120 protein-coding genes, 2 tRNA genes and 4 pseudogenes (2 of these 126 only partly in view) are annotated in these 109,537 nt (G+C 65.2%); 50 read left to right on the top strand and 76 right to left on the bottom strand.

Annotated elements, in window-relative coordinates; translation table 11 throughout:
- The 7 genes in view from EP379_RS14420 to EP379_RS14450 are tightly spaced (at most 49 nt apart) and all read left to right on the top strand, a layout consistent with a single transcriptional unit that may run on beyond the window.
- A protein-coding gene (locus tag EP379_RS14420; RefSeq protein ID WP_127478468.1) for a restriction endonuclease subunit S crosses the window boundary here: on the top strand, positions 1–245 show its final stretch. It extends 1,003 nt beyond the left edge of the window; only the last 245 of its 1,248 coding nucleotides appear in the window; its start codon lies off the left edge, out of view; it ends in the stop codon at positions 243–245.
- Complete coding sequence (locus EP379_RS14425; protein WP_127478469.1) at positions 242–3,181, top strand: type I restriction endonuclease subunit R; 2,940 nt, start codon at positions 242–244, stop codon at positions 3,179–3,181. Before EP379_RS14420 ends, EP379_RS14425 begins: the two co-directional genes overlap by 4 nt.
- Positions 3,181–3,552 carry a M48 metallopeptidase family protein gene (locus tag EP379_RS14430; protein ID WP_420824462.1) on the top strand — a complete coding sequence of 124 codons (372 nt, stop codon included), beginning with the start codon at positions 3,181–3,183 and terminating at the stop codon, positions 3,550–3,552. Before EP379_RS14425 ends, EP379_RS14430 begins: the two co-directional genes overlap by 1 nt.
- Positions 3,553–3,566: 14 nt before the next feature.
- A complete protein-coding gene (locus EP379_RS14435; protein ID WP_127478470.1) occupies positions 3,567–4,271 on the top strand; it encodes a hypothetical protein in 705 nt (234 codons plus the stop codon).
- Between the two features lie 22 nt (positions 4,272–4,293).
- Positions 4,294–5,448, top strand: coding sequence for a sigma-70 family RNA polymerase sigma factor (locus EP379_RS14440; protein WP_172600505.1), 1,155 nt, complete (start codon positions 4,294–4,296; stop codon positions 5,446–5,448).
- A 49-nt stretch (positions 5,449–5,497) separates the two neighbouring features.
- The gene (locus EP379_RS14445) at positions 5,498–8,542 is read left to right on the top strand and encodes a helicase-related protein (RefSeq protein WP_127478472.1); all 3,045 of its coding nucleotides are present in this window, start codon (positions 5,498–5,500) and stop codon (positions 8,540–8,542) included.
- A gap of 12 nt (positions 8,543–8,554) precedes the next feature.
- Positions 8,555–10,264, top strand: a complete 1,710-nt coding sequence (locus EP379_RS14450) for a hypothetical protein (RefSeq protein ID WP_127478473.1) — start codon at positions 8,555–8,557, stop codon at positions 10,262–10,264.
- Between the two features lie 8 nt (positions 10,265–10,272).
- On the opposite strand, the gene EP379_RS14455 is transcribed toward EP379_RS14450, so the two are convergent.
- The 9 genes and pseudogenes from EP379_RS14455 to EP379_RS16430 form a co-directional block, all read right to left on the bottom strand.
- Positions 10,273–11,874 carry a nuclease-related domain-containing DEAD/DEAH box helicase gene (locus tag EP379_RS14455; protein ID WP_127478474.1) on the bottom strand — a complete coding sequence of 534 codons (1,602 nt, stop codon included), beginning with the start codon at positions 11,872–11,874 and terminating at the stop codon, positions 10,273–10,275.
- Positions 11,871–12,320 carry a very short patch repair endonuclease gene (locus EP379_RS14460; RefSeq protein ID WP_127478475.1) on the bottom strand — a complete coding sequence of 150 codons (450 nt, stop codon included), beginning with the start codon at positions 12,318–12,320 and terminating at the stop codon, positions 11,871–11,873. Before EP379_RS14460 ends, EP379_RS14455 begins: the two co-directional genes overlap by 4 nt.
- Before the next feature lie 13 nt (positions 12,321–12,333).
- Positions 12,334–13,422 carry a DNA cytosine methyltransferase gene (locus tag EP379_RS14465; RefSeq protein WP_127478476.1) on the bottom strand — a complete coding sequence of 363 codons (1,089 nt, stop codon included), beginning with the start codon at positions 13,420–13,422 and terminating at the stop codon, positions 12,334–12,336.
- Between the two features lie 55 nt (positions 13,423–13,477).
- A complete protein-coding gene (mads1, locus tag EP379_RS14470) occupies positions 13,478–13,678 on the bottom strand; it encodes a methylation-associated defense system helix-turn-helix domain-containing protein MAD1 (protein ID WP_127478477.1) in 201 nt (66 codons plus the stop codon).
- A gap of 70 nt (positions 13,679–13,748) precedes the next feature.
- Positions 13,749–14,261, bottom strand: a complete 513-nt coding sequence (locus EP379_RS14475; protein WP_127478943.1) for a lysozyme — start codon at positions 14,259–14,261, stop codon at positions 13,749–13,751.
- A gap of 28 nt (positions 14,262–14,289) precedes the next feature.
- Positions 14,290–14,724 carry an HNH endonuclease signature motif containing protein gene (locus EP379_RS17060; protein ID WP_127478478.1) on the bottom strand — a complete coding sequence of 145 codons (435 nt, stop codon included), beginning with the start codon at positions 14,722–14,724 and terminating at the stop codon, positions 14,290–14,292.
- Positions 14,724–15,207, bottom strand: a pseudogene (locus EP379_RS17065) (hypothetical protein). Before EP379_RS17065 ends, EP379_RS17060 begins: the two are co-directional and overlap by 1 nt.
- Positions 15,204–15,494, bottom strand: a complete 291-nt coding sequence (locus EP379_RS14490) for a DUF6127 family protein (protein ID WP_127478479.1) — start codon at positions 15,492–15,494, stop codon at positions 15,204–15,206. The pseudogene EP379_RS17065 and the gene EP379_RS14490 overlap by 4 nt, the downstream one beginning before the upstream one ends.
- Positions 15,495–15,666: 172 nt before the next feature.
- A complete protein-coding gene (locus tag EP379_RS16430) occupies positions 15,667–15,804 on the bottom strand; it encodes a hypothetical protein (RefSeq protein ID WP_172600506.1) in 138 nt (45 codons plus the stop codon).
- Between EP379_RS16430 and EP379_RS14495 the strand changes: the two genes are divergently transcribed.
- The 9 genes and pseudogenes from EP379_RS14495 to EP379_RS14535 all read left to right on the top strand — a co-directional run bounded on the left by EP379_RS14495 (position 15,796) and on the right by EP379_RS14535 (position 22,116).
- The gene (locus EP379_RS14495) at positions 15,796–16,137 is read left to right on the top strand and encodes a hypothetical protein (protein WP_127478480.1); all 342 of its coding nucleotides are present in this window, start codon (positions 15,796–15,798) and stop codon (positions 16,135–16,137) included. The two genes, EP379_RS16430 and EP379_RS14495, sit on opposite strands and share 9 nt — an antisense overlap.
- 118 nt (positions 16,138–16,255) lie before the next feature.
- A complete protein-coding gene (locus EP379_RS14500) occupies positions 16,256–16,444 on the top strand; it encodes a hypothetical protein (RefSeq protein ID WP_127478481.1) in 189 nt (62 codons plus the stop codon).
- Entirely contained in the window at positions 16,444–16,899 is a 456-nt protein-coding gene (locus EP379_RS14505; protein WP_127478482.1) for a DUF2924 domain-containing protein, read from the top strand. The genes EP379_RS14500 and EP379_RS14505 overlap by 1 nt, the downstream gene beginning before the upstream one ends.
- Positions 16,896–18,353 (top strand): annotated as a pseudogene (locus EP379_RS14510) (recombinase family protein). The gene EP379_RS14505 and the pseudogene EP379_RS14510 overlap by 4 nt, the downstream one beginning before the upstream one ends.
- Positions 18,350–18,709 (top strand): site-specific recombinase resolvase, encoded by a 360-nt coding sequence (locus EP379_RS14515; RefSeq protein WP_127478483.1) that lies wholly within the window; start codon positions 18,350–18,352, stop codon positions 18,707–18,709. The pseudogene EP379_RS14510 and the gene EP379_RS14515 overlap by 4 nt, the downstream one beginning before the upstream one ends.
- Before the next feature lie 8 nt (positions 18,710–18,717).
- Positions 18,718–19,215 carry a LacI family transcriptional regulator gene (locus EP379_RS14520; RefSeq protein ID WP_127478484.1) on the top strand — a complete coding sequence of 166 codons (498 nt, stop codon included), beginning with the start codon at positions 18,718–18,720 and terminating at the stop codon, positions 19,213–19,215.
- 40 nt (positions 19,216–19,255) lie between these two features.
- Positions 19,256–20,824, top strand: coding sequence for a CPCC family cysteine-rich protein (locus EP379_RS14525; protein WP_127478485.1), 1,569 nt, complete (start codon positions 19,256–19,258; stop codon positions 20,822–20,824).
- Positions 20,821–21,729, top strand: a complete 909-nt coding sequence (locus tag EP379_RS14530) for a hypothetical protein (protein ID WP_127478486.1) — start codon at positions 20,821–20,823, stop codon at positions 21,727–21,729. The genes EP379_RS14525 and EP379_RS14530 overlap by 4 nt, the downstream gene beginning before the upstream one ends.
- Before the next feature lie 18 nt (positions 21,730–21,747).
- Positions 21,748–22,116, top strand: coding sequence for a hypothetical protein (locus tag EP379_RS14535; protein ID WP_127478487.1), 369 nt, complete (start codon positions 21,748–21,750; stop codon positions 22,114–22,116).
- Positions 22,117–22,128: 12 nt separating this feature from the next.
- Here the strand turns inward: EP379_RS14535 and EP379_RS14540 are convergent, their stop codons facing one another.
- On the bottom strand, positions 22,129–22,965 hold the full coding sequence (locus EP379_RS14540; RefSeq protein WP_127478488.1) for a hypothetical protein: 837 nt from the start codon (positions 22,963–22,965) through the stop codon (positions 22,129–22,131).
- Positions 22,966–23,492: 527 nt separating this feature from the next.
- On the opposite strand from EP379_RS14540, the gene EP379_RS14545 reads away from it, so the two are divergent.
- Both EP379_RS14545 and EP379_RS14550 read left to right on the top strand, forming a co-directional pair.
- Positions 23,493–25,271, top strand: coding sequence for an HIRAN domain-containing protein (locus EP379_RS14545; RefSeq protein WP_172600507.1), 1,779 nt, complete (start codon positions 23,493–23,495; stop codon positions 25,269–25,271).
- Entirely contained in the window at positions 25,268–25,645 is a 378-nt protein-coding gene (locus EP379_RS14550; protein ID WP_127478490.1) for a hypothetical protein, read from the top strand. The genes EP379_RS14545 and EP379_RS14550 overlap by 4 nt, the downstream gene beginning before the upstream one ends.
- Here the strand turns inward: EP379_RS14550 and EP379_RS14555 are convergent.
- Positions 25,635–26,618: a helix-turn-helix transcriptional regulator gene (locus EP379_RS14555; protein ID WP_127478491.1), complete on the bottom strand. Its 984-nt coding sequence runs from the start codon at positions 26,616–26,618 to the stop codon at positions 25,635–25,637. The two genes, EP379_RS14550 and EP379_RS14555, sit on opposite strands and share 11 nt — an antisense overlap.
- Positions 26,619–26,700: 82 nt before the next feature.
- On the opposite strand from EP379_RS14555, the gene EP379_RS14560 reads away from it, so the two are divergent.
- Positions 26,701–27,027, top strand: a complete 327-nt coding sequence (locus EP379_RS14560) for a hypothetical protein (RefSeq protein WP_127478492.1) — start codon at positions 26,701–26,703, stop codon at positions 27,025–27,027.
- Here EP379_RS14560 and EP379_RS14565 read toward each other — a convergent pair.
- From EP379_RS14565 to EP379_RS14575, 3 genes and pseudogenes are all read right to left on the bottom strand, one after another.
- Positions 27,020–27,325 (bottom strand): annotated as a pseudogene (locus EP379_RS14565) (transposase); the annotation flags it as partial. The gene EP379_RS14560 and the pseudogene EP379_RS14565 overlap by 8 nt on opposite strands.
- Positions 27,326–27,562: 237 nt before the next feature.
- Positions 27,563–27,862: a hypothetical protein gene (locus tag EP379_RS14570; RefSeq protein WP_127478493.1), complete on the bottom strand. Its 300-nt coding sequence runs from the start codon at positions 27,860–27,862 to the stop codon at positions 27,563–27,565.
- Positions 27,863–27,872: 10 nt separating this feature from the next.
- Positions 27,873–28,124, bottom strand: coding sequence for a hypothetical protein (locus EP379_RS14575; RefSeq protein WP_127478494.1), 252 nt, complete (start codon positions 28,122–28,124; stop codon positions 27,873–27,875).
- Positions 28,125–28,320: 196 nt separating this feature from the next.
- On the opposite strand from EP379_RS14575, the gene EP379_RS14580 reads away from it, so the two are divergent.
- The 4 genes from EP379_RS14580 to EP379_RS14595 all read left to right on the top strand — a co-directional run bounded on the left by EP379_RS14580 (position 28,321) and on the right by EP379_RS14595 (position 31,416).
- On the top strand, positions 28,321–29,139 hold the full coding sequence (locus EP379_RS14580) for a hypothetical protein (protein ID WP_127478495.1): 819 nt from the start codon (positions 28,321–28,323) through the stop codon (positions 29,137–29,139).
- Between the two features lie 249 nt (positions 29,140–29,388).
- The gene (locus EP379_RS14585; protein WP_127478496.1) at positions 29,389–30,513 is read left to right on the top strand and encodes a Fic family protein; all 1,125 of its coding nucleotides are present in this window, start codon (positions 29,389–29,391) and stop codon (positions 30,511–30,513) included.
- 83 nt (positions 30,514–30,596) lie between these two features.
- Entirely contained in the window at positions 30,597–30,815 is a 219-nt protein-coding gene (locus EP379_RS14590) for a helix-turn-helix transcriptional regulator (RefSeq protein WP_127478497.1), read from the top strand.
- Complete coding sequence (locus tag EP379_RS14595) at positions 30,799–31,416, top strand: DUF6088 family protein (RefSeq protein ID WP_127478498.1); 618 nt, start codon at positions 30,799–30,801, stop codon at positions 31,414–31,416. Before EP379_RS14590 ends, EP379_RS14595 begins: the two co-directional genes overlap by 17 nt.
- Positions 31,417–31,814: 398 nt before the next feature.
- On the opposite strand, the gene EP379_RS14600 is transcribed toward EP379_RS14595, so the two are convergent.
- Genes EP379_RS14600 through EP379_RS14610 form a run of 3 tightly spaced genes read right to left on the bottom strand, consistent with a single transcriptional unit; the run spans position 31,815 to position 36,149 of the window.
- A complete protein-coding gene (locus tag EP379_RS14600; RefSeq protein WP_197722808.1) occupies positions 31,815–32,909 on the bottom strand; it encodes a DNA methyltransferase in 1,095 nt (364 codons plus the stop codon).
- Positions 32,910–32,912: 3 nt separating this feature from the next.
- Positions 32,913–35,027: an ATP-binding protein gene (locus tag EP379_RS14605; protein WP_127478499.1), complete on the bottom strand. Its 2,115-nt coding sequence runs from the start codon at positions 35,025–35,027 to the stop codon at positions 32,913–32,915.
- A gap of 12 nt (positions 35,028–35,039) precedes the next feature.
- Positions 35,040–36,149 (bottom strand): hypothetical protein, encoded by a 1,110-nt coding sequence (locus tag EP379_RS14610; protein ID WP_127478500.1) that lies wholly within the window; start codon positions 36,147–36,149, stop codon positions 35,040–35,042.
- A 103-nt stretch (positions 36,150–36,252) separates the two neighbouring features.
- Here EP379_RS14610 and mads1 (EP379_RS14615) point away from each other — a divergent pair, with 103 nt between their 5' ends.
- The 7 genes from mads1 (EP379_RS14615) to EP379_RS14645 all read left to right on the top strand — a co-directional run bounded on the left by mads1 (EP379_RS14615) (position 36,253) and on the right by EP379_RS14645 (position 45,849).
- Entirely contained in the window at positions 36,253–36,456 is a 204-nt protein-coding gene (mads1, locus tag EP379_RS14615; protein ID WP_127478501.1) for a methylation-associated defense system helix-turn-helix domain-containing protein MAD1, read from the top strand.
- A 44-nt stretch (positions 36,457–36,500) separates the two neighbouring features.
- Positions 36,501–38,873, top strand: coding sequence for a type I restriction-modification system subunit M (locus EP379_RS14620; RefSeq protein WP_127478502.1), 2,373 nt, complete (start codon positions 36,501–36,503; stop codon positions 38,871–38,873).
- Entirely contained in the window at positions 38,873–40,246 is a 1,374-nt protein-coding gene (locus EP379_RS14625; protein WP_127478503.1) for a restriction endonuclease subunit S, read from the top strand. Before EP379_RS14620 ends, EP379_RS14625 begins: the two co-directional genes overlap by 1 nt.
- A gap of 105 nt (positions 40,247–40,351) precedes the next feature.
- Positions 40,352–40,681, top strand: a complete 330-nt coding sequence (locus EP379_RS14630) for a type II toxin-antitoxin system RelE/ParE family toxin (protein ID WP_127478504.1) — start codon at positions 40,352–40,354, stop codon at positions 40,679–40,681.
- Positions 40,674–41,828: a HigA family addiction module antitoxin gene (locus EP379_RS14635; protein WP_127478505.1), complete on the top strand. Its 1,155-nt coding sequence runs from the start codon at positions 40,674–40,676 to the stop codon at positions 41,826–41,828. The genes EP379_RS14630 and EP379_RS14635 overlap by 8 nt, the downstream gene beginning before the upstream one ends.
- A complete protein-coding gene (locus EP379_RS14640; RefSeq protein WP_127478506.1) occupies positions 41,815–44,880 on the top strand; it encodes a type I restriction endonuclease subunit R in 3,066 nt (1,021 codons plus the stop codon). Before EP379_RS14635 ends, EP379_RS14640 begins: the two co-directional genes overlap by 14 nt.
- Before the next feature lie 18 nt (positions 44,881–44,898).
- The gene (locus EP379_RS14645) at positions 44,899–45,849 is read left to right on the top strand and encodes a COG2958 family protein (RefSeq protein WP_062537445.1); all 951 of its coding nucleotides are present in this window, start codon (positions 44,899–44,901) and stop codon (positions 45,847–45,849) included.
- A gap of 5 nt (positions 45,850–45,854) precedes the next feature.
- Here EP379_RS14645 and EP379_RS14650 read toward each other — a convergent pair whose 3' ends face one another.
- From EP379_RS14650 to EP379_RS14785, 28 genes are all read right to left on the bottom strand, one after another.
- Positions 45,855–46,145 carry a hypothetical protein gene (locus EP379_RS14650; RefSeq protein WP_127478507.1) on the bottom strand — a complete coding sequence of 97 codons (291 nt, stop codon included), beginning with the start codon at positions 46,143–46,145 and terminating at the stop codon, positions 45,855–45,857.
- Between the two features lie 78 nt (positions 46,146–46,223).
- Positions 46,224–46,688 (bottom strand): lysozyme, encoded by a 465-nt coding sequence (locus tag EP379_RS14655; protein ID WP_127478508.1) that lies wholly within the window; start codon positions 46,686–46,688, stop codon positions 46,224–46,226.
- Positions 46,685–47,161: a hypothetical protein gene (locus tag EP379_RS14660; protein WP_062537448.1), complete on the bottom strand. Its 477-nt coding sequence runs from the start codon at positions 47,159–47,161 to the stop codon at positions 46,685–46,687. Before EP379_RS14660 ends, EP379_RS14655 begins: the two co-directional genes overlap by 4 nt.
- Entirely contained in the window at positions 47,158–47,448 is a 291-nt protein-coding gene (locus EP379_RS14665) for a DUF6127 family protein (RefSeq protein ID WP_127478509.1), read from the bottom strand. The genes EP379_RS14660 and EP379_RS14665 overlap by 4 nt, the downstream gene beginning before the upstream one ends.
- Before the next feature lie 67 nt (positions 47,449–47,515).
- The gene (locus tag EP379_RS14670) at positions 47,516–47,866 is read right to left on the bottom strand and encodes a DUF2793 domain-containing protein (protein WP_024892232.1); all 351 of its coding nucleotides are present in this window, start codon (positions 47,864–47,866) and stop codon (positions 47,516–47,518) included.
- A complete protein-coding gene (locus tag EP379_RS14675) occupies positions 47,866–50,067 on the bottom strand; it encodes a phage tail protein (protein WP_127478510.1) in 2,202 nt (733 codons plus the stop codon). The genes EP379_RS14670 and EP379_RS14675 overlap by 1 nt, the downstream gene beginning before the upstream one ends.
- On the bottom strand, positions 50,064–50,336 hold the full coding sequence (locus tag EP379_RS14680) for a hypothetical protein (protein ID WP_197722809.1): 273 nt from the start codon (positions 50,334–50,336) through the stop codon (positions 50,064–50,066). Before EP379_RS14680 ends, EP379_RS14675 begins: the two co-directional genes overlap by 4 nt.
- Positions 50,333–50,572, bottom strand: a complete 240-nt coding sequence (locus EP379_RS14685; RefSeq protein WP_017365809.1) for a hypothetical protein — start codon at positions 50,570–50,572, stop codon at positions 50,333–50,335. Before EP379_RS14685 ends, EP379_RS14680 begins: the two co-directional genes overlap by 4 nt.
- Before the next feature lie 9 nt (positions 50,573–50,581).
- Positions 50,582–51,379 carry a phage BR0599 family protein gene (locus tag EP379_RS14690; RefSeq protein WP_127478511.1) on the bottom strand — a complete coding sequence of 266 codons (798 nt, stop codon included), beginning with the start codon at positions 51,377–51,379 and terminating at the stop codon, positions 50,582–50,584.
- Positions 51,380–51,388: 9 nt separating this feature from the next.
- The gene (locus EP379_RS14695) at positions 51,389–53,080 is read right to left on the bottom strand and encodes a hypothetical protein (protein WP_127478512.1); all 1,692 of its coding nucleotides are present in this window, start codon (positions 53,078–53,080) and stop codon (positions 51,389–51,391) included.
- Positions 53,081–53,087: 7 nt separating this feature from the next.
- Positions 53,088–54,080, bottom strand: coding sequence for a hypothetical protein (locus tag EP379_RS14700; protein WP_127478513.1), 993 nt, complete (start codon positions 54,078–54,080; stop codon positions 53,088–53,090).
- A 6-nt stretch (positions 54,081–54,086) separates the two neighbouring features.
- A complete protein-coding gene (locus EP379_RS14705) occupies positions 54,087–55,019 on the bottom strand; it encodes a hypothetical protein (protein ID WP_102042202.1) in 933 nt (310 codons plus the stop codon).
- Complete coding sequence (locus tag EP379_RS14710; protein WP_172600508.1) at positions 55,020–58,211, bottom strand: tape measure protein; 3,192 nt, start codon at positions 58,209–58,211, stop codon at positions 55,020–55,022.
- A gap of 2 nt (positions 58,212–58,213) precedes the next feature.
- Positions 58,214–58,861, bottom strand: a complete 648-nt coding sequence (locus EP379_RS14715) for a DUF6441 family protein (RefSeq protein WP_127478515.1) — start codon at positions 58,859–58,861, stop codon at positions 58,214–58,216.
- Positions 58,839–59,009: a hypothetical protein gene (locus EP379_RS14720; protein ID WP_197722810.1), complete on the bottom strand. Its 171-nt coding sequence runs from the start codon at positions 59,007–59,009 to the stop codon at positions 58,839–58,841. The genes EP379_RS14715 and EP379_RS14720 overlap by 23 nt, the downstream gene beginning before the upstream one ends.
- Before the next feature lie 41 nt (positions 59,010–59,050).
- On the bottom strand, positions 59,051–59,440 hold the full coding sequence (locus tag EP379_RS14725) for a DUF6631 family protein (RefSeq protein WP_024892222.1): 390 nt from the start codon (positions 59,438–59,440) through the stop codon (positions 59,051–59,053).
- Positions 59,441–59,451: 11 nt separating this feature from the next.
- A complete protein-coding gene (locus EP379_RS14730) occupies positions 59,452–60,204 on the bottom strand; it encodes a phage tail tube protein (RefSeq protein WP_024892221.1) in 753 nt (250 codons plus the stop codon).
- Positions 60,205–60,206: 2 nt separating this feature from the next.
- Positions 60,207–60,401 carry a DUF7210 family protein gene (locus tag EP379_RS14735; RefSeq protein ID WP_127478516.1) on the bottom strand — a complete coding sequence of 65 codons (195 nt, stop codon included), beginning with the start codon at positions 60,399–60,401 and terminating at the stop codon, positions 60,207–60,209.
- A 5-nt stretch (positions 60,402–60,406) separates the two neighbouring features.
- Positions 60,407–60,835 (bottom strand): hypothetical protein, encoded by a 429-nt coding sequence (locus EP379_RS14740; RefSeq protein WP_102042198.1) that lies wholly within the window; start codon positions 60,833–60,835, stop codon positions 60,407–60,409.
- Complete coding sequence (locus tag EP379_RS14745) at positions 60,832–61,113, bottom strand: head-tail joining protein (protein ID WP_037411660.1); 282 nt, start codon at positions 61,111–61,113, stop codon at positions 60,832–60,834. The genes EP379_RS14740 and EP379_RS14745 overlap by 4 nt, the downstream gene beginning before the upstream one ends.
- A complete protein-coding gene (locus tag EP379_RS14750; protein ID WP_102042197.1) occupies positions 61,113–62,117 on the bottom strand; it encodes a major capsid protein in 1,005 nt (334 codons plus the stop codon). Before EP379_RS14750 ends, EP379_RS14745 begins: the two co-directional genes overlap by 1 nt.
- Positions 62,118–62,119: 2 nt before the next feature.
- Positions 62,120–62,494: a head decoration protein gene (locus EP379_RS14755; RefSeq protein WP_102042196.1), complete on the bottom strand. Its 375-nt coding sequence runs from the start codon at positions 62,492–62,494 to the stop codon at positions 62,120–62,122.
- Positions 62,495–62,497: 3 nt separating this feature from the next.
- Positions 62,498–63,739, bottom strand: a complete 1,242-nt coding sequence (locus tag EP379_RS14760) for a S49 family peptidase (RefSeq protein ID WP_102042195.1) — start codon at positions 63,737–63,739, stop codon at positions 62,498–62,500.
- Between the two features lies 1 nt (position 63,740).
- Positions 63,741–65,231 (bottom strand): phage portal protein, encoded by a 1,491-nt coding sequence (locus EP379_RS14765; RefSeq protein ID WP_102042194.1) that lies wholly within the window; start codon positions 65,229–65,231, stop codon positions 63,741–63,743.
- 73 nt (positions 65,232–65,304) lie between these two features.
- Positions 65,305–65,511, bottom strand: a complete 207-nt coding sequence (locus tag EP379_RS14770) for a phage head-tail joining protein (protein ID WP_017364480.1) — start codon at positions 65,509–65,511, stop codon at positions 65,305–65,307.
- Positions 65,512–65,513: 2 nt separating this feature from the next.
- Positions 65,514–65,987 (bottom strand): hypothetical protein, encoded by a 474-nt coding sequence (locus EP379_RS14775; protein WP_102042193.1) that lies wholly within the window; start codon positions 65,985–65,987, stop codon positions 65,514–65,516.
- 2 nt (positions 65,988–65,989) lie between these two features.
- Complete coding sequence (locus EP379_RS14780) at positions 65,990–67,954, bottom strand: phage terminase large subunit family protein (RefSeq protein ID WP_102042192.1); 1,965 nt, start codon at positions 67,952–67,954, stop codon at positions 65,990–65,992.
- 73 nt (positions 67,955–68,027) lie between these two features.
- Positions 68,028–68,558, bottom strand: coding sequence for an elements of external origin (locus tag EP379_RS14785; RefSeq protein WP_102043233.1), 531 nt, complete (start codon positions 68,556–68,558; stop codon positions 68,028–68,030).
- A gap of 105 nt (positions 68,559–68,663) precedes the next feature.
- Between EP379_RS14785 and EP379_RS14790 the strand changes: the two genes are divergently transcribed.
- The 4 genes from EP379_RS14790 (at position 68,664) to EP379_RS14805 (ending at position 70,200) form a co-directional block, all read left to right on the top strand.
- Positions 68,664–68,852: a DUF6900 domain-containing protein gene (locus EP379_RS14790; protein ID WP_017364484.1), complete on the top strand. Its 189-nt coding sequence runs from the start codon at positions 68,664–68,666 to the stop codon at positions 68,850–68,852.
- Positions 68,853–68,933: 81 nt separating this feature from the next.
- Positions 68,934–69,449, top strand: coding sequence for a DUF3489 domain-containing protein (locus tag EP379_RS14795; protein WP_102042191.1), 516 nt, complete (start codon positions 68,934–68,936; stop codon positions 69,447–69,449).
- A 98-nt stretch (positions 69,450–69,547) separates the two neighbouring features.
- Complete coding sequence (locus EP379_RS14800) at positions 69,548–69,760, top strand: hypothetical protein (RefSeq protein WP_024892309.1); 213 nt, start codon at positions 69,548–69,550, stop codon at positions 69,758–69,760.
- 71 nt (positions 69,761–69,831) lie between these two features.
- Positions 69,832–70,200 carry a hypothetical protein gene (locus EP379_RS14805; RefSeq protein ID WP_102042190.1) on the top strand — a complete coding sequence of 123 codons (369 nt, stop codon included), beginning with the start codon at positions 69,832–69,834 and terminating at the stop codon, positions 70,198–70,200.
- On the opposite strand, the gene EP379_RS14810 is transcribed toward EP379_RS14805, so the two are convergent.
- The 22 genes from EP379_RS14810 to EP379_RS14915 form a co-directional block, all read right to left on the bottom strand.
- Positions 70,164–71,429: a site-specific DNA-methyltransferase gene (locus tag EP379_RS14810; protein ID WP_127478517.1), complete on the bottom strand. Its 1,266-nt coding sequence runs from the start codon at positions 71,427–71,429 to the stop codon at positions 70,164–70,166. The two genes, EP379_RS14805 and EP379_RS14810, sit on opposite strands and share 37 nt — an antisense overlap.
- Positions 71,426–72,847 carry a site-specific DNA-methyltransferase gene (locus EP379_RS14815; protein WP_127478945.1) on the bottom strand — a complete coding sequence of 474 codons (1,422 nt, stop codon included), beginning with the start codon at positions 72,845–72,847 and terminating at the stop codon, positions 71,426–71,428. The genes EP379_RS14810 and EP379_RS14815 overlap by 4 nt, the downstream gene beginning before the upstream one ends.
- Before the next feature lie 445 nt (positions 72,848–73,292).
- Positions 73,293–73,541 (bottom strand): hypothetical protein, encoded by a 249-nt coding sequence (locus tag EP379_RS16570; RefSeq protein WP_197722812.1) that lies wholly within the window; start codon positions 73,539–73,541, stop codon positions 73,293–73,295.
- 15 nt (positions 73,542–73,556) lie between these two features.
- Positions 73,557–73,907 (bottom strand): HVO_A0114 family putative DNA-binding protein, encoded by a 351-nt coding sequence (locus EP379_RS14825; protein WP_127478518.1) that lies wholly within the window; start codon positions 73,905–73,907, stop codon positions 73,557–73,559.
- A 44-nt stretch (positions 73,908–73,951) separates the two neighbouring features.
- On the bottom strand, positions 73,952–74,299 hold the full coding sequence (locus tag EP379_RS14830; RefSeq protein WP_127478519.1) for a type II toxin-antitoxin system PemK/MazF family toxin: 348 nt from the start codon (positions 74,297–74,299) through the stop codon (positions 73,952–73,954).
- Entirely contained in the window at positions 74,281–74,478 is a 198-nt protein-coding gene (locus tag EP379_RS14835; protein WP_232023929.1) for a hypothetical protein, read from the bottom strand. Before EP379_RS14835 ends, EP379_RS14830 begins: the two co-directional genes overlap by 19 nt.
- 107 nt (positions 74,479–74,585) lie before the next feature.
- Entirely contained in the window at positions 74,586–74,951 is a 366-nt protein-coding gene (locus EP379_RS14840; RefSeq protein WP_127478521.1) for a DUF6362 family protein, read from the bottom strand.
- Positions 74,938–75,120 (bottom strand): hypothetical protein, encoded by a 183-nt coding sequence (locus EP379_RS17070; RefSeq protein WP_420824463.1) that lies wholly within the window; start codon positions 75,118–75,120, stop codon positions 74,938–74,940. The genes EP379_RS14840 and EP379_RS17070 overlap by 14 nt, the downstream gene beginning before the upstream one ends.
- 101 nt (positions 75,121–75,221) lie before the next feature.
- Complete coding sequence (locus EP379_RS14850; protein WP_127478522.1) at positions 75,222–75,713, bottom strand: crossover junction endodeoxyribonuclease RuvC; 492 nt, start codon at positions 75,711–75,713, stop codon at positions 75,222–75,224.
- A 284-nt stretch (positions 75,714–75,997) separates the two neighbouring features.
- Positions 75,998–78,184 (bottom strand): AAA family ATPase, encoded by a 2,187-nt coding sequence (locus tag EP379_RS14855; protein WP_127478523.1) that lies wholly within the window; start codon positions 78,182–78,184, stop codon positions 75,998–76,000.
- The gene (locus tag EP379_RS14860) at positions 78,184–78,939 is read right to left on the bottom strand and encodes a hypothetical protein (RefSeq protein WP_127478524.1); all 756 of its coding nucleotides are present in this window, start codon (positions 78,937–78,939) and stop codon (positions 78,184–78,186) included. Before EP379_RS14860 ends, EP379_RS14855 begins: the two co-directional genes overlap by 1 nt.
- A gap of 10 nt (positions 78,940–78,949) precedes the next feature.
- Complete coding sequence (locus tag EP379_RS14865) at positions 78,950–79,306, bottom strand: DUF6511 domain-containing protein (protein ID WP_127478525.1); 357 nt, start codon at positions 79,304–79,306, stop codon at positions 78,950–78,952.
- Positions 79,303–80,979 carry a DEAD/DEAH box helicase gene (locus EP379_RS14870; RefSeq protein WP_127478526.1) on the bottom strand — a complete coding sequence of 559 codons (1,677 nt, stop codon included), beginning with the start codon at positions 80,977–80,979 and terminating at the stop codon, positions 79,303–79,305. The genes EP379_RS14865 and EP379_RS14870 overlap by 4 nt, the downstream gene beginning before the upstream one ends.
- Positions 80,980–80,993: 14 nt before the next feature.
- Positions 80,994–81,590, bottom strand: a complete 597-nt coding sequence (locus EP379_RS14875) for a hypothetical protein (protein WP_127478527.1) — start codon at positions 81,588–81,590, stop codon at positions 80,994–80,996.
- 12 nt (positions 81,591–81,602) lie between these two features.
- The gene (locus tag EP379_RS14880) at positions 81,603–82,535 is read right to left on the bottom strand and encodes an ATP-binding protein (protein WP_197722813.1); all 933 of its coding nucleotides are present in this window, start codon (positions 82,533–82,535) and stop codon (positions 81,603–81,605) included.
- Positions 82,532–82,813, bottom strand: coding sequence for a hypothetical protein (locus EP379_RS14885; protein ID WP_127478528.1), 282 nt, complete (start codon positions 82,811–82,813; stop codon positions 82,532–82,534). The genes EP379_RS14880 and EP379_RS14885 overlap by 4 nt, the downstream gene beginning before the upstream one ends.
- A gap of 5 nt (positions 82,814–82,818) precedes the next feature.
- Entirely contained in the window at positions 82,819–83,301 is a 483-nt protein-coding gene (locus tag EP379_RS14890; protein WP_127478529.1) for a hypothetical protein, read from the bottom strand.
- A gap of 56 nt (positions 83,302–83,357) precedes the next feature.
- A complete protein-coding gene (locus EP379_RS14895) occupies positions 83,358–83,570 on the bottom strand; it encodes a helix-turn-helix transcriptional regulator (RefSeq protein WP_024892258.1) in 213 nt (70 codons plus the stop codon).
- A gap of 185 nt (positions 83,571–83,755) precedes the next feature.
- Entirely contained in the window at positions 83,756–84,763 is a 1,008-nt protein-coding gene (locus EP379_RS14900; protein ID WP_127478530.1) for a hypothetical protein, read from the bottom strand.
- On the bottom strand, positions 84,726–85,973 hold the full coding sequence (locus tag EP379_RS14905; RefSeq protein WP_197722814.1) for a hypothetical protein: 1,248 nt from the start codon (positions 85,971–85,973) through the stop codon (positions 84,726–84,728). Before EP379_RS14905 ends, EP379_RS14900 begins: the two co-directional genes overlap by 38 nt.
- Positions 85,974–86,011: 38 nt before the next feature.
- On the bottom strand, positions 86,012–86,521 hold the full coding sequence (locus tag EP379_RS14910; protein ID WP_024892255.1) for a PIN domain-containing protein: 510 nt from the start codon (positions 86,519–86,521) through the stop codon (positions 86,012–86,014).
- Between the two features lie 6 nt (positions 86,522–86,527).
- Entirely contained in the window at positions 86,528–87,580 is a 1,053-nt protein-coding gene (locus EP379_RS14915; protein WP_127478531.1) for a helix-turn-helix domain-containing protein, read from the bottom strand.
- A gap of 212 nt (positions 87,581–87,792) precedes the next feature.
- On the opposite strand from EP379_RS14915, the gene EP379_RS14920 reads away from it, so the two are divergent.
- From EP379_RS14920 to EP379_RS17075, 12 genes and pseudogenes are all read left to right on the top strand, one after another.
- Positions 87,793–88,011, top strand: coding sequence for a helix-turn-helix domain-containing protein (locus EP379_RS14920; RefSeq protein WP_127478532.1), 219 nt, complete (start codon positions 87,793–87,795; stop codon positions 88,009–88,011).
- Positions 88,008–88,505, top strand: a complete 498-nt coding sequence (locus EP379_RS14925; protein ID WP_127478533.1) for a DUF2924 domain-containing protein — start codon at positions 88,008–88,010, stop codon at positions 88,503–88,505. The genes EP379_RS14920 and EP379_RS14925 overlap by 4 nt, the downstream gene beginning before the upstream one ends.
- Positions 88,502–89,860 carry a recombinase family protein gene (locus tag EP379_RS14930; protein WP_072755419.1) on the top strand — a complete coding sequence of 453 codons (1,359 nt, stop codon included), beginning with the start codon at positions 88,502–88,504 and terminating at the stop codon, positions 89,858–89,860. Before EP379_RS14925 ends, EP379_RS14930 begins: the two co-directional genes overlap by 4 nt.
- On the top strand, positions 89,857–90,363 hold the full coding sequence (locus EP379_RS14935; protein ID WP_197722815.1) for a hypothetical protein: 507 nt from the start codon (positions 89,857–89,859) through the stop codon (positions 90,361–90,363). The genes EP379_RS14930 and EP379_RS14935 overlap by 4 nt, the downstream gene beginning before the upstream one ends.
- Before the next feature lie 95 nt (positions 90,364–90,458).
- Positions 90,459–90,863, top strand: a complete 405-nt coding sequence (locus tag EP379_RS14940) for an ArsR/SmtB family transcription factor (protein ID WP_055423764.1) — start codon at positions 90,459–90,461, stop codon at positions 90,861–90,863.
- Positions 90,863–92,770, top strand: a complete 1,908-nt coding sequence (locus EP379_RS14945) for a heavy metal translocating P-type ATPase (RefSeq protein ID WP_127478534.1) — start codon at positions 90,863–90,865, stop codon at positions 92,768–92,770. Before EP379_RS14940 ends, EP379_RS14945 begins: the two co-directional genes overlap by 1 nt.
- Positions 92,771–92,799: 29 nt before the next feature.
- Positions 92,800–93,192 carry a DUF302 domain-containing protein gene (locus EP379_RS14950; RefSeq protein WP_127478535.1) on the top strand — a complete coding sequence of 131 codons (393 nt, stop codon included), beginning with the start codon at positions 92,800–92,802 and terminating at the stop codon, positions 93,190–93,192.
- 163 nt (positions 93,193–93,355) lie between these two features.
- Positions 93,356–93,499, top strand: a complete 144-nt coding sequence (locus EP379_RS16435) for a hypothetical protein (protein ID WP_172600509.1) — start codon at positions 93,356–93,358, stop codon at positions 93,497–93,499.
- Between the two features lie 78 nt (positions 93,500–93,577).
- Complete coding sequence (locus EP379_RS14955; RefSeq protein WP_127478536.1) at positions 93,578–93,931, top strand: hypothetical protein; 354 nt, start codon at positions 93,578–93,580, stop codon at positions 93,929–93,931.
- Between the two features lie 12 nt (positions 93,932–93,943).
- Positions 93,944–94,192 carry an SHOCT domain-containing protein gene (locus EP379_RS14960; RefSeq protein ID WP_055423768.1) on the top strand — a complete coding sequence of 83 codons (249 nt, stop codon included), beginning with the start codon at positions 93,944–93,946 and terminating at the stop codon, positions 94,190–94,192.
- A gap of 52 nt (positions 94,193–94,244) precedes the next feature.
- The gene (locus EP379_RS14965; protein WP_127478537.1) at positions 94,245–94,901 is read left to right on the top strand and encodes a Spy/CpxP family protein refolding chaperone; all 657 of its coding nucleotides are present in this window, start codon (positions 94,245–94,247) and stop codon (positions 94,899–94,901) included.
- Positions 94,902–94,916: 15 nt separating this feature from the next.
- Positions 94,917–95,464 (top strand): annotated as a pseudogene (locus tag EP379_RS17075) (phenylacetate--CoA ligase family protein); the annotation flags it as partial.
- 281 nt (positions 95,465–95,745) lie between these two features.
- Here the strand turns inward: EP379_RS17075 and EP379_RS14970 are convergent.
- The 8 genes from EP379_RS14970 to EP379_RS15005 all read right to left on the bottom strand — a co-directional run bounded on the left by EP379_RS14970 (position 95,746) and on the right by EP379_RS15005 (position 105,547).
- Positions 95,746–95,821: transfer RNA gene (locus tag EP379_RS14970), tRNA-Phe, on the bottom strand.
- A gap of 57 nt (positions 95,822–95,878) precedes the next feature.
- A complete protein-coding gene (locus EP379_RS14975) occupies positions 95,879–96,151 on the bottom strand; it encodes an oxidative damage protection protein (RefSeq protein WP_127478538.1) in 273 nt (90 codons plus the stop codon).
- 10 nt (positions 96,152–96,161) lie between these two features.
- Positions 96,162–97,202, bottom strand: coding sequence for an A/G-specific adenine glycosylase (gene mutY / locus EP379_RS14980; RefSeq protein WP_127478539.1), 1,041 nt, complete (start codon positions 97,200–97,202; stop codon positions 96,162–96,164).
- On the bottom strand, positions 97,199–99,640 hold the full coding sequence (locus EP379_RS14985) for an AsmA family protein (RefSeq protein WP_127478540.1): 2,442 nt from the start codon (positions 99,638–99,640) through the stop codon (positions 97,199–97,201). The genes mutY and EP379_RS14985 overlap by 4 nt, the downstream gene beginning before the upstream one ends.
- Positions 99,641–99,736: 96 nt before the next feature.
- Positions 99,737–99,810, bottom strand: a tRNA-Gly gene (locus tag EP379_RS14990).
- A gap of 109 nt (positions 99,811–99,919) precedes the next feature.
- Positions 99,920–101,713 carry a hypothetical protein gene (locus EP379_RS14995; protein ID WP_127478541.1) on the bottom strand — a complete coding sequence of 598 codons (1,794 nt, stop codon included), beginning with the start codon at positions 101,711–101,713 and terminating at the stop codon, positions 99,920–99,922.
- 123 nt (positions 101,714–101,836) lie between these two features.
- Complete coding sequence (locus tag EP379_RS15000) at positions 101,837–103,522, bottom strand: hypothetical protein (protein ID WP_127478542.1); 1,686 nt, start codon at positions 103,520–103,522, stop codon at positions 101,837–101,839.
- 225 nt (positions 103,523–103,747) lie between these two features.
- The gene (locus EP379_RS15005) at positions 103,748–105,547 is read right to left on the bottom strand and encodes an AMP-dependent synthetase/ligase (RefSeq protein ID WP_127478543.1); all 1,800 of its coding nucleotides are present in this window, start codon (positions 105,545–105,547) and stop codon (positions 103,748–103,750) included.
- Positions 105,548–105,629: 82 nt separating this feature from the next.
- On the opposite strand from EP379_RS15005, the gene thiS reads away from it, so the two are divergent.
- From thiS to EP379_RS15020, 3 genes are all read left to right on the top strand, one after another.
- Positions 105,630–105,830, top strand: coding sequence for a sulfur carrier protein ThiS (gene thiS / locus EP379_RS15010; protein ID WP_127478544.1), 201 nt, complete (start codon positions 105,630–105,632; stop codon positions 105,828–105,830).
- Positions 105,831–105,890: 60 nt separating this feature from the next.
- A complete protein-coding gene (locus EP379_RS15015) occupies positions 105,891–106,679 on the top strand; it encodes a thiazole synthase (protein ID WP_127478545.1) in 789 nt (262 codons plus the stop codon).
- Positions 106,680–106,757: 78 nt separating this feature from the next.
- A complete protein-coding gene (locus tag EP379_RS15020; protein WP_127478546.1) occupies positions 106,758–107,717 on the top strand; it encodes a magnesium transporter CorA family protein in 960 nt (319 codons plus the stop codon).
- 156 nt (positions 107,718–107,873) lie between these two features.
- Here EP379_RS15020 and EP379_RS15025 read toward each other — a convergent pair whose 3' ends face one another.
- Positions 107,874–109,148, bottom strand: a complete 1,275-nt coding sequence (locus tag EP379_RS15025) for a mechanosensitive ion channel family protein (protein WP_232023932.1) — start codon at positions 109,146–109,148, stop codon at positions 107,874–107,876.
- A gap of 122 nt (positions 109,149–109,270) precedes the next feature.
- Between EP379_RS15025 and trmB the strand changes: the two genes are divergently transcribed.
- Positions 109,271–109,537 carry the beginning of a tRNA (guanosine(46)-N7)-methyltransferase TrmB gene (trmB, locus tag EP379_RS15030; RefSeq protein WP_232023933.1) on the top strand. The gene runs 426 nt beyond the window's last position, so 267 of the gene's 693 nt are visible here — the first part of the coding sequence; it begins with the start codon at positions 109,271–109,273; its stop codon lies off the right edge, out of view.

Here is a 109,537-nt window from a genome sequence, read left to right on the forward strand (position 1 = left end):
TGACCTGCTCATTCTTGCGTAGTCTGTCCCTTCCATTGCCAGAAATTAAGGAGCAACGCGAGATCGTTGCCGTCCTCGACGCTATCGATCGCAAGATCGACCTGCATCGCAAGAAGCGGGCGGTGCTGGAAGAACTGTTCAAGGCCCTGCTGCACAAGCTGATGACGGGCGAGATCCGGGTCGATGAGTTGGACCTGTCGGCGCTGGACCGCGTCGAGGCCGAATGCGAGGAGGCCGTGGCATGAGCACGCTCAAGATCAGCGAGGCCGGGAGCGTGCAGTTCCCCATGGTCAAGCACGCCGAGGAGATCGGCTGGGAACCGCTCACGCCCTTCGAGGCACTGACGCGGCGCGGCGACGAGTCCTCCAACCTGTTCCGTGGCGTGCTGGAGCGGAAGATCCTCGAATTCAACCCGTGGCTTTCGGCGGACGCGGCGCGCTCGATCGTCGAGACACTGGATGCCCTGCCGGCCACCATCGACGGCAACCGCGAGTTGCTGGCGTGGCTGCGCGGCGAGCGGCAGTGGTACGACGAGACCGAGAAACGCCATCGCCGCGTCCAGCTCATCGACTTCGAGCACGTCGAGACGAACGCCTTTCATGTCACCTGGGAGTGGAAGATCAAGCCGCCGGCACGCAAGGGCAACCGCGTGGACGTGATGTTCGTCATCAACGGCGTGCCGGTGTGCATCGTCGAGCACAAGAACCCCAAGGACGGCGACGCCATCGAGCGGGGGATCAAGCAACTGCGCCGCTACGAGTTGGAGACCCCGGAGCTGCTGGCCGCGCCGCAGCTTTTCAACGTGACCCATCTGCTCGATTACTGGTACGGCGTCACCTGGAACGTGAACCGGCGCGACATGGCGCGCTGGAAGCAGATGCCGGAGGAGAGCTACCGCTTCGCCGTGCAGTCGTTCTTCGAGCGCACCGACTTCCTGCGCACGCTGGAGCACTGGATCCTGTTCTACGTCCAGGACGGCGAGACGCGGAAATCCGTCCTGCGCCAGCATCAGCGGCGCGCCATCGATGCCATCCTCGACCGCTGCCTGGATGCTAGCAAGACCCGCGGGCTCATCTGGCACACCCAGGGTTCGGGAAAGACCTTTACGCTGCTGACGGCGGCGCGGCAAATCCTGGAGGATAAGACCCGCTTCTCCAATGCGAACGTCATCTTGGTCGTGGACCGGACCGAGCTGGAAGGCCAGCTCAAAGGCTGGGTCGAGCGCCTGCTGGGCGAGATGCAGCAGCAGGACATCGCGGTGAGAAGGGCCAACAACAAGGCCGAACTCCAGGCGCTGCTGGACGCCGACTTCCGAGGGCTGATCATCTCGATGATCCACAAGTTCGAGGCGATCCGGAAGGATAGCTGCACTCGGGACAACGTCTACGTCTTCATCGACGAAGCACACCGTTCGGTGGCCAAGGACCTGGGCACCTACTTGATGGCGGCCGTGCCGAAGGCCACCATCATCGGCTTCACCGGCACGCCGATCGCCCGCACCTCCCAGGGTGAGGGTACGTTCAAGATTTTCGGTGCCCAGGACGAACTGGGCTATCTCGACAAGTACTCGATCGCCGAGTCCATCGCCGACGAGACCACCCTCCCCATCAAGCACGTGATGGCACCCTCTACGATGACGGTGCCGGCGGATCGACTCGACAAGGAGTTCTTCGCGCTTGCCGGCAGCGAGGGCGTCACCGACGTCGAGGAGCTCAACAAGGTGCTGGACCGCGCGGTGGGGCTGCGTACCTTCCTGACGGCGGACGACCGCATCGAGAAGGTGGCCGCCTTCGTCGCGGAACACTTCAAGGAAAGCGTCCTGCCGCTGGGCTACAAGGCCTTCCTCGTCGCCGTCAACCGCGAGGCCTGCGCGAAATACAAGAGGGCGTTGGACAAACTGCTGCCGCCCGAGTGGTCGGTGCCGGTCTACACCGAGAACGCTGCCGACGCCATCGACCGGCCCCTGGTAGCAGAGCTCCAACTCTCCCCCGAGCGGGAAGAGGACGTCCGGCTGCTGTTCAAGAAGCCCGCCGAGGACCCCAAGATCCTCATCGTCACCGACAAGCTGCTCACCGGCTACGACGCGCCGCTGCTCTACTGTCTGTACCTCGACAAGCCGATGCGCGACCACGTGCTGCTGCAGTCGATCGCCCGAGTCAATCGCCCCTACGTCGATGCCAACGGGGTGCAGAAGCGGGTCGGCCTCGTGGTGGACTTCGTCGGCGTGCTGCGCGAGCTCAAGAAGGCCCTGCAGTTCGACTCCAGCGACGTGAGTGGGGTGATCGAGGACCTCGACGTCCTGCTCCATGACTTCCAACAGAAGATCGCCCAGGCCGAGACGGATTACCTCGACGCCGGCGAGGGCGGTAGCGCTGACGAGCGTCTGGAGCGGCTCGTCTATGGCCGCTTCCTCGCGCCCGAGGTCCGAAAGGCCTTCTTCGAGGCGTACAAGGAGATCGAGGCGCTGTGGGAAATCCTCTCCCCATCGCCCGAGTTGCGCGACCACATCGCGACCTACAAGCACTTGAGCCAGCTCTATGCGGCGGTTCGCAATGCCTATGCCGACAAGGTGGGCTTCGTGGCCGACCTCGCCTACAAAACCCGGCGCCTGATCGAAGGGAGCGCCACGCAGGAGGGGCTGGGACGGCTGACCAAGAGCGTCATCTTCGACGTCAAGACGCTGGAATCGCTGCGGGGTGAGAAGGGATCCGACGAAGGCAAGGTGTTCAACCTCGTGCGCGGCTTGCAACAGGAGATCGACGAGGACCCGGCGACCGCGCCGGTGCTGCAGCCGTTGAAGGACCGCGCCGAACGCATCCTGAAGGATCTCGAGGAGCGCAAGACCACCGGTCTCGCCGCCATGGACCTGCTGGCCCAACTCGCGGCCGAGAAGGAGGCGGCGCTCGAGAAGGCCCGTGAGAGTGGCTTGGCGGCACGAGCCTTTGCGATCTATTGGACGTTGCGCGGCGATGCGGCGTTGCAAGGGGCCGGCATCGAGGCCATGGAAATCGCCAGGGAGGCCGAGGCTCTGCTCAGCCGCTTCCCGAACGCTGCAGTCAATCCCGACGAACAACGTCGCTTCCGTGCCGCCCTCTACAAGCCGCTCCTCGCGCTCTCCCAGGACGAGCGCGCCCGCGTCGTCGACCTGGTGGTCAAGTTGCTGCTGACGGAGGGTGAATGATGAAGGCTGGTGGTGCAGCGCATCGCGACTCCCGAGCGAGAAGGAGTATAGGGCCCGGAAAAGGCTCGCTCTATCCGGCTCAGGAGCTCAAGCGCCGCGCCATGGCCTGGGCGGTGATGCTGCGTGTCAACCCGAAGGTGATCCGGGTGCAGGAGATGCGCAGGAAGTGGGGATCATGCTCCTCTGCGGGTACCGTCACCCTCGCATCCGATCTCGTCGAGCAGGAAGAGCGGTTCCAGGATTACGTCATCGTCCATGAACTGCTGCACCTCCGTTTCTCGACGCACGGCAGGATGTTCAAGGCGCTGATGAGCGCGCATGTGCCGGGGTGGCGTCGCTGGGAAGTGGCGCGACGCTGCAACGCCGACTGAAGGGGAACCGGCACGTGGATCCGAAACACCTCTTCGTGGATGAGCGCCTGAAAGGAAGCTGCGTCTACTGTGGTGGCCGACCCGATACCGTCGACCACGTGCCATCGCGCATCTTCCTCGACGATCCGCTACCTGAGAACCTTCCGGTCGTCGAAGCCTGCCGGGAGTGCAACGGCGGCTTTTCGTTGGACGAGGAATATCTGGCGTGCCTGCTGGAGTGCGTCATGGCCGGCACGACCGAGACCGATGGGCTTGCGAGAGAAAAGGTCAAACGGGCGCTATCGAGGAATCCTCGGCTCACTGCTCAATTGGATGCGTGTCGCTGGGATGATCTCTTCGGCCGCCCCTGGTGGCGGCCCGATGAAGCGCGGGTACGCAACGTCGTCTTGAAATTGGCGAAGGGGCATGCCGCCTATGAATTGAGCGAGTCCTGTCACGACGAGCCCGACGCTTATTCGGTTCGTGCAATTCCTGCGATGCTGGAGGCGGAGAGGCAGGAGTTCGAATGCATAGGGGGAGAAGCCCAGTGTTTATGGCCAGAGCTGGGAAGCCGCGCTTTCCTGCGTGCCTTGGGAAAATCCGTCCCTCCGGCCCAGGTCGGAGCGTGGCTGATCGTACAGCCAGGTCGTTATAGATATTCGGTCGACTGGCAGACCGGGGTCGATGTCCGCATGGTGATCGGTGAGTATCTCGCCTGTAGGGTCGTGTGGAACCGATAGGCAGGCACGCGTGGGAGGGGGCGTGGAAGAAACCAAGGTAGACAGGGTCGTCAGAGACTTGGTCGCGGACCATGATCGACTGGATGGTTTTCTATCCAAGGCCCATGTGGAGAGGTTGCTTGAGAAACGACAGCTGACCGTCGAGGAAGGCGCAGAGGTTTATCGACAGCTCGATGCGCTCGGCATCAGTGTCGAGGACGAATCCGAGAACCCGGATGAGACCGAAGGCCCGAACGTCGATGAGGTCGACTCTGACGACGCCGGCGTCGATGGTTCGTTTGAACGCCTCGACGTCAGGCTGCGCAGTCTGAGCTCCAGGCTTCTGACCGCCGAGGAAGAAGTCGAACTGGGGCGGCGGATGGAGCTCGGTCGCCGCGCCCTACGTGAGCTCGAAGAAGGCGTTCCCCGATCGGAGGAGCACGACAGGATCATCGAACGAGGTAGGAATGCGAAGGAGACGATGATCATGGCGAATCTCCGGCTCGTGCTCCACATCGCGAAGCCGTACGTCGGCCTTTCCGATCTCAGCCTGGATGATCTCTTCCAAGAGGGAGTGATGGGACTGATACGCGCAGTGGACAAGTATGACCATACGCTCGGGTACAAGTTTTCCACCTATGCGACATGGTGGATCAGGCAGTCGATCACGAGGTCTCTCGCCGATCGCGGAGCGACGATACGTCTTCCTGTACACGTGTATGACGACGTGCTCAGGCTGAAACGCGCACACAAACTCTTGGGCCAAGCACATCCAGAACGACGGACGAGCATGGCCGAGCTGGCCGACGAGCTCGCCTGGACGATCGACAAAGTCCATTTCATACAACAGATCGCTGCCTTCGTTCCTGCGTCGTTGGACGAGAGGATCAACGGGCATGACGATCTCACGCTGATGGACACGCTGGTTTCCGGGCTCCCGTCGCCGGAGGAGCATCTGGATCATGCCGATCTGGCGAGGTGCATCGACGGTGCCCTGAGTGGCCTGAAAGAGCGAGAGAGCAAAGTGTTACGCCTCCGATTCGGTTTGAGTGATTCCGGTCACGGGGCGACGCTGGAAGAAATTGGGCAGATGTTCGGTCTGACCCGCGAACGGATTCGCCAGATCGAAGCCAAAGCCCTCGGTCGTCTCAGGCATCCAAGTCGAGGAGATGTGCTTCGCGACTTTCTGGACTCGTGAGGAGTGCAGGGAGTGTGGCGAGGGCAGAGCTTCATAGAGGAGAACGAGAATGAACGCAGAAACGGCTCGAGAGAAATTCGTCGATTGGTTGGCAAGGCGCATGACCCTGGCCGGCAGGGGCGACTGCGACGACGTGTTGAAGGTCGAGCCGTCAGGGAAGTATTGGTTGGGAAGATTGCAATCCGCCGAGGCCGTGGCCGAAAGCGACTGGGGTGATCGGGGGGAACGGCTAGAACCCTGCGCATTCGGGATCAAGGTCAAACCCAGAGGGGCGGGACCCTGGCGCTTCCGTGTCGTCACGAGTTTTCGGGTTTGGCTGTGGGACAAGTCGGCGAAGATGTGGAAGAAGACCGGGCCCGTCCGCGTTGGATTCGCGATCGAAGTGCCGGCACGGATAGGGATGCATCGATATGGAGAGGAGGAGATCGCGAGTGCCCTGGCCAGCGTGACTGGGCGTGACGGACTCGCCGCGCGGATCGATGTCGAAGCCGACACCGGACAGTCCGGTGATCATGAGCTGAGCGTGTCTCTGGTCAATTGCTCCCCCAAGGAACATCCGGACTTCAAAGACACACGTTTATACCAGTGTGAGTTACGAGTCGAGGGCCTCGACACGCTCCCCTTCATGCTCGAAGCACTCGAGGATTCGTTCAGATACGACAGGTGTATCGAAGCGTATGGCATCAACTGCGGCGTACGTACAGAGTCTGGTGCCATCGTCACGGAAGATGCGGTCACGGTCGACCGCCATAGACCTCGGTACTGGAATGTCGACGATCCGATGCCAACCATGCGGTTCCTGGATTTGGCGGCCGATCCGATCGGGCCGGCGGAAGCTCTACTTTCGGCGCTGAGGAGTTGGGGAGGCGCCAACTGGGCTGCCGATGTTCTGGAACATCGGGCGGACGCAGAGAGATGGTCGACCGAGATGCAGCAACAAGCGACCAGAGCCGCCGAGGAATTCGAGCGAGAGTGTGAGCGACTCGCGAAAGGCATCGAGCTATTGAAGTCTGACGAAGCCTTGTTTCGCGCGTTCACCGGAATGAATCGCGCGATGTCATTCAGTGCCCGGGGCAAGTATGACTCCTGGCGTCCGTTCCAGTTGGGGTTCTTGCTCGCGAACCTTTCGTCGGTCGTGGACAAGGAGCATGAGCCGGATGTCGTCGACGTCGTCTGGTTCGCGACGGGCGGAGGCAAGACGGAGACGTACCTCGGCCTTCTGGTGACGGCTGCGTTGTACGACAGAATGACCGGTAAAGTTTCGGGAATCACTGCGTGGAGTCGTTTCCCTTTGAGGATGCTGTCCTTACAGCAGACCCAGCGTTTCGCCGACGCAATCGCCTCGGCAGAGATGGTACGCCGCGAGATGGGTTTGGCAGGAGATGGTTTCTCACTTGGATTCTTCGTTGGGCAGGGTGCGACCCCCAATCGCATCCTCGAGAACCCCAAGCCGGGCGAGCCGGATCCCGACGACGACCAGATGCCGCGCCGATACCAGGTACTGGAGTACTGCCCTTTCTGTCATGAGCGTTCGATAACGATGGACTTCGACAGGCGCTCGTGGAGACTCGAACACCGATGCGGAAACACGGACTGTGTAGCGAATGGTGACGCCCTGCCGGTATACGTAGTCGACGAGGAGATCTACAGATTTCTGCCTACGGTGGTCGTCGGCACCCTCGACAAGGCGGCCTCGATCTCCCTTCAGGCGTCCATGCGCGGCATGGTCGGCGCGCCTCTGGGAATGTGCTCCAAAGAAGGACATGGATACACCTATGCCCCGAGGAGTTCACGTCCTTCGGGATGTCTCGTACCCGGTTGTCGGGGGACTCGTCAGGCGCTGCCCATGGAGGAGGATAAGTATGGACCGTCCTTCCGACTCCAAGACGAACTTCACCTCCTGCGGGACAGTCTCGGGGCTGTCGACTCACACTACGAGGCTTTGTACGACGCGCTGCAGGACGAACTCTGCGGCAGGAAACCAAAGGTACTTGCATCCTCCGCGACCCTTACGGGTTACGAAAAGCAGGTAGACGTTTTGTATCGGCGAGCGGCGCGTGTTTTCCCCGTTCCGCCACCGCGAGTCGGCGGAGGCTTCTGGACTGCGGATTCGGAAAGTTTGATGCGCCGGTTCGTGGCGATAGCGCCGCGGGGTGTGACCATTGAGTACACGATCGATCGATTGCTGACCGAGTTGCAGATCGCTGTGCGGGATCTGGCGCTAGATCCCGTATCCACGTGTGCCGATATCGGGATCGATCCGCAGTTCTCGGCGGAGTTGCTCTCTCTGTATGGAACGAACGTCGTCTATGGGAATACGTTACGTGATCTCGAGGCAGTGATGCGCTCGATGGAAACGCAGGTGCTCGTTCCTGGTGCGATCAATACTGCATCACTCACGGGCAAGACCGACTTCTCGGAAGTGCGCGAGATACTCGAAAGATTACAAAGCCCCGAGGACTCGTTCGAAGAGCGGCTGCACATCGTATCAGCATCCTCGATGATGTCCCACGGCGTGGATGTCGATAGGTTGAACGTGATGGTGATGCTCGGTATCCCGCTGTCGGCTGCCGAATTCATCCAGGCCACAGCCCGGGTGGGACGCCGCTTCCCGGGCCTCGTGTTCGTCGTCCACAAAATCGGACGGGAACGTGACGCAGGGGTCTTTCGCTCCTTCAGACAATTCGTCGAGCAAGGGGATCGATTCGTCGAACCCATACCGGTTACGAGGCGCAGCCGCCGAGTCTTGGACCGAACCGTTGCCGGCCTGGAGCTGGCTCGCTTGCTGGTAATCCATGAGGGGTCATCGGGAACCGCTCTGACGACTTTGCGCACTTTCAAGGACTATGTGTCGTCCGGGAAATTCGATGTCGACGTGGAACTCGATGCACTGGTCGAAGCGCTTGGTTTGCAGAGCGAGCTCGACGAGCCGTTAAGAAAGGACCTGCGAGTATGGTTCGACGAGTTGCGCCACAACATCCTCGTGCCACCCAATGACGCGCGTTTCCCTTCAGATCTGTCGCCATCTGGTCCACCCATGCTGTCGCTGCGGGACGTCGAGAAGCAGGTCCCGGTCATCGGGACCAGGGTCTGAAGGAGGAGAAAAGTGAAAGAATCTAGAAGCGCTTCCCAGATCCTCTTCGGATTCCTTCCGGAACAGACCGTCGACCTGCGCGGCGGAGTGTGGAAAGTCAAGGACTGGCGGCATCCCAAGGTTCGCGGCGAGATCGATTCGGCATCGCTTCGGCGGGAAATCATCCGGCAGGCGACGCCGTGGAATGCAGTGGGAATGGACGCCGGTTTCGTCGCCCATTTGCATGCGGGCGCACCCATCACAGTGTTGACGCTCGACGAGAACAACGGCGTCGAAGTGGAGCCGTTTCCGAAATCGTGGATATGCAAATCCTGTAAGAGGGTACACGATACGCCGGATGCGACGTGTCCTTGCGGGGCAAAAGGTCAGAAGGGGCAGCTGTTCTTCGTAGGCTATCACGACAAGTGTGGAACACTCCGAGCACCGTGGATCCCCAAGTGTCCCGAGCACAGGCAGGTGCGCATCGTGTTTCCTGGGACTTCCTCCGCGACCGAAATCCGATTCGAGTGTCCGGTATGCGATCGAGAACTCCGGAAAGGGTTCGGACACGTCCCGTGCGATTGTGGTCAGGGCAATCTCGCCTTTCAGCCACATCGTGCGTCTTCTGTCTACACGCCCCGCAACGTCGTGATCGTCAATCCGCCTTCGCGGGAGCGCATACGGGCGATCGCCGAAGCGGGTGGGCCACCCAAGGCGTTGAGCTGGGTCGTGGATGGCATGAAGACCAAGACGGTCGAAGAAGTCCCAGCCAGTCGTGAAATCCTGAGGCGGCAACTGGAGGCGCAGGGACTGCCCCCGGAGATCATCGACAAGATGCTCGACATCGCCGGGACGGCATCTGGAGCGCTGCAGAGTGAAGACATCGTGCTGCCATCGGGTCAACGAGAGGATGCAGAGGCCCAAGCAGTGACCATCGCCCTAGCGACAATGGAGTCCAGGATCAGAATCGACGATTTGGTGACGGCGACCGATCCTTCCAGCGAGCTCGGTCTACTCTACCGCGTGCGATATGCGCATGCGCTGCGTTCGGCGGGATTGTGCGCAGTCGACCTGATCGAGCGTTTCCCCGTGCTCACGGGGCACTTCGGCTATACGCGAGGTGACCACGAGCCTGGCAAGGGGCGGCTCGTCCCATACAAGGGGCGCCATGGACAAGGTTACAAGGTGTACGCGGACATCGCCGAGACGGAGGCCCTTTTCGTCAGGTTGGATCCGATGAGGGTCGCGAAATGGTTGGTCGATGCAGGTCATCCACTCGCCGAGTGGCACGACGAACGAACGGCTCGATCGGCCATATTGGAGGCGGCACGCCTGCCTTCGTCGACGGACGAGAAGGACGGGGCCGTCGGCGCTGCACTACTCGAGCTGGTCCATTCCTATGCGCATCGTTTCCTGAGGATATCCGCCGTTCACGCGGGCATCGACAGAAATGCCCTTTCAGAGCTACTGGTTCCCCTGCATCTGGGGTTCTTCATCTATGCCGCCGCACGGGGCGACTTCGTGTTGGGAGGACTCCAGGCCGTGTTCGAGACCGAACTGCACCGTCTGCTCGACGCCATCGTGTATGACGAGCATCGTTGCGCACTGGATCCGGGTTGCTCCGACGCCGGGGCGGCTTGCATGGCTTGCCTTCATGTCGGAGAGCCATCCTGCCGCTATTTCAATCGGTACTTGAGCCGTCTGACGCTCTTCGGACAACATGGGTATCTGCGAAGCCCATGAGTCTCGGTTCATGGGCCCCAGACAATGGCGTCTTTGATCTTTCGGCTGGCAACGACATAGAGACCCACCTTCGCCCGACTCAACCCGACATAAGCAACGGCGCGGAGGTCTTCGATCGTCGCGGTATCCGATAAAGCAAGGACGACCACGTCACGTTCAAGCCCCTTGAAACGGTAAACGGTTTCGACGGGGATACCATGACCGTCCAGTGTGGTGAATAGATGCCCAGCCACGCCGGTCGATCTCAGTTCGGAGACCACCGATGTGGAATCCGTCAGGACGATCAGCTGGGTTGGCTCGATCTTGTCTTCGAGGACTATGCTCTCGACCAGGCCGACGACGTAGGGTGCGAGCTGCTCTCGACGGTCCACCTCCACGAACCTCGGCTCCGGTCCATCGACAAACTTGCCATCGAGGCGATCGTCGAAAATGCTGGCTACCCTTCGAGCTATCGGACCCGTGTTCCGGCAATTCACGGTCAACTCGAGTTCGACCAGTCCTTCGGGTATCGACCATCCTCGACGATACAAATCTTGGTGAGAGTCGGCGAATAGGTATAGAAGACCATCGTCGGCAACGAGAGATTGTGTCACTGAAAGCCATTCCATGGCGAAATCCTGAGCCTCATCGACCAGTACTGCATCGTACTGCGTGCCGTTGCGAGCGGTAGCCTCGCCCAGAATGCGAGGGGCTTCGATTTCGTACCACTCGCTCGTCGGGTCGAAGGGGGTCTTCGATTTGGCGCGTCGTGCCTCACGAAGTACGAGGCTGTGAAAGGTCTCGACGTCGACCGATGAGCCATGCAGTGTCGACGCGAGATGCTGTCGCAGTGGTGCGTTGTAGCAGAGCAGCAGTACGCGAAAACCAGATGAAGCGAGCTGACGCGACTTCTCTACGGCCAGCACCGTCTTCCCCGTCCCGGCGCCCCCGAGGATCATGGCGCGCTTGACGCGTCTGATCGCTTGCAGCACCACCATCTGTTCGCTCGTCAAATCGAGCAACGCTTGCCCGGCGTCTCCAACGTCGTCTCGCAGGAGGCGTCTTACTCGAATGGTAGGTGCCAAATGGTCAACGATCCGCTGGACGTCACTCTTGGACAAGGCTCGATTCTGTCCCCAATGGCGGAATATCCGTTCTATCGCCTCCATTGGCCGAGCCAGATCGACACGGTCGACGACGATTTCTCTGGGTGCATTGAGCCCGAGAAGCTGAGTGACTTCTATGTCCGGGAACACGACGGCATGCACGATCGGATACCGTGTTAGGGTGGGATCGACCGCCTTGAAGAAGTTGAGCAATGCGTATTTGGAGTCTTTCGCCTGATCGAACGGGTTTTTGATGGGACGGCGGATTCCATCGCCCCCAGTCGAAAACCAAGTGCCGTCAATGGCTTCGATCCCGCCGCCCTTCACCTCCAAAACGAGGACGCCGAGGTCGGGAGCCAGCACGACGAAATCGGCTTCGCCGTCGCCCTGCTTGCCCCCACGACGTGATTGCCAGGCAACCGAATGGAAAACAACGAGATCATCAGCGGTGGACAAGCGCTCGCGCACCTTGATCTCCGATCGCGGGCTGCTCGGTGATGCTTCACGGGGGTAGAAGGTCGTCATTGGCTCGATTTGTCCGGTTTCCGTGGCGGCCGACGGAGCCCCCGATTGGTGGTGATCGCCGGCTGCCTCGTGTGCTTGCGCATCTCGACGATCTTGGAAACATGACGCGCTGCGTCGGCGGGTGATTCATGCGCCCAAATCCTCACCACTTCCCAGCCGAGCTCACTAAGGCGTCGATCGGTGTCGGCATCACGGGCGCGATTGGCCTCGATCTTCGCTCGCCAGAATTCGGCGTTTTCCTTGGGCCAAGTGGCGTGTAGTGGGCAGCCATGCCAGAAGCACCCATCGACGAACACTGCGACGCGCGGACCCAGGAAAGCAATATCCGCGACCCGCCGCGGTTTCGAAAGTAGTGGTACTTGCAGGCGATATCGTAGACCCAATGCGTACAGGGCCTTGCGAAGTTCTATCTCGATGTCGGTGCCGCGCTGGCGCACACGCGCCATACGACGACTTGCCTCAGGCGACGAGGGGGTTGCGCGCGACACCACGTTTCCCCTTTGTGCCCGTCATCAATGGTTGAATGGCGAGATGCTGGAGGATGCTACGACCAATGATCTTTCCAAGTGTCACCGGCACGGCATTGCCGATCATGCGCCCCAAGGCCTTGAACTGGATCGGTGCACCATCCGGGACGAAGGAGTAATCCTCCGGAAAGCCCTGCAAGATGGCACCTTCACGCAGTGAGATCGCGCGGTCCTGCTCGGGGTGACCAAAGCGACCATTGCCGAAGCCGTAATACTGCGTGGTGAGTGTTGGAGCAGGCTCGTCCCAGACCATGCGCCCGTAAACACCGGGATAGGTGCGCCCCGTATCACGCTGGTGGCACTCCGCAATCAGACTTTTGGGCCAGTCTCGCCATGTTCCACCAGGGCGCGATGCCCGGATCCGCTCGAGGTTGAGTTTCGACAGTTTGGAAGCCGCGTGCAGCGGATCACGCGGCAGAGAGTCGCCTGCGGCGATCGCTGGGAGCTTGCCAATCGTTTCACGTACCGTCACTGGGCGATTGTGAGTGGACTCGATGAGTTCGATGGGGCCGAGTCGCGATGCGAGTAGCACCATTCGACGTCGACGTTGAGGCAAACCATAGCCAGAGCAGTCCACGACATCGTGCCAAACTTTGTAGCCGAGCTTTTCCAAAGTGGCTACGAAATCACCATACACCTCGTGTTTCTCTACCGTCGGTACGTTTTCCATGGTGACGATGTCCGGGCGCACACCTTTGACCAATCGTGCGAACTCATACAACAACGCCCAGCGCGGGCTACCCACGGTGTCGTAGCGTTGTGCATAAGTCGAGAACGGCTGACAGGGCGCGCATCCGGCGAGGATGCGGATGTCCGCGTCCCCGAAGAGATTCTTGAGAACCACTGGTTTCGTTCTCGAGACGTCTTCCTCGATGAACCGAGCGCCGTTGTTGGTTTCGAATGGATGGCGGCACGCAGGATCGACATCGATGCCAGCGACCACAGGAATCCCTTCTGAAGTCAGACCGTGAGTGAGCCCACCCGCACCACAAAACAAATCAATGCAGGCCAAGGTCGTCATTCATGATCTCCCTTGGTCGGCCAGAACGAGCTTGGCACCGTGACGCTCCTCTCCATCATCGGCTCGACGCATCGTCGGGTTCTTCCGACGCCTTGCCGGATCGCACCCATTCGTCGACTTCATCGGCCTTGAACTTCCAGAACCTCCCTACTTTGTGGGCCGGCATGTCCTTTTTCCCGATCCACGCATAGACCGTGTCCCTGCTGACCCCAAGGTATTCGGTGATTTCCTCGACGGACAACCATCGGTCGGACATGGTGGTTCCCACAGCATAGACACCCATGATCGGTGATTCTGCCATAGCTTCAGCGGGATTAAAACCGGTTTCATGCCGAACTGTCCTGATTAGGCTGGGTCGAGTCGGAGGTCGTAGGTCTATATGAGAGTAGAAGCGTGGTCTCGGCACTCCGCCTTACTACCAACCCGGGCAGCACCTTCCCGCTGCCATACACCCACCGGCGCAGCTCCTTGGCTGCGCTCGACCAATCGCGCTGATTCACCCTGCGCCGCAGTGTCGAGGTCTGCAACCGCCCTGCGCCGAGGTTGAACGTAAAGTCCACGATTGCCGCGAGCCGGCCCTCCGGCTCGGTGGCTAGCACCGGACAGCAGCGCAGCGTGGCGTCGAGCGCGGATCGCAAATCGCCTGTCAGATAGACCTCGCCCTCTTCTTCGGTGATCGGCGGATGGTCCGGCCTGCAGAGGTGCCCGTAGCCGATCGTCCAATACCCTGCCGGGCAGATGTAAGGGTGCGCGCGGCGCTGCGGATCGTGCTTGGGAACACGATGGAATCCCTCGAAGCGTTTGGCCAGATCGATGGCGGCCTGGGGCACACGAATCAGAGGTGCGTCCATCGCTCGCGCCTCTTGATCATGCCGATGGCGATACACCGAACCGTCTGGCAAGGTCGCGGTAGGGCCTATCGTCGGCGCGGATGTCCTCGACGCACTGTCGGTTCAACCGTGCGGCACCGTTTCGTTCGCCTGTGAGTCGCGCTGAGCGCCCCTTGGCGACCATGTCGGCCGCGTTGTCGCGAGCAGTTCCGATAAACAGGTGCCCCGGTCGAACGCAGCTTGGGTTGTCGCATCGATGACAAACCTGTATGCCATCCGGAATCGGCCCGTGCGCCAACTCGTAGGCCAGCCGATGCGCACGAAGTTGTACGCCATCCTTGCGCTTGATGAGCCCATAGCCTTGTGGATGTCTGGCACCCGTCCAAACCCAGCAACCGCTGTCGGGCGCGAAGTCAAACTTGGTCAGGAAACGCCAACGCAACGACGTCTCGGGACTGCCGGTACGCGCCATTACAGCCCTCCGCGAGCCTTTTCCAGAGTCCTGTTCAGAAACCAGTAGTTCAGGATGAACTGCAAGCAAAGCCTGATCAGCTTCGGTCCAAGCTGCCAGTAGTGCCGGCCCGAAACCCGACCCCGCCAGTGCCGAGCCGACGAAGGTCGAAAGCTTCACCCCGGCATACATCAGCACAAAGAGGTAGGTGACGACGGGCCTCACTGTCGTGGACAAGGCATCCGCCCACTTCACACCCGAAGGCCGCCCCTGCGCTGCAACCGACTCGCGTAACGCTTCAATCGCCCCGGTATTCCACGCAGCATCCGCTGCCGCACCGATCTCGGCCATCCGCTGTGCACCGCGCAGTTTCTCGAACTCCAGCGCCTTGTCCTGCATCGCGAGCTCGTGGCCACGCTCGCCCTTGCGGTCGAGCCACTTGAGTATTTCCGGGGCGAGACGGAAGGCACCGCCCAGCAGCCCACCGAGCAGCGTCTCGATCATTGCCCACCTCCGAACAGCTTGAGTTTCAGGAACGCGCCGGCCAGCAGCGCCATTACCAAGCCCGTGACCAGCATCTTCACGATGGTGAGTCCGGCGGTTTTCTTGGCCTCATTGAAGGCATCGAGGAGACTCCTCAGCTCACGAATGTCGTGCGCTGCCTCCGGCCCGTCGAGGCCCACATCGGCGAGCGCATGACGCGCACCGCGCTCGGCGGCACGCTCCAACAGTTCCTCGAATTCATCGCGCGGCATGACGACCATGCCGTCGTGCAGGGTGGGCGTGTTCATTATTCGTCCTCCAGAAATGCGAAACCCACCTCGTGGGTGGGCTCGCGGGTGTGAAATCGGTTTTGTGTGGGCGCTACGGCTTTTTGCTACGTCCCTTGGCCTGCTGGTTTCCGGCCCTTCTGCTGGCCACAGCAGCAGCGCCGCCCACCAGCCGGCGCATGGCCAGCGCTCGCTACTTCGGATGTACGTCGCCACGCTCGATGGTGTCCTGCGCCTCGGCCAGTGCCAGCAGGGTGTCCTTGTCCGCCCCATCGGGCAGGGCGTCGATGGCGGGTCGCACCCGCTCCAGAAATGTCGTCGCTTGCTGCATTTCGATTCCTTCAATCGTCGTCAGACGGGAAACACCTGCCTGGCCACCGGTGCCTTGGTGGCGATGCCGTTCTTGATCTGCACCCGCTCGCCAATGGCCACCGCATCGAGCGTCCGGGCAGTGACCGCACCCCGTTCGGCCAAGCTTTGGTTCCGCAACGCCCCCGAGGGCGAGATGCTGCGCGAGATGAAGCACACCTCGGACAAGTTCGAGCGCGTGCTGTCCCTTTTGATCGTGCCGAAGTTTGATTTACTCTGGACACCCGATGGGGACGATCACGATTGCGACACTTTCGATCGGTTCATCGAACGTAGGCAATTGCCCGTCCGCTAGGCGTCGAAAAAAAGAAGCGTCGCGCTTTTACACCTACGCATCACTCCCAAATACGCCGGAGTGACCCAACGGCGGCAATATCATCCCTGACGGTTTGAACAAGCATTGGGATGCCGAAATGACCGTCGAACTTCCATCTCCAGAATCGCTCTCCCCCGCCGCCCGCGCCGGTGAGATCGTGACAATCCTCGCCGCCGCCATCGTCCGCACGCTCGCCGGCGACGATCAAAAGCAGAGAGAAGTTGGACTTGGCTTCCTACCCGACCAGCGCGTTCATACAACCCCCTATCAACAGGAGAAGTTGTGATGAACGACACGCTGACCAAGCAACAAACCGTGGCCCGAAAAATTGCCGACCTGAGCCAAATGTCCATGGCCGAGCTGTGGCCGCTGTGGGATCGCTACTTCCCGCGCCGCCCCCAGTATCCCAATCGCACGCACGTCGAATCGCGCATTACCTACAAGCTGCAGGAGGAAGCCTTCGGCGGACTGTCTCGTGAAACCCGCAAGCGGCTCGAAGCGATCGGCGCACTGCACTCCAAGATCAAGCTGCGCGCTCGTCCTCGGGAATTCCATTTCGCGCCGGGCACGGTCATTCTGCGCGAATGGGGCGAGCGCGAGCACCGGGTAACGGTCAACGCCGAGGGTCGTTTCGAGTACGAGGGCCACACCTTCAAGAGCTTGACGGCGGTGGATCGGCACATCACCGGCCAGCACTGGAGCGGGCCGCTCTTCTTCGGCCTGAAAGGAGGCGCTCGGTGACCGGGATCGCCTCTCCCAAGCCCCGCAAGCGCTGCGCGTCTATTGCCGGGTATCCACGGACGAACGTCTCGACCAGGAGTTCAACTCCATCGATGCCCAGAAGGAAGCGGGGCATGCTTACATCGCCAGCCAACGGATCGAGGGCTGGATTCCGGTGGCCGACGACTACGACGACCCCGGCTACTCCGGCAGCAACACCGAGCGCCCTGCGTTGAAGCGTCTGCTGGCCGACATCGAGGCGGGGAGAATCGACATCGTGGTGGTCTACAAGATTGACCGCCTGCCCCGGAGTCTGACCGACTTCTCGCGGATGGTCGAGGTGTTCGAGCGTAACGGCGTCTCCTTCGTATCGGTTACCCAGCAGCTGATACGCGCACATCCCTGTGCGCGTCCCCAGCGGGCGGCTCCGCCGTCCAAATCGGCAACCCTGCCGATTTGTCAACACCACCACCTCCATGGGGCGGCTGATGCTCAACATCCTGCTCTCCTTCGCGCAGTTCGAGCGCGAGGTGACCGGCGAGCGCATCCGCGACAAGATCGCCGCCGCCAAGAAGAAGGGGCTATGGATGGGTGGTGTCCCGCCCCTGGGCTACGACGTAGAGAACCGCCAGCTGGTCATCAACGAGGCCGAGGCGGCGGCGGTGCGACGCATCTTCGAGGAAATGCTCACCATCGGCTCGCCAACCCGGATCGCCGCCAACTTGACTCTCGAGGGCATCACCACCAAGGCCTGGACGACACAGGAGGGCCACTCTCGGGCAGGCACCCGCATCGACAAGAAGTATCTGCACAAGCTGCTGCGCAACCGCATCTATCTGGGCGAGTTGCCGCACAAGGGCAACTGGTATCCGGGCCAGCATCCGCCGATCATCGACCGGGAACTGTGGGACAAGGTTCACGCGGTACTCGCCAAGAGCGGTCATGCCCGCTCGGTGGAAACGAAGCTTCGCTCACGCACCGATGCCTTGCTGCGCGGTCTGCTCTACGCGCCCTCGGGCGAGCGGATGTATCCGACCTATTCCAAGAAACGCGACGGGCGGGTCTATCGCTACTACGTGTCCAAGTCGGAAAGCCGCTTCGGCGCGCCGGGCAAGCACTACGAGCGCCTGCCTGCACCAGAGATCGAGGCAGCGGTGGTCGCCCAAATCCGCACGGTGCTGATCAGCCCGGAATCCATCGCGGCTGTCGTGCAGCATCTCCGGAAAGGCCCCGCGCCGGTCGACGAGGCTACGGTCGTGCTGGCGATGGGCCGGCTCAACGATGTGTGGGATCAGCTGTTCCCGGTCGAACGTCACCGCATCGCCAATCTGATGATCGAACGGATTGATCTCGTCCATCGCGGGGAGGTGCAGGGCATCCAGGTGAAATGGCGCCCATTGGGCTGGAACAAGCTGATCGGTGAGTTCGCACCGGAATCGATCGGTGCGGAACTGTTGGAGGCCGAGGCCGCATGAATGCGACAGACACCTTCGTGCCTTTCGAACTCAAGCGGAAGAAGGGCAAGCTGCTGGTCGATAGGGAAACCCCTGTTCCCGACGTCAAGATCATCTCGGCCGTCGCCCGGGCCCAATACTGGCACGATCTGCTCGATGCCGGCATCTTCAAGAGTGTGGTCGAGATCGCCCGGGCCGAGGGGTTGATGCCGACGACGGTGGGCCGACTGCTGCGACTGGCGCGGTTGGCGCCCGATATCGTTGAACAGTTCATGAGGGGTTGCCAGCCCCGAAGGCTGACGCTGCTGTGGCTGATGCGAAACGACATCCCCCCACTCTGGCCAGACCAGCGCCAGATGTTTGAACGATTCCGGTAGGAGGAAAGATGGGTAACCGGAAGCACCGAGGCAAGCTGACCGGGCCGGCGACGACGAGGGCGGTGCCATTACCGGCGGGCGGGGTGCGGTTGGAGACTTTCGTGCCCTGGACGCTGGTGCGGCGGGGGGTGAAAAAGCAGGTCATTACGCCTTTCGGCGCACCGCAGGCGTTCCTGGCAAAGGCCAAGCGGGAAAGGGTGGCCGACGAAGAAGTGCAAGAGAGCGCGCTGATGCGGGCGCTTGGCCTCGCGCACCATTGGCAGAGGCTGCTGGATGAAGGGCGTTTCGCGTCACTTTCTGAAATCGCGGCAGCCGAAGGCTTAGTCCTCAGTCACGCAAGCCGTATCGCTCGGCTGACGCTGCTCGCACCCAGCATCGTGATGGCATCCCTCGACGGGAGGAGAGATGCGCCGACACTCGATCGGCTCATGCGCGCGAAGTTCGCTCATGAATGGGCATGGCAGGAAAAAGCCCTGCTCGGCGCTTCCGAGGAAAAATGCAAATAAGGCTCGTATTTTGAGCCACTCGCTGTAGCATCCTTCTAACATGGACACATCCCGACTCGATTTCACCTTACCCGATTGGCTTGCTGACGCTGGCGCGGTCAAGCTCGACGCGCCACCTGAATTTTCGCCGTCACCACCCGATGCGGGCTGGATTCGGCTTGCCGTCGAACATCCCGATGCGGATTTCCCCGCAGTGATGATGAGCAAATTCTTCTCGCCGCTTGCGCCCCTGTGGGCCTGGTCGCTGGCGGTCGCCTTCGGCCTCGAGCCGGCGGCATGTCGCATCGACGAAGAAGGCAGCGCCGTCTATCTCTGCGTGCAGGCAGGCACGGCAGGGCATCTTTCCTTCACCCTCGCTCGCATACAGTACGGGTGCCGCAACGAACCCGAACGGCTGCTGCATGCACTTACTTGGGAAGAAAAGCGCGCGGAGTTCCTGCACCGCTGGAGCGCATTGTGGGCAGCGTACTTTGCCGATGAAACGCTACCCTGGATCGAATGGGAGCACCGTGAGGAGACGAGCATCCCGGAACCGATGCGCGACATGCCGTGGGAGAGACTACCCGACCTCGCCACCTTTGCAACGGTCAAGCCCGCTCCCTGGCCGCGCGAGGCGTTGATCGCCTGGTTCTGGCTGCTCATGGCGCATCACCTGCGTTCGCGCGGGCATGGCTGCGAATTCACCCAAGATCCAAACCGCTACATCTTGCGCGAAATGGCCTTTGCTCGTCACGTGCTCGATGCGCTTGATGCCGCGCGGCAGGCGTTGGAACTGGAAACTTCGGACGACGACAAACCCTGCCGGGCGCTGATCCTGCGCGCGCAGGACATCGCGCTTTATGGCCCGGACGAGGCAAAGGAGCCGGACGATGAATTCGCCGGCTTTTCGTCCAAGCCGCTCGAGCGCGCCTATTACCGCGCCCAGCAGGCGATGTATGAACTTCAGGCCGAGACGGTGCGCGCCCTGTTGTCGCGGCTGCCGATCGGCGAGGGGAGCGCCTTCATCGATGAGCAAAGCCGTCGGGCGCGGCTCGTGCATCAGGACGGCCGCCGCTGGGTGCTCTATTGGGAGGACGGGCGGCTGTCCGAAGGCGACGCGTTCTATGCGAGTCACGAACCTGTTTGTCGCTGGCCGGTGGCTGAAGGGCCGGTGTTCGACGAGGCGGCGCTCGATGCCATCGACCGGCGGCGGCTTGCCTTCATGCGCCTGGGTGTGTCGCCGCTGTGCGTGGTGTGCCCGTGCTGTGGCTATCCGTGCATGGAAGAGGAAGAGCTTGAGGCCGATGTCTGCGACATCTGCCGCTGGCCGGTCGGGTCCATGCTGAGCCGTTTGCCGCCGCCACTCGACGCCGAGACGGATGAGGAGGGCGATCCGATCTCGCCCACGCTGCGGCAATGCCGGCAGAAGTTCATCGACCATCTCGATGCCGATCCGCCCGAAGAACGGGAAGATGATTGGAACTTGGACTACTGGCGCCACCCGCAAAGGCAGGCGTTTGCCCGCGAGGCGATGGCCGAATGGGACGCCTGGCTGCAAAACCCCGATCTCGAGCACACGCCGGAGCCGGTGTGGGTGCGCATGAGCCGCTGGCGGGAGAAAAACCGATGAGCATGCAGGCACGCCCTTTCCCCTGGCGCGTCTTTCTGCGCCGGCGCTTCCCTGTCCATGCCGAGGGGTGGGTCTATGCGCAAGTGCCGCTGTGGTGGACGGCGCTGCTGTTCGATCCGGCAGCGGGTCTGGCGGTGGATGCGTTCTACGCGCTGGCCTGCCTCTTCGTGGCGGCGGGGGTTGCGGGGGCGCTCGTCCTACTGGCCGCGTTGCTGCGCTTTCCGTGGTGGCTGCTCATGCCGCCGTGTCTCGCGTCGATGGGTGCGGAGGCGCTGTGGCGCAAGCTGGTTGCGCGCCCCTGGACTCGTCACCCCATGCGCAAGCGCTGGTATCTCTCCAACGCGGTAGCGTTGTGGCAGTGGTGGGACATCAAGGCGCAACGGCGGCTGCGGCAACTGTTCCGCCGCCGGCCCGCCTGGTCGCTGCAGCCTTCCGCCACGCCGTTGTCCGAGCGGCAGCGCGAGGTTCGCATCCAGCCTGCGACGGTCGTGCGCTTTCCCGATCCGCCTGGATCAGGGCTTCTCGACTATGCGTTCACGGTGCTGGCAGGGCACGTAATGTTTTGGTATGTCGTCAGCTTCGTGGGGACCTGGATCTATTTCGCCTGGGACGAGCAAACGGACTGGCTGCTGGCTTTCTTCATTGCCTTGGTGCTCTTCGTCGCGGGCACAGTGTTCATGCTGCTGCCCATCGTGTTGGGCGGTGTCGCGCTGATCTCGGCTTTGCTGGTGGGGTCGATGCTCCCGCCCGTGGAACGCGCGCGCACCGTGCGCGCGCTTCAACCGCCCGCGCCACCCCCCGCCCAACAACTCAAGGCGATCGAGCGACTAACCAACTGGTTGTTGCCCTTGGCGCTGGGGCTCTTGATCGGGTCGGCGTGGGGTGGGGGCGAGGGGAACCACTAGGACATCGACGGAGGAAGGATGCTCGCGCAGCTTTTCACCTGGCTGTTCGTGCTGACCCTGCTGGCGATCTACCCCCGCGCCACGACCGCCGTGATCGTCCTGACGTTCCTCTTGGCCTGGGCCTTCAGAGACAAAGCGCCAGAGTCCGGCAAGGCAAAGACGCCCTCGGTAGAGCTGCTAACCTCCGCCAACGGCCTGCCCGCGCTCAACGAAGACTGGATTGGCGAGGAAGTTTTGTCGATCGACGACGAACGCATTCCGCCACCGGTTCGCGCGCACGGCGCGCGTTTTCGCAACCCGGCCCGGTATGTGATCGTGGTCAGCCCAAACGAATACGTGCTTTATGGCGGCGACGGCGAGCTGCTGGATCTGTGCTGCTTGAGATGACCGACCTCGGCGTTATCTCGCGGTGTTATCCCGCTCACAGACCGCCACGACGATGCGGCCCCTGTCGGGCCTGAGAAGAAAGCCGCGCCGGATCACCCGCACGACGGGGCCCTGTTGCAAGATCAGCCGCGTGCGCAATGCCGCATCGCCGTACAGGTTGAATGTTCCCAGGAACTGCCCTTGCCAGCGCAAGGCCACACCATAATCGCCTCTGGCTTCGCCGGTGGCCGTGAGCGTTTCTCCCTCGCGCAGTTGCATGGCGGTCGCTATGTTGAGATCACCATCCCACAGCGTTCCCACATGAACCACACGCTCGCCGGGCAGCGTGAACCGCTCGGCGCAGCGATGAATGAAGGCTTTGCGGGTAAAGCCGATGGGAAAAGGTTCTTCGGCATCAAGAAGAAGGAGGGTGCTCAGGTGTGTGCCGCCCGGCGGCAGCCAGCCAGTCAAGAGGCGGTCGAAGGGCAGGAAGCCGGCTGCAAAGCCTACCTCAATGCGCACGCCGCCGTTTTCCGCCACACGCGCACGCAGCAAGCGCGGCGGCGGGAAGTAGTGGCCGCTGGCGATGGCGATCTGCTGGCGCTCGGCCCATGTCCTCATGAACCACCGTCGCAACGCCGCGACCAGCATATGGCTGCCTGTGCGGCCAACACCCACGTTCGGGTCGAGAAAATCGACGATTGCCTCACCATCGCCACCGCACGGAAAGACCGAGAAGAACGCGTCGCCGATATCGATCTCGCGGTGCTCGGCGATACGGCTGGCCAGCCGTTGCATGAGATGCCGCAAGCGCTTGACCGGCAGAGGCCCAGCCTCGACGAATAGCGGTACGCCGCGGTGCTCGGTCATGAGCCGATGGGCACGGCGCCGTGTGCCGCGTCTGCCCCGGTTGCGCTCGAACGTCCAGCGGAATGGGAACAGGTAGGGCCCGAGTAAGCCAGTAGCCGGCGATACGATGCATGGCACGTGCTTCATAGAAGAATCCTGGCGTGTCGTTCTCCGTCCCATTATGCCGTGGCACTGGCTCAAAATACGAGCCTTTTCTCCCTTTGGTAGGGTTGCGCTCGCATGCTCTCGATCAGGCGCATGTATTGAGCCACCTCCTGCAGCATCATGGCGGCATGGAAGATTTGACACCAAGATATACCTGCTTCCCTGCCATGTCGCCAGCGCCGACTTTCGGTGCGGCGGCCACGCCCGTGCGCGCGCGGCTGTGGGTGTCACCTGCCGCGCTCAAACTGCACGACGAAGCGCCAAGGCTGTGGTTGGTGCTCGCCGACGGCCGGGGGCTGGCCATGCGTCTGCCTCGGGTGAGGCTGGGCGACGATCGCGTGCTCGCGCCCTTGGCCGAGGCGTTCTTGCCCGATGTGCGGGGGATGCAGTGGCTCTATGAAGACCTGCCTGGGGTCGGCGTCGTGCAGGTGCTCCATGCCGCGCCGGTGGTGCCGCCGCTATCCGCGCAACACGCAGGCTTCGTATTGCAGCCGGATTTCCGGCAGTTCGTCGCCGTGCTCGATCACGAGGTGCTGGCACTTTTGATGCGGCTCGAGCGCGAACCCGCGCCGCCGGCCATCACCCGCCGCGATGGCGAGGCGCCCCATCCGCTGCCGCGCTCATTTTTTGCCTCCGTGCGCAATTACAACCGGCTGGTGGCCCTGCCGCCGGAACTGCAGGAACGGCGGATGCAGGCTTTGCACCGCTTTCCGGCGCTGGTGGCGCCCGTTCTGCTTACCGCCCATCGCTATCCCAATGTGGTCGACGGCAAGCGCCACGCCTGGCGCGAGGTGGATGAAGCGGTGGAAGCGGCAATCGATGCGGGACGCGATCTCACGGGTGCCCTGGCCGCCCATTACGGCATTTCGCGGGGCCTGGTGCGTGCTTCGGTCAATGCCGAATACTGGCACGCGCCCAGCCACGCTTCACGGCGCGGCTGGCTGGCCATGCTCGATGCCCTACCGGCCAACCAGCGCCCGATGCTTGCCGAATTCGAGCGTTGGCTTGTCTATCTGCCCAACTACTTCGCCCTGATCGGCGAGGATGAAGACGGCGACCCGTTGCCCCTGCCTGCCTCGGTGCATCGCGGCGCGTTTCACCTCGGCTGGCGCGCCACCTGGGAAAAGGCCGCGCGGCGCTTCGGCAACCTGCACCCGGCACTGGCCGACTGCGACGACTTCCTCACGGCGGTGCGGGATCATCTGGCCGTGCGCCTCAAGCGCCGCCGCGGCCCGCGCATCAAACGGCTCGCGCAAGCCTGGCTTGCCTGCCATGGCCTGTTGGGTCTGCTTGCCGCCTCCGAGCGCTGGCACCGGCTGCGACCGCATATCGATCCCACCCACGTTCCAACCGGCTTTGCGCTGCCTGCGGTCCTGGGCACGTTCGAAGCGGGCGAGCGCCGCGCGCGCGAACTCCTCACCCCGGAGGCACTCGCCGAGGAAGGCGAGGCGATGCACCACTGCGTGGGCGACTACTGGGCGCAGTGCGTGGCGGGCGAGCGCATCTTCTCGCTTGCCGCCTTCGGTGAATACGCCACCGCCCAATACCATCCGCGCCTCAAACCCGAGGCGGACGACACGGTCTATCGCCTCGTGCAGCTGCGCGGGCCGTTCAATGGCGAGGTCTCGCCGCGCATGCAGACTTTTGCGCGCGAGATCGAGGCGCTCATCAACGCCCCGGAACGACGCAATGCGCGCTGGGCGGCGCTGGAGGCGCGCGGGCGGCTGGAGGTGGCCGAACTCGAATGGCGGCAGGCGCGGCAACAGGCCGCGCCCTGGCTCGATGCGAAGACCTGCCGCCAGCTCGACGCGGTGATCCAGTGGCTGGAACTCACCCCGCCCGGGCCGGAGGTGCTCCTGTGCGACTACATCGCCGGCTACCAATACCACGACGGCCCGGCGGTGGAGGATGGCTTGCGCGTGGGCGATGCGCTGACGCTCACACGCGAGCCGGCCAACCCCCACGACCGGCTCGCGGTGCGCCTGGATTGGCAGGGCCACAAGCTGGGTTATCTGCCGCGCCCGGCCAATGCCGAGATCGCGCTGGCGCTGGATGCGGGGGAGAAGCTTGCCGCCTGCATCCGCCGCATCGACCGCGAGGCCGACCCCTGGGAGCGGGTGGAGGTAATCGTGACGGCGCTCGTCACGGAGAGAGCGTCATGAGCAAAGGTTTGCGTGTGCGCCGGTGCGCGGATCTTTCCCCTTATCGTGGTGCCATCGAGGCCCCGCACGCCTTCGACGAAATCTATCAAGTGCATTGGCATTACTGGCTGATCGTGGCAGCGTTCGGTTGCTGGATCGGGCTCGCGCTGTCGGCTGCCGAGCGAAGCGGTGGGTTGCTGCCGGCCTTGATCGGGGTTGCTGCCGCCTTTGCGCTGCTACTGCCCTTGCTGCTCGTTCTTGTCGTGGTGTTGTGGCCGCTGTGGCTCTTGCCCATCGCGGTGTTGATGGAGCTGACGTGGATCACGGCACAGATCGAGTACCGCTGGCGGCTTGCCAGACATCGCCGGCGACAAGAAACCCGGCTCAACTCTTGAGCAGAAGTGCATATCGCTCCGCGATCGCCGCGATCTCTTCTACCACCCTTTTCTTTAGGCTCGCCGGCGCTTCGACCACCACATGCCGGCCATGGCGCAGGATGTCCATCAGGAGTTCGCGCTCGTCGGCGTAGGGGAGGGTCAGCCGCAAGCCGCCATCGGGCAGCTCTTCAACGCTTTGCTCGGGGTGCCAGATTTCTGCGCGCACCCAACGGGCGCGTTCGGGCGAAAAGCGCAGCACCGCGCGGCCCTTCGGGCGGCCGGCGAAGATGCCGTAGGCGCTGGCGTAGTGGGCATCCAGGGTCATGTCAGTCATCTCGCGTGCCTTCTGCGGCAGCACCTTCACCCGACGAATCGTATCGAGGGAGAAACTGCGCAAGGCATTTCGCCAGTGGCACCAGGCATCCAGATACCAGTTGTCGCGGTAGTGGGTCAGGCGCTGCGGGGAGACGACGCGGGTATTGACCTCGTCGCGGGCACGGTTCCAGGCCTCGATCTCGATACGCTTGCGGTTCAATAGCGCCAGTGCGATGTCGGCGAAACCCTGCGGTTCCACTGGCCGGCGCGCGATGGAGAGGATGCGCACGCGGCGGGCGACTTCCTGTGCCGACTGGCCTGCCGCTTCGAGCAGTGCCATGAGCCGCGACTGCAAGGGAGCGATATGGGCGGACAAAATCCCCGGCTCGACCTCGGCCAAAAGCTTCTGCGCGGCGAGTAACGCATAGAGTTCGCCGGCGGAAAACCACAGTCCCGGAAGTTCATAGGCCGGCCCGTCGCCAGTCGTCCCGAAGCGGTAGCCGCCCGCTTCGCGATCCCAGACGATGGGCGCGTTGAGCCTGTCGCGCAGATATTCGAGATCGCGCTTGAAGGTCGCGCGCGAGACTTCCAGCTCTTGCAGAAAAACCTCGAGCGGCACCACGCGCCGCTCGGAGAGCATCTGGTCGATGCGGTAGAAACGCTCGGTGCGGTTCATGACCCCCCTTTCTTGTGCAACCCCTGTGCCTGCAGATTATTCCAGAAGCACGAAGCCAGTGCGATTGCCCGCCGGCAGTCAAATGCAAAAGCAAACCGACCGCCTGCAAACCCGCATGGTTGCGGCAGATCGCCTCTTGAACGCTCAAGAGGCCTGGAGAGAATGGAGAGGATTTTTCGGGCGCAGTCTGCGCAAATTCACTGCAAGACAGCGCCCCGCGCTCAAGAGGGCATTGCGCCTGACGGCACCAGAACTGGCGTTGCGGGCGGGCGTAAAAAAGCCCGAAACGGGTTCGGGCTTTTGGAATTGGTGGTGGGGTGGCAGCCTGCGCCAAACGACCGTTGAAAGTACGCAAAACCGGCGTTTTGGCAAATCGCCAACTGTTGTTGGTTACTGCAGGGCCGGTTGAGGATGGCTGCTCGGATGTTCAGCTCCACGACCTGCCTCTCAAACGTCCTCGCTGAGACCTTCTCACCCAATCGTTTGAAGCAGCCCATCTTGGTCTCCACCAATGATCTGCGGTGGTAGCCGCTCCAGTCCTTCCAGATTTGGCGTCCCAGTCTCCTGCACGCCTTGACCGCTTCGTTGCGGTGCGCGAACGCTGCACCTTTGCGAGCCCTCGCGCGCTTGCGAGGTGGGATGATTGGCGCAATGGCCCACGCATGACATGCCTCGTACACGGCTTGCGTGTCATAGGCTCCGTCACCTTCAGCGCGAATCCCCGCAGCAAGTCAGGGATGCCATTCTGCGGTTCTGTGCGGAAAATACGCCGAGATCCTGAGACGCTCCCGGGGATCAGGGAGTCAGTGCTCCGATCCCCTGTTTCATTGTCATGCTGGTCCGGGTGCCGGCGTACAAGCTCTGTACCGAGATGCGGACGTGACTGGCGCGACGGCGATCCCCTCAAGATGCACGGGAACAGAAAAGATTCCGGTGGGCAACGCTTACCGCGTCGAACGTAGCGCCAGTTGGATTGCGGCGCCAGCCGCGAAGCCGGCGAAGAACACCGCCATCACGACGGCATAATTGCCCGGCCCAGGCAGCCACAGGTCCGGATTGGAGAAGAGCGCAACGGCCGCCAAGGCGGCGATCACGAGGCCCACGACGCTGCTGCGGCGCAGCAACCCACGCGCGAGCGCCCCGAAGCGTTCGGTGAATGCCGCGACGAGCAGGATCAGGAAGAGCAGCGTGCCGACCGGGGCCAGCAGGCCGATCAACATGAAAAGCAGATAGAGGGGGTCCAAGGTCCGGAACTCAGTTCAGCGGCAGCGGTTCGGCGCGGCCGAGCAGGAGGGCCACGGCGAACAGCGTGAGCGCGGCGCCGGACGCGCCATATACGAAGAACATCACCCAGAAGCCCAGCGGCTGCGCATCGCGCCGGAATTCCAGACGCCCTTTCAGTCCGTTCGGACCACAGGGCAGCCAGCCCGTACGCAGCGAATGCACGGCGACCCCGATCAGGCCGACGCCGAAGATGAGAAACAGTACGCTCTGGAATACCGTCATCGCTGTGACCTCCGATATCCGGGGCTCCGGATGACTCACCGGAGCCGGGTTCGCGCCGTGGATTCAGTCGGCATAGCGTAGCATAATAAGGGTAGTGGGGTAACTGCGCGCTTGCGCGCCGTGCCGGAACGTGCCGCCGCGGCCACGCTGCGGGCATGTTCCGGCGCATCGTCACCGGCCCAAAGGGGAGGCCGTCATGCGAGTCCTATTGCTGTTCCTGCTCAGCCTGTTGTCCTGGCCGGCCCTGGCCGCGCCGCCGGCCGCCGCACCGTCCACGTCCGCCGAGGTCAGGATCGTGGATACCTGGCCGCCGGCCGAGGACGGCTACCTGCCGCGCAACCAGAGCTTCCACGTGCGCCTGGCCTACCGCAGCGACACGCCGGTGGGCATCTGGCTGCGGCCGATGTACCAGGGGCAGTCGGCCAACGCCGGCAGCAATCCTTCCGCCCGCTACGTCGGCGAGGGCGAGGCCCTGGGCTGGTTTTTCCTGATGCAGCCGGGCGACAAGGTGGACGAGATCCGCGTCGTCGTCGGCGACGGCAGCGGCCTGGGTCGCGGTGATCGCGTGGCGGCTACACTGCCGGTGAACCTGACCGGCAGCAGCACGCCTGCCGAGGCGACGCCGCCGGAATGGGTGACGCGCCTGAAGGCGGAAGCCGAGGCCGCCGCCGCGGAGGCCCGGCGCCAGGCGGCGCAGCAGCCGATGTCCGCCACGGAATCCGGGCTGACCGTCGCCATCGTCGTGCTGGGTCTGCTGCTTTGCCTAGGCAGCGTGCTGCTCCCGATCTGGGGGCTGTGGCGCTGGCGCGGCGGCTGGCGGCTGGCGGCGGCCGTGCCGGCGCTGGTGATGTCGCTGGTGCTGCTGAACATCCTGGTCGGCGTTACCCTCGATCCGACCTCGCACAACCTCTGGCCCTTCGAGGTGGCGATGTGGGGCGCCGGCAGCGTGGCGGTGATGTTGCTGCTGTTCCTGCTGCGCTGGCTCACCGGCGCGAGTCGCCGGCAGGCGGCCTGACGGCTGCCGGCAGGTCCCAGGCATCCGGTCGCGGGCCGGGTTCGGCGACGTCGGCCAGCAGACACTGCATGAAGGCCTGGGCCGGTGGTTTCAGGCGCCGGTGACCGGAATCGAACCGCGTCCGGCGCCCCCCTGATCGCGCCCATTCCGGGGTAGGGCAGCCCGGGTTGCGGGGAATCGTACCTCTATCGCCGCATTATATGCGGTGAATAACTTGCGGATGCGGAGAATGAAACCCATAATCCCCGCATGAACAGCGGCGATTACAAGTACATCTGGCAGGCCAGTGACTGGCCGGACTGGCGCTTCGACCTGGCGGCGCTCGCCGGCCCCATGGCGGATGTGAGTCGTGCTCAAGGGCTCTTGATGGGGCGTCTGGCCGACGTGCGCGTGGCGTTGCGCGATCAGGCCAGTCTGGCCGCGCTCACCGAAGACGTGGTCAAGACCAGCGAGATCGAGGGCGAGCAGCTCAACGTCGGATCCGTGCGCTCGTCCATCGCGCGCAGGCTCGGCGTGGACATCGGAGCCTTGGCCCCGGTGGATCGTCACGTCGAAGGCGTGGTGGAGATGGTGCTCGATGCCACGGCCAACTGCCAGGCGCCGGTCACACGGGAACGCCTGTTCGGCTGGCATGCCGCGCTGTTTCCCACCGGCTACTCCGGCCTTTCCAGAATCAAGGTTGGCAGTTGGCGCGACGATGCCAATGGCCCCATGCAGGTGGTCTCCGGTCCCATCGGCTGTCAGCGCGTGCATTTCGAGGCGCTGCCCGCCGATCGACTGGAGACCGAGACAGGTCGCTTCCTCGACTGGGTCAATGCGGACTCGGGTGAGCCACCGCTCGTCAAGGCGGGGCTTGCCCATCTGTGGTTCGTGACCTTGCACCCGTTCGACGACGGCAATGGCCGTATCGCCCGGGCCATCGGCGACCTGCTGTTGGCGCGCGCCGACGGCAGCCCGCAGCGCTTCTACAGCCTGTCGGCGCAGATCCAGCGGGAGCGCAAGGCCTACTACGATATCCTGGAGCGCACCCAGAAGCGGTCCATGGACGTCACCGAGTGGCTCATGTGGTTCCTCGACACGCTTCATCGCGCCGTCGACCACGCGCAGCAGACCCTCAATGCCGTGCTGGCCAAGGCGCGGTTCTGGCAGCACTGGGCGGCCACACCCTTGAACGAGCGACAGGTGAAGTTGCTCAACCGGCTGCTCGACGGCTTCGAAGGCAAGCTCACCAGCAGCAAGTGGGCGGCCATTGCCAAGTGTTCGCCGGACACGGCGCTGCGTGACATCAACGACCTGATTGCACGCGGTGTGCTGCGGAAATCTGAAGCGGGCGGGCGCAGTACCAGCTACGAGCTGAACGATCTGCCTGGATAGCCGCGCCTTCGGAGAACGACTTGGCTTGCAGGCCGAACAGCGCCTTCATGGACTCCTGCCAACTCATGCGGAAGGAGACCAAGATGGACGTCGTTCACCTCAACCAGAAGCAACTGGCTGCCCGCTGGAACATCAGCGAGGCCAGCCTCGAACGCTGGCGCAGCGTGGGGATAGGGCCCAAGTTCCTGAAGCTCTGCGGCCGGGTGCTGTACCGCCAGATCGACATCGAGGCCTACGAGGAGTCGTGCCTGCAGATATCAACCAGCCAGTCTGCGGTCGTTGCCCATGGCCAAACAAACTGAGATCGTCAGCCGCTGGATCGATGCGCAGCCGGAGGGCGCCTTGCTCAGGAGCCTGGACCTGGAGCACTTGGTCAATCGCGATCAAGCGTCGCGGCAGTTGGTTCGCTTGGCACGGCATGGGCGTTTGAGGCGCGTAGCGCGCGGCATGTACGTCGCCGTGACGGCCAGCCGCTTCGGTCCAGTCCCGCCGCCCGCCGACAAACTGGTCCAGTCCCTCGCGCGCATCACGGGGCACGCCATCGTCCGTCATGGCGCGGCTGCGGCCAGTGCCCTGGGGCTGACCACGCAGGTCCCCGTCCGACAGATCTACCTGACCGACGGCCGCGCGCGGACGCTCAATCTCGGCAAGCAGGTCATCGAGATCCGCCGTGCCCCCAGGTGGATGTTGGTGCTGGGCGATAGTCTCGCCGGTGATGTCGTCAGAGCCCTTGAATGGCTTGGCCCGGACCTCGCCGAAACCACGGTCGGCAAGTTGGTTGGGTGCATCGGGCAGGATGACTGGAACGCCGTGCTCGAAACCAGGGCTCGCCTGCCGGCGTGGATGGTAGTGGCAATCCAGAAAGGTCTTCCCGCGTCGGCACTTGTTCCGTTTCGTCGGTAGATGTCGACAAGTACCGACGTTTCGAAACACGGCGGCATCCGACCACGGTTACAAGCGGATTGCCGGCATACCGAAAGTCCGCAGTCCGCAAGTGCGGACCGATCAAGCAGGTTGTTCAAAATCAATGGCCTGCCATCGGGCCATGCGGGCTGGTGATGATTCCTGCGGGCTCTTGCGGAGTGGTTCGGACTCCTGCGGGGAGTCGGTGGGGCGGCAGCCTGCGCCAAACCCTGATAACTCAGCGCCTTCGAGCCGTTGCGAACTCCCGCGAAACGGCGCGGAATCCGCCCCTGCTGCCGGCAATCGTATCAGTTCCCTGCCAGCGTCGGCATCAGCTACATGCCTCAGGTCGGCCGCCGGTTCGATTCCCGAATCAGGAATTGAACCGGCGTCCCCGGCTACTGTCTGGTCGCCCAAACGTCGTACTCGACCATCGGCTTGGACTTGGTGCGCAGGAAAGCATCCGCCTGGCGCTTGCCTTCTGTGGCAGTCCCAGCCTCCCTGATGGTGGTGATGCGCCAGCCGCTGTCACTGAGAGAGCTCTTGATGAGGTCGAGCGGATCGGCGCGCCTGTCCGTGATGCCGCCGAACCGGATGACCATCTTGGCATCTTCAGCACACACGCTTTCCGCGTTGCGCCATACCTGACGCAGATCGGCCGCGAAGTCCTCAGGGCTTGAATGAACGATCTGGGCGCGATTGGTGTATTCGACAGCGTCGGGGCCACCCACGAACCAGTTGCGGAGCCACTGATCGGGGATGTAGGTCCGCATGCCGTAGTACGGGGGTGAGGTGATCACCCAGTCGAAGCGGGTTTCCGGTGTCTCTGGCTGGAGCGCCTCAGCCTCCCGGCTGTCCGCCAATCGCACGACTCCCGTGATGTCGGAAGACGTTCCGTAGTAGCGTTTCGCACGCCGTTCAATCACGGCCAAGACATCGATAGGCTCAGGCACAAGCCCTCGTCTCTGCCAGAAGCGTGTCGCATAGGCAGGCTTGGGGGCGTAGGTGCGGGGGCATTGGTTGGAGAAGTAGCTCGGGAAGGTCTTCTGCTTCGGGCCATGCAGGGCACCCAGGACAATGCCACGGAGTGCGATGCGGGCGTCCGTGGTGCAGTCCTCCAGAAATGCCTCCCGGAATCGACACAGCGCGTCCAGCACGGTCGGATGAAACGCCCATTGCCAAAACTCGCTGGTCGGGATGTGGCGCGCCTCACGCTCGGTCAGAATCGTGCGTGCCTCGGCAAGGATGTCATCAACGGTGGTCGTCGCGAGCTTGGAGGCCGTGACGGCTGCAGCAACCGGACTGGAGTCCACCCCAAGGGAACGGAGGCCGACAAGTCGTGCAGCGAAATTGGTGGTGCCCCGGCCGCAGAAGGGATCAAGCACGACATCACCTGCCTGTGCTCGCCGCTTCAGGATGTTGAGCGGAAAATCGAGCGGGAACATCGTGAAGTAGGGGCAAATTCCGTTCAGGGCCGTTTGTGCGGTGGACACTGCCTAACTCCTCTTCCTGACGTAGGCAGTGTTGCGGGTCGGATGGCGGTATTGCTCCCACCCCTGATCTTGTGGGCCATAGAGATGGTCAAGCGCCTTCTTCACAAGCCGGTAGGCCAGGGTATCCCTGTCATCCAGATGCTCCGGCAGTTGATCGAGGAAGAACGCCTTGATCGAGCCCCATGCGGCTCCATCGGTGGATTCGATCTTTGCCATCAGCTTGGCATCGGCCCGCAGGGCGTCGATAGCCCGCTGCTCGATGTTTGCCATGACGTCTACCGGCTCGGCGTCTTCGACTTCGGCCTCTGCAGGAAACAGAGCGCCTGCGCCCTCGGCTTCGGGAACGCGGACCGTCGTTGCGATCTGCCTCATCCCGGAGAAGGTGCTACGCAGCGTTTGTGCGTAGGTATGGCCGGCGGGTTGGTTGTAGTCATGGTCCCGCATCGAGAACATCTTCTCGAACGAGAGGGCGCGGAGGCTGACTGGATAAGGCTTGCCTCCCACTGAGCTCCAAAACACACCCTGGCCCGGGATGGGCTCGTTGAGAAGCGAGCTCAACAAGTCATCACTGAAATGGGCGTTGGCTCGTTTCAGGGACGTGAGATCCGCCGCCGACAACAGGTGGAAGATGAACCAGTTGTCACCCTGGCTGAGGATCTCGACTGGAATGCTGCCCGGCTGCTGAGTGATCAGCAGCGCGCCCAGATCGTACTTACGCCCTTCCTTCACCCAGGCGATGTAGGGCTCTGCAGCCGGTGCGTTTTCGTTCAGCACCGATTGGGCTTCTTCGACGACTGCGATGGTCGGGATGGTCTTTGGGTCGGCCGCAGTGAATTCCTGTTGGTTCCGGTCGAAGATCCGGCGCAAGATCAGGCCCGAGAGAACGAGCGATTGGCCGCCGCGCATCTGCGAGACGTCAATGACGCACAGCTTCCCCTCGGAGAGCGCGTGAACCAGCATGTCCATAAGCTGGCTGCTCTTGTCATGCAGCATCTTCACGATCGCTGTCATGTTGCCTCTGGCGGCCAGAGCCTCGGCCTCCTGCCGCTGAGGATCAAGGTCGAGCAGTCGGCAGATATCGTCAAGCGGCGTGGTGTTGCCGTTGGTGTCGATCAGGTTGACCAACGACTCCCACCGGTCTTGCGGAAGCCCGCGCAGCTTCCGAACGTTCTGCTGCTCCTGACGTTCTGGTCCGAGTGCGATTGAAATCACGTCTCCTGGGCGTAGGCGGCGAATATCCAGCTTGATGCCGCCAGCCACGAACGACTGGTAGAAAGGACTCGGATTTTTCCTGTCGGTGAAGACGACGACCTTGTCCTCCAGAGCGGGGACGTCGCACAGCCCTGGACGGCCCTTGTCATCGGGCCAGAAATATTCGCCATCTGGGTCGAAAATCACCGTGCCCACAGGGACCTGCTTGCCGGCACGCTTGGTGACAAAGGGCGTCGTCTCGTAGAGCTTCGAGAAGAGCAGCTTATTGAGATTGGATTTGCCGAAGCCCGCTCTGGCAAAGATGAAGCTGCGGCGAGATACCAATGACTCAATCGGGAAGCGGACCAACACCTCCGGATTGACCACCTGCATCCAATCTTCTGCCTCGAATGACTTGCTGCCCGCGGCGTAGATGTATTCTCCGAAGGCCAGATGGCCGATGGGAGCGCCATCAATGTTGTGACCGGCGATCTCGCGCAGCACCTCATCGTTTGGAAAGGCCACCTTGCTACCGACATGGGGGAGTCGGCGATGCGAGGGGACGAAGGTCAGCCCCTTGCCATTCTTGCGCAGCACGCCCAACACGCGGATGTTGACCCGGTACTTGAGGTACTGCTCGCGCAGGTCTTCGGGGATCGGCCGGTCCTCGCGGACTGCACGGATATTGAACTCCTCGCCGGAGCCGAACGACAGCTTGCCCTCTGAGGAGAAGGAGGCGATGCGGCCTAGCACGGCTTCGTCAGGCGTCTCCAATTGCACGAGGAGGAACTGCCCGTGCATCGGGATGTTCTGGAACTCATTCCGGTACGGCAGCACCAGGTCGGCGTGGAACTCCATGCCTCCTTGCTGGAAGCCCCGGAAGATGCCGACGACCTGTTCCCTGGGAAAGAGTTGGATGTCTGCCATGTTGTGCTCCCCTCATCCGTACCGGCGTTGCGCCGGGTCTGCATCCTGTAGCTGAAACGCATCCAGAGTGGCGGCATCGACACCGAGACTGGACCGCACACCTTCGTAGATGAAGTCCTGCAGAATGTCGAAGTCGAAATCGACCAGGGCCGCGTTTTCATGCGCCTTTTGCAGGCAACGGGGGTAGTGCGGCACCGGGAAGCCGTTGATCGCGTCGGCGAGCATTGAACCCAGAATGGTCTGAGCCTCCCCAACCTGCGGCACAAAGATGTCCACCGGCCACACCGGATCACGACGGTGGGAGCCGAACTTCACCAGGAACATCTTGCCGCCGACGAATTCGCCTTCTGCGAATTCCGACCAGACATACGAGTGCCGCTCTATCTCCCGAGGCACTTCCACGTAGGCCGGATAATCGGTCTGAAGGACGCCTTCCAGCGCCATTGCCAGGCGATATCGTGAAAGCACTTGGCTGTGCTTGGCGACACCAGCCAGGTACACCCGACGACGGCTCTTGCTCCACTGCGTCTCAATGCGGTCCTTCATGCCCTGGAGCAGTTTTGGAAACAGGTCCTTCGCGAATGCCTTGCTGCGCAACAGACCGTCGCAGACGATCAAGGTGTCGGTGCCAAAGTCCTTCTTCAGGATGGCGAACAAGATCGCCCACTCGACCAGTTCCCTGTAGACCTGCACCCAGCTGGGCGAAACCGGCTTCCCCTTATCGGTTGGCCGAATCATGTGGGAGAGCGCCGGTAGGCTGTCCACACCCAGAAAGGCCATCATCTCGCCCAGTGCCGTCCGCGCCGACCCGTCCGCAGCGAACTGACGCTCGTTGAGCTTCTGGACGGGGGTTGTGGGCGAGACCGCCTCCAGGCAGTACTCGTTGTTGCTGCTGTCCACCACTCGGACCAGCTGGATCAGGAAGGGGTCGAACTGGAGCTGGTTGTTGCCGCCATCGGTACCGACCAGCGAGATCGACGTCGTGGCACGTGGTTGGATACGGCGTGTGGCGCTCTTCAGAGGGCGAATCTCTTCCCGCAGTGCATCCAGCACCCCTTGGTCGGTGCCGATGCAGTCCGCGATGGCCTCCTTCAGCTGGGCCTGGCTTGCCGGGTCGATCATCCTCCCTCCTGCCATCTAGCTGTTCAATGATGCCCAATTCTGCCGTATCCTAGCCAGGATTACCATCATCACCGGCCCCTGCCTGGTACCGGGTGAGGAAGCGATGAAAGAAGACACTGGAGAGATATTCACCCTCGATGAGGTGGCGGCCTACCTCAAGGTGGGCAAACGCACGGTCTATCGCCTGGCGGCAGCCAAGAAGATCCCGGCATTCAAGGTGGGGGGTACGTGGCGGTTTCGTCGCCAGGAAATCGACCAGTGGATCACAGAGCAGACCGAGATGGGGAGGCAGGGCCGAGAGGACTAACACGCCTCGCCCGGTCCAGTGTCGAGCGAACAGAAGAAGACGATATGAAAAGCGGAAAAGTGCAAGACCAAAGCCAGATCAAGTGGATCTCCGACTTCATCTGGAACATCGCTGACAACCGCCTGCGCGATGTCTATGTGCGCGGCAAGTACCGTGACGTCATCCTGCCCTTTACCGTGCTTCGGCGTCTTGACGCCGTGCTAGAGGGAACCAAGCAGAAGGTGCTGGAGCGCAAGCGCTTTCTCGACAAGAACAACGTCGCCGAGCAGGACGGAGCCTTGCGGATGGCTGCAGGGCAGGCGTTCTACAACGTCTCCGAGTTCACGCTCGCCACGCTCAAGGCCAGCAGCCAGGGCCAGCGCCTGCGGGAGGACTTCATTGCCTACCTCGATGGCTTCTCACCGAACGTTCAGGAGATCCTCACCAAGTTCAAGTTCCGCGATCAGATCCAGACGCTGGTTGATGCGCATGTTCTTGGCTACCTGATCGAGGACTTTCTCGACCCCGAGATCAACCTGTCGCCGATGCCGGTCAAGGACGCCGACGGTCGGATCAAGCTGCCTGCGCTGGACAACCACGGCATGGGCACCGTGTTCGAGGAGTTGATCCGTCGCTTCAACGAAGAAAACAACGAAGAGGCGGGCGAGCACTTCACGCCGCGTGATGTCGTCAAACTGATGGCCAAGTTGATGTTCTTGCCGGTGGCCGACCAGATCCAGTCCGGCACCTACCTGCTCTACGACGGCGCCTGCGGCACGGGGGGCATGTTGACCGTTGCCGAGGAGACCTTGCGGGAGCTGGCCGAGGAACACGGCAAGGAGGTCTCCATCCACCTGTTCGGCCAGGAGATCAACCCCGAGACCTACGCCATCTGTAAGGCCGACCTGCTGCTCAAGGGCGAAGGCGACGAGGCGGAGCACATCGTCGGCGGTGCCGACAAATCGACCCTATCGGCCGATCAGTTCCGTTCCCGCGAGTTCGACTTCATGATCTCCAACCCGCCCTACGGAAAGAGCTGGAAGACCGATTTCGAGCGCATGGGCGTCAAGCAGGGTTTCAACGACCCGCGCTTCATCGTCAGCCACGGCGGCGATCCGGAGTTCAAGCTCATCACCCGCACGAGCGATGGGCAGCTCATGTTCCTGGTGAACAAGCTGCAAAAGATGAAGCGGCACTCGCCGCTGGGCAGCCGCATCGCCATCGTTCACAACGGCTCGGCCCTGTTCACAGGCGATGCCGGCCAGGGTGAGAGCAACATCCGGCGCTGGATACTGGAAAACGACTGGTTGGAAGCCATCATCGCGCTGCCGCTCAACATCTTCTACAACACCGGCATCGCCACCTACGTCTGGGTGCTCACCAACCGCAAGCCCGAGCACCGCAAGGGCAAGGTGCAGTTGATCGACGCGAGTGGTTGGTTCCAACCGCTGCGGCGTAACCTCGGCAAGAAAAACTGCGAATTGTCCGAGGCCGACATCCAGCGCATCGTCGATCTCTACCTCGGGCCACCGCAGGACACGCCGCAGTGCAAATGGTTCGACACCACCGACTTTGGCTACTGGAAGATCACCGTCGAACGCCCGCTGCGGCTCAAAAGCCAGCTCAAGCGCAGCGCCATTGAGAGCCTGCGCTTCGCCAGCGGCGATGAGGCCCTACGCGCCGAGATCTGGGCCAAGTACGGCGACAGGCTCTACGCCGAGTTCCCCAAGCTCAAGCCCGAGATCGAGGCGTGGCTGAAGGGCGACACCGGGGACGATGAAGACGAGCCCGAGGGCGATGACGACGAGGGCACGCCTGCAAAGAAGGCGGTGCCCGAGAAGCGCCGCAAGAAGCTGCTCGACGCGGCGACCTGGCAACGCGACAAGACCCTGGTAGAGCTGGCGCTGCTTGCGCAGCAGGAGCTGGGCGACGGCGTGTTCGATGACCACAACGAGTTCCGCGCTCGCTTCGAGGCGGCCATGGCTAAGCACGGAAAGAAGCTGACCGCCGCCGAAAAGAAGGCGATCTTCAAGGCCGTGAGCTGGCGTGACGAAGCAGCGCCACCGGTGATTGCCAAGCACACCAAGCTGAAGAAGGACGAGCACTTCGAGCCGGGGCTCGACGGCGTTTACCTCGAGGTGGTGGGCAAAGATCGGTTCTTGGTCCAGTACGAGCCAGACACCGACCTGCGCGATACCGAGCAGGTGCCGCTCAAGGAACCCGGCGGCATCGATGCCTTCTTCCGGCGTGAGGTGCTGCCCCACGCGCCGGACGCCTGGATCGCGCGGGAGGCCACCAAGATCGGCTACGAGATCTCCTTTGCCCGCTACTTCTATCAGCCCGCGCCGCTGCGCTCGCTGGAGGAAATCCGCGCCGACATCCTCGCGCTGGAGCGGCAGACCGAAGGTTTGCTGTACAAGATTTTGGGGGGGTCGTGATGGCGGCGGCGAGCGCGTACCCGCAGTACCGGCCGCTCCGTTCGCGCTGGATACCGCGTGTACCAGAGCACTGGTCGCTTCTCCGCGCCAAGAACTTCTTGCGAGAGGTCGACGATCGCTCGAAAACCGGCGAAGAAACGCTGCTGTCAATGCGTATGCAACGGGGCCTGGTGCCTCACAACGACGTCTCGGCGAAGCGCATCACCCCAGAGAACCTCATCGGCTACAAAAAAGTACAACCTGACGAGCTGGTATTGAACCGGATGCAGGCGGGCAACGCCATGTTCTTCCGTGCCAGCCAGCCAGGCTTGGTCAGCCCCGACTACGCTGTATTCCGCTTGCTCCGAGACGACAACCCCGAATATCTCGGCTACCTGTTCCGTTCGTGGCCCATGCGCGGGTTGTTCCGTTCGGAGTCGAAGGGGCTTGGCACAGGCACGTCAGGCTTCCTGCGTCTTTACTCGGATCGCTTCGCAGCGCTGGAGATTCCGGTGCCGCCGCGCGCCGAGCAAGACCAGATCGTCGCCTACCTGCGCGCGCAGGACGCGCACATCGCCCGCTTCATCAAGGCCAAGCGCGAGCTCATCAAACTGCTGACCGAACAGAAGCTGCGCATCATCGACCACGCCGTCACGCGCGGGCTTGATCCCAACGTCCGCCTCAAACCCACCGGCATCGAATGGCTGGGCGAGGTGCCGGATCATTGGGAAACGATTCACGTCGGCTCAGCGGTAAAGGTCATTAACGGCTACCCGTTTGACTCCAGCCATTTTGACACTGACGTAGGACATCCATTGGTGCGTATCCGCGACCTTACGTCCATGCACACTGAGGTTAGGTACAACGGACCGGAGGTCGTCGAGGCGGTCATCGATACGGGTGATCTATTGGTCGGGATGGACGGAGACTTCAATGCTGCGATGTGGCGTGGCGGACGTGCACTGCTGAATCAGCGAATGTGTTGTTTGCGCCCACGGAAGCAGATTACGACGGAATATCTCGCCCTTGTGATCCCGAAAGCACTGAAGTTCATCAATGACCTCACGTTGTCGACAACTGTCAAGCATCTCTCCTCAAGCGATGTTAAGCGCCTGAGATTCCCTGTCCCCGGCGAGGCCGAGCAATGTCGGATAGTGGAATGGGTTGCGAAAGAGTCCGCGCCGCTGGACGACGCCATCACCCGTGCCGAAGAGGAAATCAGGCTGATCCGCGAGTACCGCGACCGCCTGATTGCCGATGTGGTCACCGGCCAGATCGACGTGCGCGGCTGGCGGCCCGGCCCGGACGATGTGGTGAGCGATGAGGACCTGGCCGCGCTTGGCGACGACGAGACCGACCTGCGTGAGGAAGAGCCTGGCGATGGGGGTGAGTGAGCGGGGTTCAGCGGCGCGCTGGCCTTGGCTGAGAGGCTGGTCAGAGGCTGGCCGGGAGAGAGCTTTACCACTTTGGTAAAGACTGTGCTAAGATGGAGAACCGCGTTGGAAATCCGCTTCCGGGACAAGAAGGTGCGCTTGCTGTGCGAAAGCCGGGATGCTGCCGGGAAAAAGCTGGGCGATGCTTGCGCCCGCAAGCTGCGGGCTCGTTTGGATGACCTGGAGCACGCCGCAAACGTGGCCGAGCTGGTGGCGGGCAACCCCCATCCCCTGACGGGCGACCGAGCCGGAGAGTACGCGGTCAATCTGGCGGGTGGCTGGCGGTTGACCTTTTCGCCCGCCAATGACCCGGTGCCACGCCATGCCGACGGCGGCATCAACTGGCGGGCCGTGACCATTGTTTGTATCGAATTCATTGGGGACTACCATGACTGATCTGGATGCACCGTTCGCGCCGGACTGGGTTTCCCCGCCCGGCGACACCATCGCCGATGTGCTGGAGGAGCGCGGCTGGACGCAAGCCGAGCTTGCCCGGCGGCTTGGGTACACCGAAAAGCATGTGAGCCAGCTCATCAACGGCAAGGCAGCCATCACCGAAGACACGGCCTCGCGGCTGGAGCGCGTCTTGGGCAGCACGGCGGGCTTCTGGTTGCGCAAGGAAGCGACTTATCGCGAGCGACTGGAACGCCAGCAGTTCGCCCAGCGCTGCGCGGGGTGGGTGGACTGGCTGGATAGGCTGCCCATCAAGGAGCTGATGGCGCAAGGTGTTGTCTCCAAAGCGCGGCTGGTGGAGAAGAACAAGCCGGCGCTGGTCGAGGCCTGTTTGCGCTTTTTCGGTGTGGCCTCTCCCGACGAGTGGGAAGGCGTTTACGTGGCCGACTTGAAGGCACAGTACCGCCGCAGCCGCGCCGAGCAAAGCGACCTGGCTGCGATTGCAACCTGGTTGCGCCTGGGTGAAAAGCAGGCTGAGGGCTGGGATGCCCCAAAATTCGACCGCGCGCGTTTCGAAAAGGCCCTGGGGGAGATTCGCCTACTGACGACGCAGCCGCCGGAGGTGTTCGAACCGCAAATGAAGCGGCTGCTGCGCGATGCGGGGGTGACGCTGGCCTTGGTTCCGGCCATACCCCGGGCGCACGTCTCGGGAGTGGCGCGGTGGTTGTCGCCGTCGCGACCGCTGATCCAGCTGTCCCTCTATGGCAAAACCAACGACCGCTTCTGGTTCACGTTTTTCCACGAGGCGGCGCACATCCTTTTGCACGGAACGTCGGCGCAAGACCGCAAGGCCGTGTTTCTTGACGATCCCGACGGGGGCGAGAGCGAGAACGCGCTTGAACATGAAGCCAATCGCTGGGCGGCAGATTTTTTGATCCCACCAGCGGATGCACGAGAGCTGCCGATGCTGAAGACCAGAACATCGGTACTTGCTTTCGCGAAGCGGCTTTCCATCCATCCGGGCATCGTCGTCGGTCGGTTGCAACATGAAGGCCTTATCCAGCCCGCATGGATGAATGATTTGAAGGTCAGTTTCCGCTGGGCAGACCCCAAGGCGGACACGAAGGGGAAGCCCCATGAGCGTGACTGACACCAGCGAGAAAGGCCTTGAAGCCCTGATCGTGCGGCATCTCGCTGGCATCAGCGAGCATCCTCCAGTTTCTTCCGGTTCCGCACAAGAACCGACCGGCATTTATGCCCCCGGCGGCTATGTGTTGGGGCGGGCGTCGGACTACAACCGCGACCTGGCGCTGGACGTGACCCAGTTGCTCGCCTTTCTGCGGGCGACTCAGCCGAAGGTGGTCGAGACGCTGAACCTGGACGCCGAAGGCATTCAGCGCACCCAGTTCCTGCACAGGTTGCAGGGCGAAATTTCCAAGCGCGGCGTGGTGGACGTGCTGCGCAAAGGGGTTAGCCACGGGCCGGTCCACGTGGACCTCTACAAGCTGTTGCCCACCCCAGGCAACGCCGCCGCGGCCGAGGCCTTCGGCAAGAACATTTTCAGCGTCACCCGGCAGGTGCGCTACAGCAACGACGAGTCTCAGCGCGCGCTGGACATGGTGATCTTCATCAACGGCCTGCCGGTGCTCACGTTCGAGCTGAAGAACTCGCTGACCAAACAGACTGTTGCGGACGCTGTGGTGCAGTACCAGACCGACCGTAACCCGGGTGAGCTGCTGTTTCAGCTCGGCCGCTGCATTGCCCACATGGCAGTGGACGATGCCGAGGTGCGCTTCTGCACGCACCTGACTGGCAAGACCTCCTGGTTCCTGCCGTTCAACCAGGGTTGGAACAGCGGCGCCGGCAACCCACCGAATCCTCATGGCCTGAAGACCGACTACCTGTGGAAGCAGGTGCTGGCGAAGGAGTCGCTGGCCAACATCATCGAGAACTTCGCGCAGGTGGTGGAGGAGGAAGAGCAAGACGCCAACGGCCGAAAGCGCAAGACGCGCAAGCAGATCTTCCCCAGGTACCACCAACTGCGCACGGTGCGCGCCTTGCTGCGCCGCAGCCGCGCGGAGGGTGTCGGCAAGCGCTACCTGATCCAGCACTCAGCCGGCAGCGGCAAAAGCAACACGATTGCCTGGCTGGCGCACCAGTTGGTCGAGCTGAAAACGGATGCGGGGCGGGCGCAGTTCGACTCCGTCATCGTCATCACCGATCGGCGCGCGCTGGACACGCAGATTGCCCGCACGATCAAGTCCTACGACCACGTGGCTTCGATCTACGGCCATTCGGAAAGCGCCGAGGAGCTGCGCACCTTCCTGCGCCGCGGCAAGAAAATCATCGTCACCACGGTGCAGAAGTTTCCGTTCATCCTGGACGAGCTGGAGGACCTCGGCGACAAGAAGTTCGCGCTGTTGATCGATGAAGCCCACTCCAGCCAGGGCGGAAAGACGACGGCCAAGATGCATCTGGCGCTGTCCGGACACCATGCTGAGGGCGGCGAGGAGGAAGAGGAAGAATCGGTCGAGGACAAGGTCAACGCCTTGATCGAGTCTCGCAAGATGCTGGCCAATGCCAGCTACTACGCCTTCACGGCCACGCCCAAGACCAAGACCCTGGAGCTGTTCGGCGAGCGCCAAGTGGTTGGCGACACGGTGCAGTTCCGTTCGCCCGAAGAGCTGACGTACACCACCAAGCAGGCGATTCAGGAGGGCTTCATCCTCGACGTGATCGCCAACTACACCCCGGTGTCGAGCTTTTATCACGTCGCCAAGATCGTCGAGCACGACCCGGAGGTGGACAAGGCCAAGGCGCTGAAGAAGATCCGGCGCTACGTGGAGTCCCACGACAAGGCGATCCGTCGCAAGGCGGAGATCATGGTCGATCATTTTGTCGAGCAGGTGATCGGCGCCAAGAAGATCGGCGGCAAAGCGCGCGCCATGATCGTTTGCAACGGCATCGCCCGTGCCATCGACTACTTCCGCGAGGTTTCAGACTACCTCACCGAGATCAAGAGCCCGTACAAGGCCATCGTGGCGTACTCCGGCGAGTTTGAGATCGGCGGGTCAAAGAAGACCGAGGCCGATCTCAACGGATTCCCGAGCAAGGACATTCCGGCCAAGCTCAGGCAAGACCCGTATCGATTCCTGATCGTCGCGAACAAGTTCGTCACGGGCTTTGACGAGCCGCTGTTGCACACGATGTACGTGGACAAGCCGCTGGCGGGCGTCCTGGCCGTGCAGACACTCTCGCGACTGAACCGCGCGCATCCGCAGAAGGCGGACACGTTCGTGCTCGACTTCGCCGACAACGCGGAGGCCGTCAAGGCGGCGTTCCAGGAGTACTACCGCGCCACAATCCAGGAAGGGGAAACCGATCCGAACAAGCTCCACGACCTGAAGAGCGATCTCGATGCACAGCAGGTCTACAGCTGGCAGCAGGTCGAGGATCTCGTCGCGCTGTACCTCGGCGGAGCTGAGCGGGATCAGCTCGACCCCATCCTCGATGCCTGCGTCGCGGAATACGTCGAAAAGCTCGCTGAGGACGACCAAGTGAAGTTCAAGGGCAAGGCGAAAGCCTTCGTCCGCAGCTACGGCTTTCTCGCGGCCATCCTGCCCTATGGGCATCCGGCATGGGAGAAGCTGTCAATCTTCCTCAACTTCTTGATTCCGAAACTGCCTGCGCCCAAGGAGGAGGATCTGTCCAAGGGCGTGCTGGAAGCCATCGACATGGACAGCTACCGCGCTCAGGCCCAGGCTTCGATGCGGATGGCGATGGACGACGCGGACGCATTCGTCGAACCTCCACCGCCGGGAGGTGGTGGAGGTGGCGGCGAGCCAGAGCTGGACAGGCTGTCGAACATCATCAAGCAGTTCAACGACCTGTTCGGCAACATCGAGTGGCATGACGCCGACAAGATTCGCAAGGTCGTCACCGAAGAGATTCCGGCGCGCGTGGCGCAGGACAAGGCGTATCAGAACGCGCAGGCCAATTCGGGCAAGCAGAACGCGAGGATCGAGCACGACAAGGCGCTCAACCGCGTGGTGCTGGAGCTGCTCGACGACCATACAGAGCTGTTCAAGCAGTTCAGCGACAACCCGAATTTCAAGCGCTGGCTGGCGGACATGGTGTTCGATTCGACCTACCGCCCAGGACAGAGGCCGTCGGTTCCGCCTCAATCGGGCGCTCAGGCCTGAACCATACCCGGAGGCGATATGCAGGAAAAGCTCAACCTCAGCAAGGCGCTGCTCAGTTTCCTGAAGGAACGTGCGGGCGAGAAGTTCACCGCACGGCAGATCGCCGAGTGGGTGTTCGCGACCTACCCAGATGAGTGTCAGGCCAAGAAGGCCAGCAGCAAATTCATTACCGACGACGCCGGCCTGGTGCAACAACTGGTGGCAGAGATCAGTTCGCAACGGCCTGCACTACAGAGGCGTTACCCCGAGTTGAAGACCACTGAGGGACGCCCGCGCAAGTACTACTACTCCGAGAAGTCCGACAGCGCCGAGGTGGCAGCGGCTGAGGCAGGACAAGCTGAGGCGCCCGCTGCCGATGCGGCGGCAGGCAAGCTCGGCGAGCACGCGCTGTATCCAATGCTGTCACAGTACCTGTGGGAGGAGTTCCGGGTCTTCTCCAAGCGCATCGACGAGAAGAAGTCGTCGAACAAGCGCGGCCCCAACGGCAACCGCTGGCTCTACCCCGATGTGGTGGGCATGGAGGACCTGGGCGCGGAGTGGCATCAGGAGGTGCGCGACTGCGTCAATCAGTACTCCGACAAGCGAACCCGACTGTGGTCCTTCGAAGCCAAGCTGCTGATCAACCGGTCAAACGCGCGCGAGTGCTTTTTCCAGGCTGTTTCCAACTCATCATGGGCCAACTTCGGCTACCTGGTCGCGGCGGAGATCGAGGGCCAAGACACGCTCAAGGAGCTGCGCATGCTTTTCGCGGCGCACGGCATCGGTCTGATCAAGTTAGACACCGAGAACCCGGTCGACAGCCAGGTGTTGATTCCGGCGCGCGAGCGGGACGAGATCGATTGGGACATGGCCAATCGTCTGGCGACCGAGAACAAGGACTTCCTCGGCTTCGTAAAGCTCGTCAAGCAGTTCTACCAGACCGGCGAGGCGCGCGCGGCGGACTGGGATCTGCCCACGGCGGCTGTCTGACCGCGCTACTCGAGGTGCCCGACCACGTCGAGCCGCTGGTCGCCACGCTGGAGCGCGCCGAACCAGAAGTCACTCGAATCGGCGCGGGCGCGGCTGATGAGCATGGCAAAGCCCTCGCACCCGCGTTGACGAGACGTGGCGAAGTCGGTGGTGTCGAATCGAGCCTCTCTCACCAGCGTGGGCGCGACTGACTTCATGGCGTACTCGAAGAGTTCGAGCAGACTGCTCTGCAGCTTGTCGTCGATGTTCGCTGCGGCGACGTCGTCGATGATGGCTTTCCTGAATCGGGGGTTCATAGAATCGCTCCGGGATCGATGGGGTGACATGAACGCGCTGTTCCGGCGAAAAGCCAAGCGCGTCTGACCTGCCTTGCATCAGGTGTTGCCGAGCAGCCAGGTGACTTCGGCAGCTCGGCGCGCTACCAAGCCCGGGAGTACCTTTCCGCCGCCGTAGATCCATCGGCGCAGTTCCGTTGCTGCTGCGATCCAATCCCGTTGATTGACTCGCCGCCGCAGCGTCGAGGTCTGCAGCCGCCCGGCGCCGAGGTTGAAGGTGAAGTCCACGATGGCCGCGAGCCGCCCTTCCGGCTCGGTCGCCAGCACAGGGCAGTAGCGCAGCGTGGCGGCGAGCGCCACCTTCAGATCCTGGGCGAGGTAGGCCTCGGCCTCTGCTTCGGTGATCGGCGGGTGCTTCGGATCGCAGAGGTGACCATAGCCGATCGTCGGATAGCCGGCCGGACAGATGTACGGATAGGCGCGGTTGGGATCGTGCTTGGGCACGCGGTGGAAGCCCTCAAAGCGCTTGGCCAACTCGATGGCCGCTTGCGGCACGGGGATCACGGCCGCACCCGGTCGAACACGCGGCCGAGGAACCAGAAGTTCAGCACCCCGGCCCACAGGGCCTGGTCGGCCTCGGTCCAGGCCGCCTGGATGGCGGGGATCCAGTCCGCCCCGGCCTCGATGGCACCCACGAAGGCGGCAGTCTTGGCCGCGCAGTACAGCGCCATGAACCAGTAGGTGATCACCGGACGGACGCTGCTGGACAGCGCATCGGCCCACTTCACGCCCGAGGGCCGCCCCTGCGCCGCAACCGCCTCGCGCAAGGCCTCGATGGCTCCGGTGTTCCATGCTGCGTCGGCCCCGGCGCCGATCTCGGCCATGCGCTGGGCGCCGCGCAGCTTCTCGAACTCCAAGGCCTTGTCCTGCATGGCGAGTTCATGGCTGCGCTCGCCCTTGCGGTCGATCCACTTCAGCACTTCGGGCGCCAAGCGGAAGGCCCCGCCGAGGAGGCCGCCAAGCAGGGTCTCGATCATTGCCCGCCCCCGAACATCTTGAGCTTGATGACGGCGCCCGCGACTAGCGCCAGGAGGAAGCCGGTGGTGACGAGCCGGATCACGGTCTGCCAGGCGGTGTGCTTGGCGGCGTTGAAGGCTTCGAGCAGGCCGCGCAGCTCGCGGATATCGTGGGCGGCGTCCTCGCCGTCAAGGCCGACGTCGGCAAGGGCGCGCCTCGCGCCGCGTTCGGCTGCGCGTGCGAGCAGCTCCTCGAACTCGTCGCGCGGCATGACGACCATGCCGTCTTGCAGAGTGGGTGGGCTCATTGCTGGTCTCCAGAAACGAAGAACCCGCCGGGCGGCGGGTTCGGTGGATGCAGTAAAGAGAATGCGATCAGACGGCGATGCCGGGGCTCCAGCCGGTCGCTTTGTAGACGGAGAGCACGCCCTCGTCCTCGACGAAGCAGGTCCAGCCGATCTTGGGGGCGTGGTACTCCCACGCACCGGCGATGCGCACCGCGATCTGGTCGGTGCGACCCGCCCAGGCGCCGGTGGCGGTTGCCGGGACGATGTAGCGATCGCCGTCCACGGGTGTCGCGGGTGGGGTGGCGAGATCGCGGTCCTTGACCGACAGGCCCACCACGGCGCCGAGCCGCTTCAGGTTGGCGTCCATGCCGCCGTTCCAGTTGTGTTCGCCCTGGGCCCAGCCGTAGGCGAGGCCAAGGTTCGGGTCATTCAAGGCCATCAGACACCTCCGTAGTAGTCGCCGTAACGCAGGCCGTAGCCGGTACGGTCGAATTCGATGACGTGTTTCTGCCAGGACACGTGGCCGTCGCGGCTCGCCTCGATCTCCACCTTGACGTGCGCGTTGACGCGCCCGAGGCCGGAGTCGGCGAGCTCCTGCGCCAGCGGCCAGGTGGTACCGTTACCCGTGATGCCGCTCACCGTGCGCGCGAGCTGCCCATTCTCGTTGTAGAAGCGCACGGTTGTGGTCTGGCCCGCCTCCGGCGTGATCGCCCCCTCGGTCTGCAGGACGAGGTAGGCGGTCTGGGACTGGCGGTTGCGCGTGGCCCAGCTTACGTTGATCTCGCCGGCCACCACGGTCGGATAGCGCTTGCCGTTGATCTGGGCGTTGCCGGGGCAGTACGGACGGATGAAGCGCTTGTCGAGTGGCAGGCTCATCTCCGTTGCCGCCGCCTCGGGCAGCGTGCCGCGTGCCGTGCGGGTGAGGAGCTTCACGCGCACCGTCTCGCCGGCGACGTACTCGGGCGTGAGGTAGTGGCGGAAGCCGTCGACGAACCAGATGCGGCTGCCTGCGGGGTGGCTCGCCGGCACCGTATCGAGCATCCCGCGCTCCAAGGTGACGGTCTGGGTCGCGAGGTTGAGCGACACCACCTTGAGCCATTCGCCGTCGATCACCGTGAGTCCTCCGGCAGTCACCTCCTCGAGGTCGATGCCGGAGGTCAGCCCCACACTCACCTGCGCGGCCGACTGCGGCAGCATTGCCGTGAGAACCGCCGTGGGCGTGAAGATGCCGAAGCCCTTCTCGGTGAAACTGCCGCTGACGCGGGCCAGTGCCTTGAAGCCGAAGGCGTCCGACGAGGGGCGCGAACCGCAGGCTGCCACCAGGCCGTCGAGATCGTCGATGTCGCCGAGCAGGCTCTGGGACTCGCCGGTGAAGTCCTTGACCACCGACCAGTACGGCACCTCGAACAGGGTCTGGTGGGGGCACGGCGCCGGCAGGCTGGTCGGCTCCGTCCAGCCCGAGGGGGGCGGCGCCGAGTAGACCGACTGCGGCAGGCCGAAGATGTCCTGCACGCACTCCACCCGCACCGCCCCGTTCGCCAGCTCCCCATAGGTGATGCGCGCGACGCGCATCACCATCTGGTCGATGCCGTAGGGCGGCCAGGAGAGCTTCACCACGTCGCCGATGTTGAGGCCGGATGCCTGGCGGTTGGCGACGAAGGTGCATTTGGCGAGGGGGCTTACGAGTTGCTTCAACTCGCGCATGGCCACCCGGTTGGCCAGCTCCGCTCGGCTGATGCCGGGGTAGTTGACCGTGGTCGCCACCACGCCGCCGTTGAGCTGCACGGCGGCGATGTCCTGCACTGTGACGCTGCCGTCCTTGTCCGTGACGCCGTCGCGGTAGACGACGGTCACCTGGTTGGTGATCTCACCCCAGGAGGGCCGCGTGAAGTCCTCGATGCGCAGGATGTTACTGGGGTCGAAGATCGGTAGACTGGAGATCGTGTAATCGTCGCGCGCGAGCTTGAGGGTGAAGAGCCCGGTGCGCGGATGGACGTAGAGCAGCCCGTCCACGTGCCGGAGCACCGACAGGATGAAGTCCTCGATGGTCTCTTCCTTGTTCCACAGCAGCGACAGCCCGAAGCCCTCGGCATGGAGCGCGTCGGCGGCCGCCGTGAAGCTGGCATCGTCGATGTCGCTCGTCGGGTAACCCATGCCCCACTCGCCGTTGGTGAGGCACTCGCGCACGATGTGGGCCGGGTTGGCGTCGCCGGAGATCTCGGCCTTGGCCGCGTACCACTGCCTCGGCACCCGCTTGGCGCGCACCGACCAGGGCTTGATGTAGGGGTTCATGGCCGCGACCCACACCCGGCGCAGGATCAGCGACACCACGCCGCGGAAGGCCGGGATGTCGGCGCCGAGGCGCTCCTGCAGGTAGGCGTTCCGTCCCTGGGTCGGCCCGCCCATCAGGATGTCCACCGGCCCCTGCACGCCGCCCTCGCGCTCCTCCCCGCCGAAGAGATTGGGGTTGTCGATGGTGATCGTGGTGTTGCCGGTGACGTTGCCCGACCAGGCGACGCGCTCGCCCACCCGGATCTCGGTGATGGCGTCCAGCGGGCCGTGGCACAGGGCGAGGTGGGCGCCGAGGCCGTACCAATAGCCGACCGTGTACTCCTGACTGCCTTTGCCGCCGCCGCTCATCCTGCCTGCTCCTTCTGTGCGCTTCGCGCATCCCTCGCTGCGCTCGGGACCAGCACTTCGTGCTGTCCTGCGGCCCTTTGGGCCTTGTCGGCTACCTCGGCGAGGCGGATCGCCATCGCGTCACCCGTGGCGCGCAGCCAGTCGGCCGGGACCCCTCGCTCCACGAACTCGGCCCAGGTGTGGCTGCGCCCCTCGAACCAGCGACGCATGCCGCGGGCGCAGTAGCCCAGGGCACGGGCATGCTCCAGCCGAGCGATGACCTCGGTCACTTCTTGCCCCCGGAGGACTTGCGGATCGGCCGCACCTGCACGTCGCCGTACCAGACCACGTTGGGCCCGGAGATCACCCGCGTACCGAACAGCACCGGGATGGGGGCGTCCTGGGAGGCGATGGGCACGTCCTTGTCGCCGATCTGGCCGGGCTGGGCGTCCTGCACCTTGGGGCGCGGCGCGAGCAGCGCGGACAGTACCGTGGTGACGACCCAAATGATGATCTGTTGCCACATGGGAAAGCCTCACACGATGGCGTCGCCGGTGAAGGGGTTCTTCACCGGGATGAAGGGGAAGCCGCCGAAGTTGTCCAGGTTGCCGAACCTGTCCTTGCAATGCGCCATCGTGTGGTCGCAGCCGGCATAGAGCTGGACCGCATCGCCCGCCGTGAGGCCGACCATGGGAGCGACCAGGGTGAGGTCGATCCCGGCGTGACCGACGATCATGCGCGCGCCGGCGGTGGTGGCGAGCATGCCGCCCACGAAGTAGCCGTCCGGCCGGCTGGCGGCGACGGCGACCTGGACGGTCACGCCGCTCACTGCCGCTACGGTGCCGTCCACCCGAAAGCTGTCTTTCAATGCGCCGCAGCCGCTGGAGTAGAGCACGTGGCGGCACAGCAGCTGGTAGCGGGCACGCAAGCCCGGCCGCTTCAGGCTCGAGGCGATGGGCTCGCACTTGAGGGTGGCCTCGGCGCCGGACAGCCGCGCGCCGGTGATGCGCCCCTTCCAGTAGGTGATGAACTCGGCGTCGCCGACATGGCGCCGGTAGAGGGTCACGCTCACCACACCCTCGGGCGGGGCGGCGAGAAATAGACTCGCCACGGCCAGGTCGCGCGGCATGCGGATCTCCAGCCCCAGCCGCGCGAGCTCGTTGCTCTGCTCGAGGCCGCCGCGCGAGATCGTCGCCGGCTGATAGGTCTCGGATTGGTAGTCCACCGCCACCTGCCCCGAGGTGTAGAGCCAGCGCTGCGTGCCCTGGGAGAAGCGGTAGAGCTCCTGCGGTTGTCCGCCGTGGGCGGACTGTTCGATGCCCAGATAGCTCATGGTCTTAGCTCATGATCTCAACGTCCGGGTGGAGAGCTGCACGCGCGCCGTGGCGTCCGTCTCCCAATGCAGCTCGACCGCGTCCTGGTCGAGCCGGGCCAACTCCAGGTACGAGACCTGCAGGAATTGCTGGGGTTCGAGGGTCACGCCCAGCGGCGCGTCCAGGGAGAGCAGCTCCTCGTCCTCGGAGATCTCGTTCGCCCCGGTGATACGGCGATGGAAGGTGCCGGCCGTGGTGAGGAGCCGCAGGTCGCGCCGCAAGGGATCGGCGGCGACGAAGCGGGCGTAGCCGACGTTGCGGACGACGAGGCCGGCATCCGTGGCCGCCACCGTGCGGCTGACTTCGAGGTCGGACTCGAAGGTCGGCAACCAGCAGGGATTCGCCCGTCCCGCGCGTGCGGCGAGCCAGCCCCGGAAGGCGGTCGCCTTGCTCCGGTCGGTGAGCAGCCAGGTCAGCGTGCGTCCGATGAGCGGGGAGCCCGACTCGTCGTCGAAGGTCGGCAGTCCCGTCCCGTAGTCGATGATGGAGAGGCGCCGAAGCCACCTGTCCTCAAGGTCGGTGCTCCGGTTGGGCCGCCAGTCGAACACCCGGTAGCCCTGATAGGCCGGGCCATAGTCGGCGACCGCGGGCGCCGTGATGTCCTCGATGCCGAAACGGCAGCGGCCGACGGCGATGGTGTCGGTGGGACGCGTAACGGCCACCTCGCCCTCGAGGCGGGCGAGCCGCGCCGGAAACACCCGCGTGCCGGCCGGCCAGCTCCCGGCCAAGGGGAGCTTGAGGGTCAGCGTGTTGCCGGCGATGGAGAGGATCTCCACCGCCTCGTGCCGCGTGTTGGAGCGCCACAGTACCGCCAGACCGCCCGCGTGGTAGTCGCTGTTGGCGGCATCCTGCACGGTGAGCGCGGTGCTGCCGATGGCGGCCTCGCCCGCAAGGGTGGAGACGTCGGTCCACACCGGCAGGCAGTAGATGCGTGCGCCCCAGGCGAACAGCAGGTGATCCAGCACCTGGGCGTCCCGGCCCTCGATCAGGAATCCATACTCGAAACCGCGTCGCGGCAGCTGCCGCAGGCGCACCCGCTGCTCGGTGCCGTCGTAGGCCTCCAGCACCTCGGTGAGCCATTCCAGCCGCTCGGTGATCCCTTGCGACCAGTCCGGACGCATGCCGAAGACCACCACGCGGCGGCCGGTGACCACCAGCAGCGCGGTGAGCCCGCCGGCAAAGACGAAGCGGTAGGCGGCGTCGATCACCGGCGCCCCGCGCGTGCCCGCTGCGAAGGTGTAGAGGCGCGACTGCAGCGGCCCGAAGGCGAGCGGCGGCGCCGGCTGGCCCGAGAGCAGCAGCCCGTCCGTTCCGGTCTCGTCGATGGCATCGAGCGTCTGCGCGTCGAACCGAGCGTTCCACACCTCCAGCACCCGCTCGACCGGACTCACCAGGTTGCCGAGATCGATGGTCGAAGGGATGACGTGGATGCGGTGATACCAGTCGGCCCCAAAGGTGGGCAGCAGAGCGCCGTTGACGCCGAGCCGCAGCTCGTCGACGGGCTGGGTGTCGAGCCGCGCGCCCGGACGCATGACCGAGCTCGCACTCGGGTCGAACGGAAAGGCGACCGGCACGCGCTCGGAGACCTCCGGCGAGCGCGACCAGGTCGGCGGCTCCTGGCGGGCGGCACCAGGCAGGATGGAACCGGGAAAGGTCGGCATGATCCGCTCAGGGGATGAGTCTCACGGCATAGCCGTGCACGCCGCTCTTGCCGTTCTTGGAGTGGGCCGGGAAGGCCATCCACTGCTCGGCGCCCAACGCGAAGACCTCCGCCGGCGCGTAGTGGGTGATGTTGAGATAGCGCAGGTGCGGCGTGAAGCCGAAGGGCGAGAAGAAGCCGGAAGGCCGCGCCACGAACAGGTAGAACGGCAGCATCGGCGTCACGCCGTTCAAGGTGTTGGGCACGTGACCCCACCAGTAGCGCGCCAGACTGTCGCGCGGCGTGCCCGTGCCCCGTTCCCACAGCGCCTTGGCGCGCTTGCCGGTGAGCGCCCAGTCCTTGCAGACCGAGTGCCAGTCGGTGGCGCCGTCCACCTCGGCGAGGACGAAGTTCGCGCCGCCGTAGTACTTGTAATCGTTGAACGGCAGGCCGAAGTGCCGGTCGTGGTCGTAGCCGAAGACGTAGTCGGTGAAGCCGCTGTACGTATAGGTGTAGGCGTCCGGGCCGAACGCGCCCGACACGAACGCCCCGCCGCCGTAGCTGCCGAACTTCGTGAGATCCCCGAAGGCGAGATGGTGATAGACGCCGGGCGAGACCTCGGCGACGAGCATGATCAGTTCGGGCGTGGCGGCCGAGAGTAGGTGGTAGGTGTTGGCGGTGCCCACCTCGAACAGGCCGCAGGCTTCGGCGCGGTAGCTCGTGGTGTTGCTCACGTAGCTGGCGTTGACGATCGATCCGGGTTGATCCCACCAGGGCTTGCCGGCATCGAATCCCGTCGAGCCGATCAGCCAGATGCCGGTGATGGTGTTGTAGCGTGTGGAGAGGCGCTCATTCACCGCGGAGCGCAGATGGACGTAGAGCCCGCCCTTGGCGAGCGACAGGGTCTGCCCGGTGCCGTCGGGGGCCCAGCGCAGCTGGGTCCAGCCGTTGGCCACCGCGAACACGCGCAGGGCGTCGAGCAGCTGATCGGGGTTGGCGGAGGTACCAGTCTGGTAGGCCATGGTCGGTCACGAAAGGCGCAGCGCCCAGTAGTCGCGCACGCTGGTGCGATACACGTTCTGCACCACGAGGTGGTCCACGCCGCCCACCGTGATCAGGTTCTCGGCGGCGTTGTTGAACCCGGAGACGTGATAGACGCCTTCCAGCTCGCCGAAGAGGTCGTGATCGGTGCCGGAGTTGTATTGCGTGAGCACGATGGGCGAGAGCACGTAGGTGCCGTCCGGCGCCTCGCGCAGGTTGCCGAGGTAGGTGTAGTTCGTCGGCCAGACCGGGCGCGGCCCGTCGTAGCGATACTCGGACGACGAGTAGGCGACGTTCTGGAACGGCAGCCAAGCGCCCGAGGGGCCGCGCAGCATGCAGGCGGTGTTGGCGTTGTTCTGTCCATCCTCGCCCGGGTCGACGAAATGGCGGTGGTTGGGCGAGGTCACGCTGTAGTTGCGGCCCCGCTGGCCGGTCATCGAGCCGCCGACGAGCAGCGGGTACGGATACTGACCCGGCGTCGCGTAGGGCAGGACGAAGCCCAGGTGCGCCGCCTGGTAGACGGTCGAGATCTTCGCCACCACCACGGCACGTCGGCCGTTGGCCACGAACCAGTACGGGATCGCTGTGTTCCAGAGCGACATCATCGGCAGCCAGCCGCTGATCGCGCCCGGTTGCGTATAGAAGTCGTTGGCCGGGTTGAAGCCGATGAAGCCGTTCAGGTCCCACATGTAGTAGCCGGCCGTGGCGTTCTCGTAGGCCCGGATGCCGCAGTAGATCTCCTCGGCACCGGCCAGGCCGGGCGCCTTGAGGATGAGCTCTTTCGTAGCGGCGTCCGTCGTCCAGTGCAGCGCCTGCCACTGCTGGCCCGCGGCGACCAGATTCGGGTGAGTGGTGAGGAAGGCATGGAAGCGGTCCAGCAGATCGCGGTAATCGCTGGCCGTGCCGATTTCGAACGCCATTTACGCAAGCACCTGTCTGACGGCTCCCGCATTGCGTTGCAGGATGTTGAGGATGGTCTTCTCGCCCGCGGACGAGTTGAGGTAGTCGGCGGCCATCGCCGGGTCGATCACGTTGACGATGCGCACCGCCTGGCCCTGCGGTTGCGGGGGCGGCATCTCGGGCACCAGCCCGCCGGCGGCGAAGGTGAGCCGGGGCCCCTGGATGCGCGGTCCGCCTTCGATGCCGTTGATCGCCTCCAGGAACGCCACGCCCACGCGCTTCACGGCGGCGGCATTGACTACGTACTCGCCGGCGGAGAGTCGTGCCGGGATCGAGTCGCTGGTGGAGGTGCCCGGGCCGGTGACGTAGCCGCCGCCGGCGAAGCCCTGGAACAACGACGAGACCAGCGATCCCAGGCTGAACCCGCCCGCGCCGCCGCCCCCGAACAGGCTGCCGAACAGCGCCTCGGCGAGCTTCTGCGAGGCGATGCGGTTGATGGCGGCGAGTACCGAGCGGGCGAAGTCGGCGAAGGCGTCCTTGGCCGACTTGGCGCCGCTGCCGATGGCCTCGAACATCTGCGCGAAGCCGTCCTGCACCGCCCCGTCGATGGCGACCGCCACGTCGTCCACCACGAGCTTCACCTGCGCGATCTCGTTCTTCCAGGTCTGTACCCGGGCGACGGCCTCCGGGCCAATGGCCGCGGCGGCGGCCTCCAACTGCGGCAGGAGCGCATCGAGCGATTCGCCCGTCTGGCGATGCAGCGCAAGGATTTGGCTTCGTGCCTGGGATTCGGTGAGTAGCCCCGACTGGCGCTGCAGGTTGATCGACTCCTCGGATGCACGCATCCGGGCGAGCGCGTCGTTGAACTGGCGCTCGTAGTCGGCGAGATCGGCGGCCGCCGACTTGACGTCGATGAGGCGCCCGACCGTGGCCACGCCTTCGGTGTCGCCCTCGGCACGCAGCCGCTCGATCAGCGTCTGGTACTGCCGCTCGATCGCCGCGCGTCGATCCTGGCTGGTCGCCGCCCCGGTGAGGTCGAGCAGTTCGTCGCGCACCTTGGCAAGCTCCTCGCGCAGCTCGCGCTCGGCCTGGGTGGCCTTGCGGGCATTGGCGACCTCGACGTCCGCGCGCTTGTTGTTGAGGACGGTGAGCTCCGCTTCGAGCTTGGCGACCTCGGCTTTCGCCTTGAGGCGTACCGGTTCGTCCTTGCCGGTCCTCTGCAGGCGCTGCTGCTCCGCGAGCGAGACCTGCACGCGCCGGATCTCCGCATCGATCTCCTGCTGCTCGATCCGGGTCTTGGCCGCGTAGTAGTCCTTGAGCGAGATCAGCCGGTCTTCGAGGGAGGCATCCAATGCCCGCGCCTGACGGTCCAACGCGTCCTTGAGGAGCTTGAATTCGGCCTCGGCCTGGGCCTGCACGAGGGCGAGCTTCGCTGCTTCGCCTCCCTTGTCGGGGGCGGACAAGGCCTGCGGCTGCGGACGGCCGAAGACGCCCGGCTGGGTTTGCTCGGGGCGGATGCGCCGGGCGATGGCTTGCGCGGCCTCCCCGACGTAGTCGCGCGTGACGGCGTCGCGCACGGCTCCAGCCAACTCCTTCCCGAAATCCCGCACCTCGCCGAGCTGGCGGCCGAGTGCTGCGCGCAGCGCCTGCATCGAAAAGTCGCCGCTGAAGGCCGCTGCCACGTCCTGGCCCAAGGCCTTCGCCAGCTCTCCGATGTCGGAGAAGGCGCTACGAAAGCGCTCGACCAGGAAGGCGGCCGTGATGCCGACGACGCTGCCGATGGCGTTGAACGCGCCGATGACGACGTTCACCATCGCGCGGACGGCCGTGCCGATGGCGTTCAGCGCGCCGACCATCGCCGCGCGCACGCGGACCCAGGAGAGATCGTTGGTACCGACCAGCCTTCCTAAGGCTCTGACGACTTCGCCGACCTTCTCGACGACCAGGTCCCAGGCGGCGGCGACGATCTGCTTGATCGAGGCGGTCCTGCCGCCGAACTCGACCACGGCGTCGCGCGCCGAATAGAGTGCGCCCGCGAGCAGCCCCGCGGCGGTCACGATGACGCCGATGGGCCCGCCCAGGAGCGCGAGCACCCCGCGCAACAGACCCGCGGCGCGACCGAGCAGGGACGTGGACGCTACTGCCTGAGCCACGGCACCGGAAGCAGCGGTGGCTTGCAGCCGGGCCTTGGCCGCATCCGCGACCAGCGCGCCGGTGGCAAGCCCTTGCGCACGTGCCTGAGCCAAGGCGGCATCGGCGAGCCGCACCCGGGCGAGCGCCTCGGCTTCCAGCGTGCGCAGGTTGGCCAGGCGCGCGGCCGCTTCCGCCCGGGCGGCAGCAACACTGGTCGCGAAGGCGCCGGCCATCCGCCCGAACGCGGCAACCAGCACGACACCGGCCAAGTCGATCAGCAGCTCGAGATGCCCGGCGACGAGCTGGATGGCCTGCGCCAGTCCCGCCGTCAGACCCGAGCTCGCGTCGCGTTCGCCGAAGGCTCGCTGGAAGGCGTTCCTGAGGCGGGTGAGCGCACCCGACACCGTATCGGGGAGGCTCGCGTACTCCTCGGCGAGGCGCGTCCGCTCCTTGAGCAAGGCGTCGAGCACGGCCTTCGAGGTGATCTTGCCTTCCTGCGCCAGGGCCCGCAGTGAGCCGAGCGGCACGCCCATGCCGTCGGCGATGGCCTGCGCCAGGCGCGGCGTCTGCTCGATGACGGAATTGAACTCCTCACCGCGCAGCTGGCCCGAGGCGAAGGCCTGCCCCAGCTGCAGCAGGGCACCGGCCGCCGCGTCGCTGGATGCGCCGGAGAGCGACACGGCCTGCCCGATGGCGTCGGTAGCCGCCAGCACGTCCGCCTGCGAACGCCCCAACGCCTGCACCGAGGGTGCGAGCCGCGCATAGAGAGTGATGGTCTCTGCCAGGGGCGCGCGGTTTTTCTGGGCGATCTCGAAGAGGGCCGCGTCGGCGCGGTTGAACTCCTCTTGCGAGGTGACCGCGAGCTTGAGGCGCGCCTGCAGGTTCTTGTACTGGTCGGCGACCTCGACCAGTTCGCGCACCCCCAGCCCGATGCCGATCGCACCGCCGATGCGGGAGAGCACCTGGCCGACCTGGGCGGCTTCGCCGCGCAGGCGGGCGAGATTTCCCTGTACGGACTGGAAGGCCCGTCGCGTCTCATCGACGGCGGTGATGAGGATCTGGGCACGGTTACCGGCCACGTTCAAACCTTCGACATTGCTTTACGGATGGCCGCCGTCAGGCGGGGAAGATCGCCTCGCACCGAGCGGGCGAGGTCGAACCGTTTTCTCAAGCTCACGCGTCGCACGAGCACGGCGATGGGAATCTCCTGGCCGCGCCGCACGCGCCTGGCGCCGGTGCGCTCCCGCTCGGCACGACGAAAGCGCGCGAGCGGCCGGGCGTTCTCGGCGATGTTCTCGGCCATCAGGATCTGCCGGCCGTTCTTCTCGATGAAGAAGGCATTGCCGGAGCGCATCAGGGCATCGATCACCCGAGCGAACGCCTTGCGCCCGATGCGCCGGTGCTGCGGCAGCAGCGGGACGAGCATCCGCCCCCGGATCGTTCCGCCCTGTTCGTGGATACCCAGCCAGGGCACTTTCGAGCCGATGTAGAGGGCCGGGAATTCCTTGGCCTTGCGGTCGAACACCTTGGCGTGCATCGAGCGGAGGAACTTCGGCTTCACGACCTTGAAACCGGCGCGCATTTCGCCCCGCGCCCGCTCGGCCATCACCTTGCCGGTGTCGCGCATCGCGCGGGCCACGGCGGTGTGGATCGCCTTGCGGGTGTCGCCCTGCCAGGCGCTGAAGCGCCGCCGATCCAGCAAGCCCTCAGCGACCAGATCGATCTTCATCACGCATGCCCCGATGGAGTTCGGTCTGGAGTTCACGGATGCCGTCGCGACTGCCCTGGGCGGCAGCGGTCATGACGGCAAGCCGGGTGGCGAGCCGTTCGTGTTCGAGGCGGCGATCGGCGGCGAGGAAGGCGTTCAGCTGGCCCAACGTGTAGCCGAGGATGTCCGGGTAGCGGTGACCGCCCCGTATCAGGCGGGCGATGGCGTCAGCCCAGCCAGACGGCCGTTCAGACGCTGCGCCAGATCGCCGACTTTCGGCGCGATCCGGCGCACGAAAAAATCCGCGTTCACCTCGAACACGGTCGCCGCCAGGGTGATGGCATCGTCGAGAGCCAGCGCGTCCACCCACTCGCGCGGTTGGCGGCTGGCGATCGCCAACCCGGTGAGCAAGGCATCGCCGTGGTCCGAGAGCAAGGCGAGCCAGTCCGGCTCGCCCGCCAGTCGTTGCGCGAAGGGCTGCACGGCCTTGAGCATCGCCGGCAGCTCGCCGAGCACCAGCGGGCTGATCGCGAGGCGTTGGCCGGCCAGATCCACAACTTGAGGCTGCGGCACGAGAACATCCAGATCGGAAGCACTCATCGTCATCCCCCTCACAGCAGCACGACGCGGCCGAACTGGCCGAGGTCGCCGGCGGCGGGCTTGAGCGTGTCGGCCAGCACCTGGCCCGAAAGCTCGAACTTCAGCAGCTCGTCGGTGATGACCGAGAGCTCCTTGGCCGGGTTGATGGCCACGCGGTAGAGATCGATCACCACCTCGCGGTTGCCGTCGGCGGTATTGAGTCCCTCGAAGCGCACCCAGCGCTCGGGCAGCGGCTGGGTGAACATGGCGGTGACCGATGCCGTGCCGTAGGCGTAGTCGACCTTGAAGGGCTCGACGTAGGGTCCGCCGGTGGTGGCGTCGAGGATCACCAGCGAGCCGTGCTTGGCGTTCACCGAGTACTGCGCGGCCGGCAGAATCTTGGGGGTGGCGCTGGAGTCCTTTACCACCACCGACGAGACGTCCTGCTTGGCGAGCAGGTAGAGGCTGCCGGGAGTGACCGGGTTCGGCAGCGCCTCGGCGGTGACCGTGCCCGGGGTCTGGGCGGTGGTGGCGCCGTAGAGGGCGAGCGCCAGGTTGGTCGTGATGAGCTCCTCCAGCGTGCAGGCGAACTCGCCCTTCTTGGTCTTGATGAGCTGCAGGTCGGTGAGGCGCTGGCCGCTCACCGACTCCTGGTGCTCCAGGGTCTCCACCGAGAGGGAGACCTTGAGTTCGGGCACGTTGCCCACGTAGGCCAGGCCCTGCGGGTTGCCGAGTGCGTCGCGGGCGCCGATGTAGACGCGCCCCTGTCCGGAAAAGTAAGGCATGGTCAGTCTCCTTTACGGGTCTTGATCGGGGTCTGGGGTTGAGGGTCGGCCGGCCGCGCGGCTCCGCGCTCGATCAGCCCCCGCGCGGTCCCGCGCTCGATCAACCATTGCGCCGCTGCCTCGTCGAGATCGAGGATCTCGCCGGGGGCGTGGAGTCGGCCGGCGTGGGTGTGCGGTTCGATGAGTTCGATGTGCATGGTGACTATCCTTTTTGGGTGAGGTCGGAGGCCAGGGTGCGGTAGCGGATCTCGTAACGCGCGGGCACGGCCAGGGCTTGGCTGTCTGCGTCCTCCGCGTCCCACTCGCAGTCGATCTCGCGCACGCCCAGGGCCAGCCCGCCGAGGCTCGGCTCGGCCATGAGCGCGCCGTGCGCCGCGACGATGAGCGCGTCGGCCACGTCGAAGGCGTCGTCTTCGCGCGCGAGCGCGACCAGCCTCAGCGTCAGGGCGCGCTCACACCGGTCGTTCGCAAGCGCTGCGACCTGATCGCCTTCGATGAACAGCAGGAGCGCGGGGCTCGCCTCGCGCGGGAGCGGCACGGTGGGCTGGCGATGCAGCGGCGTCGGTGCGATCGCGGGACCGATACGCGCCACGATCGCCCGGACCAGGCGCTCGCGGACGGAGGACGTCATAGCCGGGTCAGCTTGGCCTGCATCTCGGAGCCGTCGCGCAGCTGGCGGACCTCGCGCACCCGATATGGGCTTCCCGCGATCTCCACCGTGTCGCCGGCGGCGAGGGTGAGCCAGGCGCTCGGGTACTCGAGGTGGTAGTCGCGGTTCAGTGCGAGCCCGTCGAGCGCCAGCTCATCCGGGGCGCTGAAGACGCACTGCACCGTGAGCGAACCCACCATGACGTCGGTGAGCAGCCCGGCGCGGCCGGCGGCCTCGTAAAGATCCGTCACCTGCGTCATCACGCTGCCGTCAGCTTCACCAGCACACCGGGCCGGTGGCACATGGGCAGCGGGTTGCTCTGGGTGTGCAGGTCGGTGCCGCGGTCGAACTTGCGCGGCTCCTGCTTGGCGTAGAGCGGCAGGCCCAGGGTGTTGACCGTCTCGTTGAAGTCGGCGGGCGCGACGTAGGTGGCGAAGGTGTCGACGGTGCCGAGCGGGAAGCAGTGGGCCTCGCCCGCCGCGATGAAGCGCCGGGTGGTGCCGGAGGCGTCGCTCGCCTGGCCGCGGTACTCCTCGAAGGTGATGCCGCCGAAGGTGAAGCCGCGGCGCATGTCGTTGATGAGCACCGCGCCCTGCTGCCAGTTCTTGTAGGCCTCCTCGACCTTGGCGTGGCCGGTCAGCGCGTCGAAAAACTCGGGCGAGCACAGGCAGTGCACGCCGGTCGAGAACTCGCCCGAGAGGTTGTCCTCGATGTGGCGCAGCACCTCGGCGCACTTGCCCTTGACGTTGGTGTTGGCGTTGCCGAGGGCGAAGTTCACGGTCTTGGGCGTGATGCCGAACTCGGTGTAGAGATTGACCAGCGGCGTGGCATCGGCGTCGAGGATCTCGCCCTTCAGCGCCCCCATGCGCAGGTGCTCCAGGGTGATGGCGTGCTTGTTGCGCATGGTCTCCAGGTGGCGGGCGAGCACGCCGGCCACGCTTTCGGTCTCGGTCTCCTGCCCGAAGCTGCGGATGCCCTGGACCTCCTCGGGCAGCACCACGTCGTCGTGCGGGATGTGGGGCACGACGAAGGCGCGCATCGCCCGCTTGCCGCGCTTGCCCACGGTGCCGGGCGAGCCGGGCGGCAGGGTCGGCAGCAGGTTCAGCACGCCGTGCATCTCCTCCACCACGACCTGGCGGGTACGCACCGGCTTCATGGGGAACAGGTCCAGAGTCTCCAGCCGCCCGTAGCGGTTGGGGATCAGGTTGATGGCGGCGGTGAGGCTCGCCATCGAGAAGGCGGGATTGGAAAAGGGATTCTGCATGGTCAGGCTCCTTCACGAACAAGGATGCCGCGCGCTTCGAGGGCGGCGATGGCGGCGGACTGCTGCGCGGGCGTCAGCCCTGCAGGCCAGACCAGCGCATGGCGGGCGACGATGGCGTGGCGCGCGACGATGACCGCATCGAGGTCGGCGGCGGTGGCGTCGGCGTCGACGATCAGCACGCCGGCGGGCAGCTCAGTGCCGTCGGTGGCGGCCGGATCGAGCGTCTTCAGCTTGTTGGTGGCGGTCTCGCGGCCGACGACGCTGCCCAGGGCGAGGTTCTGGCCGGCGGCGACCGTGGCCGGGTCGCGCGAGTACAGGTTGGGCGCCTCGTACTTCAGCAGGTCGCCCAGGTTCATCGGTTCAACTAGGGTCGGCATGGTTCACTCCTTTCCGGCAAGCTGCTTGACCGCCTTGATCAGCGGGTTGTGTTCGGGGGAAGCGCGGTGCGCGGCATGCGCATCCGGATGGATCGCCGAGCCGATCTCGGGGCTCTGGGCACGGGCCGCGAGCAGCGCGCGGCGGACATCGGTTTCCGAGAGGCCTGCGGCCAGGAACTCGGCGGTACGCTCCGGGCAGCCGCCGAGCTGGCACAGCTCGGCGATGGCCACGGCCTCGCGCCGGTCCGCCACGGTGGTGGCGGGCGTCTCGGGCGCGGGCGCCGCGGAGGCAGCAGCGGCGACGAGCGTCGTCTCGGGGGCTTCGGGGGTCGGATCGGGGGATTGCATCGGGTCGTTCTCCTGTTTGGCGTAGGCGGAACCGGGACGCGTGCGGGGGGCCGGGTTCCGCGAACGGCCCTGCGGGTTCAAGAAGGTCGCGAAGACGGCGAGCAGCTGGTCGCGGCTCGCCACGGCGTCGGCGAGCCCGCTGGCTATCGCTTCCTCGCCGAAGAAGAGCCCGGCCTCGGTGGCGCGCACGGCGTCGGGGTCCAGCCCGCGCATCGCGGCCACGTGCCCGACGAACAGGCCGTAGAGGCGGTCCACCTCCGCCTGGAGGCGCACCAAAGCCTCGTGGTCGAGCGGCTCGTGGGGCGAAAAGTCGTTCTTGTGCCGGCCGGCGGTGATCGCCGTGTAGCGATAGCCCTGCTGGGCGTCGCGGACCGACTGGTCGACGTGCATGGCGATGACCCCGACCGAGCCCACACCGCCGGTGCGCGTGACGGCGAGATGCGAGGCGGCGCAGGCGATGGCGTAGGCGGCCGAAAAGGCGGAGTCGGCGGCGATCGCCCAGACCGGTTTCACGGCGTCGGCCGCACGAATGCGCTCGGCGAGCTCGAACACGCCGCCCGCCTCGCCGCCGGGGGAGTCCACGTCGAGCAGAATGCCGAACACGGCAGGGTCGGCGAGCGCAGCATCCAGACGGGTGCCGATCTCGCCGTAGCTCATGAGGCCGGAGGCGGCCTCCAGCCCCAGGGTGCGGCGCACCAGCGTGCCGTGGATCGGAATCACGGCGATGCCGGGCGGTGCCGCCACCTCCGGGCTCGCGGGCATCACCGCCGGTACGGCGGCTTCAACGTCGGGCAGACCGATGCGGGGACCGAGCACGGAGAGGATCACGTCCAGCTTCGAACGCGCGATGAGAAGTGGCGTCCCGTAGAGACGGGACGCCAGGTGTACGAGCTGCATGTCAGAGGTCCTGGATGTCTTGCGGCGGCACCGGGTCGGAGGCCGCCGCGGGTGGGTTGCGGTCGTGGCGCGGGTCGGAATCGAAGACGAGGCCGAGCGCATCGGCGCGGGCGTTGTCGGCGGCGATCTCCCGATCCACGTCCTCGGCGTCGTAGCCGAAGGAGGACACCGCCTCCGAGCGGGACAAGAGCCCCGCCCGGATCGCGGTGAGCATGGCGTTGAACTCCTTCTGCGGATCGACCCACTGCCAGCCCTGGGGAATCCACTTGCAGGCGAGCCAGGCGCGGCGCCGCGCGGCATCCCGGGCGAAGCCGGGTAGCTCGAGCCGTCCCTCCAGCACCGCCTGCGCCATCCACGCACGCCACACCGGGCGGCAGAGCTGGTGGACGATGACGCCGTGCTGGATCGCCTCGCAGCGGCGGCGAAACTCCAGCAGCCCCGCGCGGATGGAGGAGTAGTTCACCTGGGTGAGATCTCCCGTGAGCTGCTCGTAGGTCACGCCCATGGCCGCGGCCACGGCGCGAAACTGCTGGCGCATGAACTCGGCGTAGGAGCCGCCCACGTCGGCCGGTTGCGAGAACTTCACGTCCTCGCCCGGTTCGAGGATCTGCAGGGTGCCCGGCTCCAGCCCCGCCAGCGCCACGCCCGAGGCATCGGCCGGCCCTTCGCCCATCAGGGCATCCTCCGGCTGGTCGCGGGTGACGAAGCCGGCGAACATGGCGGCGGTCTTCTTGCGCACCAGTTCCGCGTCGTCGTACTGATCCAGCTCGTTGAGCTTCACCAAGGCCCGCGCGAGCCAGGGCTCGCCGCGGATCTGCCCGGGACGCAAGGGCCGGAACAGATGCACGATCTCGGCGGCGGGCACGCGCACGGTCTCCATGCCGCTGCCACCGGACATGGGCGCGAGCAGTCCGTCCTCCGGGTGCGAGCGGTACAGGTGGTAGGCCACACGCCGCCCGAGCCGGTCGAACTCGATGCCGGCGCGGATCACGTTGCCGTTGTCGGCCAGCCGGTTGAGCGTCACGGGCAGGTGCTCGGGCTCCAGCACCTGGATCTGGAGTGCCACCGCCAGCCCGTCGTCCGGCCGCCGGTAGCGCAGCCGCACCAGTGCCTCGCCGCCTTCGAGCATGGCGCGGCAGGCCAGGGCCTGCAGACCGTAGAAGTCGGTGAGCCCCTGGGCATCGGCCTCCTCGGTCCAGTCGCGCCAGAGCGCCTGGATCGTCTCGCGCAGGCCCGGGTCCTCGATCAGCGACTGCGGCTTGATACCGGTACCGATGGCGTTGGCCACGAAGGCCTCGATGCCGGCGGCCGCCCAGGCGTTGCGGCGCACCAGGTCACGGCTCTTGGCGCGCAGCTCCGTCTGAGTCGTGAGCAGCGCGGCCACCGCGCCGGGGTTGCCCGGCATCCAGGCGAGCGCGCGTCGCCCGGCGCCCACGCCGTCGTAGGTGGGGGTCGCGCCGAAGGCGAGCTTGAGGCGGCTCCAGAAGCCCATCACAAAACCTCCGGGAGAGGTTTTGGACGCGCGCCAGCGCGCCCGTCAGGGGGCAAAACAGGGATGTTTTGCATCACAGCCCCTTGCCCGTGGTCACCCGGATCTGGCGCAGCTTGGGTCGCCCCGCCTCGCGGGCGAGCGCCGCGTCCACCTCGCGCAGGGCCGCGCGCAGCTCATCCACCGAGCGGTACTCCACCGTCTTGTCGCCGAAGGTGACGCGCCGCTCGCCACGCGCCAATGCCCGCTCCAGCGCCTCGCGATCGGCCGCCGTGTAGGCCATGGTCAGACGCCCGCCAATGCGGCCAACTCGAGGACCAGCTCGGTCTGGGCCGTGTTGCCGTTCTTGAAGGCGATGCGCACGAAGCGACCGATGGGCCGGCCCTGGACGGTGAAGTAATCGCTGCCGCCGTTGGGTTCGTACCAGGCGACATTCGCATCCGGATGGATGCCCGCCGCGGGCAACCAACGCACGCCGTCGATCGAGCTCTGGATCTCCATGGCTTCGTTGCGCGAGGCGGCCCCCGCCTTGCGGGCGACGACCAGCGTGTAGGGATGCCCGACGCCGAGGTCGACCGGGTCGGTGGTCACGGAGGCTGCACGTGCCAGCGCGCCGATCGTGAAGACCTCGACTCGGGAGGCGGCCACCGCGCCGACTCCGTCGGCGGCGAGCAGTCGCCCGAACGCGTCGCAGGCGATCGGCCGTCGCTCGTCGAGACCGGTCTCCGGGTTGTGAAAAATGCCTTCGATCACGCTCATGTTCAGCTCATCCAGCGACTCTTGACGACGGACCGGCGCCGGACGCGTCGGCCCGAAACGACGACGCCCCCGGAGTCGGGGGCGTCTTCTGCGGTTACGGTGTGTTCGTCCTGCTCGGGCGGTGCGGCGATGCCCAGTTGTCTTTCCAGCTCGCGCCAGTGGCGCTCCTCGAAGCGATCGAGACCGCTCGCCGCGGCGGCGGCGCGGGCGTACACGTAGCAGTCCAGCGCCTCGTTGCGCTCGCGCAGCTTCTGCCACTCCCGCACCGGAAAGCCGTTGCGGTCACGGCGGGTGATCAGCTGCTCGGCGCAGAGCTGCTGGATGTACTCGGCGTCGACCTTGGGCAAATGGACGAAGCCCGCCGGGTAGATCGGCGTGGTGCCGTCGTCGGCCACATCCGCGCTCTTGCGCAGGTTGTTGTAGAACTCGAGCTTGGCGAGCCCCACCGCCACCGAGTACACCTTGATGCCCCGGCGCAGCTTCTTGCCGCCCTGCGAGACATCGACGGCGGTGGGCGTGCCGATCAGGGCCGCGCCGCGCGGCACCCCCTTGATCGCCATCAGTCGACTGTCCCGGCAGGCGCGCACGAAGGCGTAGGCCTCCTGGGTGGCGAAGCCGGTGTCGAGCGCGAAGCGCGCCAGCGGAACCTGGTTGCCGGATTCGTGCGTCCAGGTCTCGTCGATCAGCTCGGACAGCCGCTTCCACACCGCATCCCGCGCGGTGTCGCCCATCAGCACGCGGTGCTCGACGAGCCAGGACGCCTTGCCGCGCCCGAAGGCCCAGATCGAGGTCTCGATGCGATCCTTCTGCACGTCGGCACCGCCCACCAGCAGCAGGCCGCCCATGGGGACCGTGCCGATGCGGTAGTCCTCCCGCCGCTCGATCAGGCGCTGCCAGTCGGGCGCTTCGCCTTCCTCGACCCAAGTCTCGCCGAGCTCGGTGTTCTTGAAGGTCTTGATCGCGGCGGCCGAGCCGGACTCCTTCCTGACCGCACTCTCCCACGCGCTCGCGATGTCGCGCCACGAACGCCAGCCCACCGGGCTGTAGAGCGACGAGAGATGGAAGCCCGCCGTCTTGACGCCGTTCTCCGGCGCCATCGCGCGCCACTCGCCGTGCTCCAGCATCCAGGTCTTGTGATGCTCGGCGATGGGCGTATCGCAGGACTCGCACACATAGGCCGCCGTCTCCGGCCGGCCCCTCTCCCAACGCAGCTGCTCGAAGCGCAGCCACTGGCGGTGGGAGCAGTGCGGGCACGGCACGAAGTAGCGGCGCTGGTCGGATGCCTCGTACTCGCGCTCGACGGCGCTCGCCCCGGCGATGGTCGGCGTCGAGACGATGAAGATCTTGCGCCGCGCGAAGGTGCGCGTGCGCGCCTCGGCGAGCGAGATCGCATCGCCTTCGCCCTCGACGTCGAGCGGGTAGCCGTCCACTTCGTCGAGGAAGAGATACCGCACCGGCATCGAGCGCAGGCCCACGGCGCTATTCGCGCCGGTCATCACCAGCACGCCGCCGCGGAACTCCTTGGCGAGGATGGTGTTGCCCGAGTCGCGCGAGCGTGCCGGGGCGATCAGCTCGGAGAGCACCGGCGACTCTTCGATCAGCGGGTCGATGCGCTGCTTGGAGTTGCGCTTGGCCATCTCCACGGTGGGCCAGACCGCCATCATCGGCCCAGGCGCGTGGTGGATGACGTAGCCGATCCAGTTCGAGCCGGTTTCCGTGGCGCCCACCTGTGCGCCTTTCATGAACACCACGCGCTCGACCGGCGAGGTCGGCGACAGGCAGTCCATGATCGCCTTGAGATACGGCGTGCGGCTGGTGCGCCAGCGGCCCGGCTCGGCCGAGGACTTGCTGGAGAGCATCCGGTGCCGGTCGGCCCACTCGGAGACGGAGAGCAGCGGATCGGGCGTCAGTCCTTCGCGCCAGGCGCGCTCGATGGCGTCGAAGCCCTCGTAGACGAAGTCGTCCATCACAAATTCGTCGGGAACGAATTTGGACGCGCGCCAGCGCGCCCGGCAGGGTGAAACACAGGGATGTGTTTCATCAATCGACGCGGACCTTCAGTTCACCGAGCTCGGCGAGGTGCTCGCGCACCGCCGCCTCCAACGCGACGTGCAGCGTGTGCGCGTCCATGCCGAGCCTGGCCGCCATCTGCGCCGAGATGCGCGCCGGCCAGTTGAGCCAGGCGTCGCGCTCGGTGCGCGCGAGCTTGAACACGTGGGCGATGGCCTGGTTGCGATCGACCAGCTCGCCCTTGAGGCGGGCGAGGCGCACCTTGTTGGTCTGCGCCTTGACCACCTCGTTGACCGTGCGCGCCTGCAGCAGCGACGTGCCGCCCGCGGGTAGCCCGGCGGCGAGGTTCGGGGCCGGATCGTCCGACACCCGCACCTTCGCGGCTTTGGCGCCCGTTCCCTCCTTGGGCGGCTCGGAGTTCCTTGCCCAGTCGCGGTCGGCCTTGTCCGGATCGATCGTGCCGTCCGCCTCGGGCGTGATGCGCCCGGCGCGGATGGCCTTGTGTACGGCGGTGTCCGACACCCCACGGTGGCGGGCGTAGGCGCGAATCGACAGTCCCATGGTCTCCATCAAGCATTGGCGCCGTCCCGCTCGGATTCCGCTTGGCTTCGCTCGGGAACAGCGCGTTCATGTCATCACCATCAACGACACCCCGAGGAGAAGCACATGACCGAGCAAGCCGAAAAGGACATCGACCGGCAGCTGCAGCAGATCGCGCTGGATCACCTGTTCATCGACACCCTGGAAACCCGCAACAGCGACCGGCTGGACTTCCACGAGGTCAGCGTCTGGGCAGTCAAGAGCGCCTTGATGGCCGCCTACCAGGCGGGCCGGCAGGCCGCGCGGCAGGGCTGAGAAAGCAGCGGAAAGCGCTTGGCTTCTCCAGAGAACAGCGCGTTCATGACCACACCATCAACCACCACGAAGGAGCATCGAATGAGCACCATCCAACTCACCCCCGCCCAGCACGCCATCCTGGCCTACGCCGTCGAGCACACCGGTGGCAAGATCGAGTGGTTCCCCGACAACGTGAAAGGCGGCGCCCGCAAGAAGGTGCTGGACGGCCTCTGCAATCGGGCCCTGATCACCACCATTGGTCCCGACTGGTTTGTCGCCGCCGACGGTTACGAGGCCCTGGGGCGCCCGCGTCCCGCGCCGGCGCCGGTGGAGGCAAACACGGATCTCGAGGCGGAGGTCGCAGCCGCCGAAGCCACCTGGGCACCGCAGCGCGCCGAGACCAAGCCCCGCACCCGCGAGAACAGCAAGCAGGCCCAAGTCATCGCGATGCTCCGGCGCCCGGAGGGCGCGACGGTGCGCCAGATCTGCGAACTCACCGGCTGGCAGGCGCACACGGTGCGCGGCACCTTTGCCAACGCCTTCAAGAAGAAGCTGGGGCTGACCATCACCTCGGACAAGCCCGAGGGCGGCGAGCGCATCTACCGGATCGCGTGATTCGAGCGGAATGGGAAGCCAAGCAGAAAACGCTTGGCTTCCCGCGCCGGCAGCGCGTTCATACGGGTGTCGCAACCATCCACGCCAAGGAGCACAGCATGAAACCCACCCGCGCCATCCTCACCCACAGCAACTACGACGCCGACGACTACGCCTACCTCACCGCCAAGGGCTGGAGCGATGACGAAATCCTGGCCCGCTGGAGCGAAGAGGCTGCGCACGGCAACGGACCCTGCCACTGGGAAAGCGCGTCGGCCCGCGCCAAGCTGGCCGCCGTAACCGGTCGCCAACAGACGACGCGAGATGATTGAGATTGAGCTTGGCTTCCTGATCGAACAGCGCGTTCATACGTGTGTCGCAACGATCAACGAAGGAGACAACGATGACCACAGCCAAAACGATCCCCGCCACCCGCAACGAAGCCTGGGGCTTCTGGGGCACGATGGACGCGCACGCGCAAGCCGCCTGGCCCATCGCGATGAACGCCATCTCCGACGCCACGGGACAGCCCTTCGAAGCGGTGCGGGCCTTCCTCGACAGCCGCCACGGACGCCACTTCGCGGACGAAGTCCTCAACCGCAAGCATGCGGGCCATGCCCTCCACGACGCGATCCGCGCCGCCACCCGGCAGTGGATGGAATGGACCATCGGACGCCGCACCAGTAAGGACTACGGTATCCCGCGCGGGCTTCCTTATCTGACCGGGTTCGTGATTCACTGCGAGATCGTCGAGGAGGAAGTCGCCGCCTGATCGAACGCCAGGCCATCCGATTCGCGGGTGGTCTGCTTGCCCGTCCAGTCCTGCCAGCGCCGCACGATCACGTCCGCATACTTCGGGTCGAGTTCGATCAGGCGCGCCACGCGCCCTGACTTCTCGGCGGCGATCAGGGTGGTGCCGGAACCGCCGAAGGGGTCCAGCACCACGTCGCCGGGACGACTCGAATTGCGGATCGCCCGTTCGACCAACTCCACCGGCTTCATGGTCGGGTGCAGGTCGTTCTTCTGCGGCTTCTTGATCTGCCAGACGTCGCCCTGGTCGCGGTCGCCGCACCAGTGGCGCTCCGCGCCCTCGGGCCAACCGTAGAGGATCGGCTCGTACTGGCGCTGGTAGTCGGCGCGGCCCAGCGTGAAGGTGTTCTTCGCCCAGATGATGAACGTAGACCAGTGGCCGCCGGCAGAGCGGAACGCCGCCTGCAGGGTGTCGAGCTCGCTCGACGACATGGCGACGTAGATCGCGCCGCGGGTGTGGGCAACGAGCAGCGACAGCGCGTCGTAGAGAAAGTCGTGAAAGCCTGCGCCGAGCGCGTCGTTGAGAATGGGACGGTGCTTGCCCCGCAGCTTGTCCTTGGCGCTGTTGGCGTAGTTCACGTTGTACGGCGGATCGGTGAAGACCATGTCCGCCCGCTCGCCGTCCGGGAACAGCTGCGCGTAGGCCTCTGCCGCGGTCGCATCGCCGCAGACCAGACGGTGCGGCCCCAGCCTCCAGACGTCGCCCGGCTTGGACACCGGCTCTTCCGGAATCTCCGGGACGGCGTCGTCCTCGGTCTGGCCTTCGTGCTCTGGCTCCTCACCGGCCAGTAGCTCGGCCAACGCATCGGCATCGAAACCGGTCAAATCGAGGTCGAAGCCTTCGTCCTGCAGTGCCTCAAGTTCGATGCGCAGTAGCACATCGTCCCAGGTCGAGAGCTCCGCGAGCCGGTTATCGGCGAGGACCAGCGCCCGGCGCTGCGTCGGCGTCAGGTGATCGAGCACCACCACCGGCACGGTGGACAGGCCCAGCTTGCGCGCGGCGGCGAGCCGCCCATGGCCCGCGACCAGCACACCGTCGGCGCCGACCAGGCAGGGATTGACGAAGCCGAACTCGGCGATGGAGGCCGCGATCTGGGCGATCTGCTCGTCCGAGTGCTGGCGGGCGTTCCGCGCGTAGGGCAGTAGCTTGTCGATCGGCCAGTGCTCGATGCGCTCGGCGAACCAGTTCACGCGGCCGCCTCCGCCGTCTCGCCCAAGCGCTCGGCCGAGACCTCGGCGAAGGGCTGGCCGGTGGCCGCGAGCACGGGCTCCATGCCCGGGTGGTGCTGCAGCCAGCGGCGCAGCGCGACGTCGACGTACTCGGGCGCGAGCTCGATGGCGCGGACCCTGCGGTCGGTGAGTTGCCCGGCCAGCAGCGTGGTGCCGCCGCCGGAGAACGGCTCGAAGACGATCTCGCCCACGTCGGTGTAGGCCTCGATGAAGAACTTCGGCAGGCCCAGCGGGAATACGGCCGGATGGTCGATACCATCACCGATGCGGCCGCGCTGGCGCGTCACCTCGACGACGGAATCCGGGATGCGGAACTCCTGCGTGGGCTGTCCGGCGTGGTTCCATTCGCCGACCTTGCCATCCTTGGCGCGCATCGCGGTGGATGACCCATCGGCGCGCAGATGCGTCTCGTGACCGGCCCACTTGCAGGGCACGATCTTGTTCGGCTTGCGCGCCTGGCGGTTGAAGTGGAACACGAACTCGTGGCGCGGCGCGAGGCGCCCGGCCCAGTCGCCGGGCACGGTCACCGACTGATCCCAGACGTACCAGCCGAAGCGGCGCCAGCCCTGAGTGCGCATCCATTCGATCCAGCCGTCCCAGTACGGCTGCCACTCGCCGTCGCGATGGACGAGGCCGAGGTTGACCAGGATTTGCGCGTCCTCGTGCAGCGCGCTGCGGGCGGCGCCGAACACGCCCTGCATGAGCGCGTTCCAGTCAGTGATCCCGCCGGTGGTGTAGTCGCGCTGGTTCGCGTAGGGCGGGCTGGTAAAGAGCAGGTGAGCGCGCTCGCCATTGATGAGGCGCGCGACGGCGGCCGCGTCGCTGCTGTCGGCGCAGAGCAGCCGGTGTTCGCCCAGCAGCCACAAGTCGCCGGGCCGCGTGACCGCAACCGTGGGCGGCGTGACGTCGTCCTCGTCCGCGTCGCCTTCCGGCGCACGCTCGTCCTCATCGGCGGACGGTTCCGTCTCCTCGATGTGGTCGAGCAGGCCTTCGATCTCGGAGGCAGAGAAGCCGGTCAGGTCCAGATCGAAGCCGGCGTCGGCCAACTCCGCGAACTCCAGCGCCAACATGGCCTCATCCCAGCCGGCATCGAGCGCGAGCCGGTTGTCGGCGATCACATAGGCGCGCTTCTGCGCCGGGGTGAGGTGCGCGAGCTCGATCACCGGCACCTCGGTCAGCCCCAGCTTGCGTGCGGCCAGCAGTCGGCCATGGCCGGCGATCACACCATGGTCGCCATCGACCAGGATCGGGTTGGTCCAGCCGAACTCGGCGATGCTGGCGGCGATGCGCGCGACCTGCTCGTCGCTGTGCGTGCGCGGATTGCGGGCGTAGGGAATCAGCGTCTCGACCTTGCGGTACTCGACGTTGAGCGTGTTCAGGATCGGAACCTCGAAATGGAAAGCCCGCCGACGGAGAACCGTGGGCGGGCTCGTGATGTGTATCGGGGAGTGCACAAATCCGCCTGGAGCGGATTTGGACAGCCGCAGGCTGGCCGCGAAGCGGCAGGCCCCAGGGATGGGGCCTGCAAACCGCAAACCCTGCAAACCTCGGTTTGCAGTTTGACGCTAGCGAAACGCCGCGCGCGCGCCCCCCGCATGGGATTTTGGTGAGGAAGGACCCATCGCGCTCGGCGGGTCGGATCGCGAAGGCAGAAACATCGAGGCCACGGAGCGACCCGTGGCCTTCGCACATGCTTCTCTCGCGAGGTTAGCGAAATCCTAGCGTAAAAACGGGCGAAGTGTTGCATGCCCGAAAATCGTCTGCGCCCGCACTATTCCTCATTGGCAGGCAGGTGTCGGCATGCGCTGGTGACTTCCAGCAACTTCACTTGCGCTTCTTGCCGGCCAGACCGCGATACTTGGTTTCCAGGCGATCGTACACTTCCTCAGCGGGACGACCCGGGCCGCTCGATCGACCAGCTACGATGGCAGCGCGAAGCGCGTCCGTTCCGTTTGGACGGCACAGCGCATCGAACTCTGCCATTCGCTTGTCGTCGATCAGGCCGATCCTATGCAGATCGCGAGCCGTTTCGTGCATCTCTCGCAGGATGCGGCTGTTTCGCTTCTTCGCCATGATGAGCGGCCCACGTCATGCAGCGACGATCCGGAACTCGGTTGCTTTGGCAATCGGACGTACGTGCCGCTTCTCCCGTCGCATCTCGACAATACCGTAATTGGACATGGTCTTGAGCGTGCGGGAGAGATTGCCCGGCTTGCGGCCGGTGGCCTCGGCCAGGGCGGAGATCGACCCCGGCTTCGTGTCCTTGATGACCTTCAGCAGTGCACGATTCTCGTCACTCAGCACTTCGGCAAGCGACTTCATCGAGGTGAACCAGACTGTGGGTTCCCCCGGCTTCGGTTTGTACTCGCCACGCGCGATGGCCTGTATCCGCGCGCGAATCTTCTCTTGCGGCATGATGCCGACCACGATCGGTTTCATGATCATTTCACCTTGCTGCGGAGCGTGATCCTTCCGATCACCCATCACTCGGACAATCGACCTTTGCGTACCAGCTCGACGACCCGGTTTCGCACCTGCTCCAGCTTCTCGCCCCTGATGTGTCCTGCCACGCATTGGAACAGGCTTTGATGAGCGGTAAACAGTTTTCCGGGACGGATGAAGCTGGTCCGCTGTAGTGAGCCACGAGAGAAGTCCCCATCCGCCAGTTCGATCGCGAAGGGGTCGGCGTAGGGCCGGCTGGTGATCTGCAGGCACAGCCAGTCCTCCCGTCCCGCATGGGCTAGAACGAGTGCCGGACGAAGTTTGGATGTCGACAAATCGGAGAAGGGGAAAGGCACGAGGACCACGTCGCCTATTGCAGGTGCGTCCATGCCTCATCCTCTTCCGGTTTCAGCCAATCCTCCGCGAGGGCCTTTTCAGCCAGCTGAGTGACCTCGTCGATCTCAACCGGTACCTCGTCCAATATGGTTACCAAGGCACGATGCATGCCTTTGATCTTGACGGGCTCGGCCAGACGGACATGCCCCTGTTCGTCGATGATGGCTTCCACAGTCTGTCTCATCACATGTCCTCCGCTTTATCCGGATCGCCCGGCTCACACCCGTTTCGCCGACAGCCGCATTTTATCATCTATTGATACATAACGCCCGGTGGAACTCACCCGTTCAGGCGGTCGGCCACCAGTCCCAGCGCCTTCTGCCACCGCCGCCAAGCCGTGGTGCGGTCGCAGCCGAAGCGCCGGCAGATCTCCCGCCACCCCCGTTCCTCGGCGCGCATCCAGACGAGATGGCGCTGCTCCTCGGTGAGCCACAGCACCCAGCGCATGGTCTCTTCCATGCGGTCGATGGCGGCCGGGTCGGGAGGAAAGCGGTAGACCGGCGGCTCAGCGCCGAGGTTTTCCCAGGGCATGCGTTTGATCGCCGGCCAGGTGTTGAAGTAGCCCTGGACGCGTACCGGCGGCAGACGCCGCGCGGTCTGGGCGGCCTCGCGGAAGCGCTCGGCGACGTCGTCAACGCTCCACATGGCCGTCCTCCTTCCGACCGTAGAGCCGCTCGCCGATGCGCTTCACCAGTTCCCTCTCGGTCCAGTCCAAACGTTCGTCGTCGAGCGACACCACCAGGATGCCCTGGTCCCGCCATCCGTCGCGTTTGATGACATCGACGTCCGGGCGAGTCGGTTGCAGGCGCCCCAGGGGGCAACGATAGTGGTGGCTGGGCGCGCTGCTCGCCCCATCCCTGGGGCTCGCCGCTGCGCGGCCCGCTACGCGGTCCAAATTCGTTCCCGACGAATTTGTCATGCCGGCACCTCCTGCGTCGCGATCGCCCACATCAGCAGTGCCAGCGCGTCGGCCTCGTTGTCGTCCGCGGGCCGGAAACCCAGGGCCTGCATGGCGGCCACCATCTCCTGCTTGGCGGCGTTGCCCTTGCCGGTGGCGTGCTTCTTGATCGCGCCCACCGGCACACCCTGGTACGGGATGCCGTGGTGCTCGCACCAGGCGGTCAGCTGGGCCATGAAGCCGCCGTAGGCGTGTGCGGCATCCACTCCGGCGTGGCGGCGCACCTCCTCGAAGTACACCGCATCCAGCCCGTCCGCCGATTGTTTGACCTCGGTGAGCCAGCGCTTGAAGCGCAGGTAACGCATGCCGCCGCCCTCGAAGCGCTGGGGCTTGAAGGACTCCGAGCCGCTGGTGATGGAGCCGTCACGGCCGAGCAGCGCCCAGCCGGTCCGGGTGCCGAGGTCGAGGCTCAGGATCGCTGCACCGGGTTCTCGGCCCCTATCACCCAAACCGGGCAGACCCCTTCGGGTCGGGGGAGAGGACACGACGTGGTCCTCTCCCCCCGAAGGGGGGAGGGAGTTTTCGCCAACTGGGAAATCCCCGAAAGGTAAGTAAAAACATGGTGTTAGCTCAGTTGGCAAATTGGCAGGCGTTGCCAACTGCCAACTTGCCGACTGATCTGTAATGCATTGATTTTTTTGATTTTCCAGTTGGCAGACGTTTGCCAACTGAATCCAGTTGGCAAAATTCGGGTTCCAGTTGGCAGAATTTTTGCCAACTTGCCTGCGCGTGTTCATGCGTCCTCCTGCGGGTCGATGAAGTCGTCTTGGTAAACCCACACCTCGGGGTTCTCGACCGGCAATGCGGCCCCCGATTGCGGGCATTTGAAGTGGGTAGGTAATACCGGTAGCTCGCGCAGCGGCACTTCGCCGGTGTCGGGATCGGGCTCGCCTAGACCCAAGCGCAGCACCATCGCCTCGACGCACAGGTAGCCGAACTTGGTGCGGGCTGGCGGCAGGCCGTAGTCCTGCGCGTTGCGGAAGTACTTGATATAGCCCTGGGTCGAGAGCGCGGAGAGGCGCTCGCGGATGGTGCGCTCGCCGCCCAGACCGGCCTTGCCTTCGAAGGATTCGGCGAACTGGTTGGCGGTGTAGCAGCGCCCCTGGGCCGCCTCGTCGAACAGGATCTGCAGGATGGCGTCGCGCTTGCGCCGGCGCTCGGCATCGAGGCGCTCGCCATAGTCCCTCATCACCAGCCGCGCGTTGGCATCCACCTCCCGCCACTCGCCGCGGATCTTGTCCACGTGCATCGACGGGATGGCGGCACCGTTGCGCAGCTCGAAGAAGAGCTGGCGCGTGGTTCGCGTTTCGTCCGGTCGAAACAGCAGCATGCCGGTGGTGTAGTAACCCCGCAGGCTGCCGGCCCCGGCCAGCGCCTGGAACGGGTCCTCCTCGAACTGCTTCTTGCCGAGCTTCTTGGTGTGGTGGGCCAGCACGATGCCGGCGTCCGGGTTCACCGCATCGCGCAGGCGCTCGACCCGCTGCGACAGGAAGAACAGCATGGCGGCGTTGTCGTTCTCGCCGCCGGCGTCCCCGCCGTCGAAGACGTTGCGGATGGGGTCGATGGCGATGATGTCCGGCAGCTCGTCGCCGAAGGCCTGCTTGATCGCGGGGATGACCTGGGCGAGGCCGGCGTCGTCCAGGATCAGCCGCAGCTGCGGCGTGGCGACGAAGTTGACGCGCGCTTCACCGATGCGACTGGGCGGTAGGCGGATCTCCTTCACACGCTCGCGCAGGTAGTGGTACTGCACCTCGGCTTGCAGATAGAACACCCGCAGCGGGCGCGGCGGCGTCATGGCGAGGAAGGTGGCGCCCGCCGCCATGTGCGTGAGCCATGCGAGCAGAAAGTCACTCTTGCCGACCTTGGGCGCGCCGCCGAATACCAGCATCCCGCCCGGGGTGAGCACGCGCGGCGCGACGAGGTCCGGCGGCAGCGGCGAGTCATCATCCAGCAATGCGCCCAAGGAGAACGTCGGGAGCACGGGTGGTGCGGCCTTGACCACCCTGCGCTCGCCCTCACGAAGGAAGGCGGCGCAATCGAAGCCCTCGGCCACGGCATCGGCCGCGTCCCATTTGTCGGGTTTGTCGGGCGGCGGCACGAGGATGGCGACCGACGCCGCGCCCGCCATGACGCAGGCGCGCGCGGCATTCTCCGCGTAGTCCCAGCCGGGGGCGTCACGATCCGGCCAGATGAGCACGTGCTTGCCGGTGAGCGGCGTCCAGTCGGTCTTCTCCACCGGGGCCCGCGCGCCGTTCATGGCCGTGGTCGCCGTGATGCCGGCGCCGATCAGGGCGCAGGCGGCCTTCTCGCCCTCGACCAGTATCACCTCGCGCGCATTGGCCACGGCCGGCAGGTTGTAGAGCGGACGCGGGTCGGGGGCGCGCCATAGGCGGGCGCGCACGTCCCACGGGCGGTACTCCTTGCCGGTGGGCGGATCGAAGCGGTAGACGCAGGCGATGAGGCGACCGTCCGCCGTGAGGTAATCCCACTTCGCGGTGTAGGGGCCGAGCTCGTCGACGGGGGTGCTGCGGACATCCGATGGCTTCGCTCGGCCGATGGGCGGTGCGAGCCCGAGCCATCGGCGGATCTCGTCCGCGAGCCGGGGAAAGTCGTGCCGCGCGGAAAGCCCGCGCGAGCGCGCCCAGAGATCGATGACATCCCCACCTTCGTCGGTGGCGAAGTCCTTCCACAGACCGCGCCGCTCGCCCTCGAGCTCGACCACCAGGCTCTTGCCACGGTTGCCGTCGACGTCACCGACGTAGAACCTGTCGCCGCGGAGGCGGCCCTGCGGGAACAGGTAGAGCAGCACGGCCTCCAAGCGGTCGAGCAGGCCCTGGCGCAACGCCTCGGTGTCGGAGGGCGTCTCGCCATGCTGATCCGGTGCATCATTGAAATCGAGCCAGACGATGTTTTCCGCCATCAAGCCGGTCTCCAACAGCGGTCCTGCCACGCGCAGGTCTTGCACTCGTGGTGCGTCGGCGTGGTGGCGAGGCGCGGCAGTAGTTCCTGGCTGTCCGTTGCCGTGATGATCCGAACCGCGCGGTCGGACATACGCTGCGCGAGCCCGCCGTCGAACGGCACGAGTTCGAACCAGAGTTCCTCGCTGTCCTTGTTGATGGCGGTGAACAGCGCGGGATTGCTCGCGATGCCCGGCACGGCACCTTCCATGTACGCCTGGTAGACGGCGATCTGGGCAGCGTAGACCGGCTTGGCCCGGGCCACGCCGCGCTTGACGGTCTCGCGCCAGGACTTGTCGTTCATCGTCTTGCACTCCCACAGCGCGGGATAAGCAAGCTCGATGTCGGCAGGGCCGGCGGCGAGAATCCCGTCGACGTGTCCTTGGATGCGGCCGCCGGCGACGGAAAAACCAAACTGCCCGCCGTCCGCCTTGCGTGTGTAGAGATCGAAGCCGGCGAGGCGCAGCCAGCGGATCGCCAGATCCTCCAGGGCATGGCCGACCTCGAACACCCGCAACACCCGCCCGGGCAGCTCGCGCCCCGGATCGACCGCGGCCTGGGCGTACTCGTACTGCAGGGCGCGCTCGCAGGCCACGCCGAGCCGGGAGGCACCGAGGTAGGTCCGAGATACCTGTGCTGCCCGTTCACGCGCCAGCGCTTCGTCGATGACAGCGTTGACGCGCTCGTGGAACCTGGGGCGGTGGTTGTAATCGAGCATCACCGCCTCCTCAAAACGGCACATCGTCGGGCGTGCGCTCCCGCAGGTTGTCGAAGTAGGCGGTGAGCACCACATCGACCAGTTGCAGGACCTCTTCCCGGGTGTAGCTCGCGAGCGACCGGTCCATGCCGATGGACGCCACGTACTCGCCGAGCGAGGGCAGGACCGCCTCCATCGCGGCCTTCTCGTTATGGGTGGGATCGATCACGACACCGCCTCCCGCCTTCAGTCGTTGCAGATGAATGTCCTGGCAGCGCATGGAGCAGAAGCGCTTGAACAGGCGCTTGCCGTCCGGCGCACGCGAGCCGTTCCTCGGCGACAGCCAGCAGAAGCCGCGTCCCTCTCGTCCGCAGATCGCGCATATCACGCCGCCCTCCGGTGTTCGTCGTTGGCTGCCAGCACGAGGCGATGGATCGACGACTTGTTGAACTGGAACGCGAGCAGCGCCGAGGCCTGGTAGCGGGTGAGCCCGAAGTCGGCGCGCATGGCCTGCGGCAGGTAGCGCAGCTGCTTCTCGGTGGGCGGTTCGTTGAGCCAGCGGCGGGTCTTGTGGGCGGTGTCGAGGGACTCGTTGTCGTTGAGCCAGTCGTCCGCCTTGGCCATGCAGACGCTGCGGTCGCCGACCGCCAGCAGACGGGGCGGAAGACTCCGGCCGCCACCGACCGCGTGCCAGCGCCCGTTGAGGAAGAAGATGCCGCCCCAGGCTTGGAGGCCGGTGGCCATCAAGGCATCGTCGCAGCCGAAGAGATCGCACCAGCGGAAGTTGGAGCGCTTGAGCAGGTCGATCTCCGTCATGACGAAGTCGTCCATGGCTTCCGCCTGCTCGGCCGGATCAATGGTCCACTCGAAGCCGCACAGTGGGCATTCGCGGCAGCCGAGCGGGACCAATGCCTCGCAGGAGGGGCACTCCTTGGTGGGCGCCTGCCCCTGGTGCTGGTGGCCGTCCAGGTTGGCCTCCTGCTCCAGCGAGCCGTGCATGAGGGTCGCGGTGCCGAAGTCGAGGACGATGCAGTCGGTCTTGACCACGCCGGGATGCTCGGTCGGATCGATAGTCCGCAGCCCACGACCGATCATCTGGGTCAGCGTCGACTTGTGCGAGCTCGGGCGCAGCAGCACCACGCAGGAGGTGGGCGTGTAGTCGTAGCCTTCGGTCAGCACCGCCACGTTGACCACGACCTGGGCATCGCCGGTCTCGTACTCGGCCAGGCGGGTTGCGCGCTCGGCATCCGACAACTCGCCGTGAATCAGTACGGCGCGGATGCCTGCGGCGACGAACGCCTCGGCCACGCACTGCGCGTGGGCCACGGTGGAGCAGAACACGATGGTCTTGCGGTCGCCGGCCTTCTCGCGCCAGTGACGGATCACCGCGTCGGTGATCGGCGTCCTGTTGAGGATCGCCTCCACCTCGGTCATGTCGAAGTCGGTGGCGGTGCGGCGCACCTGGGCGAGCGCAGACTGCGCGCCGACATCGATGACGAAGGTGCGCGGTGGCACCAGATGGCCGGAGGCGATGAGCTCGCCCAGCGTGATCTGGTCGGCGACGTTGCTGAACACCTCGCGCAGCCCCTTGCCGTCGCTGCGCGCGGGTGTGGCGGTGGCGCCGAAGATCAGCGCCCTGGGGTTGCGCGACAGCACACGATCGATCACGCGCCGATAGGACTTTGATGCGGCATGGTGCGCCTCGTCGACCACCAGCAGATCCAGCGTGGGCATCGCGTCGAGATGAGCGTCACGCGAGAGCGTCTGTACCATCGCGAAGGTGGCGCGCCCGGCCCAGGACTTCTCCTTGGCATCGAACACCGAGGTCGCGACGCCCGGATTGACCCGGCCGAACTTCTCCCGGTTCTGGGCGGTGAGCTCATCGCGGTGCGCGAGGATGCAGGCCTTCGCGTCGGGCTCCTCCAACACGCCGCCGGCGACCGCCGACAGCATGATGGTCTTGCCGGAGCCGGTCGGGCCGATGGCCAGGGTGTTGCCGTGCAGGTAGAGCGCGGCGAGCGAGCGCTCCACCAGCAGGGCCTGACGGGGACGAAGCATCATGCCCGCAGCCCCCCTTACTGCGCCCAGCTCGGGCGGCCCGTGACCGGAGCGCGACCCGTAGCCTGGGCATAGGCGTTCGGGGTGGTGGTCGACGGCACCGGTGCACGCGCTGCCCCCATCAATGCGGCGTAGTCCTTGTGATCGGGCTGGATCGCCTGCTTGATGACTGCCTTGTCCTGGCCGTTCTGGTCCTTCTCCCAATCGACCTTGCCGAGGAACTCGATGCCGTCGAGGTCGGTGAACCCGGCGATGCGCCGCGCGTTCTGGGCCTGGGGACTGGCATCGCCCGGATGGACGCCGCGCGCGGAGTTGAGGATCGCCTTGACGAAGGCGCGGCCCATGTTCGCCCACTCGGGGCCCTTGGGGCTGTAGAGGCCGATCAGCGACCACATCTTGCGGCGGGCGTACTCGCCCTCCATCACGACGAACTCGCAGTTGAGGTACACCGAGCCGGTGTTGTCGTTGCGGGTGGCGTAGCCGCCGGTCCAGCCCTGGCTCGCATCGTCGAAGCCGCCGGGGCGGATGGTCATGCGCACGCGCACCAGCGTGCCCTTGGGGATCAGGTTGAACGAGGACTGCTCGTTGGCATCGTTGAAATCGAAATAACTCATGGTCGTGGCTCCTTATTGCTGTACGGGTTCACCAAGGCCATCCATGGCCTTGGCCCGGTGGGCGTCGCTACGCGACGTGCAAATCGGCTGTCCTGCCGATTTGTCGGAAGGCGCGGGGCGCGCGAAGTCGAGGCGTTCGAGGGCGGGGCGCGCGGGGCCGGCGATCTTGGCCATCAGCCGGCCAAGATGCGGCTCCTCGATCTGGTCCAGGCGGCCGGAGCGGTCCTTGGCGGGGTAGCCCCAGGGATTGAGCGTGTGGCAGACGAAGGCGCGGTAGGCGGTGCCGTCGTCGGCCTTGAGCTCGGCCAGCGTCACCACCTCGTCGACGATGCCGGGCAGCTCGAGCCCGGTCTTGGAGCCGTCGATCTGCAGCTGGAAGACGCGGCGATTGAAGTCGTCGAGCCGCTCGTCGAGGATGCCGACGAACCAGACGTTCTTGCCCCGGGTGTGCTGCAGGTGGGTGAGCCAGGCGATCATCTCCTGGCCCATCAGGCCGTAGGCCCCGCGCGTGTCCGGCTTGCCGGTCTTCTCGGAGAAGGCCTGCGGCTGGCCCTTGCACCACTGCAAGCACAGACGCCCGGCGACGGTGATCGAGTCGACGAACACGGTGTCGTAGCGATCGAGCACGGTCGGGTCGCCGAAGCGCGCGCAGACGGCATCGAAGTGGGCCTGGCTGAAGGGCTGGTCCTCGCGCAGCGCCGGGTTCGGACCGCCGATGAACACCGCGAAGTCGCGGCACTCCTGCCAGGTGCGCGGGCGGATGGTGTCGCCGGCCCACCCCTCGACGGCGAGGTCGCCCGCCTCGAGGTCGAAGAACAAGGTGGACTCGGGCACCAGGGTCCAGAGCTGCGAGGTCTTGCCGATGCCGCTCTTGCCGACCAGCACGCCCTTGACGCCGCGCTTCTCGGCCAGGCGCTGGTCGGCGGAGATGATGGGAAGGGTCATGAGCGGCCTCCTTTGTCGGCGAAGGCGTCTCCGATCCGGTGCGCGCCGAGTGCGCCGTGTTTGCGGGCGAGGTCGTAGAGCTCCCGCAGAGCGTTCATGCGGCGGCTGATGGGCCGGACCTCGTTTTCGAGGGCGATGACGGCGAAGGCGATCTGGTCCAGGGTGGCGCTTTCGAGCGGCATCTCGATACCATCCACGCGGACCGTGGCCGGCAACTCGTCCAGCAGGTAGGGATGCTTGTTCTTCAGCTTCTCGAGCAAAGTGCGGTTCTTGAACATGGCGGTCACTCCTTCATCAGGGCGAGGCGGAAGCCGGGCTTGCCGGTCTTGAGCGTGCGTGCGGGCGCGAAGGCGCTCTTCAGCGACTCCGGCCAGGCGTTGAACTTGGTTTCCGAGACGCGATAGCTGATCTCGACGTACTCGGCCGGGTCCTCGCCGCCGTTGGCGATGCGGCGAACGACCTCGGCAAGGCGCCGCTGATCCCACTCGACCCGCTTGGGTAGGTCGGCAGTGACGCGCACGTGGCCGTCATCGAAATGCACGATGCCGGTGTCCTTGCCGGCGGCCAGGCGCAGGGCATGGGCGCGGTCGGCGTATTTCAGTTCGAGTGCCCGGTCGATGTGCTCGACGATGGCGCGGGCCACCGAGAGCAGATCGGCGGCATCGTTCTTCAGCTGGAACAGCGCCTCGCTTTGCAGCGCGGCCAGCTCGCCGGCCGGCGTGGCGAGAACCTGGTCGGGGGTGAGGCGGTTGCTCGCCCCGTCCATGGGGCTCGCCGCTACGCGGCCCGCTTCGCGGTCCAAATTCGTTCCCGACGAATTTGTCATGCCACACCTCCCGCGCCGACGCGCTCGGAGGTGCTCTTGCGCAGGCACTCCGCCTCGTAGGACTCGACGTCCTCGACGCGGTAGAGCACGCGGCCTTGGATCTTCAGAAAGACCGGCCCGATCCCTTCGGAGCGCCAGCGTTCCAAGGTGGCTTCGCTGACGCCCCAACGGTCGGCCAGTTGGCGTTGGTTGAGGTGTTTGATACTCACGTTTTTCTCCTTTCGGGTGATTGCGAAAACGTGAGGTCAGTGTCGGATTCGTGATGTGCGGGCGTCCGCCACCGCCATGTACGGGCGGATGTACGGGCGCGGCCGAAACGGGGAAATACGGGCCACAGAAAACAAAAAACCGCCCGAAGGCGGTCATGCGGAACAGCGACGGGAAGACGCTGGGGTCAGTCGAGCAGGAACCCGTACTTGCCCTTCTCGGGGTTGGCGATGTAGTCCTCCCACTCGGTGTTGCCGCTGAAGAGGTTCTGCATGCGCTGGCTGCGGGCGGTTTTCTTGTCCGGGTATGCGGCCCCCAAGATTTCGGCGGCTGGCAACAGCCAACGGTCGTTCATTGCCTGCTCGTACATGTAGCGGACGGCCGCCGCTTGGCGTTCGCCCTTGATCACCCAGGGCTTGTTGCTCTTGCTGCGGATGGTGAGCGTGTTGGTGTACTCGTCGAAGTGGACCGGTAGGAGCGGGCGAAGCATCCCGTCCGCAGGCGTCGCCAGGATGCGATGGAGCAGGTCCATGTCCACGGTGGGTGTTGTCACGTAGTCGACGAGTACCTGGCGCACCGCCGCGAATCGGTAGTTCCTGGGGGGACGCACGAACTCGGGCAATGGCTGTCCCGACGTCAGAATCAGGCCCTGGTCCGGCAGTGTCGGGAAATGCAAATGCCGGAAGACGTCGTCCACCGATTGCGCGAGCCCGCGAACGAACCACACCTCTGTATGTGCCAGGCCGATCCGCGCCTTGCCGAGATGCCACAGCACGCCGTCGATGGCGGGCGATTCGATTCCTTTGCGCATAGCCTGTGGAATGTCGAGCAGATCGGCAACGGTGCCGAGCAGGATGGCGGGGCGAACGGCGTAGACCGCTACGTCCACGGCATCGACGAATCTCAGCCGGAAGGATTCCGGGCAGCGATACCGGTATCGGGCCGGATCGTCGTCCTCCTCCAGTTCGACGGGGACGTGTTCGTCACGGCATGGCGCCGGGAAGGAGCCGGCGTAACCGACGCGTTCGAGCCACGCATCCCGCGCCTTGGGCGGCATCGACGTGATACGGGAGAGGTCCCAGCCGGGAACACCGCGCAGGACTTGGCCATCGACATCGGCGAGCGGCTGGCGAGAGCGCTCGAACAGGTCGAGCAGCTCAAGCAGCGACTTCGTCGAGAGGTGCTTCGACGACATCACCGATCTCCTTGACCAGCTTCCATTTGGCGAGCAATCGATCGCACAGCGCCCGGTCCTTCTCGCGCTTGGTCTTGATGTTGCACTTGTTGTCGTCGCGCAGAATGACGGAGATCGTTCGCGCCCGTTCCCGGCCGACCTTCTTCAGGCGAATGGACAATCTGGCGTAGGTCAATCGGTGGTGGCGGAAGTCGAAGGACGGCCCGATCAGCGACTTCGCAGCCGTGTGGATGTCGTCGGGGTCCTTCGCCCAGATCTTCACCAGCAGCGAACGGTGGTTCGAGTCCGTGTAACCGAGCTCAGCCACCTTGACCGAAGCGACATTCTCGCCTGTGAGGTCGAAGGCGCGCGGCGCCGCGAGGCTCTGGTAGTCGTACTGCTTGAGCGGGATCCTCTCGCCCGAGAAGGGAGACTGCAGCAGACAGTCCGCAGCGATACGCGCCAGCGCCTCGCGCCCGTCGGTCTCCCTGGACAGCACCTCCAGGTAGCCGTTGGCCGGCTCGTAGGTAATGTGGGAGGATACGGCGCGAACCACTTCCTGGGCCACCAACTCGCTCGCCTGCACGCAGTCGATGATCTCGGGCGGGCGGTTGTTGTGGACGCTGATCTGGTAGAGATCGACGTCCTCGCCGGTCTGCGAGTTCGGCCGCAGCCGCTTGAAGATCTGAATGGCGACGTCGTCCTTGGCGCAACCGAGCTGCCGCGCCACGTTCTCGTGGAACGCGTCCTTCGCCTTCTCGTCGGTCGCCATGACGAGAGCCTTCGGCGCGACGAAGCCCGAGTAGCACGTGACGCTCTGGCGGAACACGTCGGCCTGCCGGGCATCCAGCGCTTCCTTGAAGATCTCGGCGGCGTTCGCGTACAGCCACAAGGCACGTTCGTATTGGTCGCGCAAGGCATCGAAAGCTTCACGATCCGCATCATCGAAGATGCCGTCCCGGAATCCGTCGACGACATCCTGACCTGCACCGTCAGTCAACAGGATGATCTTCTCGGCGACCTCCTCGATCCTCTGCCGCTCCAGTACGGGCAAGGCGGCCAGCACAGCCTCCATGACTTGGCGATGTTCCGTCTTGGTCTTCTTCTTTTCGAGTTCTGGCATGACGAGCCCGAACTCCTCCGCCATGAAGGCGCGAAACAGCTCGGGCTTCAGGTGCCCGAGCAGCTTGGCCAAGTTTTCAGCATCGTTCATTCGTTCTTGTTCTCCCATGTGACGAAGAATCCTTTCCGGGCGTCAGTGCCGGCCGCTCAATCTTGCTTCGCGGTGAAGAGGGCGAGCCGCTTATTGATCTCGGCATTCGGCAGCCGTGTCCGCGGGTCGTCCAGCATGCCGCGCAGCGCCTTGGCGAGCGTGGGCTTGCGCACGATGCGGTGCTCGGCAAACCGGTCGATGACCCACAAGACGCCGTGCACCTCGAGGTGCTCTTCGTCGGCGAGGGCACGCATGCGCTTGTCACCCGTCAGCAACGGCCAGTCGTTCGTCACGGCCAGGGTGACGGCAAGGCAGTCGTGGAGGGTGAGCTTGGGCCGGGCCGTCTGATAAGTGACGGCCCGGGCCATGCCTTCCGCATCCAGGGACTCGACCCGCAGGCCCAACCCCTTGAGCTGCTCCCGATCGATCTCACCGAGATCGATGAGCTCGTCCTCGTACAGGGCGTCGGGTACCGCAAACTCGAACGGCAGCTTGAACAGCGCCTCCAGGAGGGACCACTTCGCCAGCTCAATCAGAATCGAGGCGTCGCTCACCAATACCCGCACGATAGGTCACTCCGCGGGCCCCGACATGATTCGGCTCACCTCGCCCGTGCTCTTGCGCAGCAGCTCTGCGGCTTTGGGAAGCGAGATGATGTCCTCAGCAAGGGCGCGGAGCACCAGGCGCTGGAAGCGCCGGGGTTCCTCGTTTTCCGGGAGCGGCTCGGGCTCGGCCTTGCGCCAGGTGCGGCCGATGCCGCGAAACACGGCCTGCAAGGTCCCCTCGGTGATGACGCCGAGATCGCGCAGCCGGACGATCAGGGCGGCGGCGCTGACGCCGTACATGCGCTTGATCTCGATGATCTCGGCATAGCCGAAGGCATGGCGGCGCTGCCCGACCTCGAACAGCAGGTCCTCCCGGGGCATCAAGAGGGCGCTGGCGAAGCGCTGGCACGCTTTCTCCTCGTCCAGGTCGCCGTCGATGGCCATCACCATATGGCCGAGCTCGTGAGCCAGGGTGAAGCGCCGGCGTTCCACCGATTTCGCCACCGAACCCACGATGACCGGTACCTTCTCCTGGCCCGGCCGCGCCACCCGGCAGGTCAGTCCGTCGACCGAGAGCGGGAAGTCGAGCTTGAGCACCTTGATGCCGTGCTCTTCGAGCAGCTCGGTAACGTTGGGGATCGCGTCGCCACCCAGGTTCCAGGCCTTGCGGACGCTCTCGGCGGCGGTCTCCGCATCATCGAGGTCGGAGACCTTGAAGGGAGCCCCTTCGGGCTTGTCCCACACATGGCTGCCGATCTCCAGCAGGTCTTCGACGAGCAGGTAGCGGTCGAGGCTGTCCAGGACGGCGGCTTCCACCATGGCGCGCTCCTGGGCCCGGGTCGCAGCGGTCTTGCGAAACTCCACCCCCTCGAGGCGGATCTCCGAGGGGCTGAACAGGTAGCTCAGCGGGACGCCGAGCGCCTTGGCGAGTTTCAGGGCGGTCGCCGAACCGGGCAGCATCTCGTTGCGCTCATAGCGGCCGATCGCCTGGGCACTGACCGCATGGTTGATGGCATCGGCCAGTCCCCGAAGGGACAGGCCGGAGCGCTTGCGGGCCAGTTTCAGTCTTTCGCCAAACATTGGGGAGCGTCCTCTTTTGTTTACAGTTTACGTATGAAGCTTTGTTTTGTAAACATCGCCAATTCTGTTCGCTTGGCGCAACCCGATCCCGCGAACTCCTTCGCACCAGCCCCCATCGGTTCGCACCGGCCCGAAACTCCCTGATGGCCTCGGTAGAGGCCTGACCGGACAATCTCGTCATCGAGCGAGTTGGACGTTCAGGACCGATACCGATGTGCACGATCAACCACCTTCCCCCCGACCGGATGACGCCGGAGCAGCGCCGGCAAGAGGTCGCGTCCTTGCTGGCGCGCGGCCTCGTCCGACTGCGCGACGCCGCGGTCGCGCAGTCCGCAGGTCACCCCACGGAGAGCGAGTTTGAGCTTGGCTTCTCCGGCCGGAAGCAGCCTCATAGCCACCCCGTCAACAACACTTTGGAGGAGGCTCCATGAAGGCAAGCACCGTCCCACCCACCCCGCCGAGCGTCGTCGCCCGGATCGCCGGGCTCCCGGATCTCTCGATAGAGGAAATGAGGGCGCTTTGGCGAGAACTCTTCGGCAGCGACAACCCGCCGCCCAATCGCCAGTTCATGGAGCGGCGGATCGCGTACAAGCTGCAAGAGATCGAGTTCCGCAAGGTCGATCCCAGCCTCTTGGAGCGCAACAAGCGGCGCATCAAGGCCCTGGTGGAGACCGGCAAGGCGCGCAAGCTCGATCGCGACATCCGGCTGATGCCCGGCACCGTGCTCACCCGGGAGTACCAGGGGATCGAGCACCGGGTGACGGTCGCCCAGGACGGACAGTATGAGTTCGAGGGCAGGCGCTACCCGAGCCTGTCCATGATCGCCCGCGAGATCACCGGCACCCGCTGGTCCGGGCCGCTCTTCTTCGGCGTGAAGGCACCGGCCAAGGCGAAGAATCCGAAGAAGCAGGGAGGTCGGCGATGAACGAAGCCCTGAAGCGCCGCCTGCGCTGCGCCGTCTACACTCGGAAGTCCACCGACGAGGGGCTCGACCAGGAGTACAACTCCATCGACGCCCAGCGTGACGCCGGCCACGCCTACATCGCCAGCCAGCGCGCGGAGGGCTGGATTCCGGTGGCCGACGACTACGACGATCCCGCCTTCTCCGGTGGCAACATGGACCGGCCGGCGCTCAAGCGGCTGCTGGCCGACATCGAGGCCGGCAGGATCGACATCGTGGTGGTCTACAAGATCGATCGCCTGACGCGATCGCTGACTGACTTCTCGCGAATGATCGACGTCTTCGAGCGCCACGGGGTCTCCTTCGTCTCGGTCACCCAGCAGTTCAACACCACCACCTCGATGGGGCGGTTGATGCTCAACATCCTGCTCTCCTTCGCGCAGTTCGAGCGCGAGGTTACCGGCGAGCGCATCCGCGACAAGATCGCCGCCAGCAAGCGCAAGGGCATGTGGATGGGTGGCGTGCCGCCGCTCGGCTACGACGTCGAGAACCGGCGGTTGGTGCCCAACGAGCGCGAGGCCAAGATCGTCCGCCACATCTTCCAGCGCTTCGTCGAGCTCGGGTCCTCGACCCTGCTCGTGAAGGAGCTGCGCCTCGACGGCGTGACCTCCAAGGCCTGGACTACCCAAGACGGGCGGGTGCGCGATGGCAAGCCCATCGACAAGAGCCTCGTCTACAAGATCCTCAACAACCGCGTCTACCTGGGCGAGATCCGCCATCGCGATCAGTGGTATCCGGGCGAACACCCGCCCGTCGTCGAGCGCAGGCTGTGGGATGCCGCCCAGGCGATCCTCGCGCAGAACTCGCGTGTGCGAGGCAACAACACCCGCGCCCGGGTGCCGTTCCTGCTCAAGGGGATCGTCGTGGGGATCGATGGCCGGGCGCTCACGCCCTGGTCCACGCGCAAGAAGAACGGACGTATCTACCGCTACTACCTGCCGACGCGGGAGAACAAGGAGCACGCCGGCGCCTCCGGGCTGCCGCGCCTGCCGGCCGGTGAACTGGAGGCCGCCGTGCTGGAGCAGATGCGCCGGGTGCTGCGCGCCCCGGCCATGGTCGCCGGGGTGGCCGAGCGCGCCGCCCGGCTCGACCCCTCCCTGGACGAGGCCCAGGTCACGGTGGCCATGACCCGGCTGGATGCGATTTGGGATCAGCTCTTCCCGGCCGAGCAGCAGCGCATCGTGCGGCTCCTCATCGACAAGGTGATCGTCTCGCCGGACGACATCGAGGTGCGGTTCCGGCCCAACGGCATCGAGGTGCTCGCCCTGGAGCTGCGCCCCGAGCCCGCCCCGGAAACCCTTGAGGAGGCCGTGGCATGACAAATTCGTCGGGAACGAATTTGGACAGCCGCAAGGCTGGTCCCGTAGGGACGGGCTCCAGGGATGGAGCCCGCAGCGAAATCTTGATCGACAAGACCGGCCAGCCAGAGGTGATCACCGCGAGCGACGGCAGCCTCACCGTGACCGTGCCGATCCGGATCAAGCGCCGCGGCAGCCGCAAGGCCGTGACGCTGCCGGACGGTGGTGCCGTGCAACCACGCCCCTGGGACGACACGCCGACACCGATCCAGCTCGCACTCGCCCGCGGCCACCGCTGGCTGGCGATGGTGGAGTCCGGCGAGGCGCGCACGCTATCCGAGGTGGCCGAACGCGAGGGGATGGATCGCGCCTATGTGAGTCGGATGGTGAACCTCACCACCCTGGCGCCGGACATCGTCGCCGCCATCCTCGACGAGACCCTGCCGCCGGAGGTGACCCTGTTCGATCTGGCGTCGGGGACGCCACTGCTATGGGACGAGCAGCGGCGAAGAATCCAAGCCTGATCTCGCGGATCCCCGATTCCCCGCCCCGGGTTGGGAGGGTGGCCGATTTCCCGTCCGAGTGTTGCGTCGTCGCATAGATGCGTTATCATGCAACTATGCATACGATCAACGTACAACCACACGAAATCTTTCAGGCCCTCGCCGACCCGACGAGGATCCGTATCGTCCGCCTGCTGGCCGAGACCGGCGAGGAGGCCTGCCTCTGCGAACTGGTGGACAGCCTGCTTGAGCCCCAGTACAAGCTGTCGCGCCATGTAAAGATTCTGCGTCAGGCTGGGCTGCTGTCCGCAGAGAAAGATGGGCGCTGGGTCTATCACCGCCTCGTGCGCGGCGTGCCTTACCTGGAATTGGCCTATGACATGCTGCGGGCGCTGCCCGACGTCGGCGGGCTCTTTGCCCAGGACTTGCACCGTTTTCGCGAGCGCATGTGTTTACGGGAAGGCGGGCGCTGTCGTATCGGCATCCAGACCGCATCGCTTGCGGCGGTGGAGGGCGAGTGATGGGCTGCGCCTGCGCCGCCGAGGCCCCGGTGGTCATGCCGCGACCCTGGCGCAACGCCAAGGTCGTCACCTCCGTATGCTCCGGGCTGTTGCTGCTCACCGGCTTCGTCGGCGGCTATCTCGGCCTGCCCGCCGGGTTCCAGGCAATTCTCTATATCGCCGCCGTACTCGTCGGCGGCTACTATTTCGGCCGCGAGGCGCTGGAGGAACTGGTCAAGGAGCGCGAGATCGGCATTGAGCTCCTCATGTCCACCGCCGCCATCGTCGCCGGGGTCATGGGGCAGTGGGCGGAGGCCGCGACGCTTGTGTTTCTCTACTCGATCTCCGAGGCGGCGGAAGGCTACACGGCGGAGCGCGCCCGGCACGCGATCCGCGCCCTCATGGACTTGGCCCCGAAGACCGCGCTCGTGCGGCGCGGAGACGAGGAGATACGGATCCCGGTCGAGCAGATCCGGGTGGGCGATGTCTTCATCGTGCTGCCGGGCGAGTCGGTCGCCACTGACGGCGAGGTGGTCGACGGTCATTCCAGCGTGAACCAGGCGCCGGTGACCGGCGAATCCGTGCCGGTCGAGAAACTGCCGGGCAGCCAGGTGTTCGCCGCCACCCTCAACGGCGAGGGCGCGCTCACGGTGCGCGCCGCCAAGACCTTCGCCGACAACACCCTCTCGCGCATCATCCATCTGGTGGAAGCCGCGCAGGCGAGCAAGGGCCGCAGTCAACGCTTCATCGAGCGCTTCGGCAAGCGCTACAGCCCCTCCGTCCTGGGCGTGGGCATCCTCATCGGCCTTTTGCCGCCGCTGTTCGGCCTGCCTTGGGAGGACTGGCTCACCCGCGCCACCGTGTTCATCGTCGCCGCCGCCCCTTGCGCCCTGGTGATCTCCGTCCCCATCACGCTGGTCGCCGCCATCGGCACCGCCGGCCGCAACGGCCTGTTGATCAAGGGCGGCGTGCATCTGGAGAACCTGGCCAAGGTGCGGGTGGTGGCCCTGGACAAGACCGGCACGCTCACCCTGGGCCGGCCGCAGGTCACGGATGTGATCCCGCTGGACGGGCAAAGCGAACGCGAGGTACTGGCCGCGGCCGCCGCCCTCGAACTGCGCTCGCAGCACCCCCTGGCGCAGGCCGTGCTGGAGCGGGCCAAGAGCGAGGGCATCGCGGTCAACCCGGCCCAAGATTTCCTGTCCCTCACCGGCGCGGGCGCCCGCGGCCGGATCGAAGGCGTCGACCACTATGTAGGAAACCCACGGCTCTTCGAGGGGCTGGGCGTTCCGGTGGCCGCCGCGATGCCCCGCATCGAAGCCTTGCAGCGGGAAGGCAAGACCGTGGTGCTGGTCGGCACCGATCGAGCCCTCGACGGCCTGATCGCCATCGCCGATCCGCTGCGGCCGGAGGCGGTCCGGGCCGTCGCCGAGCTCAAGCGCGCCGGCATCGAGCGGGTGGTCATGCTGACCGGCGACAATCCCTTGGCGGCGGAAGCGATCGCCAGGCAGGTGGGTGTGGACGAGGTGTTCGCCGAGCTTTCCCCGGAGGGCAAGACGCGCAAGGTCGCCGAGCTGGAGGCGCGCCACGGCAAGGTGGTGATGGTCGGCGATGGCGTGAACGACGCGCCCGCACTGGCGGCGGCCCACGTCGGCGTCGCCATGGGCGCGGCGGGCACCGACGTCGCGCTGGAGACGGCGGACGTGGCGCTGATGAGCGACAACCTCGCGCGGCTGCCCTATCTGATTTCCTTCAGCCGCCGAACCTGGCAGGTGATCCGGCAGAACCTCGCCCTGTCCGCGGTGGTGATCGGCGGCCTGATCGCGGGCGCGGTGGGCGGCTATTTCACCCTGCCGATCGCGGTGCTGGCGCACGAGATCAGCGAGTTCGTGGTGATCGGAAGCGGCCTGCGCATGCTGCGCCGCTGAACAGCAATTCCAACCCAAGGAGCGTTGTCATGGATATCAAGTACGGTTTCGGCAAGACGGTGGAGCTGACCTTCGATCAAGCGATCGAGCGCGTCACCCAGGCCCTGCAGGCCGAAGGCTTCGGCGTGCTGGCCGACATCGACGTCGCCGGCGCGATGAAGAAAAAGCTCAACCAGGACATGCCGCCCTACCGAATTCTCGGCGCATGCAATCCGCCGCTCGCGCATCGGGCCCTGACGGTGGAGCCGTCCATCGGGCTGCTCCTGCCCTGCAACGTGGTGGTGCGCCAGGATGATGCAGGCAAGGTGCATGTCGAGTTCATGGACCCCAACGCCGTGCTGGACCTGGTCGGCAAACCGGATATCACTCAGCTGGCCGGTGAGGTGAGGCAGCGGCTGCAGCGGGTGATGCAGGCGCTGTAGCCCCGGGCGAAAAGCGTCTTTCAGCCCGGGGCGAACGAGGAGCGTGGAGATGAGAACAACTCGACGAGGCATTTCAAGGCTAACGGCCGGTGCAGCCGTCGCGTTCTCGTTGCTCGTCTCATCCCTCGCTGTTGGCCTTGCCCGTGCGGAGGGGGCAACAAAATTGGCGCAAGACATGATGGGGCCGGGAATGATGGGCCCCATGCACAGGAACATGATGCAGCGGATGATGGGGGGCGCGCTGCCGCCCGGCATCGATCCCGCGCTGCTGCCCGAGCCGGATTCGGCAGGCGCGAGGATACTGTAGTATTACTGCGTGCAATGCCACAACCTGCCCGGCCCGGGCATGCACACCGCCGCCGGATGGCCGCGGGTGCTGGGCCGCATGAACATGCGCATGCGGATGATGGGCGGCATGATGGGTGGAATGATGGGGGTGGTGGCCCCGAGCAGGGTAGAACTGGACATCCTGCTCGACTATCTGCAGAAGCACGCCCAGGAACCGATCGACGCGGCCAAATACCCGGACCTGAACACGCAGGCGGGCCAGGCGTTCAGCACCTCCTGCGTGCAGTGCCACGCGCTGCCGGACCCGCGTCAGCACACCGCGCAGGAGTGGCCGGCGGTGGTCGGCCGGATGCGCGGGCACGAGGCGGCAATGGGAAAGTTCGTCCCGGACAAGACGACGACGGCCGAGATTATCGACTTCTTGCGGCGGCATGGCCGCACCCGGGAATGAAAGGCTAAGAAGATGATGATGGATTACGGCATGGGCTGGGGATGGGGATTCGGCTGGATCTGGATGATCCTGCTCTGGCTGGTGCCGGTACTGCTCGTGCTGGCCGCCATCAAGTATCTGTTGGGCGGCAGAAGCCGAACGGGCACGGGCGCTCGCCAGGGCGATGACCGGGCCTTGGCTATCCTTGAAGAAAAATACGCGCGGGGGGAAATCGATCGCGACGAGTTCTTGCAGAAGCGCGACGACTTGAAGGGGGGATAGGCCCCGGTCCAAGGACCGGGTTGTGCAATTTCCACCAGTAAAGGAGATGCAAATGAACACCAAGCAAAAACTCGTTGGCGCGCTTGCCGCGATGGCGCTTTTGGGAACCGTGGCCAGCGCTTCGGCTCAGCAAGGGCAACCGTACTACGGCTACGGCATGGGACCCGGCATGATGGGCGGATGGTGCCCGATGTGCGGCATGGGGCCGGGGATGATGGGCATGGGACCGGGCATGATGGGTCCCGGCATGATGGGCATGGGTCCCCGCGGGATGTGGGGGGATTGGGATGACTGGGACGACCGCTACATGGGCCGTGGCATGATGGGCCCTGGCATGATGGGCCCCGGAATGATGGGCCCCGGAATGATGGGCCCCGGAATGATGGGCGGATACGGCTATGGCCCGGCGCTCGACCTCACGGAGCAGCAGCAGGCCAAGATCGCACAGATCCAGGAGGACTTCCGCAAGAAGCAGTGGGACCTGGCGGCGAAGATGGATGCCGAGCAAGCCAAGCTCAACGAAATCTACTACTCCGGGAAGCGTGACCCCGCCGCGATCGACAACCAATACAAGAAGATTTACGACCTGCGACGGCAGATGATCCAGATCCAGGTCGATGCGCAGAATCGCATGGACGCGGTGCTCACCCCCGAGCAGAAGGAGCGGCTGCGCGGTTACTACGGCGGGCGGGGCGGGATGATGCGGTAGCCGGCCACAGCCGGCCACGTTAACGGTGACTGGGCCGTGCTCGAGCCGGTCGACGCCGACTACCGGCCGACTCTACCGGGCACGCCGTCGCACACGGTCCTGCTGAGTAATCTCGCCAGCCGGGTACAGCCGATCCTGCGCTACGACCTCGGGGACAGCATCCTGCAGCGGCCCGATCCCTGTCCCTGCGGCAATCCACTGCCCGCGATCCGCGTGCAGGGCCGCTCCGCCGATGTGCTCTCATTTACGACAGAACGCGGCGAGCGTGTCTTTATCCCTCCGCTGGCGTTGGAGCTTGACCATATCTCTGGCGTCGAGCTGTCGCAGATCGTGCAGACTGCACCGATGCGTCTGCGCGTGCGCCTGCGTCCCGCGCCCGGCGCCGACCCGGAGCGCATGTGGGGGAGGCTGTGCGTAGTGGGATCGCGTGCCTGCTCATCGAGCACCGGCTCGATCAGGTCGCGGTCGAGCGCGCCGAGGAGCCGCCTGCGCAATCCAGCGGCGGAAAGTACCGCACCGTCATTCCGCTACCTCCCGAGGGCGCCCCGACCACGCAGGGTTGAGGCTATGTCTGGTTTGGGTGAGCGATGCACTCATCCAACCGGTTGAACGGTCAGCACGTAACTTGTTGATATTGAATGGTGCCGTCGGCGCTCCCTGTTGACTTCGACCTTTCGCCGGGGAGCAGGGCCGGAGAGAAAAACGGCGCGGAGAGAGCGAAATGGGGCCCGAGGCAGGCGAGACGGCCGGGGAAGGAAGTCCGCAGGAATCCGCAGGAGTCCCCGCGAACGCGCGGGAGCGCGCAAGAAAAAAGGCCAACCGAGAACGGTTGACCTTTATATATTGGTGGCCAGGGGCGGAATCGAACCGTCGACACGCGGATTTTCAGTCCGCTGCTCTACCAACTGAGCTACCTGGCCGAAAGGCCGCCTATTAAAACGGCAGCGGCCCGGCAAGTCAAGGAATAATCGTGGCTTTTACCGGGTCGGCGGCACGTATCCTTCCGGCCGGGTGGAACCGCCGCTGAAGAAAAACTTCTCCATCTCCTGTTCCAGCATCTCGCGGTGCTTGGGGTTGATGGGCGACAGGCGGTATTCGTTGATCAGCATGGTCTGCTGGCGCAGCCACAGGCCCCAGGCCTCTTTCGAGACGTTGTCGAAGATACGCTTGCCCAGCTCGCCTGGATACGGCTGACGTTCGAGACCTTCCGCCTGCTTGCCCAGCTTGACGCATTGCACCATACGGCTCATCGCTTGTTCCTCATTCATCGCGGCCCAGCCGCGCCAATAACCTCTTGATCGGCGCGGGCAGGCCCAGTTGATCGCAAAGCTCGGTTTTATACCAGACTGCGCCGGCCGCTTCCATGACCGCGCTGTCGGCGGCCGCCACCTGCACATGACGCGGCGCTATGTCGAGGTGGAAGTGGCTGAAGGTGTGGCGCAGGCTTGGCCAGGCCGTTTCCTCCTGCGCGCCGAGGCCGCGGCGGCGGCACCATTGCGCCACCGACTCGTCCCCCAGCTCGGGCAGGGTCCACAGGCCGCCCCAGATGCCGCTCGGCGGGCGCTGCTCCAGCAACACCTCGCCGCGGTCATTTGTCACCAGCAGCAGGGTGGTCCGGCGTTCCGGCAGGGTCTTGCGCGGCCGCGGCGCCGGGTAGCGCAGCGGCTCGCCCGCGGCATGGGCGGCGCACGCCGCCGCCTGCGGGCAGTCGCCGCAGCGCGGCCGGCTGCGGGTGCACAGGGTCGCGCCGAGGTCCATGATGGCCTGGGTGTAGTGGGCCACCCGCTCCGCCGGCGTGTGCTCCTCCGCCTTCTGCCACAACAGGCGTTCCACCTCCGCCTCGCCCGGCCAGCCGCCGATGGCATGGTAGCGGGCGAGAACGCGGCGCACGTTGCCGTCGAGGATGGGATGGCGCTGATTGCGCGACAGGGCCAGGATGGCGCCGGCGGTGGAACGGCCGATGCCCGGCAGGGCCAGCACCTGTTCCAGTTCGGACGGAAACACGCCGCCATGTTGCGTAGCGATCTGCACCGCAGCGCGGTGCAGGTTGCGGGCACGGCTGTAGTAGCCGAGGCCGCTCCACAAGGCGAGGACTTCGTCGACGGAGGCGGCGGCCAAATCGCTGATTGCGGGAAAGCGCGCCATGAAGCGCTCGAAATAGGGAATGACCGTGGCCACCTGGGTCTGCTGCAGCATCACCTCCGACACCCACACCCGGTAGGGTGTGGGGTCGTGTTGCCAGGGCAGGTTCTTGCGGCCGTGGTCGTCGTACCAGGCGAGCAGGCGGGCGGCAAAACTCATCGCAACTTGAGGGCGTCCTTCAACTTCTGCTCGGCCGCCTCCCTGGCCTTTTTCTTCTCTTCTTCGAGCTTTTGCTGCGCCTTTTTCTTTTCCGCCGCCGCGGCCTCTTTCGCCTTCCGCTGCTCGGCGGCCAGGGCCTCCTGCACCTTCTTCTTCTCCGCCTCCAGCGCCTGCTTGGCCTTTTCGTCCAACAGGGCCCCCAGTTCGACGTTGAACTTGGGTTCGGTGAAGCTGCCGGTGATGCGCAGCGGCACGGTCAGCCCCTTCAAATCATCCAGCGCCTTGCCGCCCTGCCCCTCCAACGTGCCGACGATGGCGGCGCGCACCAGATAATCCAGCGCCTCGGTGGCGAGGTGCGCGGTGCCGCGGCCCTCGACACGGAACAGCGGCGAATTGGCCTTGAGATCGGTATTGGTCACCAGGCCGTCCTTGATGGTGACACTGCCGCTGATGGCGGCGAAATCGGTGCTGCGCACTTCATCCTTGGGCGCTGGCTGCTTTTGGTAAGCGGCGTAAGCGTTGCGGATCAACTGCGCGATATTGATGCCGTTGACGGCGCCGTCAGTGAAACTGAACGAGGCGTTACCATTGAGGCTCTTGCGCACATCCATCGGATCGACACCGCGCGCGGTGAGCCTGGCGCTGACGTTGGCGGTGCCGGTGACGTAATCCTTGCCCATGAAATCCTTGAGCAGGGGGCCGGCCTGCACGCCGGCCAGCTTTTCGTCCATGCCGATGAGCGGCACATTGCCGCGCACATCGAAGCTGAGATTGCCGTCGTAACCGCCACCGTACAGCTTGGCGCCCACCGGATACACACGCAGCAGGCCGTCTTTGGCCTTGACTGTGGCATGGATGTCGCTGGAACGCAGGTTCATCACCTTGAGTTTGCCGATGCGCGCGGTGCCTTCCACATCGAGGGCGCGCAACTGGGCGAGGGTCTCCGGCGGCAACTGCGTAGCGCCGGCGGCCGCCGCGGTGGCCGGTGTGGCGGGCACGGGCTGTTCCTTGGGCGGCGGCAGATAGCGATCCGCGTCCACTGTATCGAGGGTGAGATCATAACGCAGCGCCGGCTGCTGGAAATTGCGCACCGAGGCGGTGCCGGTCAGGGTCGAGTCGTCGAAGCGCAGCTGCAGTTTGCTCAGCGCCGCGTGATCGAGTCCGGCGGCAAAATCGAAACCGAGCGCGGCCTTGGTCAGTGCCGAGGGATCGGCCATCTCCGGCAGGGCGATGCCGAGGCTGGCGAGCAGGTCCTGCGGCACGAATTCATCCAGCTCGATGCGGCCGTTGAACTGCGGCGCATCGATGATCCGGCTGCCCTCCAGCTGCCCCTTGATGGCCAGTCCCAGGGCCTGGATGTTCAGCGTGCTGACCTTGACGGTCTGCTGGCCGAGCGACAGATCGAAGGCGGCATCCACCCGGGTACCCTGCAGTGATGCCGGCAGCATCCCCGGCGGCAATTGCGCCTGGAACGGTGCCAGCAGGGTGGTGGCATCGCTCACGGCGATCTGGAGGCTGCCCCTGGCGTCGGGCTGCGCAAGGATGTTGGCGGCGTCCACCTTGCCCTGCACGGTGACGCCCTGCGCCTCCAGCCTGAGGCCGGCGATGCCGGCGGTCTGCGCCTTGAGATCGGCCTGCACATCCGCCTGCAGGCGGGCACTGGCCTTGCCGCCGGGGATCAGCGCGCTCTGCACATCGGCGGCGAGGGTGGTGGTATCGAGGCGGTATTTCTGCCCCTGCAGATCCAGCGTGACATGACTGGCGAAGCGGAGGTGGCCGCGCAGCTGCGGCTGGCTGCTGTCCACGTCGAACTCCAGCGCGATATCGAAGGGCTCGTTGAGACGGATGGCGCTGATGGCCAGATTGAGGTGCTCGACGGCATAGCGTGCGCCGGCCTGGCGATCATCCCACACCACCTTCGCATCGCGCAGTTCCAGACCGCCGAGGGCCAGCGCAGCGAGGGCCGCGGCAGGCTCGGCCGGTGCCGCTGCGGTCGGCTTCTTCTCCGCCGGTGCTGCCGGCGCAGCGGCGGCGGCGCCGACCAGATCATCCCAGTTGCTGCTGCCGTCGGCGCGGCGGCCGAGATTCGCCTCCAGGCCGTGCAACACGATCTTTTCCATCTCCACTTCGCGGCGCAGCAAGGGCAACAGCTTCACGCGCACATCGGCCGTGCCGATGCGCGCGAACGGCGCCGGACCGAAACCCTCGGCATTGCTCAGCTGCATCGCACCAAGACGCACGCCCAGCCAGGGAAACAGCGACAGCTCGATCTCGCCCTCGATGGTCAATTCGCGGCCGGTATGCTCCTTCACCGCCGCGCTGATCTCGTCGCGGTAGTCGTTGGGGTCGATGACCAGCGGAATGATGATCGCGGCGGCGACCACCGTGACAACCAGGGCCGTCACCAGCCAGGCAATGATCTTGAGGGTCTTTTTCATCGGAAGGCGTCCTGATCCATGGGCGATATGCGCATCATCTTACACCGTAACACGATGCACTGCAGACACGGAAAGGCGCGGGGATGACGGGGAAATTGGAGCGGGTGAAGGGAATCGAACCCTCGTCATCTGGTTGGGAACCAGAAGCTCTACCATTGAGCTACACCCGCGACGGGCGGCCATCATACTACCCCCGCGCGGCACGCCTCAAGATAAAAGGGTGACAGGGTACGCGGCGCATCCCCCTCGCCTTGTCAGGGTGAGGAGGGCAGCAACCTGCTACAGGATATCCCACACCGATTTGTACTTGTCGAACGGATCGGCGGCGGCCTGGGGTTTCGCCTCCGATGGCGCGCGCCGCGCCTGGTTTTCCACGCAGCGGAACATCTGGAACACCGTGGAGAATTCCAGCGGCTCGAACAGGGAGATCGGTATCTCGCGCCCGCCCGAGGTCAGCAGCAGACGCTTGTTGGCGAGCCCGGTCATGCACGGCAGCACCACGCGCAACTGCTCCTGTGCGTGACCGAGGAGGCAATCGATGGGGGCGCTCTGCTGGCCCTCCTGCTCGACACGGATCGCCGCCGGCACCACATGCTGCTGCAACTGCTTGATGCCCAGCTCGATGCTGCCGTCGGCGGCCACATGCAGCCAGCGCACCATGCCCAGGCTCCAGTCACCGGTGTCTTCCGACGTACTGACCGCCACCAGGTCGCCGTCGCGCACGGCCCCCAGCCGCCCGGCGGGAAAACGCAGGCCGAACCCGCCGCTGCTGCGATTCACCAGATCACCGCGCACCAGGGTATAGCTCCTGGCCACCTCCACCTCAGACCAGGACTTGACCTGCTCCCGCGGCCGCACGGTGTACACCATGTCCCAGATGTCCGCCTCTTCGTCACGCTCGCCGACGAAACCGAGAGTGCGGGCGAAGGACTGTTTTTTATCCGCCTGGCCATCAAGAATGCGCAGCTCGGGAGATGCCGTAGCCGGTGCCTCTTCCGCCTGCGGCGTCGTGACCCCTGACAGCAGGGCATGAATCTCGCGCAGGCCCAGCACCACGTGCACCACACCGCGCGCCGTCTCGCGCGCATCGCTGCGCTGCGGCGGATGCAGCCAGGACGACAGCAACACGGTCGCCAGATCGCGCGGCAGGGTTGCGCCATCGGGCAGTGTGATATGTGCCGCGGCACGCTGCTGCCTCACCTGCCGCTCGATCTGCTCCAGCAGCGGCACCATGTGCAGCAGGCGCAGGCTGCGCACGTTGGGCTCGCGCTCCGGCAACAGCTTCCACAGCGGCCCCGGCGGCTGATCCTGATCGAGGTCTATGCAATAGGCTTCGTTGCACAACTGCGGATTGGCCGGCTGCACCAGCGTCAGCCCGGCGGTCCACTGCGCCATGTGGCGGCGAATCTCCTCCAGCTGGACAGGCTGCATGCGCTGCCGGGGCAGCATGGCGAGCAGCAGCAACTGCTTGTATTCGAAACCGAGGGTGGTGGACTCGCCACCGCCCAGGGGTGGCACGGTGACGTCCAGCAGATGGTTCTCCTCCAACAGGCGATAGGCGCTGTGGATGATCTGCCAGGCCCCGGCCGGGGGCGGCAGGTGCAGCTGGTAGCGGATGCAGAAGATACCGCTGAAATAACGCAGCATGCGGTGCAGGGCCGTGGTCCACACCCGTTCCCACTTGCGCTGGCGGAACCAGTGCAGGCTATCACTCTGCTGCATCACGATCTGGTAGCCGATGATCATCGCCGCCTGCAATTCGGTGGCCAGCTGCGCCACCCGCGCCGCCTTGGGGGCCAGGGGGAAGGGCTTGCCGCTGTAGTGCGGCTTGAGCGAGGCCAGTACCCCCTGCAGCGGCGGCGCCAGCTGTTCGAGAAAATCGAGACGATGATGGATATTGATGTCGAGGCGGTTGACCTCGTGCAGCGCGAGATAGAGCAGGCGTGCGGTTTCACCGACATGGCCCAGGGGCAGCTGCTCCAGCCAGGCACGCACCGCCTCGGGCCGGGTATCAAAGGCGCCGGGGCCAGGTTTGTTTTGCGGTGGGATGACGAGATTGAGCGTCGGATTCATGGGCCATTAACGGTGATGTATGCCTGACATCCCGTCATGTCCAGATGCATTCCTTTACCAGCCAGGATTGGAATGCCTGACATGCAAATGGTTCCGCGCGACTTTACCACAAATACAGCGTGGTTATAGCGTGTTCCACACCTCGCTGTAGCGATCGGCCTCGGCGGCGGCGGCCTCCGGTGCGGCGGCGCGGTGGCGCCAGGCCTCCTGTGCGGCGAGACCGGCCTGATGGGCATGGGCCGGCGTATCGAACAGGAAGGCGGCAAAGCCGCTGGAGGCATCCAGCCGTTCCTGCAACACGATGGCCGCGACGTGGCCGCGATAGCCCAGTTGCAGCACCTTGTGCTCGACACCGGGCAGGTTGGGCATGAACAGCGCCGTCTCGCCGGTGGCGGTGGTACCGAGCAGGCTGCCCAGCGGCGCGCTGTGTCCGCTCTCGACACCGACCATCACCTCGACCGGCAGGGCCTCCAGGGCCAGATGCTGCACGCCGAGAGAGACCGGCTTGCCCTCCACCGCCCGCAGCCAGCACACATAGCAGATCTCCCAGTGCGGCACCGTCTGACTGCGCAGGCCGACGATCTCACCTTCACGCAGCGGCTGCAGCGGCGCCGTCGTCAGCTCCAGACCATAACCGCTCTCGCTCTGATCCACCACGCGGGCGATCACTGGCTGCGGCGGCGCGGTCGGCATCGTGTTATGGACCCACGCCCGCCCATTGTCGTTGCCGTCGGTTCGCGTCAGATCCAGGGTTTCGGGCAGCGTCGGCAGCTTGCCGCCCAGCGCCTGATACAACGCACCGACACCCACCAGCAGTTGCATTTCCTGGCCGCGGCCGCGCCGCCGCTCGGCATGGCGACCGCGCGCACCGCTCCAGGCATTGCGCAGAGTTTCGATGCTGTCGCGCGTCAGCCCGGCAGGAAAGGCGACCGATGGGTCCATCAGCAGATGCTCCAGTTGCTCTATCAGCGGACGGGTGTTGAGCACGGTGTACTTGCCGCGCCGCCCCATCGCGGCGGTGAAGTCCATGGGCAGTTCGGTGGGCGGGCTGTCGCTGTCGATGCGCACCCAGAAGCCGTATTCCACCGAGGTGGGGTCGAGCCGGATCAGCGGCAGCCATTGCTGCAGATGCCGTCCGAGGGCGTGCCACTGCTCGATGCTGATGCGCGAGGGCGGCACCAGTGCGCACAGCAGCACACGCTTGTACTCCTCCAGCACCGTCGTGGTGCTGTCCGTGCCGGCCAGGGGCGGTACCGGCCAGCGCATGCGCCCGGCCTTGCCCTCATGGCGGAAGATGCGATGCACCGTGCGCCACACGCCGCGCGGATAGGGCAGGTGCTGCCACTGATAATCGATCAGGATGTTGCCCAGATAGTGCAGCATGCGGTGGGCGGCGAGCGCCTTGCGCGGCTTGCGTCCCCACGGCTTGTACCACGGCTGGTGACGCACGCCCTCCAGCACCAGGCGATAGCCGATCACCAGCTCCACCTGCAGGTCGACGGCGAGGCGCGCCACCTGCTGCGCCTTTTCCGGCAGGGGAAATGGCTGGCCGAAGTAATGATGCTGTAGTGCCGGCAGCACCAGTGCCAGCGGTTCGGCCAGCCGCTCCAGAAAGGCCAGCCGCTGACTGGGTGTCACCTGGGTGCGGTTCACCTCGTACAAGGCCATGAAGATCTCGCGGCAACTTTCGCCGATGCTGCCCATGGGCAACTGCGCGAACCAGCGGTCGAGGGCGGTCGGCCGGGTATCGAACGAGTCCGCCGTCGCTCTGCGCAATACGGGAAGATCAAACAGGAGACGGGGCTTCATGGTGGCGGCGGCTCAGCGATGAGATATCGGCATACGATAGCGCGGCGCGGGGACAGGCGCCAAGAACGCTAAGGAAGGTCTGAATAAGTCCATCCTGGACTTCTCAGACCACGCCAAGCGAAACGTGTGATTTTCGCTCGGCTTCATTTTTCAACGACTTATCGTCGTTGAAAAATGGCGGCACATCCCTGTGCCGCGGAAGCTCTGAACTTATTCAGAGCTTCCCTAATGGCGGAACAGCGCCGCGATCTCATCCCGATAACGCGCCTGCACCTCGCGCCGGCGCAGCTTCATGGTCGGCGTGAGCAGGCCGTTGTCGACGCTCCACGGCTCCAGCGTCGCGGCCACGCGACGCACCTTGGCATAACCGGGGAAATCGCGCAGCAGCTCGCCGATGCGCTGGTGCAGGGCACGGTGCAGGGCCGGCGCGTGCAAGCTGTCCGGCGCCGCCGGATCGAGGCCGAGCTGCTGCGCCAGCGCCGGCCACAGATCGGGATTCAGCACCACCAGCGCCGCCAGAAACGCCTCGCCCTCACCCAACAGCATGGCGTGATCGAACAGCGGGTCGAGCAGGATCGCCCCCTCCATCTCCGACGGCGGCACCTTCTCGCCGTTGGACAACACCAGGATGTCCTTCAAGCGCCCGGTGATGTGGATGCGGCCCGCGGCGTCGATCTGCACCTGATCGCCGGTGTGCAGCCAACCGCCGGCATCGATGATCGCCCGCGTCGCCTCCGGCTGATTCCAGTAGCCCAGCATCACGTTGGGACCGCGCACCAACAGCTCGTCGTCGCCGCCGAGGCGCACCTCGATGCCGGGCAACGGCCGCCCCACGCTGGCCGGCTCGTTGTCACCGGGCAGGTTGACGCTCACCACCGGACTGGTCTCCGTCAGGCCGTAACCCTGCACCAGGTCCAGCCCCAGCGACAGGAAGAAGCGCGCCACCGTCGGCGCCAGCGCCGCACCGCCGCTCACCGCCAGACGCAGCCGGCCGCCCAGGCGCGCGGTCACCTTGCGCGCCACCAGGCGGTGCAGCAGCGGCCAGAACAGGAGCTGCCAGGACCAGCCGCTGCGGCCCTGCCGCCACAGAAAGCGCCGCCAGCCCACCGCCAGGGTGGCATGGAACAGGGCCCGCGCCAGCGGCGGCCGCTGCGTCAATCCGTCCTGGATCCGTGCATAGACGCGCTCGAACACCCGCGGCACGGCGATGAGGATGGTGGGACGCTGGGTTTGCAGATCCTCGGCCAGTTGCTGCACCGAACGGGCATAGGCCACGCCGCAGCCGGCCATCATCGGCAGGTAGTAGCCAGCCATGCGCTCCAACATGTGGGACAGCGGCAGGAAGGAGAGAAACAGGTCGCCGGTGCGGAAGCGTTCCAGGCTGAGGGCCGCCTCGGTGTTGCTGAGGATGTTGCGGTGGCTGAGCATCACCCCCTTGGGGCGGCCGGTGGTGCCGGAGGTGTAGACGATGGTGGCGAGGTCGTCGCCATTGCCTTGCCGCTCCGCCAGGGCATGCTTGCCGGGCGGCAGCCAAACGGACAGGGGCACGACGCGCGGGCCGCAGTCCGGCCCCGCGCCGTCGCCGGCGAGGACGATGCGCTGCAAACCGGGCACGCTCTCCAGTGCGGCGCGCAGGCGGCCGTAGCGTTCCTCCTGCACCAGCAGCACGCGCACCCCGGCGTCCTGCACTATATAAGCGATGTTGTCCGGGCGATCCTCCAAATACAGCGGCACCACCACCAGGCCCAGCCCCAGGGCCGCCTGCTCGAACCACACCCACTGCGGACCGTTGCGCAGCAGCAGGGCCACCCGCTCGCCCGGCGAGAGCCCCTCCGCCGCCAGGGCCTGCTGCCAGCGCGCCACCTCGCGCCCCGCCTCGCCCCAGCTCCAGTCGCACCACTGCCCGGCGGCACGGTCAAAACTGCGGTAGGCCAGTCCCTGCGGCGTGCGCCGCACACGTTCGCGCAGCAGGCCGTCCAGGGTGACCGCCTGTTGCGGGGAGATGCAATCGGTGGTGGACGCCATCCTCGCCTCCTCGTTCCGGTTCATGGCGGCATGGTAGCCCGGGTTTGACGGGCACGGCCAGCAACCGCTAGGCTTGCCCCCCATGAAAATTCACGTCAACGGAGAGGCACGCGAGGTGCCCGACAGCTACACCGCCGCGCAACTGGTCGAGGCCATGAACCTCACCGGCAAACGCATCGCCATGGAAGTGAACCTGGAGATCGTGCCGCGCAGCCGCTATGCGACACACCGCTTCCAACCCGGCGACAAGGTCGAGGTGGTCCAGGCCATCGGCGGCGGCTGAGCGCCGCCGCGCGTATAATCCGTCATTCATTCACGCATCACACTGCCGCAGGAACACCCCATGCCCAACATCGATGACCCGCTGGTGATTGCCGGCAAGACCTACCGTTCCCGCCTGCTCACCGGCACCGGCAAGTACAAAGACCTGGACGAAACGAAGCGCGCCACCGAGGCCGCCGGCGCCGAGATCATCACCGTGGCGATCCGCCGCACCAACATCGGCCAGAACCCCGGCGAGCCCAACCTGCTCGACGTGCTGCCGCCGGATCGCTACACCTACCTGCCCAACACCGCCGGCTGCTACAACGTCGACGACGCGGTGCGCACCTGCCGCCTGGCGCGCGAACTGCTCGACGGCCACGACCTGGTGAAGCTGGAGGTGCTGGGCGACGAGAAGACGCTGTACCCCGACGTGGTCGCCACCCTCAAGGCCGCCGAAATCCTGATCAAGGACGGCTTCAAGGTGATGGTCTACACCTCCGACGACCCGATCGTCGCCAAGCGCCTGGAAGAGATGGGCTGCGTGGCGGTGATGCCCCTGGCCGGTCCCATCGGCTCCGGCCTCGGCATCCAGAACCGCTACAACATCCTGGAGATCGTGCAGAACGCCCAGGTACCCATCCTGGTGGACGCCGGTGTCGGCACCGCGAGTGACGCCACCATCGCCATGGAGCTGGGCTGCGACGGCGTGCTGATGAACACCGCCATCGCCCAGGCCAAGGACCCGGTGCTGATGGCCTCCGCCATGAAGAAGGCCATCGAGGCCGGCCGCGAGGCCTTCCGCGCCGGACGCATGCCGCGCAAGCGCTACGCCAGCGCCTCCTCACCCATCGACGGCACGTTCTTCTGATTATTCGAGCCCCTCGGCGAACAGGTGCTGATGTGGGCATCTGTCCGCCCGCGGAGCGGACTCCTACAATAGTCCACCATGGACATCATTCAACTCAGCAACGGAACACCACAACGGCTCGACCGCCTATCCGATCTGCCGCAGGAAGGATTTCTCTGGCTGGATTTCACCCGCGATCTGGAACCGGACTGGTACGCCACGGTGGAACAGCTCACCGAACGCAAGATCCACGAGCGCCACATCAACGACAGCTTCAACACCGCGCACCCGTCGTTCTTCGATGCGACTTCCGACTATGACATGGTGATCTTCCGCAGCCTGGCACCGGAGCTGGAAGAGGGCGAGTTCGCCACCCGCCCCATCGCCTTCTTCCTGTTCGAGCGCCTGCTGGTCACCATCCAGCCCGGCGACAGCCGCTCGCTGCAGGGGGTGAAGGAACGCCTGCTGCGCCACACCGGCCGTGTACCGATCGATCCGGCCGGACTGATGCACATGCTGCTCAGCACCATGGTGGATCGCTTTCTCGCCCTGCGCGAACCGCTCACCCTGCAGATGGAGGAGTGGGCCACCAAGCTGCTCAATCCGCGCCACCCCTTCGACGACTGGTATCTGGTGATGGGCCATCGCAGCCAGCTGCGCCGGCTGGAGATCCTGTGCGATGAGCAGGAAGATGCCGTGCTGGCCTGGCGCGACAGCGCGCGCGACGACATCAGCGAACACCTCAACGTGCGCTACACCGACCTGTTGGAGCACATCCGCCGCGTCACAAAATTCGCCCTCACCCAGCAACACGAGGTGGAATCACTGGTGCAACTGCACTTCTCCGCCGTGGCGCACCGCACCAACGAAATCATCCGTGTACTCACCGTGGTCACGGTGATCTTCATGCCGCTCACACTGATCGCCGGTATCTACGGCATGAACTTCGACAACATCCCGGAACTGCACACCCGCTACGGCTATTTCGTGGTCATCGGCGGGATGCTGCTGCTGGCCGCCGCATTGCTGCTGCTGTTCCGCCTCAAGAAATGGTTCTGACACAGGCTCAATGCAGGGTGGGTTTGCGCCGTGTGATCCACCGACACAGCGATGGATCGTGCCTCACCCCTGCATGGGGGAGTTTGCGTAACGCCAGAACGGCGGTTTCGTAGGGTGCGCAATGCGCACCTTGCGGCTATGGCGTGACGGATAGCCTCAGCCGCGCGGCATCTCCTTGATGTACAGGTCGCGCTGCGGATAGGGAAAGGAAATGCCGGCCTGCCGAAAGGCACGCCAGATCGCCAGATTGATCGCCGAGCGCACCGTACCCACACCCTCCTCCGGATCGTCGATCCACACGCGCAGCTCCAGCAGGATGCCGTTGTCGGCAAACTCCATCAGGCGTACCGATGGTGCCGGTTCGGCCACGACACGATCGGACGCCTTGACCGCCTCCAACATCAGCGCCATCGCCTGCTCCGGATCATCCTTGTAGCTGATCTGCACCGGGATGCGCACCCGCACATGGCGATCGGTGTAACTCCAGTTGATCACCTCCGAGGTGATCAGGTTTTCATTGGGGATCAGGGTTTCCACACCATCGCGGTTGCGCACCACCACATAGCGTGCGCGCAGCTCCTCCACCCAGCCGAACCTGTCGCCGACGGTAATCACATCGCCCGGCTTGATGGAGCGATCCAGCACCAGAATGAAACCGCTGATGAAGTTGCTGGCTATGCGCTGCAAACCGAAACCGATACCGACACCGAGGGCGCCGCCGAATACCGTCAGCGTCGTGAGATCGATGCCCACGGCATTGAGCGCCAGCAGCACGGCCAGGGTCAGCAGGAAGAATTTGCTGAACTTGATCAGGGCCACCTGCAGGGCCGGGGTGACGTGGGGTGAAGCCTTCATGCGCCGTTCCAGCACGCCGGACAGCCAGAACGCCAGCGTCATCAACAGGCCCACCAGCAGGACCAGCTTGAGCGCGGACAGCAGCGAGATGCGATTGCTGCCGAAGGTGATCGCCAGATCGTCCAGCGCCTGCAGCACCGCCGGCAGCCAGCCCAGCAGGTGCAGGGCCACCAGCGCCCAGACGGTGAAGCCGATGATGTTCTCCCATGCCTTGAGCATGGGTGTCACCGAAAACCCCTTGCGCAGGCCGTACACCAGGACGCGGATGGCCGCCAGCGACAGCAGCAGCGGCACCGCCAGGTTCAGCACGGCGGTGGTAATGCCCAGCGCGTGCAGGATGGCCCGGCCGATGAGCACGCCGAGCAGCATGGTGAAGGGAAACATCACCCGCTGCACCGAGCGCAGGGTGAAACGCTGCAGGCCGCGGAGCGCTTCCAGATCGCGCCCGCCCAGGGAACGGTGCACCGCCCAGGCACCCGCCGCCGCCAGCAGCAACACCGCCAATTGATACCAGGCGGACAGGTGACCCAGCTCGCGCCACCAGACCGTCAATTCCGCAATGATCGAGTCTTCCACAGTGTTTACCGTTGTATCGACATGGGCATCCAATCTACTCCAGGCGGGGCACGGCACCAAGCGCGGGGTTTTGCCGCCGCACAACAGCGCCTAAAATGTGCGCCCCGCCCGAGGAAACCGCCGTGACCGAAGCCGAACGCCCGCACCGTGCCATCCGCTCCTACACCCTGCGCCAGGGTCGCCTGACCCCGGCCCAGCAGCGCGCCATGGACGAACTGTTTCCGCGCTTCGGCGTGCCGTGCGGCGAGACGCCGCTCGACTTCGCTACGATCTTCGGCCGCAGCGCGCCGCGCGTCCTGGAAATCGGCTTCGGCAACGGCGATTCCCTCGCCGCCATCGCCCAGGCCCATCCCGATATCGACTACCTCGGCATCGAGGTGCATACCCCC

It is taken from the genome of Sulfurivermis fontis, from assembly GCF_004001245.1.
Classification (GTDB): Bacteria; Pseudomonadota; Gammaproteobacteria; order Thiohalomonadales; family Thiohalomonadaceae; genus Sulfurivermis; species Sulfurivermis fontis.

What these genes read in the sequence shown, in the direction of transcription:
- EP379_RS14425 (WP_127478469.1), top strand. Translation starts at nt 242, where the DNA reads ATGAGCACGCTCAAGATCAGCGAGGCCGGGAGCGTGCAGTTCCCCATG.
- EP379_RS14430 (WP_420824462.1), top strand. Translation starts at nt 3,181, where the DNA reads ATGAAGGCTGGTGGTGCAGCGCATCGCGACTCCCGAGCGAGAAGGAGT.
- EP379_RS14445 (WP_127478472.1), top strand. Translation starts at nt 5,498, where the DNA reads ATGAACGCAGAAACGGCTCGAGAGAAATTCGTCGATTGGTTGGCAAGG.
- EP379_RS14455 (WP_127478474.1), bottom strand. Translation starts at nt 11,874, where the DNA reads ATGACGACCTTCTACCCCCGTGAAGCATCACCGAGCAGCCCGCGATCG.
- EP379_RS14460 (WP_127478475.1), bottom strand. Translation starts at nt 12,320, where the DNA reads ATGGCGCGTGTGCGCCAGCGCGGCACCGACATCGAGATAGAACTTCGC.
- EP379_RS14465 (WP_127478476.1), bottom strand. Translation starts at nt 13,422, where the DNA reads ATGACGACCTTGGCCTGCATTGATTTGTTTTGTGGTGCGGGTGGGCTC.
- mads1 (WP_127478477.1), bottom strand. Translation starts at nt 13,678, where the DNA reads ATGTCCGACCGATGGTTGTCCGTCGAGGAAATCACCGAATACCTTGGG.
- EP379_RS17060 (WP_127478478.1), bottom strand. Translation starts at nt 14,724, where the DNA reads ATGGCGCGTACCGGCAGTCCCGAGACGTCGTTGCGTTGGCGTTTCCTG.
- EP379_RS14490 (WP_127478479.1), bottom strand. Translation starts at nt 15,494, where the DNA reads ATGAACACGCCCACCCTGCACGACGGCATGGTCGTCATGCCGCGCGAT.
- EP379_RS16430 (WP_172600506.1), bottom strand. Translation starts at nt 15,804, where the DNA reads ATGCAGCAAGCGACGACATTTCTGGAGCGGGTGCGACCCGCCATCGAC.
- EP379_RS14500 (WP_127478481.1), top strand. Translation starts at nt 16,256, where the DNA reads ATGACCGTCGAACTTCCATCTCCAGAATCGCTCTCCCCCGCCGCCCGC.
- EP379_RS14505 (WP_127478482.1), top strand. Translation starts at nt 16,444, where the DNA reads ATGAACGACACGCTGACCAAGCAACAAACCGTGGCCCGAAAAATTGCC.
- EP379_RS14515 (WP_127478483.1), top strand. Translation starts at nt 18,350, where the DNA reads ATGAATGCGACAGACACCTTCGTGCCTTTCGAACTCAAGCGGAAGAAG.
- EP379_RS14520 (WP_127478484.1), top strand. Translation starts at nt 18,718, where the DNA reads ATGGGTAACCGGAAGCACCGAGGCAAGCTGACCGGGCCGGCGACGACG.
- EP379_RS14525 (WP_127478485.1), top strand. Translation starts at nt 19,256, where the DNA reads ATGGACACATCCCGACTCGATTTCACCTTACCCGATTGGCTTGCTGAC.
- EP379_RS14530 (WP_127478486.1), top strand. Translation starts at nt 20,821, where the DNA reads ATGAGCATGCAGGCACGCCCTTTCCCCTGGCGCGTCTTTCTGCGCCGG.
- EP379_RS14535 (WP_127478487.1), top strand. Translation starts at nt 21,748, where the DNA reads ATGCTCGCGCAGCTTTTCACCTGGCTGTTCGTGCTGACCCTGCTGGCG.
- EP379_RS14540 (WP_127478488.1), bottom strand. Translation starts at nt 22,965, where the DNA reads ATGACCGAGCACCGCGGCGTACCGCTATTCGTCGAGGCTGGGCCTCTG.
- EP379_RS14545 (WP_172600507.1), top strand. Translation starts at nt 23,493, where the DNA reads ATGCAGTGGCTCTATGAAGACCTGCCTGGGGTCGGCGTCGTGCAGGTG.
- EP379_RS14550 (WP_127478490.1), top strand. Translation starts at nt 25,268, where the DNA reads ATGAGCAAAGGTTTGCGTGTGCGCCGGTGCGCGGATCTTTCCCCTTAT.
- EP379_RS14555 (WP_127478491.1), bottom strand. Translation starts at nt 26,618, where the DNA reads ATGAACCGCACCGAGCGTTTCTACCGCATCGACCAGATGCTCTCCGAG.
- EP379_RS14560 (WP_127478492.1), top strand. Translation starts at nt 26,701, where the DNA reads ATGCAAAAGCAAACCGACCGCCTGCAAACCCGCATGGTTGCGGCAGAT.
- EP379_RS14575 (WP_127478494.1), bottom strand. Translation starts at nt 28,124, where the DNA reads ATGACGGTATTCCAGAGCGTACTGTTTCTCATCTTCGGCGTCGGCCTG.
- EP379_RS14580 (WP_127478495.1), top strand. Translation starts at nt 28,321, where the DNA reads ATGCGAGTCCTATTGCTGTTCCTGCTCAGCCTGTTGTCCTGGCCGGCC.
- EP379_RS14585 (WP_127478496.1), top strand. Translation starts at nt 29,389, where the DNA reads ATGAACAGCGGCGATTACAAGTACATCTGGCAGGCCAGTGACTGGCCG.
- EP379_RS14590 (WP_127478497.1), top strand. Translation starts at nt 30,597, where the DNA reads ATGGACGTCGTTCACCTCAACCAGAAGCAACTGGCTGCCCGCTGGAAC.
- EP379_RS14595 (WP_127478498.1), top strand. Translation starts at nt 30,799, where the DNA reads ATGGCCAAACAAACTGAGATCGTCAGCCGCTGGATCGATGCGCAGCCG.
- EP379_RS14605 (WP_127478499.1), bottom strand. Translation starts at nt 35,027, where the DNA reads ATGGCAGACATCCAACTCTTTCCCAGGGAACAGGTCGTCGGCATCTTC.
- EP379_RS14610 (WP_127478500.1), bottom strand. Translation starts at nt 36,149, where the DNA reads ATGATCGACCCGGCAAGCCAGGCCCAGCTGAAGGAGGCCATCGCGGAC.
- mads1 (WP_127478501.1), top strand. Translation starts at nt 36,253, where the DNA reads ATGAAAGAAGACACTGGAGAGATATTCACCCTCGATGAGGTGGCGGCC.
- EP379_RS14620 (WP_127478502.1), top strand. Translation starts at nt 36,501, where the DNA reads ATGAAAAGCGGAAAAGTGCAAGACCAAAGCCAGATCAAGTGGATCTCC.
- EP379_RS14625 (WP_127478503.1), top strand. Translation starts at nt 38,873, where the DNA reads ATGGCGGCGGCGAGCGCGTACCCGCAGTACCGGCCGCTCCGTTCGCGC.
- EP379_RS14635 (WP_127478505.1), top strand. Translation starts at nt 40,674, where the DNA reads ATGACTGATCTGGATGCACCGTTCGCGCCGGACTGGGTTTCCCCGCCC.
- EP379_RS14640 (WP_127478506.1), top strand. Translation starts at nt 41,815, where the DNA reads ATGAGCGTGACTGACACCAGCGAGAAAGGCCTTGAAGCCCTGATCGTG.
- EP379_RS14645 (WP_062537445.1), top strand. Translation starts at nt 44,899, where the DNA reads ATGCAGGAAAAGCTCAACCTCAGCAAGGCGCTGCTCAGTTTCCTGAAG.
- EP379_RS14650 (WP_127478507.1), bottom strand. Translation starts at nt 46,145, where the DNA reads ATGAACCCCCGATTCAGGAAAGCCATCATCGACGACGTCGCCGCAGCG.
- EP379_RS14660 (WP_062537448.1), bottom strand. Translation starts at nt 47,161, where the DNA reads ATGATCGAGACCCTGCTTGGCGGCCTCCTCGGCGGGGCCTTCCGCTTG.
- EP379_RS14665 (WP_127478509.1), bottom strand. Translation starts at nt 47,448, where the DNA reads ATGAGCCCACCCACTCTGCAAGACGGCATGGTCGTCATGCCGCGCGAC.
- EP379_RS14670 (WP_024892232.1), bottom strand. Translation starts at nt 47,866, where the DNA reads ATGGCCTTGAATGACCCGAACCTTGGCCTCGCCTACGGCTGGGCCCAG.
- EP379_RS14675 (WP_127478510.1), bottom strand. Translation starts at nt 50,067, where the DNA reads ATGAGCGGCGGCGGCAAAGGCAGTCAGGAGTACACGGTCGGCTATTGG.
- EP379_RS14685 (WP_017365809.1), bottom strand. Translation starts at nt 50,572, where the DNA reads ATGTGGCAACAGATCATCATTTGGGTCGTCACCACGGTACTGTCCGCG.
- EP379_RS14690 (WP_127478511.1), bottom strand. Translation starts at nt 51,379, where the DNA reads ATGAGCTATCTGGGCATCGAACAGTCCGCCCACGGCGGACAACCGCAG.
- EP379_RS14695 (WP_127478512.1), bottom strand. Translation starts at nt 53,080, where the DNA reads ATGCCGACCTTTCCCGGTTCCATCCTGCCTGGTGCCGCCCGCCAGGAG.
- EP379_RS14700 (WP_127478513.1), bottom strand. Translation starts at nt 54,080, where the DNA reads ATGGCCTACCAGACTGGTACCTCCGCCAACCCCGATCAGCTGCTCGAC.
- EP379_RS14705 (WP_102042202.1), bottom strand. Translation starts at nt 55,019, where the DNA reads ATGGCGTTCGAAATCGGCACGGCCAGCGATTACCGCGATCTGCTGGAC.
- EP379_RS14715 (WP_127478515.1), bottom strand. Translation starts at nt 58,861, where the DNA reads ATGAAGATCGATCTGGTCGCTGAGGGCTTGCTGGATCGGCGGCGCTTC.
- EP379_RS14725 (WP_024892222.1), bottom strand. Translation starts at nt 59,440, where the DNA reads ATGAGTGCTTCCGATCTGGATGTTCTCGTGCCGCAGCCTCAAGTTGTG.
- EP379_RS14730 (WP_024892221.1), bottom strand. Translation starts at nt 60,204, where the DNA reads ATGCCTTACTTTTCCGGACAGGGGCGCGTCTACATCGGCGCCCGCGAC.
- EP379_RS14735 (WP_127478516.1), bottom strand. Translation starts at nt 60,401, where the DNA reads ATGCACATCGAACTCATCGAACCGCACACCCACGCCGGCCGACTCCAC.
- EP379_RS14740 (WP_102042198.1), bottom strand. Translation starts at nt 60,835, where the DNA reads ATGACGTCCTCCGTCCGCGAGCGCCTGGTCCGGGCGATCGTGGCGCGT.
- EP379_RS14745 (WP_037411660.1), bottom strand. Translation starts at nt 61,113, where the DNA reads ATGACGCAGGTGACGGATCTTTACGAGGCCGCCGGCCGCGCCGGGCTG.
- EP379_RS14750 (WP_102042197.1), bottom strand. Translation starts at nt 62,117, where the DNA reads ATGCAGAATCCCTTTTCCAATCCCGCCTTCTCGATGGCGAGCCTCACC.
- EP379_RS14755 (WP_102042196.1), bottom strand. Translation starts at nt 62,494, where the DNA reads ATGCCGACCCTAGTTGAACCGATGAACCTGGGCGACCTGCTGAAGTAC.
- EP379_RS14760 (WP_102042195.1), bottom strand. Translation starts at nt 63,739, where the DNA reads ATGCAGCTCGTACACCTGGCGTCCCGTCTCTACGGGACGCCACTTCTC.
- EP379_RS14765 (WP_102042194.1), bottom strand. Translation starts at nt 65,231, where the DNA reads ATGGGCTTCTGGAGCCGCCTCAAGCTCGCCTTCGGCGCGACCCCCACC.
- EP379_RS14770 (WP_017364480.1), bottom strand. Translation starts at nt 65,511, where the DNA reads ATGGCCTACACGGCGGCCGATCGCGAGGCGCTGGAGCGGGCATTGGCG.
- EP379_RS14775 (WP_102042193.1), bottom strand. Translation starts at nt 65,987, where the DNA reads ATGAGCGTGATCGAAGGCATTTTTCACAACCCGGAGACCGGTCTCGAC.
- EP379_RS14780 (WP_102042192.1), bottom strand. Translation starts at nt 67,954, where the DNA reads ATGGACGACTTCGTCTACGAGGGCTTCGACGCCATCGAGCGCGCCTGG.
- EP379_RS14785 (WP_102043233.1), bottom strand. Translation starts at nt 68,558, where the DNA reads ATGGGACTGTCGATTCGCGCCTACGCCCGCCACCGTGGGGTGTCGGAC.
- EP379_RS14790 (WP_017364484.1), top strand. Translation starts at nt 68,664, where the DNA reads ATGACCGAGCAAGCCGAAAAGGACATCGACCGGCAGCTGCAGCAGATC.
- EP379_RS14795 (WP_102042191.1), top strand. Translation starts at nt 68,934, where the DNA reads ATGAGCACCATCCAACTCACCCCCGCCCAGCACGCCATCCTGGCCTAC.
- EP379_RS14800 (WP_024892309.1), top strand. Translation starts at nt 69,548, where the DNA reads ATGAAACCCACCCGCGCCATCCTCACCCACAGCAACTACGACGCCGAC.
- EP379_RS14805 (WP_102042190.1), top strand. Translation starts at nt 69,832, where the DNA reads ATGACCACAGCCAAAACGATCCCCGCCACCCGCAACGAAGCCTGGGGC.
- EP379_RS16570 (WP_197722812.1), bottom strand. Translation starts at nt 73,541, where the DNA reads ATGGCGAAGAAGCGAAACAGCCGCATCCTGCGAGAGATGCACGAAACG.
- EP379_RS14825 (WP_127478518.1), bottom strand. Translation starts at nt 73,907, where the DNA reads ATGAAACCGATCGTGGTCGGCATCATGCCGCAAGAGAAGATTCGCGCG.
- EP379_RS14830 (WP_127478519.1), bottom strand. Translation starts at nt 74,299, where the DNA reads ATGGACGCACCTGCAATAGGCGACGTGGTCCTCGTGCCTTTCCCCTTC.
- EP379_RS14840 (WP_127478521.1), bottom strand. Translation starts at nt 74,951, where the DNA reads ATGTGGAGCGTTGACGACGTCGCCGAGCGCTTCCGCGAGGCCGCCCAG.
- EP379_RS14855 (WP_127478523.1), bottom strand. Translation starts at nt 78,184, where the DNA reads ATGGCGGAAAACATCGTCTGGCTCGATTTCAATGATGCACCGGATCAG.
- EP379_RS14860 (WP_127478524.1), bottom strand. Translation starts at nt 78,939, where the DNA reads ATGCTCGATTACAACCACCGCCCCAGGTTCCACGAGCGCGTCAACGCT.
- EP379_RS14870 (WP_127478526.1), bottom strand. Translation starts at nt 80,979, where the DNA reads ATGATGCTTCGTCCCCGTCAGGCCCTGCTGGTGGAGCGCTCGCTCGCC.
- EP379_RS14875 (WP_127478527.1), bottom strand. Translation starts at nt 81,590, where the DNA reads ATGAGTTATTTCGATTTCAACGATGCCAACGAGCAGTCCTCGTTCAAC.
- EP379_RS14880 (WP_197722813.1), bottom strand. Translation starts at nt 82,535, where the DNA reads ATGACCCTTCCCATCATCTCCGCCGACCAGCGCCTGGCCGAGAAGCGC.
- EP379_RS14885 (WP_127478528.1), bottom strand. Translation starts at nt 82,813, where the DNA reads ATGTTCAAGAACCGCACTTTGCTCGAGAAGCTGAAGAACAAGCATCCC.
- EP379_RS14890 (WP_127478529.1), bottom strand. Translation starts at nt 83,301, where the DNA reads ATGGACGGGGCGAGCAACCGCCTCACCCCCGACCAGGTTCTCGCCACG.
- EP379_RS14900 (WP_127478530.1), bottom strand. Translation starts at nt 84,763, where the DNA reads ATGTCGTCGAAGCACCTCTCGACGAAGTCGCTGCTTGAGCTGCTCGAC.
- EP379_RS14905 (WP_197722814.1), bottom strand. Translation starts at nt 85,973, where the DNA reads ATGGGAGAACAAGAACGAATGAACGATGCTGAAAACTTGGCCAAGCTG.
- EP379_RS14915 (WP_127478531.1), bottom strand. Translation starts at nt 87,580, where the DNA reads ATGTTTGGCGAAAGACTGAAACTGGCCCGCAAGCGCTCCGGCCTGTCC.
- EP379_RS14920 (WP_127478532.1), top strand. Translation starts at nt 87,793, where the DNA reads ATGTGCACGATCAACCACCTTCCCCCCGACCGGATGACGCCGGAGCAG.
- EP379_RS14925 (WP_127478533.1), top strand. Translation starts at nt 88,008, where the DNA reads ATGAAGGCAAGCACCGTCCCACCCACCCCGCCGAGCGTCGTCGCCCGG.
- EP379_RS14930 (WP_072755419.1), top strand. Translation starts at nt 88,502, where the DNA reads ATGAACGAAGCCCTGAAGCGCCGCCTGCGCTGCGCCGTCTACACTCGG.
- EP379_RS14935 (WP_197722815.1), top strand. Translation starts at nt 89,857, where the DNA reads ATGACAAATTCGTCGGGAACGAATTTGGACAGCCGCAAGGCTGGTCCC.
- EP379_RS14940 (WP_055423764.1), top strand. Translation starts at nt 90,459, where the DNA reads ATGCATACGATCAACGTACAACCACACGAAATCTTTCAGGCCCTCGCC.
- EP379_RS14945 (WP_127478534.1), top strand. Translation starts at nt 90,863, where the DNA reads ATGGGCTGCGCCTGCGCCGCCGAGGCCCCGGTGGTCATGCCGCGACCC.
- EP379_RS14950 (WP_127478535.1), top strand. Translation starts at nt 92,800, where the DNA reads ATGGATATCAAGTACGGTTTCGGCAAGACGGTGGAGCTGACCTTCGAT.
- EP379_RS14955 (WP_127478536.1), top strand. Translation starts at nt 93,578, where the DNA reads ATGAACATGCGCATGCGGATGATGGGCGGCATGATGGGTGGAATGATG.
- EP379_RS14960 (WP_055423768.1), top strand. Translation starts at nt 93,944, where the DNA reads ATGATGATGGATTACGGCATGGGCTGGGGATGGGGATTCGGCTGGATC.
- EP379_RS14965 (WP_127478537.1), top strand. Translation starts at nt 94,245, where the DNA reads ATGAACACCAAGCAAAAACTCGTTGGCGCGCTTGCCGCGATGGCGCTT.
- EP379_RS14975 (WP_127478538.1), bottom strand. Translation starts at nt 96,151, where the DNA reads ATGAGCCGTATGGTGCAATGCGTCAAGCTGGGCAAGCAGGCGGAAGGT.
- mutY (WP_127478539.1), bottom strand. Translation starts at nt 97,202, where the DNA reads ATGAGTTTTGCCGCCCGCCTGCTCGCCTGGTACGACGACCACGGCCGC.
- EP379_RS14985 (WP_127478540.1), bottom strand. Translation starts at nt 99,640, where the DNA reads ATGAAAAAGACCCTCAAGATCATTGCCTGGCTGGTGACGGCCCTGGTT.
- EP379_RS14995 (WP_127478541.1), bottom strand. Translation starts at nt 101,713, where the DNA reads ATGAATCCGACGCTCAATCTCGTCATCCCACCGCAAAACAAACCTGGC.
- EP379_RS15000 (WP_127478542.1), bottom strand. Translation starts at nt 103,522, where the DNA reads ATGAAGCCCCGTCTCCTGTTTGATCTTCCCGTATTGCGCAGAGCGACG.
- EP379_RS15005 (WP_127478543.1), bottom strand. Translation starts at nt 105,547, where the DNA reads ATGGCGTCCACCACCGATTGCATCTCCCCGCAACAGGCGGTCACCCTG.
- thiS (WP_127478544.1), top strand. Translation starts at nt 105,630, where the DNA reads ATGAAAATTCACGTCAACGGAGAGGCACGCGAGGTGCCCGACAGCTAC.
- EP379_RS15015 (WP_127478545.1), top strand. Translation starts at nt 105,891, where the DNA reads ATGCCCAACATCGATGACCCGCTGGTGATTGCCGGCAAGACCTACCGT.
- EP379_RS15020 (WP_127478546.1), top strand. Translation starts at nt 106,758, where the DNA reads ATGGACATCATTCAACTCAGCAACGGAACACCACAACGGCTCGACCGC.